Origin of the sequence: Microbacterium sp. KR10-403 (assembly GCF_040196215.1) — a bacterium.
Classification (GTDB): domain Bacteria; phylum Actinomycetota; class Actinomycetes; order Actinomycetales; family Microbacteriaceae; genus Microbacterium.
In genome coordinates this window covers 1-115,343 of sequence record NZ_JBEGDC010000004.1, presented here as the reverse complement: position 1 = coordinate 115,343, position 115,343 = coordinate 1, and the positions used below count along the sequence as shown (strand labels likewise).

Here is a 115,343-nt window from a genome sequence, read left to right as displayed (position 1 = left end):
AGCCGTTTCGAGAAGGACGCTGACGGACGGCTTGTCGCGACCCTCGAGATGCCGATGGCTGTGGGGCTCGTCGGTGGAGCGACGAAGTCGCACCCCGCCGCTCGCGCCGGCGTCGCGATGACCGAGGTCACGAGAGCCGCCGAACTGGGCGAGCTCATCGCAGCCGTCGGTCTCGCGCAGAACGTCGCGGCGGTCCGCGCACTCGCGGCGGAGGGGATCCAGCGCGGGCACATGGGGCTTCACGCGCGCAACGTGGCGGTCGCCGCCGGAGCCTCCGGTGCCGAGATCGATGAGGTCGCCGCCGAGCTGGTGCGTCGGCGTGCGGTGCGGGCGGACGTCGCCGAGCAGATCCTCGTCGAGCGGAGAAGCGCGCGGTGAGTCGCGACGACGCCCTCCCCGTGCGCGTCGCCGACAGCGCGCTGCCCGCGGAGGTGGAGATCTGGGATGTCGCTCCGCGCGACGGCCTGCAGGCCGAGGCGATGCGGCTCGACGTCGAGCAGAAGGTCGAACTGATCGAACGACTCGTGCGCGCCGGCTTCCCTGTCGTCGAGGTCGGCAGCTTCGTGCGCGCCGACCGCGTGCCGCAGATGGCCGACTCCGCCGATGTCTTCGCGCGTGTGAAGGATCTGCCCGCACGCACACCCGTGCTCGTGCCGAACGTCACCGGCTACGACCACGCTCGCGCCGCCGGGGCTGACGACATCGCCGTGTTCCTCAGCGTCACCGAGACGTTCTCGCGGGAGAACCTCGGTGCGCCGCGTGCTCGCATGGAGGAGATGGTGCAGCGCATCGCGCAGCAGGCCTCCGCCGACGGGGTCCGCGTGCGGGGCTATCTGTCGATGGTGTTCGGCGACCCCTGGGAAGGCGTCGTTGATGAAGGCGAAGTCGTCCGGCTGGCCACGGCGATGCGCGCGTGGGGAATCCGCGAGCTTTCGCTCGGCGACACGATCGGAGTCGCCACCCCGGGCCAGATCAAGCGCATCGTCCGGTTGCTCACGGGCACGGGGATCGCAGTGACCGATCTGGCGCTGCATCTGCACGACACCTACGGCACGGCACTCGCCAATGTGTATGCCGGGCTGGAGGAGGGCGTGCGCACCTTCGATGCTGCGACCGGCGGCGTCGGAGGCTGTCCGTTCGCCAAGTCCGCGACCGGTAATCTCGCCGCGGACGATCTCGTCTGGATGCTCGAGGGACTCGGCATCCGCACCGGCGTCGATCTCGATGCGGTCGTGGAGACGAGCTCCTGGCTGTCGGCCGTACTGCAGCGGCCCATCACATCTCGAGTCGCAACGGCGCTGACGCGTTAGAGAGGAACACCTGTGGAAGACCGCTATCTCGAGGTCTGGGGAGACACCGTCGACAAACGGCATCTCCTGATCTCGATCATCCTGGGCGTCGGCATCTCCGTCCCCGTCTACCTGATCGCCGATTGGCTGTTCGGGATGCTGGCAGACGGCGCCGTCGGACACAGCTATGCCCTGCTGGTCGGTCTGGCCGGCTGCATCGCCGCTGCTGTCGTCGCGGCGCGACTTTTCAAGCCCAAGCGCATCGTCGAGGTCGGCACGGAGCACACCGGCTCGCGTGAAGCCGCGATGGACGCCATCGAGGCGGAGATCGGTCCGCTCGGCGACCCCGACGAGCTGCCGCGTGCGGCGCTCGCCGAGGTGAAGGAGCTCGGGCTGTACGACGATCTCAAGGCGCAGCACGAGAAGAACCGTCGCACGGCCGTCGAGACGGGGGAGCGTGCATGACCGCGCTGCTCGAGCCCACCCTGTGGGCGCTCGGGATGGCTCTGCTCGGGGCCGTCGTCTTCGCCCTCATCGGCCTGGTCTCGGGCACCGATGAGACGGCGACGGTCGCCCCGCTCACGCTTCTCGTGATCCTGCTCGGAGTGCCTCCGGCCGGTGTGTTCGCGTTCTTCATGGCGTCGATTGCCGCCAAGCACGTCACGCACGCGATTCCGACGACTCTCCTCGGCATCCCCGGCGACACGATGGCGGCTCCTCTGCTGCGCGATGCGCAGATGCTGCGCGAGCTGGGCGTGCCCCACATCGCGCTGCGCAAGGCGATCTCGGGCGGTGCGATGGCGGCGCTCATCGCCGTGCCCCTCGCCGTGCTGTTCGCGTGGATCATCACGCCCTTCTCCGACGCGATCAGCGCTGTCGCACCCTGGCTGTTCCTCGCCGCGGCCGTTCTGATCGCGGTCCTGTCGAAGGGGCGATGGGGTGCGCTCATCGCGCTCGTGCCGTTCGTGCTCATCATCGTGGGACTGCAGCAGTTCTCCAGCGACATCCTGGGCAAGGGGCTGTCGATCAGCTTCTTCCTCGGCATCGCGACCGGCCCGCTGATCGCGGACCTCGTGCTCGCGTCGACTCCTGCCGGGAGGCGGAGCATGGCGCGTCCTGGGCCGCGCGTCTTCGAGCTCGCCGCCGACGTGCGGACCTGGTCCGGCCGGATGCCGAACCCAGCCAAGGTGCTCGACCGCACGCAGTTCTGGGGCACCGCGGGGGCGGCAGCCGTCTCGAGCGCCACCTTCGTGTTCTCGCCGGTCGCGATGACGGTGATGATGGGCGAGCTGTTCGGCGGGCGCATCAAGAACGGCTACCGGAAGCTGACCACCCTCATGGCGGTGAAGAACGGCACGACCGAGTCGACCTACATCGCCGAGACCCTCATCCCGCTCATCGCGATCGGCCTGCCGCTGTCGCCGATGGCCGCGGGGCCGGCCAACCCGCTGTTCAACGCACCGCCGGTGTTCACGATCGACACCGAGACGGGGGCGACGCACAACCTGCATGATCTGCTCGGACCTTGGCAGTTCCTTGTGTTCGGTCTGCTTGCCGTCATCATCGCGCTGCTGATCACGTACCCGTTCGCGATGACGCAGGCGCACCGTGCGGCGTCGTGGATCATGCGGCATGTCTCGCACGAGGCGATCATCGGCGCCTTCGCCGGACTGATCGCGGTCATCTGCCTCTACGAAGGCGGCATCGTGGCGATCCTGGTCGCGGTGACGGTCGGTCTGGTCGGTGGTCTCATGAATCGCCTGTTCGCCATGCACACGGGCGTGCAGTTCATGGGGTACTACGTCGCGGCCCTGACCGTCCCGGCGATCGGCGGTCTGTTCTCCTGACGGCGATGACAGCGATGCGGGGTGCGACGTTCTCGTCGCGCCCCGCATCGCTGTGCGCGCATCCTCGTCGAACCCCACAAACAACACCGTGAAGACGCGTTCCACTTCGTGGAATGTATACATTGACCGAACGGTTGCGGGGATTTTCCCGGCCGTACCCCCGAGATTGGGTACATTCGCCGTGCTTGGCTAGACTCAGACCCGCCGAAGGAGTTGCCTCTATGAAGATCATCGTCCTGGTCAAGGAAGTCCCGGATACGTACGGGGACCGCAAACTGGATCTCGAGACGGGGCTCGCGGATCGTGCCGCGAGCGAGCCCGTTCTCGACGAGATCAGCGGGCGCGCGCTTGAGGTCGCGCTCTCGTATGCCGACAAGAATGCGGGCACCGAGGTCGTCGTGCTGTCGATGGCACCCGAGACGGCGCAGGCGACGATCCGCAAGGGGCTCGCGATGGGTGCGGGAACGGCGGTGCAGATCGTCGACGAGGCGCTGCTGGGCGCCGATCTGGGTCTGAGTGCCGAGGCGCTCGCCGCCGCGATCCGCGAGATCGGCTTCGACCTGGTGATCACCGGCAACCAGTCCACCGACGGCTCGGGCGGCGTGCTGCCGGCGATGATCGCCGAGCTGCTCGACGTGCCGCAGGCGACGGGGCTGAACAGCGTCGAGATCGCCGATGCGCAGGTCTCGGGCGAGCGCGCGATCGACGGCGGAACGGCGAGCGTGACCGCGCAGCTGCCGGCCGTGATCTCGATCACCGAGCGCCTCCCCGACGCCCGGTTCCCCAACTTCAAGGGCATCATGGCGGCGAAGAAGAAGCCGTATGAGACCAAGACGCTCGCCGATCTGGGGGTGGATGCGGCAGACCCGGCGGCATCCCGCTCGATCATGATCGCCGTGAGCGAGAAGCCCGCGCGTGCGGCGGGCACCAAGATCGTCGACGAGGGCGACGCGGGTGTGAAGCTCGCCGAGTTCCTGATCCAGAACCGACTGGCCTGAGGTGAGCGACATGGCTGATTACGCTGCAGATTCGATCCTCGTCCTTCTCGACACGACCCCGTCGGGCGAGCTGGCGAAGTCCTCCGCCGCGCTGCTGGGTGCGGCATCCACCATCGGCACTCCTGTCGCGCTCGTCGTGGGCGACGAGAAGCTGGGGGATGCCGCGGCCGCCCTCGGCGCGACGCGCGTGCTGGTCGCACCCGCCGGCGAGGGCCTGACGGTCCCCGTCGTCGACGCGCTGGCGGCTGCCGCCGAGCGCGTGCAGCCCGACGCGATCCTCATCTCGCACTCGGTCGACGGACGCGACGTCGCCGGCCGTTACGCCGCCCGCACCCGCTCGGCGCTCGCCGTCGACGCGGTCGGCGTCGGCCGTGACGACGAGGGCATCGTCGCCCACCACGCGGTGTACGGCGGCATGTTCAACGCCGATTCGGCGGCGACCTTCGGCGCCCCGGTGATCCTGGTGCGCCAGGGTGCGGTCGAGGAGCGCGCCGAGGCCCGGCCGGCCTCCGTCGAGGAGCTTGAGGTCACGCCGTCGGGCCGCAAGGCCGCGACCGTGACCGCGGTGCAGGAGAGCACCGAGACCTCGACCCGGCCTGAGCTGCGCGGTGCCGCGAAGGTCGTCTCTGGTGGCCGCGGACTGGGCTCGGGCGAGAAGTTCGCCCTCGTCGACGAGCTCGCCGACGTGCTCGGAGCCGCGGTGGGCGCCTCGCGCGCGGCCGTCGACGCCGGATACGTTCCGCAGTCGTACCAGGTCGGCCAGACCGGCGTCTCGGTATCGCCGCAGCTGTACATCGCGCTGGGCATCTCCGGTGCGATCCAGCACAAGGCCGGCATGCAGACGGCCAAGACGATCGTCGCGATCAACAAGGACGCGGACGCCCCGATGTTCGACATCGCGGACTTCGGCGTCGTCGGCGACCTGTTCACGGTCGTGCCGCAGCTGATCGAGACGCTCAAGGCGCGGAAGCAGTAGCCGTGGCGACCTACGCGCGCACGGTTCGCCGCGGGCTGCCGCGCACTCCCGACGGCGAGCCCTGGCCGCCCGCCGGCGAGGCGCCGGTCGAGGTCGCCGATCCGGTCGAGACGACGATGGATGCCGCGGCCGCCGCGCCCGCGGCGGTCGTCGCCGACGCGCCGGTCGTTGAGCAGGCGACGCGAGACGAAGCACCGGTCGCTGCGGCACCTGCTTCGGCCGCCTCTTCGTCTCAGCCCTCCGGACCCCGCTCAGGGACCTCGCTGCGCCGCGGCCTGCCGCGTGTGGCAGGCGGAGAGCCCTGGCCGCCGGCGGACTTCGCGCCCGCCGTCGTCGCCGAACCCGAGGTCGCTGAGCAAGCGGCGCAGCCGCGAGACGAAGCGCCGTCGGCCGCCGCTGCACCTGCTTCGACCGCCCCTTCGTCTCAGCCCTCCGGGCCTCGCTCAGGGACCTCGGTCTCCGACACGGCCCTGCGCCGAGGCCTGCCGCGCACCAAGGGCGGCGAGCCGTGGCCTCCGGCCGGCTTCGCGCCCGCCGTCGCCGCAGAGCCCGTGGCCGCAGAGCCCGTCGCCGCAGAGCCCGAGGCCGCAGCACCCGCACAGCCGACCGCGGCACCGACGACCGGCCGCCGTTCCGGCCTGCCGCGCCCGGGCGCCGCGGCCGCGGCATCCACCCCCGCCGTTCCGGCCGCCGCGGCTTCTGCGGTCCCTGCCGAGCTCGCCCCGCTGCCGTTCACGAGCAGCGTGCACGCCGGTGCCGCCGCCGCGCGGTGGGAAGCGGATCGTGCCCGCACGATCCCCAAGCGCAAGCCCATCGAGCAGCCCGAACCGGTGCGCCACGGCCCGTTCACGACGGGCCAGTGGGTCGGGGCGGCGATCGTCATGGTCATCGTCATCGTCGGCGCGTTCGCGATGCTGTCGATGCTCACCCGCTGGTTCTTGAGCCTGGACTTCATGGAGAGCTTCCTGAAGACCTACCCGGGGGCGTACGAGCTGCCCGAGTCGGCGCCGGTCGGGTTCCCGGTGTGGCTGAACTGGCAGCACTTCCTCAACATCTTCTTCATGGTGCTGATCATCCGGTCGGGTCTCATGGTGCGGCACCAGAAGCGCCCGCCGGCCTTCTGGAGCACCCGCGGCAATCCCAAGCGCAAGATCAGCATCAACCTGTGGTTCCACCAGTCGCTCGACATCCTGTGGCTGGTGAACGGCGTGATCTTCGTCGTGCTGCTGTTCGCGACCGGGCAGTGGATGCGGCTCGTCCCTACCGACTGGTCGGTCTTCCCGAACGCGCTGTCGGCGGGCCTGCAGTACCTGTCGATGGACTGGCCGATCGAAGACGGCTGGGTCAACTACAACAGCCTGCAGCAGATCGCGTACTTCGCGGTCGTGTTCCTCGCGGCCCCGCTCGCGGCGATCACCGGCGTGCGCATGAGCGGCGTGTGGCCGAGCAACGCGAAGACGCTGAACAAGATCTACCCGGTCGAGTGGGCGCGTGCCGTGCACTTCCCTACGATGCTGTTCTTCGTGCTCTTCATCGTCGCGCACGTGACGCTGGTGGTGACCACCGGCTTCCTGCACAACCTGAACGCGATGTTCGCCTCGAACGCGGGTGACGGCTGGATCGGCTTCTGGTTCTTCGTGGGCGCGATGATCATCGTCGTCGCGGGTTGGGTCGCGGCGCGCCCGCTCGTGCTCGCCCCGATCGCGAAGCTCTTCGGCAACGTCAGCGAGCGCTGAGCCCGGCTGACCCGGTCGCTGCGCGCGCGGCGGCCGGGTCAGACCGGGGGATATCCCCACCCCGGATCTGCGGGTCTCCGTGATGTGCGGGGGACATGCCACGCCCTAGCGTGGGGGACATGACTTCGACAACGACCGATCGGGCGCCGCGGGTGTTCACCCCGGCCCGCGTGCTGGGGGCGATCGCGCAGCTGGCCGCTGTGGCGGTGGCCTGGACCGGCGCCTTCATCGTCCTGTCCACCCTGTTCGCCGCCGGGGTTCCGCTGGTCTTCGCGGCGGGCATCGGGCTCGTGCTGCTGCTCGGCTTCGTCTACGGACTGTATGCGCTCGGCTGGCTCGAGACCGCCCGGGTGGACGGTCTGTACGGCTTCGGCATCGCGCCGCTGCCGCCGCGCACAAGCGGCCGTCCCGGCTTCACCGGGTGGCTGCGGACGGTGTGGCTGCAGTTCATCGACGGCCGGATGTGGCGGGGTGTCGCGAGCGCGGCGATCGCGGTGGTGATGGGCTGGGCGGTGATCGGGCTGCTGAGCATGCTCGGCTCGGGCGTCGCGATGGCGTTCTCGCCGCTGGTGCCCGGCGACCCCGACAGCCTTCGCCTCTTGGGGGTGAACCTCCAGGTTCCCGCTTCGTGGGCCGTCGGCGTCGGCATCTTCGCAGCACTCGTGGCGATCGCCGGTCTTCTCGGCCTCGCGGCGCTGCACGGCGTGCTCGCGCGGGCGATCCTCGTGCCGTCGCGCGAAGCGCAGCTGGCCGCCGAGGCCCGCACCGCCCAGGCACAGCGCGGGGGCGCGGTGCGCGCCGCCGACGTCGAGCGCACGCGCATCGAGCGCGACCTGCACGACGGTGTCCAGCCGCGGCTGGTCTCGGTCGGCATGACGCTGGGCATGGCGCAGCAGAAGATCGACGAGGACCCCGAGGCGGCCCGACAGCTCATCGCCGAGGCACACACCTCGACCAAGGCGGCGATCACCGAGCTGCGGCAGCTGGCCCGCGGCATCCACACCTCCATCCTCGATGACCGGGGGCTGGATGCCGCGCTGTCGGCCCTCGCCGGGCGCTCGCCGATCCCCGTCCAGCTCGATTCCCAACTCACGCAGCGGTGCAGTCCGCAGACCGAGACCGCCGTCTACTACGTGATCGCCGAGTCGCTCACGAACGCGGCCAAGCACTCACGCGCCGCCGAGTGCCGCGTGATCGTTCGCCAGCGCGAGGGCGGCATCCTCTGGGCGCGCATCGAAGACAACGGCGTCGGCGGGGCGACCGTCGTCCCCGGCGGGGGACTCGACGGCCTGTCGAACCGCGTCCTCGGCGTCGGCGGCACGCTGACGGTCACGAGCCCGGCCGGCGGCCCCACGACGGTGGAGGTGAGCGTGCCGTGCGCGTTCTGATCTGCGAAGACTCGGTCCTTCTGCGCGAGGGTCTCATGCGGCTGCTGGAGGATGCCGGCCATGAGGTGGTCGCAGCCCTCCCCGATGCCGCCGAGCTCGACGACACCGTGACCGAGACCGCGCCCGATCTGTGCATCCTCGACGTGCGGCTGCCTCCGACGCGCACCGACGAGGGCATCCGGGCGGCGCTGCGACTGCGGGCCGCGAACCCCGAGCTGCCGATCCTCGTGCTCTCGCAGTACGTCGAGGAACGCTATGCGGCCGACCTCATCGCCGGGCGCGGCGGGGCACTCGGATATCTGCTCAAAGACCGCGTGGCCGATGTCGCAGACTTCCTCCAGACGCTGAAGCAGATCGCCGGCGGCGCGACCGTGTTCGACCCCGAGGTCGTCGCGCAGCTGCTCAGCCGCCGGACGCAGGATGAGCGGATGCAGCGGCTCACGGCCCGTGAGGCGACCGTGCTCGCGCTGATCGCCGAGGGCAAATCGAACCAGGCCATCGCCCAGACGCTGTACATCACCGAGGGCAGCGTGGAGAAGCACATCACCTCGGTGTTCCAGAAGCTCGACCTCGAGCAGGACGAATCAGGCAACCGGCGGGTGCTGGCGGCACTCGCCCACATCGCACACAGCGGCGACGCGCCGCAGGCAGGAGAGGACCGATGAACACGACACAGGGAGCACGGGCGGTCGCGATCGTCGCGATCGTGCTCGGCGGCGCACTGGCCGTCGGCTCGGTCGGCACCGCCGCGGCATCCACCCTCGCCTCCGCCGCGCAGCAGACGAGCAGCCGGACGATCGCGGTGGACGGGGTCGACGCCATCGACCTGGACATGGGCGCGGGATCCATCCAGGTCGAGTTCGCCGCGGTCGACCAGGCCGAGCTCAGCGTCACCGGCGGCATCAGCGCCGACCGGTGGACGCTGCGCAAGGAGGGGACGGCGCTGCGCGTCGCCTCGCCCGACGGGCACTTCTGGTCATGGATCGGACTGTTCGGCTCGCACAACGGCAAGGCCGTGCTGCGGCTGCCGCAGTCGCTGGCGGGCGTCGACGCCGATCTCGACCTCGCGGCGGGAGCGCTCACCGCCGACGGCCGCTTCGGCGATCTGACCGTGTCGGCGGGAGCCGGTCGCCTGCAGGTGCAGGGCTCGGCCGACACCCTCTCGGCCGAGATCGACGCGGGCAGCGCCGACCTGCAGCTGGCCGACGTCGGCAGCGCCGACCTCGAGCTGAATGCGGGGCAGATGGACGCCCGGTTCACCGGTGCACAGCCGCAGCGCATGACGCTGTCGGCCAACGCCGGAAGCTTGAACGTCGTCGTGCCCGAGGGGCAGTACGCGGTGACGCAGGAGACGGATGCCGGAACCTTCGACAACCGCATCGGCTCGGTGCCCGGCGCGGCCAGCACCGTTCAGGTGAGCGTGTCGGCCGGCAGCGTGACGCTGTCGAACGGCCGCTGAGCGGCCGAGTCACTCAGCGGAGGGCGCGACTCACTCGGCGGTGTCGCGCCCTTCCCACATCTCCTCGATGCCGGCCGCGTAGCCCTGGTCGTAGGCCTCATCGGCGCCGAGGCGGAACATGTCGCGCTCTGCGGAGCGCACGATCGAGCGGGCCCCGGGCAGGTCGAGGTCGCCGACGAGGTCGGCGCGCCCCCGGACGACGGCCACCGGCCTGCGCGCCGCCTTGCCCTTGACAAGTTCGGCGGCCGATGCGATCTCGTCGGCCACGCACGGCATGGTCACGACGAGCGGGCGGCCTTCGGTATCGGTCTGTCCGCGCAGGTCTTCGAACACCGCGACCCCGGCCGCGCCGATCGCGGCGTCGGTCTGCCCCTCGCGCCACGCACGTCCGAGCGTGTCGGAGACGATGACGCCCACGCGCACGCCGAGCAGCTCGCGCAGCCCGGTGGCGAGGGAGCGGGCGGAGGCATCCGGGTCCACCGGCAGCAGCAGCACGGTGCCGGTCGGGGTGTTCGACGCATCGACGCCGGCGGCAGCCGACACGATGCCCAGACGGTTCTCGACGATGCGGGTCACATGCCCCGATTCGGAGGTGCGGGATGCCACGACCCGCACGGTCTCGGCGGTGATGGCGTCTTCGCGGTCATCGGCCTCGACCGTGCGCCCCTCGGCCTTGGAGACGATCTTCGAGGTGACCACGACGATGTCGCCGTCGCGCAGGGTGTCACCGGCCGCATCGGCGATGATCGCCACGAGATCTGCACCGACGGTGATCTCGGGGATGCTCTCGAGAGCCTGGATCTGCAGCACGATCAGCGGACGAATCGCACCTCGGTGAGCTGCTCACCGAGGAAGGGCTCGGTGTGGCGCGCGCCGTCGAGGGCGAACCCGTTGCGCACGTAGAAGCGATGTGCGCGAGGGTTGTCTTCGGCGACCCACAGATAGAGGGGCTCGCCCTCGTCGACCGCGGCGTCGAACAGGCGGCGGCCCAGGCCGCTGCCGTGATACTCCGCAAGGAGGTAGATGAAGTACAGCTCGCGGTTGCGGGGGGCGTCCTTGTCGCGTGCCGGTCCCGAGCCGACGAAGCCGACGATCTCACCGTCGACGAGCGCCGCGCTCATCTTGAACTCAGGGCCCTGAACGGCCCAATGGGTCCATAGTTCGGCGAGGCGCTTCGGCGACACGCTCTCGAGCGCGGCCTTGCTGATGAGGTGGTCGTACGTTTCGTGCCAGCAGGTGGCGTGCACTCGTCCGAGGGCTTCCGCGTCCACGTCGCGAACCGGACGGACGACGATGTCTGTCTGCAGTTGGGCGTCCATGGCCAGACTCTACGCGGCCGCGCGCGATGGGGGAAATCGAGGGCGTCCTGCGCGTTGTACCGAACCGTCCCGACGCAGAACGCTCAGCGCAACCCGATGCGGCGCGCGGTCCTCGGGTTGGCCGGGCAGTCGTCGGCCAGCAGGACGGCATGCTGCCAGCCGAGGTCCTGGATCGCCATGCCGCGGTCGGCGAGGTCCGCGATGAGGGATGCCGCGGCCGTCGTGAACTCGCGGCGCAGGTCGTATCCGCGGATCATCGACAGCACAGCCCGCACCCGCCCGGCGTCGTCGGGAGCGTCATCGATCCACAGCACGATGACGCCCAGCGCCGAGAACGGGCCGATGCGGTGGACGAGCGTCTCGATGCCCGAGGCGAAGAGGGTGAGGTCCTCCGCGGTGGAACCGCGGCGGTAGAGGGCACGGACGCCGGCGACATCCGGTCGGCGGCGCACACGGAAGTGCTGCTGGTCGAACGCATGGTCCGCGGCATCCACCAGCTCGTCCACCGCGTCCGCGGGAGCGGTGACGATGCGCGCGCCCTGCAGTGAGAGCCGTGGTCCCCGTGCGCGCATGTGCTGTGCCCTTCCGGAGTGAGCATAGCCGCGGACACGTCCGGTCCCATTGTCGATGACCGCCAACCGAATCAGCACATCGTCGGAGACCGGGTACGATGCCGGTTCGTGAATGTCATCTGGCGGACGATCCTCATCCACCTGCGCGCGCGACGACGCCTGCGCCGGGGCGACAGCCTCGCGATGGACGGCGTGAGCCGCATCCGGCTGACCACGCTGCCGACCGACATCGACATCCTCATGCACATGAACAACGGCCGCTACGCGTCCCTCTTCGACCTGGGACGCTGGGACCTCCTCGTGCGCACCGGTTTCTGGGACATCATGCGCGCCCACGACTGGTACGCGGTGGTCTCGGCCGAGACGATCACGTTCCGCAAGTCGCTGCAGCTCTGGCAGCGGTTCGACATCGAATCGCGGATGCTCGGGCACGACGACCGCGGCGTGTACATGGAGCACCGGGTCGTCGTCGACGGCGAGGTCTACACGCGGGCCATCGTGCGCTCGCGGATGATGCGCAAGTCGGGCGGGACACTCCCGCACGACGAGCTGTTCGCGGTGATCGGGTCGATGGACGGGATGCCGGAGGTCGAGCCGTGGGTGCGCGACTGGGCCGCGGCATCCCGTCTGCCCTCCACGCGGGAGAGCGCCCCCAGCGTGTGGGGGTGACTCACTCCGTCTCGGTCTCGTCGCCGTACAGCCCGGAGCCGTTCAGAGGTGCGCCGTCTCTGTCGCGATGGCGGCGCTGCACCGTCAGCGCGCCGACAGCGCCGAGTGCCGCCAGCCCGAGCACGCCGACCACCGAGACGATCGCCCACGCGGGGGCGTTCGCCGGCGGGAGGTCGCGCACGGTGACGGGCGCTGCACTCGCCGCCGTGGGCTCGTCCGCGGCATCCACGAAGGGACTGGCCGGTCCCCGCAGTCCCGCACCCGGCACGAGCGTGAGGGCGCTGTAGGGCTGGATGACGCCCCAGCCCGACACGTCGTCGCGCGCGTCGGGATCGGCGCGTCGCGCCGTGACCTCGAGGCGGTACGCCCACTGCGCGGGGGTCTCGTTCGGGAATGCCGAGGCCACCAGTGCCGCCGCCGCCGACACATACGCGGCGGCATAGCTCGTGGCCGGCGGCTGGCCCTGCTGGGGGAAGATGCAGTCTCCGCCGAGGGTACTGAGCGACAGGATGTTCTCGCCCGGGGCCGCCAGCGAGACCTGCGGCCCGTGGATGCTGGCGTCGGTGACCACGCCGTCGGCGCTGAGCGCCGCGACGCCGACCACTCCCGGGTAGCCGGCGGGGAAGCGGTCGCCGTCGGCCTCGCCGTCGCTGCGGTTGTCGGCGCTGGCGACGATGAGGCTTCCCTTCTCGGTGGCGTATGCGACCGCGCTGCGCAGCCTGTCGTCGTCGGTCGGCGTGCTCAAGGACACGTTGATGATCTGTGCACCCTCGTCGGCCGCATACCGGATGCCCGCCGCGAGGCGCCCGATGTCGGGACCGTTGCCGGCCTTGACAGCCTCGTCGTCTTCGCCCGCATACACGCGCACCGGCAGGATCTCCACGTCGGGCGCGAGCCCGACGAGGCCCGAGCCGTCGTCGGCCTGCGTCGCGATCTGGCCGGCGATGATCGTGCCGTGCCCGAAGTCGTCCGTTCGTCCGTACCGGTCACCGTCGTCGTCGACGAGGCTGGTGCCCTTCAGGACGACCCCGGACAGGCGCGGGCTCGAGACATCCACTCCCGAATCCACCACGGCGACCGTGACGCCGGCACCCCGGGTGACGGTCCACGCGCGCTCGACCTGCAGCACGGCGAATGCCGGTGGCGTGTCGGTGAGGCGCGTCTGCGCGGTGCACTCGTCGGAGGTCGCCTGGGCGACGGCGGCAGGAGCGGCGTCGGTGGATGCCGCGGACGCCGGCAGAGCGCCCGGCAGCAGCGCGAGGGACAACAACGCCAACGCGGCGGTCGTCGTCCCGGCCGTCACCCGTGCGCGGTGCCTCATCCGCCGACGGTCTTCCCCGCGGCGTCGGTGGTCAGCGCCGGTCCGGTGGGCAGCAGGTCGGTCCATGCGGCCTCGACGGTGCCGACGTCGTCGGCGTCGTAGCCGAGCCGGGCGACGGTCTCAGCCGTGGCACCGGGCAGGCTGAAGGCCGTTCCCGTCGCGTCCACCAGGGTGAGCATTTGGCTGCTGTCTTCGCCGGCCTGCGCAGAGACGAGCGCGCCGGCGCCCGCGCCCACCTGAACGCCGGCCGTCGCCTCGCGGGATGTCGGCTGCGACGCGAGCACGGTCTGCGCGGTCGTGGCCTCGTGCGTCAGCAGCGCGCACGGGCGTCGGTCGTCACCGAGCGCGGTGAAGCCGTTCTCCGGCCAGTCTGCGCCGCCGCCGGGCGCCTTCGCGGTCTGCAGGCCGCGCACCTGCGCCGCGGCGACCTCGGTGGGGGCATGCACGCTCGGGCCGTTGCCGAGCTGATAGAGCTGCCATGCCAGCGGGCTGAGCGCGGCGAGCTCGCCGTCATCGGTGATGAGGAACCGCTCGTCGTCGGCGGTGCCCTCGATGTGCACGACTTCGCCGGTGGAGAGTTTCGAGTCGCCGACCGGTTGAGGGTTCGCGACGGTGATCGGTGCCAGCTCCGTGCCGGCGTCGAAGAGGTTCAGCCATGAAGCCGGCACCTTCTGTGCGCCGGACGATGTGATCCCCGCGGCGCGCAGCACCGCATCGCTGTCGGCGGCGGTGACCGGGTGACGCACGTGACCGGCGACGACGAACAGGTCGGAGCCGGTGGTGACCACGACGGCGTCGGGAGTGGCCGCGGCGGCCGGCGTCGCGGCGATGCGGGTCGACAGCCCCTGATCGGCGAGGCAGCTGGTCCAGCCGTCGTTCACGAGGGCGGATGCCGGGGGCAGGGCGTCGGGCGCACCGACGATGCCGAGCGTCGAGCCGAGCGAGACGTCGGCGAGGTCGCTCTGGTTGGTGGTGATGACCGTGAACGAGCTCGACGGGATCAGCAGGCGAGCGCTGGCCGTGTTGACCACGGGGTGCAGTGTGCCGTCGATCGTCACGTAGCGCGCCCCGGTGTCTTTCGCGAGTACGAGGCGACCGTTCTCCCACCCGCTCGGCAGTCCGGGGTGGACAAGGCCCCAGAACACGCCCACGCCCACGACCGCGACCGACAGTGCGATCGCCGCGATGACGGCGCGCATCGGCTTGGCGGGCTCGAGTTCTTTGCCTCCGGGCGCACCGCTGACGAAGGCGGTCAGCAGACGGCGCTGTGAGAAGCTCTGCGCCTGGATCAGGTCGCCCTTGGTCGCCATGGAGTCAGGCCAGTCCCGCCGCGATGACGCCGACCGGCAGCAGGGAGGCGAGGATGACCAGCTCGGCGACGTCGGCCACGCGGCTCATCCGCATGCGGGTCGCCGGTGCGATCAGGGTGACCGTGACGACGACGACCGTGGCGGCGACGACGATGATCAGCAGCAGCGACTGCAGCGCCGGCTGCGCGACGGCGGTGACGACGCCGGTGAGGCCCAGTCCGACCGTCGACAGGGTCATGATCGCCATGACGTGGCTGCGCGCGTAGACCTGGCGTGCGGGGAACATCGTCCCGACGAAGGCCAGGGCGCACAGGGCGCTGCCGGCGGGGGTGGATGCCGCCACCAGCGGCGTCGCGACGAGGATGCACACGCCCAGCGCGAGGCGCGTCACAAGAAGGGCGCGGGCGGCGATCGCGGTGCGGCGCGCGACATCCTCTCCGTCGATGGGCGTCGGGTCGGCGAAGACCTCGGCGTCGCTGTGCGGGGAGATGACGCGGATGCGGGTGGAGCTGAGAACGAGCCAGGGGAGAGCGTTCGACGCCGTCGCGACGATGGCCGCCATGAGCGCGTACACCGCGACGGCAGCGCTCGGCATGAGCGCGACAAGGCCGCCGGCGATGCCGATGACGGCGCCGGCGACGACGACGCCGAGGGCCACCTCGCGCTTCTCGGGCATGAGTGCTGCCGTGGCACCGCCGGCGACGAGGGCGCCCGCGCCTGCGACGGCGAGCGGCAGACCCCAGGGCTGACCGTCGCCGATGACGGCGAGGTACCCGGCGACGGCAGCGAAGACACCGGCCGCGATGCCGAGGGCGTGGCCGGCGCCCAGCTGACCGAGGCGTGCGACCACGACCGCCACGGCGACGAGGAGCACGGCTCCGACGCCCGCGATGAGGGCGCCGATCGGCACGGCCGGACCGGCGGCGAGCAGGACCACCGCACACACGCCGAGCAGCGTGAGGCTCGCGGCGAGGGCGGTGCGCACGCCGTCCTGCGGCGTCCAGGGCCGGTGCTGTTCTTCGGTCGCATCGATCACGGCTTCGACGACGTCGTCGTACACGCGTGGCTGAGCGACTAGTCCGCCGCGGGCGAGGGTGAGCACATCTCCGTCGAGAACGCCCTGTGCGGCCGCCGTGCTGCTGGCATCCAGTGCGCGCCCGTCGGCCCGGCGCAGCTCATATCCCGCGTGCGTCATCGTCGCGTCGAGCAGCCCGAGGTTGCGGGCGAAGCCCGGCATCAGTTCGATGAGGGGGAGCTGAGCGGGAATGCCGACGTCGAGACGCCGCCCCTCGCCGAGCACCGAAACGCGCACGAGGGCGCGTGGTGCACTCACCGTCTGACTCACCCGGACAGTCTAACGATGCGTCTCAGACGCTCGAGGATAACTTTTTTATCTTCGTGGGGCGTTGCTGTGTGTTTTCATGGTTGGTGTTGGCCTGGCGGTGTGTCGGGTTGTCTTTGATCGTGGGAGGTTGTGATGGCTGGTCTGATTTCGGCCGAGGAAGGTGCGCTGGCGCGTGGTGCGCAGGCGGTGAATGAGGCCAAGGCCGGGATTGACCAGCAGGTCAAGTTCGTGCGTGGCGAGATCGAGCAGGTGTCGGGTTTCTGGACGGGTGCTGCGGCGGGTTCGTTCGGGCAGTTGATGGCTCGGTGGGATGAGGAGACTCGGAAGCTGAACAATGTGCTGGTCACGTTGGAGGATGCGCTGCGGGGGACCGAGCGTGACCAGTCGGCGACGGAGGATTCGCATCAGCAGACCATTGCGGGCCTCGGCTCGATGATGGGCCAGTGAGCGTTTCGGTATTGAGGGAAGGGTATTGATGATGCAGTCGATGTCGGTCAAGCCGGAGCAGGTTACGGCGCTGTCGGGTCAGATTCGTACGGGTGCGCGGGGTATCGCGTCGCGGCTGGAGACGTTGGAGTCTGAGGTCGGGAAGTTGCGGGCGTCGTGGGATGGTTCGGCGCAGCAGGCGTATGACCAGGCGCAGCGTGAGTGGACGAAGTCGTTGCAGGCGTTGAACACGCTGCTGGAGCAGATCTCGGTGAAGACCGAGCAGATCTCGCAGGGGTATGTGTCGCAGGACAACTCGTCGGCGGGTCGTTTCTCGAACTGAGTATGCGGTGACTGGTTGTCGTGGCCCGACTCGTTCGGGCCACGACACCTGCACGTGAAGGAGAGTGGGTTATGGCTATCTTGCCCGGCATGATCAGCATCGACGGGGATCTTCTCCTGAACATCAACTCGGTGCTCAAAGACACGCATGACGGTCTGCCGACGCGTGAGGACGCGAGCAATGTCGTCGGCACCACCGAAGAGCACGCGACGGCGGCATTCATGAGCCGTGTCACGAAGATCGCCGACCAGCTCGGTGACCACACGAACGTCGTGCGCGTCACCGTCAAGGATCACGTCGAGATCATGCAGCAGGCCGCGACATCGATGCAGGACAACGACGAGCACAACGCGGACTGGGTCAAGACACAGGACACGATGTTCGACGAGACGGCGACCTCCACGACGGCGGCCGATGTCACCGCCGCACAGGAGACCCTGGAGTCCGAGAACGAGGCGCCCACGTCGCCCGCGGCCGCGTCTTCCACATCCGCTTCTTCCACGACCTCGACGAACACCTCCTCGACGTCGGATGTCGGAGACATGTGATGACCCCATTCTCGCGTGCCGGCGGTGTCGTCGCGGCATGTGCGATGGCGATGGCGCTGACGGTCGTGCCCACGGTCGCGGCTCAGGCGGACGAAGGCACGAACTGGTGGTACGACGGCTTCAAAGTGGCCGAAGTGCAGGCCGACGGCTGGACAGGAGCGGGCGTGAAGGTCGCTGTGATCGACAAGCAGATCAACCCGGACCTGGATGTGTTCCAGGGGGCTCATCTGACCGTCGACGACCGCGCGCTGTGCAAGAGCGGAGAAGTGCGAGTGTCGGGCTCGGACGTGTCGGATGAGGCCAGCCATGGCTCCGATGTGACCGCGCTCTTGATCGGCAACGGCAAAGGCAAGGGAAACGTGCGCGGAATCGCGCCGGACGCTGATGTCACGTTCTACGGAACCGGCCCTGCCGACACGCTCGGTCTCTGCGACCCCGCCGGTGATTTCGACGGACGCTCGGCGTTGGGCGAGGGCATTCACCGCGCGGTGGCCGGCGGTGCGCGGGTCATCTCGATCTCTCAGGGGTCCTCGTCGATGACATCTGCCGACGATGAAGCCGTGGCGGCGGCGCTCGCTGCCGGTGTGGTGATCGTCGTGGCCACTCCCAACTCTGCGAACGAGGCGGATCAGACCTGGCCGTGGTCGTTCAACGGCGTCGTCGCCGTGAACGCATTCGATACGAGCGGACGAATACAGGAAGACCAGCAGATCCCGGGCAAGCGGATCGGCTGGAAAGAGACGACGGTCGTCGCGCCGGGCGTGGACTTTCCGTCCGTGGACTGGCGCAGCGGCTCATGGATCATCAGCGGGGCAAGTCTGGCGACGCCGCTGACGGCGGGCATCGTCGCGGTGGCGGCGCAGAAATACCCGAAGGCCACCGGGAATCAGTTGATCCAATCACTGATCCACAACACGGGAACCGAGGAGCACGAGCTCTCACGTGAGGGGGCGCTCGGATATGGCCGCGTGTCATTGCGACACGTCTTGAACGTCGATCCGACGACGTATCCGGATGAGAATCCGTTGATGGACAAGTCGTCCGGCCGGCCGACGGCCGCCCAAGTGGCGAATGCCCAGGCTGCGGCATCCCCCGTCCCGTCGGCGTCACCGACGCACTGGAGCCCCTCCGCGACGCCGGGGGCGCTCGCGTCCAGCGGCGGCGGGCTGGTGGTCCCGCTCCTGGTGGGTGGTGGCGTCATCCTGCTGCTGATCGTGATCGCTGTGGTCGTGATCATCGTGGTCGTGACGAATCGCAAGAAGAACAAGAGCGTGGGAGGTGCGGTGTGACCGGCATCTGGGAAGACCGACTCAACAACATCGCGTACGGGCTGACGTTCGGCATGCCGGACGCCGCGACCGTCATCGAGAAGATGGAAGACCTGAAGAAGGTTCTCCTCAAGGCAGCCAATGAACCCGGTGCGAGTGGTCGGACCGGCGATGCGGCGGCGGAGAACCTGCGGGCGGCGGCTACTCGGGCGCAGGCGATCGCCGACACCACGAAGGCTGTCAAAGCCAAGGTCGACGAGGCGGCCGAGGTGCAGTTCGCCGCACAGACTGCATGGCAGGATCTCCCGGAAGGGGAGCTGAGCCAGAGCACGATCGATCGCATCAACAGCACCGCGGACGGTGACGGCGTCAACGTCGACGAAGTCGGAATGTGTCTCGTCAAGAACGCGAACACCTTGTCCAACGTCAAGGCCGCTGTCGCGGCGAAACGTGAGAGTGCCGCGAAGACCGCGGTGGAGAAGGCCAGTGACGACCTCGACAAGATCGAGTTCCCGCCCGAGGTCACGGACCACGACGGAAAACGGCCGGGCGGGGGCGACGGCAGTGACGGCAGCTCCGGGAGCTACCCCTCGTCGTCTGGTTCGTCGCAGCCGAGAAGCTTCTCGTACTACCCGGATGCGAGCGGATCCTCTGGTGGTGGCGGGTCCTCAACCGTCAGCCGGGCCGATGGCTCCTCGATCGATTGGGGTCCGGGAAGCTACCCGCTCGATACGGGGACCGGTTCGACCCCTTCCGTCGGAGGATCGAGTCACCCCGGCGGCGGTTCATCCGCTCCGGGTGATGGATCGGGCGGCGGCCTGACTCCGAACGGGCAGGGCGGTGGCGGTACCACCTGGACCGGCGGGTCGTCGGGTGCAGCGACGGGTCTCGGAATCGGCGGCTCAGCCGGATCCGGCCTTCTGGGCAACATCGGCACGGGTGGCGCGGTGGCCGGTGCCGGCGGCGCCGCCCTCTTCGGCGGTGCACGTCTTGCCGGTGGGTTCGGCGCGACCGGGGGCGCCGCGGCGACCGGTGGCGTTTCGGGCTCCGGTGCTTCGGCGGGCGGCTCGCTCGGTGTGCGGGGCGCCGCAGGCGTCGGCGGTGCATCCGGGTCGGGCACTGCAGTGGGGCCGGGCGGCGTCGGCGGTCTCGGCCGCGGCGGTGCAGCAGGGACGGCCGGGCGCACCGGTGGGTTGCTCGGCGGAACGCGTGCCGGCAGCGGTGCGGGGGCAGCCTCGTCGTCTGCGGGCGCGGGCGCCGGTGGGCGCTCGGGTGCGGTCGGAGCGGGCGGGCGACCGGGAGCGGCTGGACGCGAGCGGGACAAGGAGCAGGGCCGTGGCCTCGGCGGGCCGATCGCACCGCACCTTGAAGACGAGGAGCAGCGCGGTCCGCGGTCGGCGTCAGCCGGTGCCGGCGGACGCGGGTGACCCATTCTTATCGTCAGCAACGACCTGCCGGTCGCCGGAGGATGTCGCTAGGCCGCCTCAGCGGTCTTTCGCTCGCCAGTGGCGTCGCGGTCGCATTGGTCGTGGTGCCCGCGGTCCTGGCATCGGCCGATGATGGGCCATCGGACTGACACGACGCCCGACGACAATGCGTTGACGCGCAGCGACACGACCGGGTACGGTCCGGTCGCGCTGCGGCACATCCTGCCGAGCGACGCCGCGGTCTTGGTGCTCACAGGTACGCCGCTCCCGGGAATTCTCGAGGATAACTTTTTTATCTTCGTGGGGCGTTGCTGTGTGTTTTCATGGTTGGTGTTGGCCTGGCGGTGTGTCGGGTTGTCTTTGATCGTGGGAGGTTGTGATGGCTGGTCTGATTTCGGCCGAGGAAGGTGCGCTGGCGCGTGGTGCGCAGGCGGTGAATGAGGCCAAGGCCGGGATTGACCAGCAGGTCAAGTTCGTGCGTGGCGAGATCGAGCAGGTGTCGGGTTTCTGGACGGGTGCTGCGGCGGGTTCGTTCGGGCAGTTGATGGCTCGGTGGGATGAGGAGACTCGGAAGCTGAACAATGTGCTGGTCACGTTGGAGGATGCGCTGCGGGGGACCGAGCGTGACCAGTCGGCGACGGAGGATTCGCATCAGCAGACCATTGCGGGCCTCGGCTCGATGATGGGCCAGTGAGCGTTTCGGTTTTGAGGGAAGGGTATTGATGATGCAGTCGATGTCGGTCAAGCCGGAGCAGGTCACGGCGCTGTCGGGTCAGATTCGTACGGGTGCGCGGGGTATCGCGTCGCGGCTGGAGACGTTGGAGTCTGAGGTCGGGAAGTTGCGGGCGTCGTGGGATGGTTCGGCGCAGCAGGCGTATGACCAGGCGCAGCGTGAGTGGACGAAGTCGTTGCAGGCGTTGAACACGCTGCTGGAGCAGATCTCGGTGAAGACCGAGCAGATCTCGCAGGGGTATGTGTCGCAGGACAACTCGTCGGCGGGTCGTTTCTCGAACTGAGTATGCGGTGACTGGTTGTCGTGGCCCGACTCGTTCGGGCCACGACACCTGCACGTGAAGGAGAAGAGGCGTGGGCTCGGCGGCCCGATCGCCCCGCGGCTCGAGGACGATGAAGAGCGCGGGCCGCGCTCGGCGGCAGAGCCGGAGCAGGCGGCCGCGGCTGAGCCACACTGGTGGGGCGTCGTCGCGCACGACGGCGCCCCACCGGTGTGCGGATCGGCAGAGGAGTCCGCCGATCAGGGTGATGCGAGGATGGACGAGTGGATTCGGTCGAGACAGCACAGCGGCGACGCGTTGTGATCTGCGACGGTCCGGTGCGACACGACGTCGCAGCGTCCGCCGACTCTGCTCTCGGCGCCGTACTGCGGCATCTCGGTATCGACCCGTCTGCGGTCACGCTGCACGATCGCGCCGGTTCTGCGCTCGATCTCGCACGACCTCTCGGTGATTGCGAGGACGGCACCGTGCTGACCGTCGTCGATCCCTCTGCCACGACGACGCCGCGACGGCAGCGCGCACGGGCGGCCGCGGCATCCACCCCTCACGAGCACATTCCCGCGGTCCTCGCCGTCTTCGCGGTTCTGCTCGTCGCGCTCACGCCACTGACCACGCGTGCGTCGACGCCTCTGACGGCCGCGCTGGGCGCCGTCGCCGCGATCGGTGCCGTCGTCGGCGGAGTGGTCTGGGCACGCCGCACACCCGGAGACGACGTCGAACTGTCGGGCGGGTTCTTCGCCTCGCCCGTCCTCGTGCTGGCGGCCGGGCTGCTGGTCGCGCCGTCACTGGCGTGGGGGAGTGTGCACGTCGCGGTGATCTGTGCAGCCACCGCGGTCGCCGTGCTCTCGGGCGTGCTCGCACTGGTCGCGGCGGGGCGAGTCGTCGCGGCCGCCTACGCCACGGTGGCGGTGCTCGGCGCGGGCCTCGCCGTGTTATGGACGATCATCCTGCTGCTGAGCATGCCGGCCTCGGCCGCCTGCGCCGTGGCGCTCGGGCTCACCCCGCTCGTACTGCGCCTGCTGCCCTCCACGGCGCTGAACGCCGCCCCGGGCATGTTCATCGACTTCGTGCGCTTCCAGACCCTGCGGTGGAGCGTGCGCGAACGCGAACCCGAGCCGGCCCACGCCGTGCGCGCGGCGCAGGCCCGCACGATGGTCGCGCAGTCGGCGGCACGGTGGCGCGTCGGTGCGATCATCACCTGTCTGACGGCGGCCGCCTCGGCGCCCTTCGCGCTCGTCCCGCTGGCGGGTGACCCCGTGGTGTTCGCCGGGCAGATCGCTCTGGCCGCGTGCGGCACGATCGCGCTGGCGCTGCAGAGCCGTCGTGCGCTCGACCCGATGGTGCGGTGGATGCCGCGGGCCGCCGCGGCCGTGGTGGTGCTCTCTCTGGTCGCCGCGGCCCTCGGCGGTGTCGGTGCCGAGCTCGTCCTCGCCGGCGCGGTGGTGCTGCTGGTCGGCGGCGTCGTGATCGCCGCGGTCACCGTTCCCGTCGGCCGAGGCGCCCGCTCGCTGCGCTGGTCGCGCGTGGGTGACATGCTCGAGTCCCTGACGGTGGCGCTGGCGCTGCCCGCAGGCCTGCTCGCCGCCGGGTTCATCGACCTGCTCCGTGGGATGATGGCCTGATGACTGCGCGCAGCACCGGCCCGGCCAGCGCTTCGGCATGCGCAGTCTGCGGCGCCGAGGTCCATACGGGGGCAGCGGTGTGCCCGCAGTGCGGTGCCGCGCAGGTGCGACCGGCAGGCGTCGCCGCGCGCATGGCGGCGCTGACCCTCGACATCGCCGCGGTGGCGATCGTGACCTGCGTCGTGCTGCTGGCCACCCGCTCGATCATGTTCGCCGCAGTTGCTGCGGCGGAAGCCGCACTCGCCCTCTGGATCTTGCAGGCGCGCGCCGGGCTGGGTCTCGGCAACGCCGTCATGCGGCTGCGTACGGCTCGCGTCGACAAGCCGTACTCTCCCGGTGGCGGGCGCGCCCTGGTGCGCGGCGTGTTCACCGGCGTCGGGCTGGCGGTGTTCGCGGTCGGCGCCTGGCTGCTCGAACTCACCGGTGTGGCCGATCGCAGCGGCTGGCGACGCTCGTGGGCCGACCGTGCCGCGGGCACCGTGGTGGTCGAGGTGCCTCGCATGGCCGCCCGCGAGCAGGCGGCGGTGCGGGCTCGAACGGCCCAGCAGGCCCTGCCATCGGCGGCCCCTGCCGAGCCACTGATCGCCCGCCCGGCCGCGGGTGCGGGCCTGGCCGCGGCGGCTCGCCGTGCGACCGGCCTCATCACGGATGTGCCCGGTTCACGAGTGCCCGCGGGAGCGCCCCTCGCGGCGCCGGCGCCTCCGGCACCCCTCGGCGCGCCGGGTCCGCGCCGTTCCACCGCCGTGCCGGCGCCCGCGGCGCCGCCGACGCCCGCACGTGCCGTCGCGCCATCCGCGACGCCGGTGGTCCCGCCACGACAGGCGGTGGCACCAGCGGCCCCACCGGTCGCTCCGACGCCGGCCGCGGCATCCGCCCCGCCTGCCGCGGCAGCCACGCCGGCCGCGGCATCCGCCCCTCCCGACGTCGCACCGCCGGCGCCCGGATCGCGCCGCGCACGACGGGTGGCGACCGGCGACGTGCCGGTGATGTCGTCGACGCCGGGCCCGCGCCGCTCGGGTGCGCAGCCCTCGAGCCGGGGGACGCAGACGGTGCTGTTCGCCTTCGACACCGGTCAGCGCCTGGAAGCTCCTGTGCCCTGCGCCGTCGTGCTCGGCCGGCACCCCAGCCCGCTGGAGGAAGGCGACCTCGTGATCACGGTCGACGATCCGCAACGCACCGTCTCCAGCACGCATGCGCGGCTCGAGATCGGTGTCGACGACGCCTGGGTCACCGACCTCGGGTCGACGAACGGTTCTGACCTGATCACCGAGGACGGCGCCGCCAAGCGCCTCGTCGCCCAGCAGCGCGCGCTCGTCGAGGACGGCACGCGCGTGCGCATCGGCGACCGCGCGCTGACCATGACGAGACTGGCCGGAGACGACGCATGAGCACCCGAACGCGCCTGGCGCCGCCCCGCAAGCCCGAGGAGCGGATCGTCGTGCAGCCGCCACCCGAGCTGGTCCCCAGCGAGGGCGGCTCCGGCATCCTCACTTCACTGCTGCCGATGGTCGGCAGCCTCGGCGCCATCGTCATGATCACCGTGACGAACTCGGGCCCCACCGGGTTCCTCACCGGCGGCATGTTCCTGCTCTCGTCGCTCGGCTTCGTGGCCGTCAACGGCTGGCGGCAGCGCTCGCAGCACAACGCGCAGGTGCTGGGCAACCGCCGCGAATACCTCGCCTACCTCGGCCAGCTGCGCGACAGCGTGCGGGTCGCGGCCCGTCAGCAGCGTCGCCACGACAACTGGGAGAACCCCGCACCCTCGACACTGCCGTTCCTCGTCGAGGAGCGCACGCGCGTATGGGAGCGGCGCTCGAGCGACGAGCAGTTCTTGCGTGTGCGGGTCGGCGTCAACGACCAGCCGCTGTCATTGGAGCTCACCGCGCCCGAGCTGCCGCCGCTCGCCCAGCTCGATCCGGTGGCCGCGTCGGCGGCGCACCGTCTGATGCTCACACATGAGACCCAGCACGAGCTGCCGTGCGCGATAGATCTTGCCGACTACGCGCGCGTGGAGATCACCGGCCCCGACGACGCGCGGGTGCGGGCTCTGGCACGTTCGATGCTCGTGGGCGTCGCCGCGCTGCATGATCCGGAGGACGTCGTCATCGCCGTGCTGTGCGATGAAGCGCAGACGCCCGAGTGGGAATGGGCGAAGTGGCTGCCGCACGCGCACTCGCAGCGTGCACGCGACCGACTGGGTGCCGCCCGCATGATCGGCACCTCGCTCGACGCACTCAAAGACATGCTGCCGGCGGGCCTGGCCGAGCGTGGCCGCTTCCAGCGGGGCGACGTGGCGTCCTCGCCGCATGTGATCCTCGTCTCCGACGGGGTCTCCCTGCCGATGGGCGACCCGCTCGTCGGGCGCGAGGGAGTGCAGGGGGTCACCGTCATCGACCTGCCCACGCGCTGGGGTGAGCTCGAAGACCCGTCGACCGTGCGCCTCGCGCTGAGTGCCGACCCCGCAGGCCAGGCCGAGATCCTCGATGTGATGGCATCCACGGAGCTGTTCACGCCGGATGCCGCGACGATCGTGGAGGCGGAGGCCACGGCCCGCCGGCTCATGTCGCTGCGACCGGTGCCGGTCGCAGCCGGCGGTGCCGGCGCCGCCGAGAAGAGCGTCGGCCAGCGCGAGCTCGTCGATCTGCTCGGCCTGCCCGATGTGCGCGACCTCGACCTCGACCGCGCCTGGGCCCCGCGCCTGGAGCGTGACCGGCTGCGCGTGCCGATCGGCCAGGACACCTCGGGCGCCCCGCTGATCCTCGACCTGAAGGAGGCGGCGCAGCAGGGCATGGGCCCGCACGGCGTGCTCATCGGCGCCACAGGCTCGGGCAAGTCCGAGGTGCTGCGCACCCTGGTGCTCGCGCTCGCCCTGACCCACTCGCCCGAGCAGCTGAACTTCGTGCTCGTCGACTTCAAGGGTGGTGCGACGTTCGCCGGAATGGCGGGGATGCCGCATGTCTCGGCCGTCATCACGAACCTCGGCAGCGAGCTGGCCCTGGTCGACCGCTTCCAAGACGCCCTGCAGGGCGAGGTCGTGCGCCGGCAGGAGCTGCTGCGCGCCGCGGGCAACTTCGCGAACGTCACCGACTACGAGAAGGCGCGCCGCAACGGCCGCACCGACCTCGAGCCGCTGCCGGCCCTGGTGATCGTGGCCGACGAGTTCTCCGAGCTGCTGGCCGCAAAGCCCGAGTTCGTCGACAGCTTCATCAACATCGGCCGCGTGGGCCGTTCGCTGGCGGTGCACCTGCTGCTGGCTTCGCAGCGACTCGAGGAGGGCAAGCTCAAGGGGCTCGACACCTACCTGTCGTACCGCGTCGGTCTGCGCACCTTCTCGGCCGCCGAGTCGCGCACCGTCCTGGGCGTGCCCGACGCCTACACGCTGCCGCAGCAGCCCGGCGTCGGCTACCTCAAATCGGGCACCGAAGAACTCATCCAGTTCCGCGCCGCGTACGTCTCGGGCCCGCCGAAGGGGCGCCGTTCGGCAGCGGCGACATCGGGCGGCGACGTGTATGCCGGTGCCGCCGAGATCGAGGTGTTCACCGCGGCATCCCGAGCCCTCGACAACGACGACGAGACCTCCGCACCCGTCGTCACGGCCGCGCCGGTCGAGCAGGAGAAGCGATCGACGTTCGAACTCGCCGTCGACCGCATGGTCGGGCGTGGACCCGAGGCGCACCAGGTGTGGCTGCCGCCGCTGCACGAACCGGCCACCCTCGGCCAGCTCATGCCCGATCTCGCCGTGGACCCCGACCTCGGTCTCGTCTCGCGAGGGTGGCGGGATGCCGGGGCCCTCACCGTTCCGCTCGGGATCGTCGACGTGCCGCTCGAGCAGCGTCGCGAGCAGCTCACCGTGTCGCTGGGCGGCGCAGCCGGCCACGTCGCGATCGTGGGCGCACCGCTCAGCGGAAAGTCCACCCTCGCGCGCACGCTCGTGTCGGCGCTCGCGCTGACCACGACGCCGCGCGAGGCGCAGTTCTACGTGCTCGACTTCGGCGGCGGCGCGTTCTCGGGCATGCAGAAGCACCCGCACATCGCGGGAGTGGCCACACGCACCGACCAGGAGTCCGTCCGCCGCGCCGTGGCCGAGGTCGAGGGCATCCTGGATGCCCGGGAGAAGTACTTCCGTGACCAGGGCATCGACTCGATCGACACCTACCGGCAACGCCGGGCGCAGGGCATCGTCGACGACGGGTACGGCGACGTGTTCCTCATCGTCGACGGATGGCCGACGCTGCGCAGCGAGTACGAGGCCCTCGAAGTGAGGGTGCAGACGATCGCCGGTCGCGGCCTCGGCTTCGGCATCCACATCGTGGTCACCGCCAACCGCTGGATGGAGATCCGCGCGAGTCTGAAGGACCTCATCCAGACTCGACTCGAGCTGCGCCTGGGTGACTCGAGCGACTCGGAGATCGATCGCAAGCAGGCGGAGAACGTCGCGCGCAACATGCCCGGTCGCGGGCTCAGCCGGGCCAAGCTGCAGATGCTCACCGCGCTGCCGCGCATCGACGACGACCAGAACCCGAGCAGCCTCGCCGACGGCGTCGACGCCATGATCTCGCGCATGAACGAGGCGTGGCGCGGCCCGGCCGGACCCAAGCTGCGGCTGCTGCCGCAGCTGCTCACTCTCGAAGCCGCCCGCGCTCAGGCGGGTCCCGGCTACGGGAGTCTCCTGCTCGGCGTCGACGAGGCGCATCTGCGTCCGTTCGGCATCGACCCCCGTGTCGAGGCGCACGCGTTCCTGTACGGCGATGCCGGCACCGGCAAATCGTCGTTCCTGCGCGGCATCGTGCAGGAGATCACGCGCCTGTACACGCCGGCGCAGGCGAAGATCTTCGTCGTCGACTACCGTCGCTCACTGCTCGGCGAGGTGCCGCAGGACTACCTGGGCGCCTACCTCACCGCGCACGACATGGCGACCTCGGGCATGCAGGAGCTCTCGCAGTTCTTCTCCGGCCGCATCCCCGGCCCGGACGTGACGCCCGAGCAGCTGCGCAACCGCAGCTGGTGGCAGGGCGCCGAGGGGTTCATCATCGTCGACGACTACGACCTCGTGGCCACCAGCCAGGGCAACCCGCTCGCGGTGCTGCAGCCGCTGCTCGCCCAGGCGACCGATCTCGGCCTGCACGTGATCCTCACCCGCCGTACCGGTGGCGCCAGCCGTGCCGCGTACGACCCGATCATCCAGCGGTTCACCGACCTGGGCGTGACCGGCATCCTGCTCGGCGGCAACCCCGAAGAGGGCGCGCTCATCGGTCGCGTCAAGCCCGTGCCGTCGGCACCGGGCCGCGCGCAGGTGGTCAGCCGCAATGCGGGCACGTTCTCGGCGCAGCTGGTGTACTCGCCGCCGACCGTCGCCTAGCACCAGCAAGTCCTCAACCCATCGACATAGCCGACGATGATCCGTCGTCAATGTTCGCTTTTCATGAACGGTGGGATGCCGCATCCTGGAAACATCAGTGATGATGGGTGCACTCTGGAAGGGACCGGGCAGAACGTGCTGATGAACGGGGAGCGAGTGATCGACGACACGCAGGAGCGCGCCCGCAAGGCGACCGCGCTCGCGCAGCGCTGGGTGAACGAATCGGCCGGTGCGGCCGTCGACCCGGCCGCCAAGAAACTGGCGGGCGTCCTCCAGGATGAGAACGGACTGCCGTTCACGATCGGGTTCGTGGACGGCGTGATGCGTCCCGAATCGCTGTCGGCCGCGGCATCCAATCTCCGTCGCGTCGCGCCGCTCGTGCCGAAGTTCCTGCCGCTGTATCTTCGTGGCGCGGTCCGCCTCGGCGGCGCGGTCGCCCCGCTCCTCCCGTACCCGGTCGTGCCGATCGCGCGTCGCGTGCTGCGCGGCATGGTCGGCCACCTCATCGTCGACGCGCGCCCCGAGAAGCTGGGCCCGGCGATCGAGAAGATCCGCGGCACCGGCCACCGGCTCAACCTCAACCTGCTCGGCGAGGCCGTGCTCGGCGAGACCGAGGCGCGGCGTCGGCTCGACGGCATCCACGATCTGATCCGCCGCGACGACGTCGACTACGTCTCGGTGAAGGTCTCGGCCGTGGTCAGCCACCTGTCGATGTGGGCGTACGACCAGGTCGTCGACGAGGTCGTCGAGCGCCTGCAGCCGCTGTATCTGACGGCCGCGCTGAACGGCACGTTCATCAACCTCGACATGGAGGAGTACCGCGACCTCGACCTGACGATCGAGGTGTTCACGCGCATCCTCTCCGATCCACGACTGCGCGACCTCGAGGCGGGCATCGTGCTGCAGGCGTACCTGCCCGATGCGCTGCCCGCGCTCGACCGGCTCACCGCCTGGGCGCAGCAGCGGGTCGCCGACGGCGGCGCCGGCATCAAGGTGCGCCTGGTCAAGGGCGCGAACCTCGCCATGGAGCACGTCGACGCAGTGATGCACGGCTGGGAGCAGGCGCCGTACCGCACCAAGCTCGACTCCGACGCGAACTACCTGCGCATCCTCGACGCCGCGCTCACCCCGGAGCGCAGCGCCGCCGTGCGGCTCGGCGTCGCGGGCCACAACCTCTTCGACATCGCCTACGCCTGGCTGCTGGCGGGCGAGCGCGGGGTGCGCGACCGCATCGAGTTCGAGATGCTGCTGGGCATGGCGCAGGGCCAGGTCGAGGCCGTCTCGCGCGAGGTCGGCGCCGTGCTGCTGTACGTGCCGGTCGTCAACCCGCGCGAGTTCGACGTCGCCATCAGCTACCTGGTGCGGCGGCTGGAGGAGAACGCCTCGACCGAGAACTTCCTCTCGGCGGCGTTCGAGCTGCACTCCGACGGGACGCTGTTCGAGCGCGAGCGCGGGCGGTTCCTCGCCTCGGTCGAGCGCGCGGCCGACCCGACGCTGCACACCGGACCGTTCCGCACGCAGGACCGTCGCGCCGAGGTGCCCGAGCTGTCGTCGAGCCGACGTGCGCGCCGTGCGGGGTCGGGCGACGAGGCGCTCACCGAGGCCGTCATGGACATCGCCCGCACCGCAGGGCAGGAGACCGTTCCGCTCGAGCCCGAGGCCGAGGAGAAGACCTTCGGCGGGCAGAGCTACGTCGAGACCGCGGTCTTCGCGCGCCGGGAGAACGGCACGCGCGCCAGTGGCGCCCCCGGCTTCCGCAACACCCCCGACTCCGATCCGGCACTGCCGGCGAACCGCGCGTGGTCGCGCGAGATCATCGGCCGGGTCGCGGCATCCACCGTCGGCGACGCGACGATCGACGCGGCGCGGGTGGCGGATCCCGAGGTCCTCGACGGCATCGTCGAGAAGGTGAAGGATGCCGCGGCCGCCTGGGGCGCCCGGCCCGCGGCCGAGCGCGCCGAAGTGCTGCAGGAGGCCGCCCGGGTGCTCGAGTCGCGTCGCGGCGAGCTGATCGAGGTCGCCGCCTCCGAGACGGGCAAGGTTCTGAGCGAGGGCGACATCGAGGTCAGCGAGGCCGTCGACTTCGCCAACTTCTACGGTGCGTGCGCACGCGAGCTCGACGGCGTGGCCGGCGCGGTGTTCGTGCCGTCGAAGGTCACCGTGGTCACCCCGCCGTGGAACTTCCCCATCGCGATCCCCACCGGGGGAGTGCTCGCGGCGCTCGCCGCCGGCTCGGGCGTCGTGTTCAAGCCCGCGCCGCAGGCCCGCCGCTGCGCGGCCGTCATCAGCGAGGCGCTGTGGGAGGCGGGCGTGCCCCGTGAGCTGCTCGCGCTCGTCGACATCGACGAGGGCGGCCTGGGTAAGCAGCTCATCACGCACGCCGACGTCGACCGGGTGATCCTCACCGGCTCGTGGGACACCGCGGCGCTCTTCCGCTCGTGGCGCACCGACCTGCCGCTGCTGGCCGAGACCAGCGGCAAGAACGCGATGATCGTCATGCCGTCGGCCGACCTCGACCTCGCGGCATCCGACCTCGTCAAGAGCGCCTTCGGGCACGCGGGGCAGAAGTGCTCTGCGGCGTCGCTGGCGATCCTCGTCGGCCCGGTCGCGAAGTCCGAGCGGTTCCGCCGCCAGGTCATCGACTCGGTGACCTCGCTGCGGGTGGGCCCGCCGACCGACCCGATGGCCGAGGTCGGCCCGGTCATCGAGAAGCCGCAGGGCAAGCTCGAGTGGGCGCTGACCACCCTCGAAGAGGGCGAGAGCTGGGTCGTCGAACCCAAGCCCCTCGACTTCGGACCCGAGACCGCCGGACGATTCTGGACCCCGGGCGTGCGCGAGGGCGTGCAGCCGGGCTCGCGGTTCCACCGCGAGGAGTTCTTCGGCCCGGTGATGGGCATCATCCACGCGGCGACCCTCGCCGAGGCGATCGAGATCCAGAACGGGGTCGCCTACGGGCTGACCGCGGGGCTGTACACGCAGAACCCCGACGACCTCGCGGAGTGGCTCGAGGGCGTCGAGGCGGGCAATCTCTATGTCAACCGCGGGATCACCGGCGCGATCGTGCAGCGCCAGCCGTTCGGCGGGTGGAAGCGCTCGTCGGTGGGTGCCGGAACGAAGGCCGGAGGCCCGAACTACCTCATCGGCCTGGGCGCGTGGCGCGCCTCGGAGGGGACCGGCGGGTCGTCGACGCTGCACCTGCGCGGACTCGACTCGCGCATCACCCGGATCATCGAGGCCGCGCAGCCCTCGATGGACTACCCCGCCTTCGAGTGGCTGCGGCGCGCCGCGCTGTCGGACGCCATCGCCTGGGACCGCGAGTTCGGCCAGGTCAAGGACGTCTCGCATCTCGGTGTGGAGCGCAACCTTTTCCGCTACCGCTCGCTGCCCGTGGCGGTGCGCGCGACCTCCGACGCGGACCTGCAGGAGATCCTGCGTGTGGTCATCGCCGGGGTCCGTGCGGCGGCGCCGTTCACGCTGTCGCTGGCGACCGGACTGCCGGCGGAGGTGCGGCGTGCGCTGTCGGAGCTGGACGTGCCGGTCTTCGTCGAGAAGGACGTGCAGTTCCTCGACCGCGTCCGCGGCGGCGCCGAAGAGGACGCGGCGGATGCGGCATCCAGCCCCGCCGCCGGTGCCGTCGCACCGCGTGCGTCGCGCGTGCGTCTCGTGGGACCTGCTGACTCGGTCGCCGAGGTGCACCGGGGCATCGCCGAAGCGGTGAAGGGCGACCCCGACCTCGCCGTGTACGACAATGCGGTGACCACGGCCGGACGCCTCGAGCTGCTGCCGTTCCTGCACGAGCAGGCCATCGCGATCACGGCGCACCGCTTCGGCAACCCGGACGACTGGAGCGCCGAGGTCATCTGACCAGATCCCCTCGCCTCGGGCAAGGGGATCTGCCGGGGCGAGTGCCGAATCCTGCGAAGGGGCCCTCGCCTCGGCCATTCCCCTCGCCCCGGGCGAGGGCCGGGAGAGCGGATGCCGCGTCGTGCCTCGCGCGCGGCGGCGCGTTCTGGGAACGTGGGTGCAGGAGGCCCCCATGCACGCAGAGCAGTCCCTGACCATCGGTCGCGCCACCCGGGTGCTCGAGGAGCGCCTGCGCCCCGCGATCCACTCGCGGCCGCACGCGCTGGAGCTGGCCGCGCACGTCGTCGGCGGTGAGCCGATTCCGGTGGCCGAGGGCCTGGACGGTCCGTTCGCGCCGATGCCGGTGGGCGCTCCCTGGGGTCGCGCGTGGGACACCACCTGGTTTCGCGTGCGCGGTGAGGTCCCGGCATCCTTCACCGGCTGCCGGGTCGAAGCCGTGGTCGACCTCGGCTTCGACGAAAACATGCCGGGCTTCCAATGCGAGGGGCTGGCGTATCGCGCCGACGGGACGCCGATCCGCTCGATCCACCCGCGGGCGCAGTGGGTGCCGATCGATGCGGCGCCGGGTGAAGAGTTCGAGTTCTACATCGAGGGCGCCGCGAACCCGGTGCTGCTCGAGCGCCACCCGTTCCTGCCCACCGAGCGGGGGGAGTGGGCGACCGCGGGCGACGAGCTGCTGTACCGCATCCGCCGCCTCGACGTGTGCGTGTTCGAGGCGGAGGTGTTCGAACTCGTGCACGACGTCGAGGTGCTGCTGCAGCTGGCCCAGCAGCTTCCCGACGACTCGACGCGTCGCGCGCGCATCCTGCGGGCGCTCGACCGGGCGCTCGACCGCATCGACCTGCAGGATGTCCCCGCCACCGCGACGGCCGGCCGCGCCGAGCTGGTCGACGCGCTCGCCGCACCCGCCGACGCGAGCGCGCAGCGCATCGCCGCCGTGGGTCACGCGCACATCGACTCCGCGTGGCTGTGGCCGCTGCGCGAGACGGTGCGAAAGGTCGCGCGCACGGCGAGCTCGATGACCACGCTGCTCGACGAGCATCCCGATTTCGTCTACGCGATGTCGAGCGCGCAGCAGTACGCCTGGCTGCGCGATGAGCGCCCCGAGGTCTTCGCACGCGTGAAGCAGGCCGTCGCCGAGGGGCGGTTCGTGCCCGTGGGCGGCATGTGGGTGGAGTGCGATGCGGTGCTGCCGGGCGGTGAGGCGCTCATCCGGCAGATCGCGTACGGGCAGCGGTTCTTCCGCGAGGAGTTCGGCCTCGAATGCCGCGGCGCATGGCTGCCCGACAGCTTCGGCTACTCCGGAGCGCTGCCGCAGATCCTCACCGGTGCGGGCTTCGAGTGGTTCCTCACGCAGAAGATGTCGTGGAACCAGCAGAACACCTTCCCGCACCACACCTTCAGCTGGGAGGGCGTCGACGGATCGCGCATCTTCACGCACTTCCCGCCGATGGACACCTACGGCGCCGAACTGTCGGGGGAGGAGGTCGCCCGGGCGACGCGGCAGTTCCGCGAGAAGGCCGAGGCGTCGTCGTCGCTGGCGCCGACCGGCTGGGGCGACGGCGGCGGCGGCACGACCCGCGAGATGATCGCGCGCGCCGCGCGCCTGGCGAACCTCGAGGGCAGCGCGAGGGTGCAGTGGGAGACGCCCGACGACTTCTTCGCCCGCGCCAAGAGCGAACTGCCCGACCCGCCCGTCTGGCGCGGCGAGCTGTACCTCGAGCTGCACCGGGCCACATACACGACGCAGCACGCCATGAAGCAGGGCAACCGCACCTGCGAGCGGCTGCTGCGCGAGGTCGAGCTGTGGGCGGCGACCGCCGCGGTGCGCGCCGGGTACGCATACCCCTATGACGCGCTCGACGAGGCCTGGCGCGAGGTTCTGCTGCTGCAGTTCCACGACATCCTGCCCGGCTCGTCCATCGCCTGGGTGCACCGCGAGGCGCGCGAGCGCTATGCGCGTCTGGAGGTCACGCTGCAGGGTGTGATCGACGACGCGCTGGGTGCGCTGGGGGTGCAGACGCCATCGGTCGTCGAGCGAGCGAAGCGAGACGAAACGCCGGCACCCCTCCTCGTCAACTCCGCCTCGGTTGCCCAGCGCGGCGTGCCGGCCGGGGCGGTCGGCTCAGGCGTGCCGGTCGCGGCGGTCGCGGCATCCCGTGTCGACGGAGACTTCGTGCTCGACAGCGATGCGGTGCGCGTGAGGGTGGATGCCGCGGGGCACCTCGTCTCGGCGGTCGACAAGCGCACCGGCCGCGAGGCCGTGCCCGCGGGGATGGCCGGCAACCTGCTGCAGCTGCACCAGGACTTTCCGAACAAGTGGGACGCGTGGGACGTCGACGCGCACTACCGCGGCATGGGCGCAGACCTCGCCGGCGCCGAGGTCGCGCTGGACGGCGACGCGATCGTCGTGCGCACGGCGTTCGGCGCCTCGACGATCGAGCAGCGGCTGACGCTGTCGGACGACGGCGGCACCCTCGTCATTGACAATATCGTCGACTGGCACGAGACCGAGAAGTTCCTGAAGCTCGCCTTCCCCGTCGACGTCTTCTGCGATCAGGTGGTCGCCGAGACGCAGTTCGGCCACCACCGCCGGCCGATCCACGAGAACACGTCGTGGGACACGGCGCGGTTCGAGCAGCACGCCCAGCGCTGGTTCCTGCTCGAAGAGCCGGGGTACGGCGTCGCGTTCCTCAACGACTCGAGCCACGGCTTCGACGCGACCCGCGTCGAGCACGACGGCCGCATCGTCGCCGTCGCGCGCTTCTCCCTGCTGCGCGCGCCGCGGTACCCCGATCCGCGCACCGATCAGGGCATGCAGCGGATGCGCGTCGGCGTGCGCGTGGCCTCGGATGTGCGGGCTGCCACGGCTTCGGCATCCCGCTTCGCCTCACCCGCGCGGGTCGTGGCGGGCGCCGCCGTCGACGCGCTCGTGGCGTCGTCGAACCCCGACGTGGTCGTGTCGGCCGTCAAGCTGGCAGATGACCGTTCGGGCGACCTGGTCGTGCGCGTGTACGAGGCGCGCGGCGGGCGGGCCGAGGCGGTGCTGACGGTGCCCGCGGGCGACGTCGTGCGGGCCGACCTGCTCGAGCGTCCGGGGGCTTCGGTGGCGGGCTCCGGTGCGATCGAGCTGTCGCTGCGCCCGTTCGAGATCGCGACGCTGCGGGTGCGGGTGGGGTGAGGCGGCTGGGCGTGATGCACATGCATGCACATGCATGCACATGCCGGCGTATGATGGCGTCATGGCCACCATGGAACGACGCGTGCAGGTGCTGTTCGACGAGGAGCGCTACGAGCGGCTCGTCGCGGAGGCCAAGGAAGAGCGGATGAGCGTCGGCGCGCTCATCCGTGAGGCGGTCGACGAGCGCCTCGATCGTCGGCGCGCGGATGCGCAGGCTGCGCTGGAGCGCTTATGGACGCGTGCGGACGCGCATCCTGTGGAAATGGATGACTGGGATGCAGTCAAAGAAGACCTCGTCGATCGCCCGGTCCTGCGGGACATCCCATGAGCCCCAGGGGAGAAGACGCCGTCCTCGTGGACGCCGCGGTGGTACTGCATGCGCTGGGTGCTCCCGGGCCACGCCGTACGGCGAGCCGCAGGTATCTCATGGGGCTGGTCCGTGGCCGCGGGCGAGCGTATGCCAGCACAGAGATGATCCAAGAAGTCGTTCATCATCGCCTCCGGTTGGGTGGAGATCGTCAGGCAGCGGTGGCCGATGCGCGCGATGTCATGGCGAGCATGACGATCTTGAACTTCGACCGCGAGGTGCTCAATCTCTCGCTCGAGCTCATCGAGCGCACGGCGATCCGCGGGCGCGATGCCGTGCATGCCGCCACGGCTCTCGCGTATGGCATCGAGAAGATCGCCTCTCCGGATCCGGCCTTCGACGGCATCCCGGGGCTGGTGCGCATCGACCCGCTGGGCGAGTGAGAGTGGATGCTGCGAGCCCGGCCGCGGGCATCCCGCTCACGATCCGCGTGCTCGAAGAGGCTGACGTCGGGGTGATCGAGAGCTTAGAACCCGCGGGAAAGGGGTTTGTCCGGGCGATGTGGGCGCGACAACGGGCGGGGCAGTCGGGGCTGCTGGTCGCCTGGCGCGGTGCGGAACCCATCGGGTCGGGCGAGATCGCGTGGGACGGAGCTGTGCCCGAGCTGCGCAACCTCGCGGTGCGTGCGCCGCACCGCGGCTCGGGCGCCGGAAGCGCGCTGATCGCCGCCGCCGAACGCGCCGTGGGCGTCGGCGGCTCACTGGAGATCGGCGTCGGCACCGACAACCCGCGCGCGGCCGCGCTCTATGAGCGGCTCGGCTACCGCCCGACTGGTGCGCGGGTCACGACCATTTACTTCTACATCGACGAGGCCGGTGTTCGGCAGCAGGCCACGGAGATCTCGCAGATGCTCGTGAAGCGCGTGTGAGCCGCGCGTCTTTTACCCATACTGTTCGGGTGCCGTAACTCGACCGTCCTTGTCTCGCTTTCGACGTCGAGCGACTTGGAGGGACCGTGTCGGTCCATGGATGGGGCATTCAGCGCGCCGCTCGACGACAGTGATGAGCGACCCGCACTCGGTGCACTCGCGCCGACCGTAGAGGAGCCTCCACATGGCGACGATGACGATAATGCCGCCGACGGTTAAGCCGCCACAGGCGAGGACGCCGCCGACGATCGCAACGATGAGCGGAACGGTTGTGCTCACGATCAGACGTCGAAGACCTTCATGACTTCATCGCCGTAGTCGTTGATGACCTTGACGGCGATCCTGCCGGTGTCCGGACGCTCGAACGGCATCGACGTCGTGCGGTAGAGCGCAGCCCACACGTCCGGGTCGATGTCGGCCTTCAGCGCCGTCTTGAGGCTCTTGTATGGGTCGTTTTCACCGGTGAAGTATGCATGCCGCACGAAGAACGACTCGCCGTCGTATCGAGTGTCGATCATCCAGAGGGCGATCTGCGTCGGGGCACTGGAGCGCACCTCACCGGTGTTCGGATTGAAGACGTCGACGCCGCGCAACTCGACTTCGAGCGTGTCGTCGGGCAGTTCCCGAACGTCAATATCGGGCTCGCCGAATACCGTGAACAGGTTGCCCGCGCCGGTCTTCTTGAGCGCGTCGATCATGAGGAGGTCGACGTTCATCCGAACGACCTCAACGCGGATGCCGCCGAGCACGCGCTCGCCCTCGACGTTCGGGTCGAACGCGAAGCCCAGCACGTACAGCGCCTCAACCGAAGGGTCGAGAGTCTTAGCCTCTTTCAGCGCCTCTTTGACGAAGCCGGCGCTCACGGTGCCGTACTGCGGGCCGATCGACACGGCGACACGGGTTGTCGGGACGTCGACGGGTGCCTCTTCCGCATCGTCGTCGCCGGCCGGAAGGCGCTCGCCGAGGGCCTGGATGAAGCGGCCCGCGTGGGGCTCGAGACTTGCGAAGGTGAACCGGCCCGACTTGGCGCCGTTCTGGATGCCGGACTTTGCGAGGTTCTCGAGGATCGATTGCTCGAACGTGGGGGAGTCGGCGTCTTCGGCCGCTGCGCGCTCGCCGAGCGACTCGTCGATCGTTGGCCGGGCGGGGTCGACGTCATCGAACGTGAGCGAGCGATGAGGGCTGAGGCTTTCTACCGTGAACGGTCCACTCACCCGCACGATCTTGTTGTCGGGTTTCGGCTTGTCGTAGAGAAGCTCATAGTCGGCGTGCTTCTTGATTGCTGCGTCGATCTGCTCGCGCGTCATACCCTCATGGATGTCGGGATTGTTCGCGATCGATTTCAGCGTGATGTGCTGCACGCGCTCATAGACGAAGCCCTTGCCGATGTCGCCCTTCGTGTCGGCCGGGGGTAGTCCCTCGAGCCGGCGCCCCGCGTCGGAGTCGGCGAGGACGTAGTAGGGGAACTTCGCACCCATCAGGCGCTGGCGGGCCAGTGCCAGTGCAACGCGCGATGTGTCCATCGTGGTCCAACGTCTGCCCCACTGCTCGGCGACGTAGGCAGTCGTACCGGAGCCGCACGTAGGGTCGATGACGAGGTCGCCGGGATCGGTGCACATGAGCATGCAACGCTCGATGACCTTCGTGTCGGTCTGGACTACGTAGATTGGCTTGCCCGCGAAGCCCCGCTCTCCCAATCCGAGCCACACGTTCGACAATGCGACATATGGGAAGTCGTCGAGGTACCGCTTATATTCCAGAGTGGCACCCAATCGCACGAGTCTGTCTGCAATGCGTAGGTTCTCGATTCCCGTTGCGGTGGTCTTCCAATGAGATCCGGGTGCTGGCCGGTGGATCCGACCGGAAAACTGGACCGGGAACGCTCCCTCGCTTGTAGTGCCGGAACTCGACAGAGGAGTCCCGTCGAGGATTCGGCCTCCTTCGACGAATCCCGCCTTCTTCTCTGCGGCGGACATCGGCCGAATCGCTCCGTCTGTGAGCTCCACGGACGTGTATCCGCTGGTGCCTTGGCTGCCGTATATCTTGGCGTCGTATAGCTGCCGGTACTTGATTTCCGACTTCTGCCTGGCGAACCAAAGAACGCAATCGTAAACGCCATCGAGGAGATCGCTACTGAATCCGCCGGTCTTTGTGAACGAGATTTGGCTCACGAAGTTCTCCGCCCCGAACACCTCGTCCAGCAGCCCGCGCACAAGGTGCACGTTCTCGTCCCCGATCTGCACGAATACCGATCCGGACTCGGTGAGCAGCTCGCGCGCGACGACGAGGCGATCCCGCAGGTATGACAGATAGGTGTGGATGCCGTCGGCCCAGGTGTCACGGAAGGCCTTGATCTGCTCGGCCTCGCGCGCAGCATCCGTGACCTTGCCGTCTTTGACGTCGCGCTTCGACGTGCGCACCTGCCAGTTCGAACCGAACTTGATGCCGTAGGGCGGGTCGATGTAGATCATCTGCACACGTCCGCGCAGCGATTCGCGCTCGGAGAGAGACGCCATCACCTGCAGTGAGTCGCCGAGGATCATGCGGTTCGACCACTTGGCATCGTGGTGGTAGTAGTCGACCGCGTCGAGACCGTCGAGACCGTCGAACTCGTCGTAGAAGAGCGCCTCAGGTTCAGGCTCGCCCGCCTTGGCTGTCTCGCGCAGGTTCTCGACGAGAACACGCGGATCGATCTTCTCCTGGATGTAGATCGGCGGAGCGTCGACGACGAGGTTCTGCCTGTCGTGCTGGTCTTTGCCATGCCACACGACCTGCGGATCGAGGTCTTCGTTGCGCGCAGCCCGCTCGGCCGAGAACCCGGCGTAGCGCACGTAGTCGATCGGCTCACGTTGCTCCGCTGACTCGTCGAAGAAGTCCTCCGATCCCTCCGCCGTCGGAATGTTCCTGCGTGTGGACTCGACGTGGCGAATCGAGTCGATCGGCTTTGGACCCGACGGTTTCGCCGCGCGTGCCATGAGTTGTCGCCTCTCTGAATGGGACCGGTGGAACGTCGTCGCTACTTCGCGATCGACAGAAGGTGGGGATCGCCGATGACCGGCTCGTCGGCATAGAGGTTTGCGACGGCATCCCGAATCGCGATTTCGACGCCGACCATGGTCTTCAGTTCGACGTAGCCCCATCGTCCGAAACCGCCGTGGTTGTTCACGGCCGTGCACCAGCTGTTGCGCGCGGTATCGGCTTTCTCGATCGCCGGACCGGGGCTCTTCAGCCCACCCGACACTTCGATGATCAGCGTGCGTTCGACGTCGTCGGGTCTGCGGACGAGCCGCACAACGAAGTCGGGCACGTAGGAGTGCGAGCGCCCCCGGTGCACGTAAGGGATCGTGAAGCCGAGGTGATCGTTCTTCACGTACGCGGCGACATCGCCGTCGAGTTCGAGGGATGCCGCGACCAGCTGTTCCCATGTGTTGCCGTCGCGGCCGTCCAAGACCACATGACTGATCTCGCTTTTGGCAGTCTCATAGACCGCCTTGCGGGTGAGGAAGTGGACGTTCGAGGTGTCGCCCTCAGGGTCGAATCGTCGCAGCATCGGCTGCAAGCGTTGCGGCCGCGTCTCGAGGTCATCCACGCTCCCAAATCGCGTGATGCCATCCCAGATCGCCTCGGCAGCCTCATGCTGGCGTTCCTCCGATCGCAGCAGCGCGGAGATGCCGAGTCCGTCGTCGTAGTCGACGCACTCGGTGAGATAGGTAGAGGCGATCTGACGCAGGCGGGGGAAGGTCCACGGGCGGATCTCCTCATCGCCGCTCATGAAGCGGCGCTTGTAGAGGTATTCGGCCACACGATATGCGGCGCGCTGTTCGCGGGGATCCTGGATGTCGTCGCGGACCGTTTCCGTCGCGCCGACGAAGCCCTCGACGAGGACCTCGTTCGGCACGGTGCTCCGGGCGATCAGGAGGCGGCGGGCGTCTGAGGCGTCGAAATACAGCTGGGGATCGGGAACTTCGAGCCGGTACCCATCGAGCTTAGGAAAGCGGATACGGTACTGCTCTCTGCCTTCGACAGTTCCCACCTCGAGGGCAGGTCGCGCCGGCGGCTTCTCCGTCGGTATGACGTCGCTCGGAATGAAGGCGAAGGGGATCCCGTAGACGTTGGAGTACTCCGGCTCGAAGTATCCGTCATCGTTGAGCGCGTAGCTACGGCGGCGCAGTCCACGACCCACGACCTGTTCGCACAAGAGTTGCGACCCGAAGGCGCGGATGCCGAGGATGTGCGTGACGGTGTTTGCATCCCACCCCTCTGTGAGCATCGCGACGCTGACCACGCACCGCACCTGCTCGCCGAGCTTGCCTTTTTTACCGACGGTGTTGAGGACCTCTCGGAGGATCTCAGCATCGGTGACCTGGTCGACGTCAGCGCCCGGATGAGCGTGGCGATACTCGTTCTTGTACTGCGCGAGCTCTTCGGCGGCCGCGTTCTTGAAGTCGGCGCTGAGTGCGTTGCCGGCCTCGAGCTGTACCGAATCGACGAGAATGGTCTGAGGGCGGGCGCGCCGCTCTCCGTGCTCGGCGTTGCTGAAGAGTTCAAGCTCTCCCGCCGAGTGGATTGTCTGCTCGCCCTCGGTGATCTCTCGGCCTGCGATCCACTCGTACACGAGTCGTGAGACGAGGGTGTTGGAGCAGACGACGATCATCACCGGAGGTGGCTCGCCGAGCGCGCGGAGCTCGTCGTTCCAGGCATCGAACGATCTGCGGTAGCTCTTGTAGAGGCTGCGCAGGGCGCCGGACAGTTCGTCGGGCGGGACCCACGCGTCGGGCACGGCGCCCTGACGTTTGGGAAGCTTGTCGCCGATCTTCGACCACAGGTCGAGGTAAGTCGGCTGGTCTTCTGTGGAGTCGTCGACCACCGGGACACGAGGTACCTTCACGATGCCCGCTTCTATCGCGTCCATCAGCGAGTAGTCGCTGACAACCCAGGGGAACAGGTACCCCTCGTTGTATCCGGATCCCGCGAGGTAGTACGGCGTGGCGGACATATCGACGACGCGTGCGATGCGGTGGTGCTTGGCCACGGCCTGGAGGCCCTTGAACCAGACGCGGGCATCAGTGTTCGCCTCCCGCTGCTCTTTGGTCAGCTTGATGCCGGCGGTCTGCTGTGGCTTGTCCTGATAGCAGTGGTGCGCCTCATCGTTGAAGACGACGATCGGCTCGGACTTGGGCATCCGGCCGAAGTCGCGCAGCACACGGCTGACGGTCTCGCTCTCGCTCTCGTTGTAGAAGCCGGAGTCGTCGCTCTCGCTGAGGATGTTCTTCGTCAGTGCGTTCACGCCGTCGAACTCGCGGCGCACCCGGGGGAGGAACGCGTGGTAGTTCACGATGACGAGCTGCGCCGAGTTGAGCTGTTCCCGTAGGTCGGACGGTACGACTTCGCGCTCGTCGTAGTAGTTGCCGGGCATCGTCGGCTTGAGCACCTGCAGACGATCGCGAATCGTGATGCCCGGTGCGACGAGCAGGAACTTCTGCGCCCAGCGATTGCGGGCGTTACCCGAAGCGAACTGGCGGTTCAGCGTCTGCCAGGCGATGAGCATCGCCATGACCACCGTCTTGCCCGCGCCCGTCGCCATCTTCAGGGCGAAGCGGGGGAGGCCCGCGTTGTACTCCTCGTTCGTCTGCTCGAGGGCGCGACGCCAGTCGTGATAGTTGCCGCGCCCTGCGACCTCTGTCAAGAAGATCGCCGTCTCAGCAGCATCCCGCTGTCCGAAAAGGATGCGGTCCTCGCGGGTGTCGTCCGCCCAGTGGAGCAAGAGTTTGCGCGTGATGTGGGTGACATGGTCGTATCCACGAGCTCTCCACAGCTCGACGTCGTCCCGGATCTGATTGATGAGTGAGTTGACCTCGCGGCGCTCGCCGGTGGCGTCGAAGAGGTCGAGCTCCTGCTGTGCATCAGCCTGGTGAGCTCTGCGTGCGCGGGGGATCGGAATGAAGGACTCGCTGGGGCGCCGGCCCTCCTTGATCTCGCCTGTCGGTCCGGATGCGCTGACGACGAAGTGCCGTGTCGGTGCGTCGTAAGGGCGGTTGAGGATCGGAATTGCGAGCGCGTCGACGGAGGGTGGCGAGGCCACAACACACCTCCGATCGACCCAGGGTATAGAACGCATTAAAGCTACCTCATATATGCGACATGGTTGCGTGAGCCATGCAGGAACGCTGGAGGCATGAATGAGGCACGGTCCGCGGCAGCAGACAAGATCGCTGCGCGTGTCCGCGACCTCCGCTACGGGACGAAGCTCAGTCGGAAGAAGCTCGCTGAGCGTGCCGACATGGACGTGTCGCATCTGGCTCGGATCGAATCAGGGCAGGGGAACCCGACTGTCGAGACGCTGATCCAGCTCGCGACCGCTCTCGATGTCACGGTCGAGCACTTTGTGGAGGGTCTGACGGCGGCGGATCTTCCGTCGAATGTCAAGCCGTACTCCGAGGCGGACTTCCGTCGTGCTCTGAGAGGCGAGGCGCAGGCGTCGCAGAAGTGAGCGGGCAGGTCGCATTCAGAATGTCCACGCGAACGCGCGGCCGCGCTCGTCGCATCAGTACAGCCCGAAGATGACGGCATCCAGCGCGAGCATGGCGACGTCGAGACCGAGAGCCTTACCCGGTCCGAAGTGCGGCCCTCGCCCCGGGCGAGGGGATCTGCCCGAGCGAGGGCCGATTCCGCGAAAAGCGCCCTCGCCTCATCCACTCCCCTCGCCTCGGGCGAGGTGGGGCGGGTGCCCGCGGACACCCCGAAGAGAAAAAAATTATCTATCTGTACACGGGCGCGCGGGTGGGTCACCATGGTTGTGGAACGAGGTGGCCGCAGGGTCTGGGGGCACTGTCGGGGGGCACCACCCGTTCCGACGAACTGGGGTCAGCGGCTCCGGTCCGCGGGCAGGGGGTCCGCGGCCGGGGCCGCTCCCTCGTTCGTCGTCACGTCGGCGGCGTGGTCGCCATCGTCGCGGTCGGTGACGTCGACACGCTCGGTGAACGCATCGACGAGCCCGCGTGCGGCGACGCCGAACAGCGTCCACTCGACGGGGCCCTCGCCGTCCGCGACCTCGATGACCGGGTGCTCGAGCCCTTCGGCCGCGCGCACGGCGAAGCCTTCGCCCAGCGCCGCCATCGCCTCGGCGAGATCGCGCACCGTGAACGGCTCGCGCATGCGATACCCGAAGCGCAGCATGAGCTCGGAGTAGAAGCGGGAGAAGGCGGCGATCGACTCCTCATGCCGGGCCGCCGCCGCCGCCCGCAGCTCGGGCCAGGAGCCCGCCGCCGTCCGCAGAGCGAGGGCGGTGATGAACACGTGCGAATCCGGCGACTCGGGGCTGCGGTGGAACTGCGCCGCATACTCGACGTGGTCGCGGGTCGCTGCGCGGATGACGTCGTCGACCGTGCCGCCGTGCTCGACGGAGTCGGCGATCGCGGCGGTCGCGCTCGCCGTCGGGGCCGAGACGCGCAGGCCCATCATCTCCACGGCCAGGTCGCGGTGGAACTCGTCCTGATCGGACCAGATCCGGTAGGCCGCTCCCGAGGTGAGGCCGACGGTGCGCAGCACCTCCTGAAGGCGCACGTGCAGCACGCCCGCCGACGCGCCGCGTTCGAGCAGCAGCTTCAACGCGGCGTCGAGGATGAGTCGTCGCGTCTCTTCGGCGGTGCGGCGGGCCATACGACAAGATTGGCACGATCGCGCAGAGGATACGGACCGTGCGTCGCGGCAGGCGACCCGCTGGGAACGACCTGAGACGAGTTCACACGCAGTGGTGCGAGAATGAAATCGGCGTGCCCGTGTCGCCTCTTCCCCAGCATCGGCTGGGTCGAAGTGCCGCCGGGCCCCAGGACAGCGTCCGCCGCCCGCACTCAGTGAGGAGCGATATGTCCCTGCAGAACACCGCCGTACCCGAGACCGACACGGCCGCGGCATCCACCCGTATCCAACAGCACCGCCGCTATCTGATGTGCAAGCCCGAGCACTTCACGGTGAGCTACGAGATCAACCCGTGGATGCACAAGGCCGTCCCGACCGACACCGCCAGGGCGGTGCGGCAGTGGCAGACCCTGTACGACACCTACCTGTCGCTGGGCCACGAGGTCGAGCTCATCGACCCGGTGCCCGGGCTGCCCGACATGGTCTACACCGCGAACGGCGGCTTCATCGTCGACGGCACGGCGCTGGGCGTGCGATTCAGCGTCGACGAGCGGCGCGGCGAAGAGCGCCCGTTCATGGACTGGTTCGCGGCGCACGGCTTCGAGGTCGTCGAGCCCGTCGCCGTGCAGGAGGGCGAGGGCGACATCCTGCTCGCCGGTGACGTGATCCTCGCCGGCTTCGGCTTCCGCTCGTCGATCGACAGCCACCGCGAGATCGCCGAGGTGTTCGGGCGGGAGGTCGTCTCGCTGCACCTGGTGAACCCCGAGTTCTACCACCTCGACACCGCGATCAGCATCCTCGATCCGGTCGTCGGACCGGATGGGGTGGATGCCGCCAACATCGCGTATCTGCCGAACGCCTTCGACGATGCCAGCCGCGGCATCCTCGAAGAGCGCTTCCCCGACGCGATCCGCGTCGCCGATGCCGACGGCGCCGTGTTCGGGCTGAACTCGGCCAGCGACGGCCGCAACGTCTTCATCTCGCCGCGCGCGACCGGGTACGACGCCCAGTTGCGCGAGCACGGCTACAACCCGGTGCACATCGACCTGTCGGAGCTGCTGCGCGGCGGCGGCGGGATCAAGTGCTGCACCCTCGAACTGCGAGGAGGAACCCGATGACCTCTGCACCCACCCTCGACACCAAGGCGGTGCGGATCATCCGCACCGAGGACGACCATCTCGCCCACAACTACGAGCCGCTTCCGGTGGTCGTGGCCACGGGCGAGGGAGCCTGGGTCACCGACGTCGAGGGCAAGCGCTACCTCGACATGCTGTCGGCCTACTCGGCGCTGAACTTCGGCCACCGGCATCCCGCCCTCGTCGATGCGGCCACCGAGCAGCTCGGCCGGCTCACGCTCACCAGCCGGGCGTTCCACAACGACCGGCTGGGCGCGTTCGCCACGGCGCTCGCGAAGCTCTGTGACAAAGACCTCGTGCTGCCGATGAACACCGGCGCCGAGGCCGTGGAGACCGGCATCAAGGTCGCGCGCGCCTGGGCGTACCGCGTGAAGGGTCTGCCCGACGGGGCTGCCGAGATCGTGGTGGCGAACGGCAACTTCCACGGGCGCACGACGACGATCGTCGGCTTCAGCGACGACCCGACCGCGCGCGACGGCTTCGGGCCGTTCACCCCGGGGTTCGTCTCGGTGCCGTTCGGCGACGCCGCGGCGATCGAGGCCGCGATCACACCGAACACCGCCGCGGTGCTCATCGAGCCGATCCAGGGCGAGGCCGGTGTCATCATCCCGCCCGAGGGGTATCTGAAGGCCGTGCGCGAGATCTGCACGAAGCACGGTGTGCTGTTCATCGCCGACGAGATCCAGGCCGGGCTCGGCCGGGTCGGCACGACGTTCGCGTGCGACCGTGAGGGCGTCGTGCCCGACATGTACCTGCTCGGCAAGGCACTCGGCGGCGGCATCGTCGCGGTCTCGGCGGTCGCCGCCGACCGCGAGGTGCTCGGCGTGATCCAGCCCGGCGAGCACGGTTCGACCTTCGGCGGAAACCCGATGGCCGCGGCCGTCGGGCTGCGCGTGGTCGAGATGCTCGAGTCGGGGGAGTTCCAGCAGCGGGCCGCCGCACTCGGTGAGCACCTGAAGGCCAAGCTGGACGAGCTGGTCGGACACGGCGTGACCGAGGTGCGCGTGGCGGGCCTGTGGGCCGGCGTCGACATCGACCCGGCGATCGGCACCGGACGCGAGGTCGCCGAGCGGCTGCTCACTCGCGGGGTTCTCGTCAAGGACACCCACGGCCAGACGATCCGCATCGCCCCGCCGCTCGTGATCCGCGCGACCGAGCTCGATTGGGCGATCGAGCAGCTCAAGGTCGTGCTCGAGGGCTGACCTGCGCGCGGGCGCGCGCTCGCCGCGGGCGGCCGGGCGCTCTGTTCCTGAACGCTCCTGGGGATAAGGACACGTCCTCATCCCCAGGAGCGTTCGCCGTCGTCCGTATGCGGGAACGGATGGCGGCGAGGGATGCCGCGGCTCACGCCACGTGCACCGTGATCCGCGGCCATCCCGTCGCGCCGTCGGGCACGGGTGACGCCTCTCGTGCCGTCTGCAGCTGACCTGCGCGGTTCGTCGCGCGGCACCGGATCGCGTGCTCGCCCGACGCGGCGTGCCACGGCAGACGCCACTGCACCCAGGTGTCGGCCGAGATGGCCGGCGCCAGCTCGGCCTCCTGCCACGCGCCGTCGTCGACGGACACCTCGACCTTCGACACGCCGATGTGCTGCTGCCACGCGACGCCCGCGATCATGCGGTCCCCCGAGGGCACGGTCTGACCGACCCGGGGCACATCGATGCGCGACTCGAGCTTGATCGGTCCTCGCGGTGCCCAGCCCTGTTCGGTCCAGTACGCGGTCGCACGGTCGAAGCGTGTGACGTCGAGGTCGACCACCCATTTCGTGGCGGACACGTATCCGTAGAGACCCGGAACGACCATGCGCACGGGGAAGCCATGCTCGGGCGGCAGTGGTGCGCCGTTCATGGCGACGGCGAGGATCGCGTCACGGCTGTCGGTGAGAATCTCGAGCGGTGTCGATGCCGTGAACCCGTCGGCGGAACGAGACAGGACCATGTCGGCATCCGAATGCGGCGACGCCCGCGCGAGCAGCTCCCTGATCGGGTAGCCGAGCCACCGCGCGTTGCCGATGAGACCGCCGCCGACCGGATTCGACACGCAGGCGAGGGTCGTGTAGCTCTCTTGGAGCGGAAGCGCGAGCAGTTCGTTCCAGCCGAGGACCACTTCGTGATCGACGAGGCCGTGGACCCGCAACGACCAATGAGCCGGATCGACCTGCGGGACGATGAGGGCCGTGTCGACGCGATAGAAGGTCGCACTTGGTGTGACCAGGGGCGCGAGGCCCGGGACGTCCAGATCGGCGCCCGCGGGTATGGGTGGGGCGGTTCGCGCCGGAGCGGGCAGGCGCAGCGCGCGGCGCGCGGCGATGGCTGCCCGGGAGCCCGTCTGCAGCAGCGCACCGGTCGCCGCCACGGCGACGCCCACCAGCGCGGTCGCGCCCGCCCACGCGAAGAACCGTCGACGGGTCACCGCATCGGGAGTGCCGCTCGTGGCGGTGACAGGGGCCCGGCCGCGGCGTGCCAGCGGCCCGATCGTCAGTGCCGCCACCGCACCGGCGATCATGGACGGCATCCATGCGAGCCCTTCGGCGTCGGCACGCGAGACCGCCGCAGCGACGCCGATGAGGCCCAGCGCCGCGCACGAGAGCGCGCCGGTGCGGGGGAATCGGGCCTCGGCGATGCCAAGCCCGGCCGCGATCGCGAGCAGGACGACACCGATCCCGATGACCAGGGTGAGCTTGTCAGCGGTGCCGAACACCGCGATCGCGGTCTCCTTCGCCCAGGCGGGGGAGAGGTCGATCGCCGCATCGCCGATCGCGCCGATCGGACTGGATCCGGGTGCCACCCAGGCCGCGGCCAGCTCGCCGACGCCCGCGCCGAGAGCGACCGACGCGACGCCCGCGGCAGCCGTGCGCAGCTTCGCTCGCCCGTCCACGCCCTGAGCCTACGTCCGCGCCGAGGGCGTGGCACACCTCAATTGCCGGGCTGCCCACGGGCGGCGCTCAGCGTCGTGAGCCGGCGTCGGACGTGCGGCGCCGGCGCCGGCGCACGGCGACGATCGGCACCGGCTGCGTGATGACCGCATCGACGACCATCGAGCCGTCGGTCGGGCCGATGACCGCGATCGGCGTCGTCTCGGTCGCGAGGTCCGGAGCGATGGGCATCTTCGCGAGGCGGCGGTGCTCGCGGATGTACGACGGGATGAGCACGGCCGCGGCCCCCAGCCACGCGAGCGGGTTGCTGAGCACGACGCCGACGTAGCCCATGAAGGCTCCGAGCACGATGGCCGCGCCCACGCGCATCACGAGCTCGATGACGCCGGTCATCGTCGGCACGAAGGTGTGCCCGATGCCCTGCAGGGCGCCGCGCAGCACGAAGAGCACTCCCAGTGCGCAATAGCTCACGCCGTTCACGATCAGCATCATGTGGGCGAGGTGCACGACCTCGTCGGATCCCGAGCCGATGAAGATGCGCACCATCTGCGTGCCGAAGGCGATCAGCAGCGCGCCGAGCGCGAGCGAGGCGAGGATCGCCATCCCGGTGGCCTGCACGACACCGCGGCGGATGCGGTCGGGGCGGCGCCCGCCCAGGTTCTGCGCGGCGTACATCGACACGGCCAGGCCCAGCGACTGCAGGAACGCGACGGCGAGGCTGTCGACGCGCGACGCGGTCGTGTAGGCGGCGACGGCGTCGGCGCCCAGGCGGTTCAGCGCGACCTGCACGGTCAGGGTGCCGATCGCGATGATCGAGGCCTGGAAGCCCATCGGCAGGCCGAGGCGCAGGTGCTCCATCAGGTCGGCCCGGCTCACGCGCCAGTCCTCGCGGCGCACGTGCAGCACCGGCACCCGGCGGCGCACGTACTCCAGGCACAGCAGCACCGAGACGGCCTGCGAGGTGACGGTGGCCAGGGCGGCGCCCGCGACACCGAACTCGAGCACGCCGACGAACACCAGCACCAGCACGACGTTCAGGCCGCACGCGATGGTCAGGAACACGAGCGGCGTGCGCGAGTCGCCGATGGCCCGGATGATCGCCGCGAAGAAGTTGAAGAACATCGTCGCGCCCGCGCCCAGGAAGCTCACCTGCGTGAACACCGTGGCGTCGTCGAGCAGCACGCTGGGCGTCTGCAGCATGATGAGCACCGGCCGCGCGATCAACGGCGCGACGATGGTGAGGATCACGGTCGTGATGCCGGTGAGGATGGCACCGGATGCCACGGAGCGGCGCACGCCCGCATAGTCCCGGGCCCCGAACGCCTGTGCCGTCGGGATCGCGAAACCGCTGGTCATGCCCCACGCGAAGCCCAGCAGCAGGAAGAGCAGACTTCCGGTCGCGCCGACGGCGGCCAGCGCGTCCACCCCGAGGTGGCGGCCGACGACGATCGTGTCGACGAACTGGTACAGCTGCTGCACGACGTTGCCGATCAGCAGGGGGACGGCGAACAGCAGGATGACGCGCCACGGACGGCCCGTGGTGAGAGTGGTGGCCATGAGAGCTCTCGGCGGAGGAGAAGGCGGAACGGGAAAGGTGAAGGCGACCGCGTGCAGGCCGCGGTCGCCGAAGAACCACTAGTCTATCGAATCGTTTCGGAGAAGTCTGGCAGAAACCGGCACGGGATGCCAGAGGTCACAGATCTGGCAGAGCCGGGGCGCCGCGGGGAGGCGCTCAGTCGCGCACGGCGACCGCGCCCGGCGTCACGCCGTGGCGGCGGCGGAACGCCGCGACGAACGCGCTCGTGCTGCGGTAGCCGGCCGCGCGGGCGGCGGCCGCGACGCTCTCGCCGCGCTCCAGCAGCTCGCGCCCGTGGGCGAGCCGCACATCGGTGCGCCAGGTGCCGAACGACATGCCGGTGTCGCGGCGGAAGTGCCGCTGCACCGTGCGGCTGCTCATGTGCATGCGCAGGGCGAGCTCCTCGAGGTCGGCCGGGTGCGCCGGCGCGTCGAGGATGGCCTGCGCGAGCCGGCGCACGCGGGGATCGTGCGGCAGCGGCGTGCAGGCGTCGCCTGCGCTGCGCAGGAGAGTGGATGCCGCGGCCCGCGCACTCGCGACCGCGTCGTCCGCCGCCAGGCCCGGCTGCAGCAGCACGCGCGCACACGTCTCGAGCGCGGGGGTGCGGGCGATCGGCGTGGGGGTCTGCGCGGTGCCGGGGGGCAGCTGCAGCGGGAACACGATCGAGTCGGGCCGCGGCACGACCCGGTGCACGGTGCCGGCGGGGATCAGCAGCGCCGTCTCGGTGTCGACGCGCCAGCGCTGCGCGCCGATCTCGATGCGGCAGGCGCCCGCGACCACCCAGGTGAGCTCGTCGGCCTCGTGCACGTGCTCGATCGCGTCGACCAGACGCACGTCTGCCAGGGTGGCGTCGAGGAGTGCGGGGCTGGTCATGGCAGAGGTGTCCGTTGCGCGATAGCGGTTGTCTGATTCTAGCGATCACCTGAGGATAGGCAAACCTAACCTGGTCACATGACCGCGACATCCGCCCACGCGTCCGTGACCACGGTGATGCATCCGCTGCGCTCGCGGCTGCTGACCGTGACGGCGCTCGACGACATCGGTCCGCGCATGCGGCGCGTCACGCTCGGGGGAGAGGATCTCGAGGCAGACTTCCCCGCGCCGCCGTTCGCCGCGCCCGATCACGTGAAGATCGTCGTGCCCGACCCGGTGAGCGGCGACATCCCTCTGCCGCCGATCGTCGACGACCGACTGGGGCGCGCCCCCGGTGCCGAGCCGATCTTCCGCGACTACACCGTGCGTCGCGTCGACGCCGACCGCCTCGTGCTCGACTTCGTACTGCACGACCACGGGCCCGCGGGGCGCTGGGCCGGTGCCGCGCGGGTGGGTGACCCGCTCGGCGTGCTCGGCCCCCGCGGCTCGCACCTGTACCCCTCCGACTACGCGCGGTACGTGCTCGTGGCCGATGAGACCGCGCTGCCCGCGGTGGGTCGCTGGCTCGACGAGCCCGACTGGGACGCCGAGGTCACCGTGCTGGCCACCGTTGCGGGAGTGGACGAGTATCCGCTCCCGCCGCGGGCCCGCACCACCGTGCAGTGGCAGGTGCTGCCGGCATCCGAACGACCTGCCGCGCTCGCCGCGGCTGCCGATCTCGTCGCCGACGACGCCGACGTGTTCCTGTGGGCGGCGGGTGAGGCCGACAGCCTCAAACCGCTGCGGCGGGCGCTGCGCGAGCGCGGCGTCGACCGGGCCCGCTACGACATCGACGGGTACTGGCGGAAGGGCGTCGCCGGTCTCGACCACCACGCAGCGGACGACTGAGCCGCGGCATCCCGCCCCACCATCCGAGAGAAGAGAGACAGCACATGCATGCACGCCTGAAGACGGCCCTCGCGGCGGGAGCGGCCATCGTCGCGCTCGCGCTGAGCGGTTGCGCGGCGTCGAGCAACGCCGCCACCGACGACGCATCGGCGGCGGGCGGGGACTGGCCCCGCACCATCGAGCACGTGAACGGCAGCACCGAGATCCCGTCGCAGCCCAAGAACATCGTGTCGACCTCGATCACGCTGACCGGCACGCTGCTGGCCATCGACGCGCCGGTGACCGCCACCGCGACCACGACGCCCAGCGACATCACCGATGACGAGGGCTTCTTCAGCCAGTGGGCCGATGTGGCCCACGACCGCGGGGTCACCTCGCTCTACCCGAACCTCGAGTTCGACGAAGAGGCCGTCATCGCGGCGGCGCCCGACCTCATCGTGGTCGCCTCGACGGGGGCGGATGCCACGGCCGACCAGTACGACAAGCTCTCGGCCATCGCGCCCACCATCGTGCTGAACTACGGCGACGAGTCGTGGCAGGAGCTCGCCGAGACCCTCGGTGAGGCGACCGGCCACGAGGCCGATGCGAAGAAGGTCGTCGCCGACTTCGACCAGCACGTCGCCGACGTCGCCGCGAAGATCACGGTTCCCGAGGGCACCGCGAACGCCGTCGTGTGGAACGGCGTCGAGGGCCAGACGGCCTTCGCCAAGCCGGGCGGCGCGCACGCCGAGCTGCTGGACGCGCTCGGCTTCGACGTCGAGGGTGCACCCGACGAGTACGACCTGAACGAGACCCCGCGCGAAGACTTCGCGTTCCTCTCGATCGAGAACGTCACCTCGGCGCTGACCGGCTCGACCGTGTTCGTGGTCAGCGGCGATGACACGACGGCCGCGGACCTCTCCGGCACGAAGGTTCTCGCCAACACCCCGGCCGTGAAGGCCGGGAACGTGCACCCGCTGGGCAACACCTCGTTCCGCATCGACTACTACAGCGCGTCGCAGATCGTCGACATCGTCGAGTCCGACTTCGCGTGACCACCCTCACCACCGCCCCGCCGGCCACGCGCCGGCGGGGCACCGCACGCGGAACGGCGATCGCGGTGGCCGTCGGCCTCGCCGCGCTCGCCGTCTGCGTCGTGCTGAGCCTGTTCGTCGGCTCGCGTGAGATCGACCCCGGTGTGGTGTGGCAGGCGCTCACGCGCCCCGATCCCACCGACACCGCCCAGCTCGTGATCACCGAGCTGCGCGTGCCGCGCACGATCCTCGCGATCCTCGTCGGCATCGCCCTGGGCGTGGCCGGCACCATCATGCAGGCGCTCACCCGCAACCCGCTGGCCGAGCCGGGCATCCTCGGCGTGAACGCCGGCGCCGCGGCCGCCGCCGCCACCGGCATCGCCGTCACCGGGGGCGTCTGGGGCATGACCGGCTCATTCCTCTTCTCGTTCGCGGGCGCGGCCGCGGCATCCCTTCTCGTCGCCGCCCTCGGCGGCGTCTTCGGCCACGTTCCCGGACGGGGAGCCGACCCGGTCCGGCTGACCCTGGCCGGCGCGGCACTGGCCGTCACCCTCGCGGCGTACACCAACGCGCTGCTGCTGAACTTCCCGACCGTTTTCGACAGCTTCCGCCACTGGGCGGTCGGGTCGGTGCAGGGCCGCGGCAACGAACTCGTGCTGCCGGCCCTCCTGCTCATCGTGCCCGCCGCGCTCGTGGCGGTGCTGCTCGGACGCTCGTTCAACGCGGTCGCCCTCGGCCATGACGCCGCGCGGGCCCTGGGCGCCTCACCGCAGCGTGTGCTCGTCACCGGCGCCGTGCTCATCGTGCTGCTGGCGGGCACCGCGACCGCGGTCGCCGGGCCCATCGGCTTCGTGGGGCTCGTCGCGCCGCTGGGCGTGCGCATGCTCGTGGGGCCCGACTACCGGCGCATCCTGCCGCTGTCGGCACTGGCCGCCGCGGTGCTCGTGCTGGGCGCCGACATCATCGGGCGCATCGCCCTGCCGCCGGACGAGCTCGAGACCTCGATCGTCACCGCCCTCGTGGGCGCCCCCGTGTTCATCCTGCTCGCCCGCCGACGTCGACTGATGAGGCTGTGATGAGCGCACCCGTGCAGACCGAAACGCGGGATGCCGCGGCATCCCGCCCCGCGGGGGTCACCGTATGGCGCACGCCGGGCGAGCGCATTGCCCTGCGCTGGCGGCGACGGCCCGCGATCGTGGCATCCGTCCTCCTCCTGCTGCTCATTCCGCTGGGGCTCGGCGTGCTGCTGACCGGCACGTTCCAGATCGGTCTCGGCGACCTGTGGGCTGCAGCGACCGGCACCGCCGAGCCGTCGATCGCGCGTGTGCTCGGGCTGATCCGCGCACCCCGCCTGGTCGCCGGCATCGCCGTGGGCGCCGCCCTCGGCGTGAGCGGCGCCGTCTTCCAGTCGATCACCCGCAACCCGCTCGGCTCGCCCGACATCATCGGGTTCGTCACCGGTGCGGCGACGGGGGCGATCGTGGCGATCCTCGTGTTCGAGGCACCGCCGTGGGGCGTGTCGGCTGCCGCCGTGCTCGGCGGCGTGCTCACGGCGCTGCTCGTCGGAGCGCTGTCGCTGGGCGGCGGCAGCGGCGGCGGATACCGGATCGTGCTCGTCGGCATCGGCGCGGGTGCGCTGCTCGGTGCGGTCAACGACCTGCTGATGACGCACAGCCAGCGCGACGAGGCCCTCGCCGCGCAGATGTGGCTGGTCGGCACGCTGAACGCGCGCGGCTGGAGCGAGGTGCTGCCGACGCTGATCGCGGTGGTCGTGCTCCTGCCCGTGCTGCTGGGCGTGCGGCACGGACTCGCGGTGCTCGAACTCGGCGAGGACCAGGCGCGCCAGGTCGGTGTGCCGGTGGGCGCGGTGCGCCTGATCGCGCTCGCTGTGGCCGTCGCGCTCGCCGCGTTCGCGACGGCGACCGCGGGACCGATCGCGTTCGTCGCGCTGGCGGCGCCGCAGCTGGTCACGCGCATCGGCAAGGCGACGTCGGTGTCGCTCGTCGGCTCGGCGGCGATTGGTGCGGTGCTGCTGGTGGCCGCGGACCTCGTCTCGCAGCACCTGCCGCTGAACCTGTCGGCGCCGGTGGGACTGGTCACCGGCGTGCTCGGTGGCGTGTACCTGCTGTGGCTGCTCGGGCGCGGGCGGTGAGCGGGATGGAGAAGGAGAACGACATGGACGCGCGATTGACCGCGCAGGGCATCCGGCTCGCGTACGAGGGGCGCATCGTCGTGCCCGAGCTGAGCATCGAGATCCCCGACGGCGGGTTCACCGTCATCGTCGGCCCGAACGCCTGCGGCAAGTCGACGCTGCTGCGGGCGCTGTCGCGCCTGCTCGCGCCGCAGGCGGGGACCGTCGCCCTCGACGGTGCGCCGCTCTCCTCGCTGCGCAGCAAGGAGGTCGCCCGTCAGCTCGCGCTGCTGCCGCAGCAGGTGGCGACGCCCGATGGCATCGCCGTCACGGACCTCGTGGCGCGCGGGCGCTTTCCGCACCAGCGGCTGCTGCGTCAGTGGACGAGCGCCGACGCCGAGGCCGTCGACGAGGCGCTGCGCGTCACCGGCACGACCGATCTCGCCGACCGGCACATCGACGAGCTGTCGGGCGGGCAGCGGCAGCGGGTGCTGCTGGCGATGACGCTCGCGCAGGAGACGGGGATCCTCCTGCTCGACGAGCCCACGACGTTCCTCGACATGGCGCACCAGGTCGAGGTGCTCGAGCTGTGCCGCCGCCTGCACCGGCAGGGGCGCACGATCGTCGCCGTGCTGCACGACGTCAACCAGGCCTGCCGCTACGCCTCGCACCTCGTGGCGATGCGCGACGGTGAGGTGATCGCCACGGGTGACCCGTCCGAGCTGGTCACCCCCGCACTCATCGAGCGGGTGTTCGGCCTGGCCACGCATGTGATCGACGACCCCGTGACGGGAACGCCGCTGGTCGTGCCGCTGGCCGGGTGGGCGGCGGTGTCGTCCCGCGCGGAGGAGACGGCATGAGCACGCCGTCCGTGCCCGCGCCGGCCGTGCCGCGTGCGGCGGACGGCGGCCCGATCCGCGTCGACAGCGACGCGCACGACCGGCTGCGCCGCGGCATCCATCCCGACGAGATCAGTGCGCGGTGGCCGGTGGTCGGCGACCCGATCGAGTGGGACGGGCGGATGCTGCGCCCGGTCACCTTCGTCGCCGAGGCGCCACCGGGGCACGAGGTGATGATCCATCTCAACGGCGTCACCGACGCGCACCGCGAAGACATCGCGCCCGCCCTCATGGAGCATGTCGGCGCCGGCAGACACGCGCTGACGTATCTGCTGCCCGCCGAGCTGCGTGTGAGCTACCGCTTCGCCGCCGACCCGGTGCTGCCCCGCGACGCCGGACGCACGCGCGAGGGGTGGCTGCGCATCCACGGGCTGGGGCGGGCCGATCCGCGCAACTCGGAGACGCTGCTGAATCCGCTGGGCGCCCGGTCATCGGTGCTGACCATGCCGGAGGCGCCGCGGCATCCCGGCTGGGAGTCGCCCGGTGCCGGAGACCTGCCGATCACGACCGTGCCGTTGCCGTCGCGGCATCCCGCAACCGTCGTGCACGGTGACCCCTCGCGCGTGCTCGTGTTGTTCGACGGCGAATGGTGGGAGCGACTCGGCGTCGCCTCCGCCCTTGCGTACCGCGGCGGACCGCTGACCGTGCTCGTGCCCTCCGGCTCGCTCGCCGAGCGGGCGGCGCTGCTGCCGCATCCGGAGCGGCTGCTGCCGTATCTGGCGGAGGAGCTCGTGCCCGCCGTCGCCGAGGCGATCGGCGGGTGGGATGCCGCCCGCACCGTCGTCGCCGGCCAGAGCTTCGGGGGGCTCGCCGCCGCGCTGACGGTGTGCCTGCGGCCGGAGATCGCGCAGACCGCGATCGTGCAGTCGGGGTCGTTCCACTTCCGCGCCGGGCAGACCGAGCGTCCGCCGGCTGGTCAGACCGGCGACCTCATCGAGGGGCTTTCCAGGGCGCGGGTCTCGGGCCGATTCGTCGTGCAGGCCGGGACCGAGGAGCCCGGGATGCTGCCGGCCGCATCAGCCTTCACGGACGCCGTGCAGGCGGCTGGGGGAGACGCGTCGTTGCGGGTGTTCACCGGCGGGCACGACTTCGCCTGGTGGCGGATCGGCCTGTTCGACGCGCTTGACGCGTTCGACGCGCTCTGACACGGTGGCATGTCCCTCCTCGGTGGGGCGACCCGACGCGGTGGCGCGCAGGCCGGCCGAGAATCTGTCGCTGTTGCGCGAAGAAGGCCGCGGAACTGTGCACGGCCGCCAGATCGACGGTGGTGCCGGGGGTCTCGCCGCCTCCTTTTCGGGCCCTCCTGGGGATAAGGACGCGTCCTTATCCCCAGGAGCGTCGCGCAAACGTGCGCTCACGCCGCAGATTCCCCCGGCCGGACTGCGGGCGGCGCGGGGCGCCGTGACGCGGGTGGGCGGAGTGCCGCGCTGCGGAGTCCTCCGGCCGGGCCCGGCGCCGCGGCGCGGTTCAGCCGCGCGGCATGTATCGGCGCGGCGCGTGCGTGCGGGCGACGAGGTCGCGCAGCGCCTCGAGCGATCCGGTGACGAAGCCGGCCGCGCGCGCCTGCACGAGCAGATTGCCGAGAGCCGTCGCCTCGACCGGGCCGGCGAGCACGGCCAGCCCGGACCGGTCGGCCACGCGCTGGCAGAGCAGCTCGTTGAGCGCCCCGCCGCCGACGATGTGGATCGTGCGCACGTCGACGCCGGAGACGCGGGCCGCGGCATCCACCGTCTCGGTGAACGCCTGCGCGAGCGACTCGACGATCGCGCGTGCATACTCGGGGCGCGTGCGGGGCGGGCGCAGCGCATGCTCGGCGCACCAGGCGTCGATGCGCGCCGGCATGTCGCCCGGGGGCAGGAATCGCGCGTCCTCGATGTCGAAGACGGGCACCGTGGCGGGATCGACGACGGCGGCCTCGGCCAGGAGCGTCGACAGGTCGATCGCGGTGCCGGTGCGGTCCCATCCGCGCACAGTCTCGGTGAGCACCCAGAGCCCCATCACGTTGTGCAGCAGCCGCACGCGGCCGTCGACGCCGCCCTCGTTCGTGAAGTTCGCGGCCAGTGCCGCCTCGCTCAGCACCGGGCGCGGCACTTCGACGCCGACCAGGCCCCAGGTTCCGCACGAGATGTACGCGGCGTGCTCGGCGTCCATGGGCACCGCGACGACCGCCGACGCGGTGTCGTGCGAGCCGACCGCGGTCACCGGCAGATCGGGGCGCGCGCCGAGGGATGCGGCGACGCCGGGGCGCAGCATCCCGATCCGTTCTCCGGGAGAGACGAGCGGGGGCAGGATGCCGCCCGGCAGGCCCAGCGCGTCGATGAGGCCGTCGTCCCAGGCGTCGCCGTGCAGCAGGCCGGTGGTCGAGGCGTTCGTGCGCTCGGCGACGGCGCGGCCGGTCAGCCAGAACCCGATGAGGTCGGGGATCAACAGCGCGGTGTCGGCGACCTCGAGCACCGCGGGGTCTTCCGCGGCGAACTGATACATCGTGGTGAATGGCAGGAACTGCAGCCCGTTGCGGGCGAACAACTCGGCATGGGGCATCCGCTCGTGCACCGCAGAGACTCCGCGCTCGCCGCGCTCGTCGCGGTAGTGGAACGGGGCGCCGAGCAGGCGTCCGTCGCGCAGCAGAGCGTAGTCGACCGCCCACGAGTCCACGCCGATGCTCGCGATGTCGGGCGCGGTGCCCACGGCCTCGCGCAGCCCGTCGAGCGCGGCGCTGTACAGCGCGAGCACGTCCCAGTGCAGCCCGTCGCCGAGCGGTACCGGGGTGTTCGCGAAGCGGGCGACCTGCCGGGCCTCGAGCGTGTCGGGCCCGACGCGGCCGACGATGACGCGGCCGCTGGTCGCGCCGAGGTCGATCGCGGCGACCGCGCCCTCGCTCATCGCAGGAACGCGGCGGCGACGCCGGAGTCGACGGGCACATGCAGGCCCGTGGTGCGCGAGAGCTCGGGCCCGGTCAGCACACACACCGCGTCGGCGACGTTCTCGGGCACGACCTCGCGCCCGAGGATCGTCCGGTTCGCGTAGAACTGGCCGAGGTCCTCCTCCTTGATCCCGTAGGTCGCCGCGCGCTGCGCGCCCCAGCCGCCGGCGAAGATGCCCGAGCCGCGCACGACGCCGTCGGGGTTGATGCCGTTCACGCGCACGCCATGCGCGCCGAGCTCGACGGCCAGCAGCCGCACCTGGTGCGCCTGATCGGCCTTGGTCGCGGAGTACGCGATGTTGTTCGGGCCGGCGAACACGCTGTTCTTCGACGAGACGTAGATGATGTCGCCGCCCATGCCCTGCTCGATGAGCGGGCGCGCCGCCGCACGCGAGACGAGAAACGAGCCCTTCGCCATCACGTCGTGCTGTAGATCCCAGTCCTTCTCGGTGGTCTCCAGCAGCGGCTTCGACAGCGACAGCCCGGCGTTGTTCACGACCAGGTCGATGCCGCCGAACGCGAGCAGCGTCGCGTCGATCGCCGCCTGCACGCCGTCGGCGTCGGCGACGTTCGCGGCCACGCCGATCGCGACGTCGGTCGATCCCAGCTCCGCCGCGGTCGCCTGTGCCTTCTCGAGGTCGAGGTCGGCGACGACCACGCAGGCGCCCTCGGCGGCGAGCCGGGCGGCGGTGGCCTTGCCGATGCCCGAGGCCGCCCCGGTGACGAAGGCGATGCGCCCCTGGTGACTCTTGGGCTTCGGCATCCGCTGCAGCTTGGCCTCTTCGAGCGCCCAGTACTCGATGCGGAACTTCTCCGACTCGGGGATCGGCCGGTAGCTCGACAGCGCCTCGGCGCCGCGCATCACATTGATCGCGTTCACGTAGAACTCGCCCGCGACGCGCGCGGTCTGCTTGTTCGCGCCGTACGAGAACATGCCCACGCCCGGCACGAGCACGATGAGCGGGTCGGCGCCGCGCATCGCCGGCGACGAGGCATCGGCGTGACGCTCGTAGTACGCGGCGTAGTCGGCGCGGTACTGCTCGTGGAGTTCCTTCAGACGGGTGAGGGATGCCTCGACCGACGCGTCGGCCGGCAGATCGAGCAGCATCGGCGTGACCTTGGTCCGCAGGAAGTGGTCGGGGCAGCTGGTGCCGAGCGCTGCCAGTGCGGGGGCCTTCTCGGAGGCGAGGAAGTCGAGCACCGCGGTGGAGTCGGCGTAGTGCCCGACCATCGGCTTGTCGGTCGACGCGAGCCCGCGGATGGTCGCGGCCAGCGCCGCCGCCTTCGCGTGCCGCTCGGTCTCGGGCAGCGCTTCGAAGCCCGGGCGCACCGCGCCGAAGGGAGCGTCGGCCCCGTGCTCGTCGATGTACGCCTGAGCCGTGGTGATGATCCAGAGCGAGTTCCGCTCGGCCTCATCGGACGTGTCGCCCCAGGCCGTGATGCCGTGCCCGCCGAGGATGCACCCGATCGCGGCCGGGTTGGCCGCCTTGATCGCGGCGATGTCCATTCCCAGCTGGAAGCCGGGGCGTCGCCACGGCACCCAGACGACCTTTTCGCCGAAGATCTTTCCGGTGAGCTCTTCGCCGTCGGCGGCCGTCGCGAGGGCGATGCCGGAATCGGGATGCAGGTGGTCGACGTGCGCGGCATCCACCAGTCCGTGCATCGCGGTGTCGATCGACGGCGCCGCCCCGCCCTTGCCGTGCAGGCAGTAGTCGAAGGCCGCGACCATCTCGTCCTCGCGATCGAGGCCGGGGTAGACGTCGACGAGCGCGCGCAGGCGGTCCATTCGCAGCACGGCGAGCCCCTCGGGCTTCAGGGTGCCGAGGTCTCCGCCCGAGCCCTTCACCCAGAGCAGCTCGACCGGCTCGCCCGTGACGGGATCGGTCTCGGTGCCCTTGGCCGAGGTGTTGCCCCCGGCGTAGTTCGTGTTGGCCGGGTCGGCGCCCAGCCGGTTGCTGCGCGCGATGAGGTCGGCGACGGTCGGGTTGGTCATGTCAATGCTCCAGAGACGGTGCGGAGAGGGAGAGGATGCGGCGCGCGAAGCGTGCGGCCGACATCTCGGCGGCACGCTCGTCGGGCCGGTTGAGGTGGCCGTGGCGGGTTCCTGGTTCGGTCGAGGCATCGAGCTCGACGCCCGCGGCGCGCAGGGCCCGTGCGAACTGCTCGCCCGACACCCGCAGTTCGTCGACCTCGCTGGTGATCATGATCGTGGGCGGGAAGCCCGCAAGCTCGGAGGTGGTCGCCAGGCCCGGCACGGCGTAGACGTCGGCCGCGGCCACCGGACCGCCGAGATAGTTCTCGTACATGCCGCGCAGAGCGTCGGGGCCGAAGACGTCGGCCGCCGGGTCGGCGGCGAGCGCGGCGCTCAGCGCAGCATCCGGTTCCTCCTGCACGGCGTGCAGCGTGGGATAGGCCAGCACCGCGAGGGCCGGAATGGGCCCGCGGCCGTGCAGCAGGCGCAGCGTGGCGGCGGCGGCCAGATTGCCGCCCGCGCTTGCGCCGCCGAGTGCCCACGGCCCGGATGCGAGGTCGGATGCCGCGGCCCACCCGAACGCGAAGGCCGCCTCCTGTGAGGGAACCGGGTGGTGCGCGCCGCCGTCCGATGCCAGCGCGTAGTCGACGGAGACGACCACGATCCCCTCGGCGGCCAGTCGCCGCGAGACCCAATCGGCTTCGGGCATGTCGAGGTCGCCGCCCGCGAACGCACCGCCGTGCAGCCACACCAGTCCTGGCCCGGTGGCCTCGACGGGCGCATAGATGCGCACCGGCAGCGGACCGTGAGGCCCCTCGAGGGTGCGGTCGGAGACCTGCACGTTCACGCGCCCCAGCCCGCCTGGGTGCCGCCGACGCGCTCGGCTTCGATTCTCTCCTGGTATCCGGATGCCGCATACGCGGCCATCGGGTCGGCCGGCAGTCCGCGCGAGGCGCGCCATTCGGCCAGTGCCGGTCGCACATCGGTCTGGAAGGCGTCCATGAACACCGCGTTGGCGCCCAGCACGTCGTTGGCCTTCTGAGCCGTGGCCAGGGCGTCGCGGTCGAGCAGCAGCGCCCGGGCGGTCATCTCCTGCACGTTCAGCACCGAGCGGATCTGCCCCGGGATCTTCTTCTCGATGTTGTGGCACTGGTCGAGCATGAACGCCACGTCGGGGTTGTTCAGTCCGCCGCCGCGGACCACCTCGACGAGGATGCGGAACAGCTGGAACGGGTCGGCCGCGCCCACGATCAGGTCGTCGTCGGCGTAGAAGCGCGAGTTGAAGTCGAACGAGCCGAGCCTGCCCAGGCGCAGCAGCTGCATGACGATGAACTCGATGTTGGTGCCGGGGGCATGATGCCCGGTGTCGAGGCAGACCATCGCCTTGTCGCCGAGGGCGGTCACCTGCGCGTATGAGGTGCCCCAGTCGGGCACGTCGGTGTGGTAGAACGCCGGCTCGAAGAACTTGTACTCGAGCACCAGGCGCTGGTCGTCGCCCAGGCGCGCGTAGATCTCCTCAAGTGAGGCGTGCAGCCGGTCCTGCCGGGCGCGCATGTCGTCCTGACCCGGATAGTTCGTGCCGTCGGCCAGCCAGATCTTCAGGTCACGGCTGCCCGTGGCATCCATCACGTCAATGCAGGCGAGGTGGTGGTCGATGGCCTTGCGGCGCACCGCGTCGTCGGCCGAGGTGAGCGATCCGAACTTGTAGTCGTCGTCCTGGAACGCGTTGGAGTTGATGGTGCCCAGCTGCACGCCGAGGTCTTCGGCATGCCGGCGCAGCGCGCCGAAGTCGTCGACGAGATCCCACGGGATGTGCAGGGCGACGGTGGGGGCGAGCCCCGTGAGCGCGTTGACCTGCGCGGCATCCGCCACCTTCTCGAACGGGTCACGCGGCGTGCCCGGTGTCGTGAACACCTTGAACCGGGTGCCCGAATTGCCGAAGGCCCAGCTCGGCAGTTCGATCGCCTGCTGCTCGAGCAGCGCGAGCGTGGCAGCGGGAATGGTCATGAGTTGTCGCCCTTCGTCGATGATGGTGCGGCCGACGCAAGCTGGTCGGCGAGGTTGAAGATCTCGGTCAGGCGTGTGGCGGCCTGGTCGGCACGTCCGTCCAACGATTCGAAGAACGGAGACATCTCCGCCTCCCACTCGGCGGCCACGGGCGAGGCTGCCAGATAGGCGTCGGATGCCGCGGCGTCGTCGGTCTCGAAGAAGCCGACCAGCAGTCCGTCGTCGCTGAGGAAGATCGTGTACTCCCGACGGCCGGACGCCTCGATCTCGCGCAGCATGCGGGGCCACACGCTCACGTGCCGGGCGCGGTATTCGGCGATCCGCTCGGGGCGGACCCGCAGGGTGAAGCAGACGCGTTCTGTGGTCGTCATCGCGTGCTCCGCAGGGCGTGACTCACTGGCGCTGTGAATCGTTTCATACTCTCAGATTATCCCCCGGCGGAGTCAGTGTCAAACGTCCGTCCCGCGCCCAGCGATGCCTTGACAGGGAGAGCGCGCCGACTTTAGCGTGATATCTGAAACGATCAAACCCGCGACCGCGCCCATTCTGCCGCAACCTGACGTTCGCACCGCCGCGGACAGAGAGAAGTCGCCGCCATGGCCGAATTCCGCTCACGTACCCGCATCGTCGCCGTGCGCACTTTCTTCGATGTGCGCGAGCCGGCTCCACCGCAGGATGACGAGCCCGACACGCACTGGGTGTCGGGCAAGGTCGCCAACCCTATGACGAAGTACGCGGAGTTCCGCGACAATCGCTCGATTGCGATCGGCCCGCGCGCCGGACGCGGCGTGGTCGTGCAGGTCGAGTCGGCCTCCGGGCACATCGGCACGGCGGTCGCGTCCGGCGGCCTGGCCGCCGCCGCGATCATCGAGCAGCATCTGTCCGACTACGTGGTGGGGGAGAGCGCGTTCGCGCATACTCGGATCTGGGATCGGATGTTCTGCAGCACACTGCTGTACGGCCGCAAGGGGCTCGTGCTGCACGCGATCAGCGCCGTCGACCTGGCGATCTGGGATCTGCATGGGCAGATCACCGGCTTGCCCGTGCATGAGCTCATCGGTGGCCGCATCCGCGACGCGGTGCGCGTGTACGCGACGGGCCCCGAGCCGGCGGTCGGTGCAGCCGCCGGCTTCGCGGGGGCGAAGCTCCCGCTCGTGTACGGGCCGAGCGAGGGAGAGGAGGGGTTTCGACGCAACGTCGAGATCGCCGAGGCGGCGAGTGCGTCGACCCCCGAAGGCTTCCCGCTGATGTACGACTGCTGGATGGCGCTCGACGTCGATTACGCCGCACGGCTCGCTCATGCCGTCGCCGACCTCGGCTTCACCTGGATCGAGGAGCCGCTGCCGCCCGACCAATACAGCGACCTGCGGCGGTTGCGCGCGAGGATGCCGCCGACGATGATGCTCGCGACAGGAGAGCATGAATACACGGCGAACGGATTCCGCCTGTTGTGCGAGGCGGGCGTCGATGTCGTCCAACCCGATCCCGCGTGGTGTGGCGGCCTGACGGAGATGCTGCGCATCTGGGCCGTCGCACAGGTGTTCGGGGTCAAGGTCGTTCCGCACTCTGCCGGCATGATCAGCTATCACTTCGTGGTCAGTCGGCCGGATGGCGAACTCGCAGAGTTCCCGGTGCTGTCCGCGAGTGGCGAAGCCGTCGCACCGCAGCATGCGCCGCTGTTCTCGGGTGAGGTGCTTCCCGTCGACGGCTGGGTGCGGGTGAGCGACGATCCGGGCTTCGGTCTGACGCTGAACCCCGAAGTGGGGCTCGTCCCGACGCTCGAGGCCGCCGCCCGATGACAGCGGTCCGCGTGGCGCTCGTCGGGACCGGCTGGTGGGCCACGGCCATCCATCTCCCCGCGCTGCGCGACTGCGGGGACGCGGATGTGGTGGCCGTCTGCGACCCCGACCTCTCGCGTGCTCGGCGTGTGGCCGAGAAAAACGGCATACCGCGGGTGTTCGCGTCGATCGACGAGTTGATCTCAGCCGGCACCGCCGATGCCGTGATCATCGCGACGCCTCACGTGACGCACTTCCCCCTCGCGAGCGCGTGCCTGGACGCCGGGCTGCATGTGTTGGTCGAGAAGCCGATGACTCTGACGGCGGCTGATGCCTTCGCGCTGGTCGAGAAGGCAGAGCGTGTCGGCCGGCACCTTGCAATCGGTTACACGTACCAGTACGCGTCGACGGCGCCATTCGTGCGGCAGGCGGTTCAGCGCGGCATCGGTGATCTCGTCCAGGTCGTGGTCGAGTTCACCTCGAACGCCGGCGACTTGTACGCGCGCGCAAGCGAGGCCGATGACGAACGTCCCGACGCGCCGCACCCGGGTGCGTATTCGCGCGCGAACGGCGGCGGGCAGGCGCACACCCAGCTCACGCACGCGATGGGAATGCTGTGCTGGGCCACGGGGCGGCAGATCGCCGAGGTCTCGGCGTTCACCGACGACCGCGGACTCGACGTCGACGTCGTCGACGCCGCGGCGTTCCGGTTCACAGGCGGAGGGATCGGAGTCGCGGCATCCACGGGCACCGACGTCAACGGACGAGAGGTGCGCCATCACGTGCGCTACATCGGCACTGAGCGCACCATCGAGCAGAATCTGCTCAGCGGCGACGTGCGCGTGCTGTCGGAGGCTGGTGAGATCGAGACGTTCACTGCTGACGCAGGGGGCAGCACGTACCGGTCGGAGAGACCGTCGCAGGCGTTCATCGAGCTCATTCGCGGCATCGGCCCGAATCTGTCGCCGGTGAGGCCCGCGGCGGCGACGGTCGCCTTTCTCGAGGCGATGCTCGAGGCCGCCCGTACCGGGCGGCGCGTTGTCGTGCCGCAGCTGCCGCCCATCGTCAGATGATGCCTCGGCGGGCCGCCCAGACGGCGACCTGGATCGGCGCCCGCGCGCCGAACCGGTCGCGCATGGCGTGCGTGTGCCGCCGGACGGTGCGAGCCGAGACATTCAGCTCGCGCGCTATCGAGTCGATGGCGTGACCCTCGGCCACGAGTCTGAGGATCACGAGATCGAGGTCGGAGAACTCCTCACGGCGCATGGCGGCGCCGCGCGCTCGGGTGGGAAGCGGTCGCGCGCCGTCGGTGTGGGCTGAGGTTCCGATCGATCCGTGCCAAGACATCATGAGCTCCCTCGCTCCGTCTTCAGCGCAATTCGGGTCGCACGCCGAGAATAAAACGTTTCATTGTTGTATCGGATGTCAGCATACCGAGCGTGCATGCGCCGAGCAAGCGATCGCTCCGTGTGGTGCAGGGCGGATTCTTCGCGGCCTGTGTCCGGAACCGGCCATGTTTGTCGGGATCGCTTGACGCCGTGCGGTCTGCTTCGCGACCCTGCCGAGAGAGGAAATTCGCCGGTCAGAGAGGACAGCTGATGAAACGTAACAAGCGACCATGGGCACGATGGGGTGTCCCCGTCTCCGCACTGACAGCGATGCTGCTGTGCCTCGGCTCGGTGGCGCCGGCCCAGGCGGAGGAGATCCCTGTCCCCGCGAACGGCGACGCGGCTGCGGCATCCATCGGGATCTCGCATGTGACCGTCGGCGCCGACACCATCACCGTGACCGGCACAGTGCCGGCCGGTGACGCGGGAGCGACCGTGACGGTCACCGAGTCCGGCGCGCAGGTGTCGGGGGAGGACGGATCCGCGTTCGGCACGGCGACGGCCGATGCCGATGGTGGCTTCAGCGTCACCGGACCCCGCGAGACCGCCTCCGGAGAGGACGGCCTCTACGATGCGTTCACCGCGAGTGTCGACGGCGCCGGCGTGGGCACGGCCCGCTTCGCGGACGCTCTGGACTTCACATCGGTGAACACGGACGCCTATCCGGACATCGCCGACAAGAAGGGCCTCCAGGTGCAGATGACCGACGACGCGGAGAGCCTGGGCGTGCAGCACGCGGCTCTGAACGTCGACCTCGGCACGCTCATGCTGAATACGCAGGTCAGCGACGACGACATCGCGTTCACGAGCAACGGGCGTACCTACTACTTCGACGCGTCGGTGGTCGAGGGGCTGGACACGCAGATCAAGGCGCTGTCCGACAACGGCGTGCTAGTCAATCTCATCCTGCTGGTGTACCGGCACGACGGCGTCGCCACGAGCGCCTACCACCAGCTCGGCGATCCCGACGCGTCCAGCGCCGACGGCGCCGGCCCGATCGTCGGGTTCAACATGACGACCGCCGAGGGTGTGGCGTATTACACGGCCGCCATGGAGTTCATCGCGAGCCGGTGGACCCGTCCCGACCAGAAATACGGTCAGGCGCTCGGTTACATCGTCGGCAACGAGGTCGACGCACAGTGGGCGTGGGCGAACGCCGGGGACAAGACGGTCGACGAGTTCGTCGATTCCTATTCTCGTGCGCTGCGGATCACATCGCTCGCGACGCGCAAGTACGATGCGGCTGCCCGGACCTACACCTCGCTCGATCACAACTGGACAGCCCTGTCCGGAAGCAACCCCGACAACGACAACCCCACTCGCTACTACTCGTCGAAGCAGATCGTCGACGCACTGACGACGGCGTCGCAGACGTCGGGTGACTTCCCGTGGGATGTCGCATTCCATCCGTATCCGCAGAACCTGTTCGATCCCGCGTTCTGGAACGACACGCAGGCCACCGAGGACTTCGACACACCGCTGATCACCTTCAAGAACATCGAGGTGCTCACCGAGTATCTGCAGCAGTCGGACCTGGAGTACCAGGGGGAGCAGCGGCGCGTGATCCTCTCCGAGCAGGGATGCAACACGCCAGGGGCGGGCGACTCGCTCACCGAGGACGCAGAGAAGCTGCAGGCGGCGTGCTTCGCGTACGCCTACTACAAGATTCGCTTCTCCGACGGCATCGATGCCTTCATCCTTCACCGGCATGTCGACCACAGGCAGGAGGGCGGGCTGAATCTGGGACTGTGGACGGCGGACTACTCGACGACGTTCCCCGCGACGCCGCTGAAGAAGAAGTACATCTACGACGTCTACAAGTACATCGACACCGCGCGATCGTTGGAGGTGACCGACTTCGCGAAGAAGATCATCGGCATCTCCGACTGGTCCGATGTCATCCCCGGCTTCGACGCGTCGAAGCTCGACCAGCGGGCCATCACGCAGACCGTCGGTGCCCGGGTGGACGCCCGCACGCAGGGCGCGAGTTCGCTCGGCCGGTTCTCGCGTGGCGTCGACGGATGGGCGCCCTCCGACAATGCGTCGACGGCCACCGTCACGAACGGCGTGCTGCACGTGGGTACGCAGTCCGGCACCTTCGCCTCGCAGTACCGCGGCGTCGTGAAGGACTTCGGCACACGTGCACCGAACGTGAGCGGACAGTGGCTGACCGCGCGGGTACGGATACCGTCTGCAACGCACCTGGGTGCCGAGACGGTCGTCGAGCTGACGGCGACGCTGGCATCGGGGCAGAAGGTCGAGGGTCAGGGGCGCATCGCCGCCGACGGCTCATTCCACACTGTGGCGCTGCGTGTGCCGAAGCAGCGCGGGGCGACCCTGGACACGCTCAAGGTGCGCGTGCGGGGCACCGGCTCCGCACAGCCCGACGCGACGTTCGACGTGGCCTCTGTCGCCACCGCGCGCAGCGTGGGATCGTCTCGCCGGACGAACGTCCTCGTCTCTGCCGGGGTCGCCAGCGCCGACCTGATCGGCACGACCCTGTCGGTGACGGTGACGAACCTCGACTCGGAGAAGTTGCACGGCACCGCGAGCGTGCGCGCCGACTGCGGCGACTACGCCGTGGTCGAGCGCCGGGTGCGGTTGCCGAAGACCGCCTTCGGGGCCTCGTCGACGGTCGACTTCACGGTGACCGGCGCCACAGCCGATGCGTCGACGGCGTGCGTCGTCGTGGACGGCACGGCCTTCACGGTGCCGGTGGTCGTGCCGCCGCCGGTGGACCACCTGCTGTACGACTTCGAGTCGGACGCCTCCGGCTGGGTCGCCGGGGATGCCACGGCCTCCGTCGCGCGCGTCACGTCGATGGCGAACGGCCCGGGTGCGCCGAAAGAGGGCTCCGGGATGCTGCAGGCCAACGCGACCGCGTCGCCGGCCACGACCCCGCACGTCATCTCGGTGACGCCGGACGAGCCGATCGACCTCGGGGATGCGGCCAGCGTGCACCTGTGGGGCGACTCGTACGGCGGGGCTCCCGGGGCGACCGGATACGTCATGACGTTCACCCTGACCGGGGAGGACGGCACGACCCGAACGGTGACCGACGCCGACTTCACTCCGGACTCGTGGAACCAACTCGTCGTCGACGTCTCCGACTGGTCGGGTCGGTCGGCCGTCGTGTCGATGAGCGTGTCGTTCGCAGCGGTGGGCAGCACCTATCCGACCTGGAACCCGAGCTTCCAGATCGACGGGATCGGCTTCTTCACCAGCTGACACCGGGTGAGGCCCCCGGACGCGCGTCTTCGCGGCCGGGGGCCTCGCGGCGTCGCGGGGCGGGAGTCGCGCCCTGCCGGATCACGATGCGGATTCGACGTTCTGTGAGCCGTTTACCGGACGACGACGGTATGTTATGCTCATCGAAATGAAACGTTCCACAAGCGGATTCATTTTCCTGTCCCCCTGTACGCAGCTCGACGACGAGAGGCTGGAATGGCTACAGTCACTGAGGTTCTGACCACTCGATCCAACGACGGTCGCAGGGTGAAGGCGGCCCGTCGCCGAAAGCCGATCCGCTGGTTCGCCTACCTGTCGCTGCTGCCGCTGCTGGTGCTCATCGGCCTCTTCGCCTACTACCCGGCGATCTCGGGGGTCTTCTGGTCCTTCTTCGACTGGGTGCCCGCCGGCGACTCCACGTTCCTCGGCTTCGGCAACTACCTGACCATGATGCAGGACGAGATCTGGTGGCAGTCGTTTCGCAACCTCGGCGTGATCTTCGTCTTCGGAATCGTGTCGTGGATCCTCCCACTGATCGCCGCAGAGCTGCTGATCTCGCTGCGCAGCGCGCGTTGGCAGTACGTCATCCGCACGCTCCTGATCATCCCGATGGCCTTCCCCGGTGTGGTGACCGCGCTCGTGTGGGGGTTCTTCTACGACCCGAACTCCGGCGTCATCAACAAGGGGCTCGAGGCGATCGGACTCGGCGCCTTGGCGCACAACTGGATCGGCGACCCCGACACCGCACTTCTCGCACTGCTGTTCGTCGGCTTCCCCTTCATCGCGGGCCTTCCGTTCCTCATCTTCTACTCGAGCCTGCAGAACATCCCCGCAGAGGTCCTCGAGGCGGCGGAACTCGACGGCGTCGGGCGCGTGCGCCGGTTCTGGACGATCGACCTGCCGCTGATGGCGAGCCAGATCCGCATCCTCGTGTTCTTGGCGGTCATCGGCACCCTGCAGTACGGGTTCATCGCCTACCTGCTCACCAAGGGCGGACCGGACAACGCGACGGTCGTGCCGGTGCTGCGCACGATCGACGTCGCCTTCAGCGCCGCGGACTGGGGATACGCAGCGGCACTCTCGACCGCACTGTTCGTCATCACGCTCGGCTTCAGCGCGTTCGTGGTGTTCGTCCGCCGGAAGGACACCGGCGCGGCCGACGGCGGTGAGATGTGAGCACGCGGATCGAAGAAACGAGGACGGGTGAGATGAGCGCGAGTTCAGTGATCATGGACGGCACTGCGGAGTCCGCGAAGGGTCGGCGCGGCGCCGTCGTCAAGACGCGCAAGCGGCAGTTCGGGGTGAAGACGGCGCTGCTGCTGTTCGTGGTGGTGTCACTGGCCCCGTACCTGTTCATGCTCATCACGTCGTTCAAGACGAATCAGCAGTTCGCGGAGAACTTCTGGCAGCCGGTCTTCCCGATGCACTTCGAGAACTTCGCGGTCGCGTGGGACCAGGTGGCGCCGTATCTGTGGAACTCGATCTTCGTGTCCGCAGCATCCATCGTCGCGATCCTCGTGATCGCCTCGATCGCCGGATTCGTCCTCGCCCGCTATCGCTTCCTCGGGGGCGGCGTCATCTACGGTGCCGTGCTCGTGCTGATGGCCGTTCCCTCGATCACGAGCCTCATCCCGCTGTTCGTCCTCATGCGCCAGCTGGGGATGCTGAACACCTACTTGGCGCTCGTGATCCCGTACACGACGGGCGGCATCATCCTGGGCACGATCCTCATCCGCAATTTCGTGCAGGGCATCCCGCAGACGATCTTCGATGCGGCGCGGATGGACGGGGCGAGCGATCTGCGGATGTACCGATCGATCATGCTCCCGCTGTCGTTGCCGGTGCTCGGAACGATCGCGCTCATGACAGTCAGCTCGGTCTGGAATGACTTCTTCTGGCCGCTGCTGGTCATCTCCGACAACAGCCTGCGGACGGTGTCGGTGGGCCTGCAGTTCTTCCAGGGCCAGAACGCCACGGCGTGGGGCCCGCTGATGGCGGGATATCTCATCGCGAGCCTTCCGCTCGTCATTCTGTTCACCTTCCTGTCCAAGTACTTCCTCGCCGGCGTGCAGGGCGGGGTCACCGGGGCGCATTAGCGCTCGACTGCGGGAGAAGGTCGCCGCAGCACAGCTGTACCCATAAATTGAGACGATTCACAGGTGAAGTCGTCCATCACAAGAGAAAGAGAATCACATGAGCACGTGGAAGAGGTCCCGCCTCGTTCGGGCGGCGGGAGGAACGCTGGCCCTGGCGCTGGGCACCGCAATGGCGCTGACCGGCTGTTCGGGTGGAGGAGCGTCCAACGGCAAGGTGACGATCACCTTGACCGGTCCCAACCAGTTCACCGCGGACACCGACAGCTTCGGTCCCGCATGGGACAAGCTGGTGGCGGCCTTCGAGAAGGAGAACCCCGACATCACGTTGAAGACGAATGTGCTGCCGATCGCCTCGTGGAACCAGGCGTCGACGACACAATTGTCGGCCGGCACGGCCACAGAGCTCATCTTCAACCAGACCACGCACAAGCCCGACCAGGTGCACAGCCTTGATGAATACCTGGAGAAGCCGAATCCCTTCATCCCCGGGAACAAGAAGTGGATCGATGCCTTCAACGACCAGTACTTCGGCGGTGACCAACAGCTCGGCGTCAACTCGCAGGGCCACTACGAGTGGATCCCGTTCAACCTCGTCGGCATCGCGATCTACTACAACGACGACATCCTGAAGAAGGTCGGCGTCGACCCCGCCGATCTGTCGACGTTCTCCGGGTTCGTGCAGAGCTGCACCGCGCTGAAGGATGCCGGCTACGTGCCGCTGGCGACCGACAACGGCAACCTTACGCAGGGCTGGGAGATGGATGCGATCGCCTCGACGCTGTTCGACGATGTCGTCGATCAGCTCAACCAGTTCGACAACGCGGGCAACCCCGGCACAGCGAACCCGATCGCGGCGAAGAGCGTCGTGAAGGGCGTGCTCACGGGCGACCTGGACCTGACGACATCCCCGCAGGTCGCGGACTCGTACACGCTGCTCAAGAAGCTGAACGACGCCTGCGCCACCCCGAACTGGTCGGGCGTGACGGGATCGGGTGCGTTCACCGGTGGAACCGACTTCCAGGCCGGCAAGGCTGCCATGGCATGGGGCACCAACTTCGCGTCCACGAACCTGAGCGACTCCGACTTCACGTATGGGACGATCACCTTCCCGACGGTCGAGAAGAGCGACTCGCAGTACGCGTCGGGTGAAGACGCGCAGTTCGGCGTCTCGACGGGCGGCACGTCGTACATGATCCCCTCGTACATCAAGGGGGAGAAGCTCGACGCCGCGGTGAAGTTCCTGCAGTTCGTCTCGAGCCCCAACGTCCAGGAGTGGCTCAACGGGACGGGGAGCATCCCGGCGATCAACGGACTGGACACCCCTCCGGGCCTGGACGCGTTCACCGATGGCCGCTGGGCGAGCGCTGCGCCGCAGGGACAGAACGGCGCATTCGTCGAGTCGCCTGCCGCGCTGGCGGGCAAAAACCCGTATGAGGGTTACCTGCTGGGTTCGACGTCGCTCCAGGATTCGCTGAAGACGGCGCAGAAGAACAACGAGACCTGGGCCAAGGAACAGGTCAAGGATGCCGGTTGGACGGACGACTGGGCCAAGTAACACGGTCTTGGCGCAGCCCCGGCCGGGTCGCATCGGCGGCCCGGTTCGGGGCTGCGCTGTATCGCAGGGGAGAGGGAGACAGACATGCAGCCACGATTTCGTGGAGCCGCCTTCGGCGGGGAGTCCTTCGTCATGGCGTCCGGCGACGTCCGGCTCGCGGTGTTCCGCCGCACCACCGGATGGGGGTGGGCAGAACTCATCGGTGCCGACGGCGGGCACCTCGGTGTGCTCGATCATCTCGGTGAGCTGGCGATACGCGATGCGCTGGTGCCGATGCGCCTCGAGGCGGAGGACGTCGAGCGCTCGCTCACCGACGATGGGCGCGACCGGGCGCGGTTCCGCGTCGCTGCCGTGTCCACCGCGGCGGCGCTGGCCGGGTCGTCGTTCGAGCAGTGGGTGGGGGTGCCCTTCGAGGGGCCGCTGCTGGTCGGCGAGGTGACGATCGAGGCGGACGGGTGCGGCGGTTTCGCGCTCGCCTGGGAGCTGGAGAGCCGCTACGACGTGTATGCGACGGCGCTGCGCGGCCCGTGGCTGCGCGTGGGACAGGGGTCGTTCGGCGCTGCACGCGATCAGGCGATGCTTCCCGGCATCGAATGGGCGCTCGATGCGGAGTGGACCTCGGGCGACGACTGGTTCCGCGAACCGTGGGGCATGCGTGCCGTGCCGCCGGTCGACTCCGTCGCGATCCCCGTCATGACGGTGTCGCACGAGGGCACCTTCGTCTCGCTGGAATGGGATGCCGCGGCCGACGCCACCGGCTGGTTCACGATGGCACGCGAGCGGGCGCAGCCCGTGTTCGCCTCGCCGAACTTCGTCGAGCGGAACGACTCGTCGCTGCTGGGGATCATGCTTCCTCAGACGGGCTCACCGCAGTCGGGCGGCGGCTGGCATGCCGACCCGCCGCTCGAACTGCACCGCGGCCAGCGGATCGCCCTGTCGGCGCGCATCGGCGTCGGAACGGGAACAGCACTGGACGCTGTCGTCGACTGGGTCGCACGACACGGGCTGCCCGCGGTGCCCGCCGTCGACGCCGATCTCGTGCACCGGATCGCGGCGGCCTATGGCGAACACCTCTGGCATCCGGGCTCGGGGTTCGGCATCGGGCAGACCGACGGCGATATCCCGTCGACGGTGCCCGCATTCGTCGTGGCTTATCTTGAACGGTTCCCGCACAGACCCGAGTCCGATGTGCTGCGAGCGCACGCGGCCACTCTCGGTGACGTGGGCTCGGAGCAGGCCGACGGTCCGCTGGCGGAGGCAGACGCGTTCCTCGCCGAACAGCACGATGACGGGTCGTTCTGCTTCGACCCGGAGGGTCGCCACCGCAGCAAGGACGACTTCGTGGTCGCCCGTGACCTCGTCGCGCCGATGGGACAGCCCGGCGACGAGGCCCTCGACTTCGACGCGCTCGCGGCGATCACCCTGCTGCGGGCACATGCGATCGCTCCCGATCGCGGATACGGCGCGGCGGCGCTGTCGGCGCTCGACCACGCACGCCGCTTCCGCCGACCGGAGGCCGGCGACTATTGGGAAACACCCCTGCACGCACCGAACCTTCTGGCGGCCGGGCATGGTGCCGTCGCTCACGCGTTGGCGTGGCAGAGCTTCGGGCGTGACGAGGACCGGCGCAGCGCCAGGCATTGGATGCGCAGCCTGCTGGTCTTCACCCACCTGTGGTCGCCTGCGCAGCGGCCCATGCTCTACAACACGAAGCCGTGTCTGTGCTCGTCGGACTGGTACTTCGCGAACTGGGTGCGCGATCACGTGCAGTGGGAGGTGCTGGAGACGTTCGTGCTGGCGGACCGAGTCGGCGCGGATCTGTGCGCGGTCGATGACGACATCGACTGGGCGCGGTACCGCGCCGGCATCACGGGCGCGGCGACGCGGTGGCTCATCCACCACGAGCACGATGCGTGGCGCCCGCACAACCTGCCCGGCTCACTCGATCTGTACCGCGCCGGGCGGTTCGATCTGTGCCTGCCCGATACGCACAACTCCACCACAGGGCTGTATGGAGGTATGGCCATCGCGCCCAATGCCGTGGGGCTGAACCTGCTCGCGCTGCTCTGAGCTCCGCCCGCGCCATCCCCGTGGCCGTATCCGGGATGGCGCGGGCGCTCACCAGGTGCGCGCCCGCGTGCTCCAGCCGACTTCGCCGAGATGGAATGCGGGCGGATGCGACGATGAGGGCGCAGCGGGATCCACCGGCTCTGCGAACACGACGCCGGCCTCGATCGCGGAGACCGCCGTACGGCCGGGCCAGGCGCTCACGTCGACCGCCACGCGGTTCCACCCCGCGGGCCACAGTCGCCCGGTCCCACTGATGCGGCTGCCATCGGCGGAGTGCAGCACGATCCTCGCCTGCATCGGGCGCGTCGTGGTCGCCAGGCACAGATCGAGCATCGCGTACGCGAACGTGGCATCCGTCAGGTCGAGCGGTGCCTCCGACAGCTTCAGCGTCACGACGGGCGCGACCTCAGGGGTCGCGCTCTCCGCGGTGACCCGCACAACGGGTCCGGGCAGTTGCGCGTGCGGAATCGGCATGCACACGATGCCATCGGGAAGGACGTCGATCCCCGCGCCGGGTGCGGTGACCGTGTTCGCCGCGAGGGCATCCGTGAGGACAGCAGAAGGCGCCGACTGGTCGCTCGGCAGGGGCGCGAGCGCCGGGGCATGCCACGCGGGCACCGCCGCGGGGACCTCGGGGGCCGGGGACGGCGGCCAGGGGAGCGCGTACTCATGCTCGCCGGGCCCCACGGTCTCGTCGTCGCGTCCCGGCAGCCGCACGTGGGCGCGGGACCCGTGCGGCACCGCCAAGGACATGTGCAGCGTGTCGCCGGCGCGGTGGTATGAGAGTCGGATGCCGCCGCGCACGGTGTCTTGCGTCAGTTCAAGACGGGCGACCCCCGTGACGAAGTGCGGACGCACCTCGAACTCCGCGTACCCGGGGGCGGTCGGGCGCACTCCCGCAAGGAACCGCCACGCCCACGATGCGAACGGGCCTCCGAGTCCGACGTGGTCGAGCGAGCCGGTGCCGGTGTTGTTCGGATCGATCCACCAGCACTCCCACAGGGTGCCGGGGCCATGGTCGAGCATGGCGCCGACGCCCGGCTCGTCCGGCTGCTGCAGCGCATCGAACAGCGCCTGTGAGAAGCCGGCGCGAGCCAGGGCACGCGTAACGGTGCGTGTCGCGGCGAAGCCGCTCGAAACGCGATTTCCGCGCGCCCGCACATCATGGAGGATGCGCCGGGCCGCCTCGCGAGCATCGTCGCCGGTGAGGATGCCGGACTCCAGTGCGCACGCGTACGAGCCCTGCGATCCATTGCCGAAGCCGCCTGTGCTCGGGTCGAAGAACGCTGCGCGTGCGTCCGTGCGCAGCTGACCGGCTTGCGCGCGGCGCAGGGCCGCGGCATCTTGATCTCCGACGGCTTCCTCCAGCTCGGCGAGGACGTCGAGGCAGTCGATGGCCGCCGCGGTGTGGTGCACGGGCGGCGGCGTCTGCTCGAGCGCCAGCCAGTCGCAGCCGTAGCTGATGGGCGCGCGCGAGACGACGCCGCTCTCGTCGCGGCACCCGAGCTGGAAATCGGCCCAGCGTCGCAGCGCAGGCAGATTCTCGTCGACGACGCGTCGGTCACCGTAGTGCAACCAGTGGTTGATCAGGATGCGGTGGAGCGCGGCACCCCACACCGGATCGGCGGGCGGACGTTCCTCGCGCACGTCCGGCGCGATCGCGGGGATCGAGCCGTCCGGCTGCTGGCTCGTGCAGAGATCGCCGAGCCACTTGCGGTAGAACGTCTCGAGGTCGAATGTCGCGAACGCGAACTCGGCCACGGATGCGGCATCCCCGGTCCAGCCGGCTTGCTCGCGGGTCGGACAGTCCTCGGGGATGCCGTGCACATTGTTCAGGAACGTCCGCGGGGTCTGCGTGAGCAGGCGATTGAGGCGCTCGTCATCCGTCGTGAGCTGTCCGGTCTGGACGAGGTCGGTGTGATGCGCGTGCGCCGTGAGCGTCACCGGCGTGCCCTCGGGCAGTCCCTGCACCTCCACGTAGCGGAACCCGTGGTAGGCGAACCAGGGTTCGCACACCTGCCCGGCCTCGCCCGTCGTCACGAACTCGAGTGCCTGGCGCACGCGGCCGTGATCGTACGGCATCGTGAGGTTGGTGGTGTCGAGGCGTCCGTCGGCGTCGAGATGCTCGCCGTGCACGATGCGCACAGTCAGTCCCGATGCGACGCCGTCGGAGAGCACCAGACGCGTGCGGCCGGCGATGTTGACGCCGACATCGTAAACGCGCGTGCCGCCGGGGCGCCCGATCTCGACCGCCGCGATCGTCGAGACATCGTGCGTCGGCGGCGTCTGGTCGGGTGCGATGTCGCGCGGCGGATCAGCGGGCGAGACCGGCGCACACGATGCCTCATGCACGGTCAGATCGTGCGCCGTGGCGAACGTGCCGGTGGCCGCGGCCGGCTCATGGCGCTCGAGGTAGAACGGCTCGTGTACGGTCACCTCTCCCGGTGCCGTCTGCAGGCCCGGGCCCGTTCCGATGCGATGCACGGTGCCGTCGGTGCACTCCACCACGAGCTCGGCGAGCACGCGCGGATCGTTCCCGGTGTGTGCCCAGGCGCCGGCGGCCGGCAGCAGGTCGAGGACGTTCGCGCCTGCGGTGACGAGGTCGGTGACATCATACGTGCGGTAGAGGGCGCGTGCGATGTCCGTCCGGGTGGCATCGGTGGAGCCGGGGTTGACGGGAACGCCGTTGACCTCGGCGCGTACGAGCCCCTGGGCGGTCAGATGCAGACGCGCACGCCGTGCCGCGGCCGGCAGTGCAAGGCGCGCACGCAGCACGCTGTTCGCACGATGCGACACCCACTGCGCGGTCCAGTCCTCGAAGGCGAGCGGCCCGGTCTCGATCGCGGAGACCTGCGACCATGCGGTCCAGCGGCCCGCGGCATCCCGCAGCCGAACCCGGCAGGTGAGGACGGCATGCGGCGGCAGAGTCACCGGCAGGGTCGCGGCGGGGGCGGCGGTCTCGATCGTCTCTGCGAAAACCGTGCTGCCGTCGCCCGCGACGATCTCGAGCCGGGCGGCGGTCTGTGCGCACCCGGCCGGCACCACCCAGGAGAGCCGTGGGCGCCGCGACGCCGTCGGGACGAGACGCGTCCCGTGGCGCCCCCGCTGCGCATCGACGCGAAGCCCCGTGGGCGCACCGAGGTCGGATGAGAGGTCGGGCATCACAGGGCTCCTTCGCACGAGGTGGGTGTGAAACGTATCACACGGAGTGACGGCGACGTCGAGACATCAGGCGTGAAGACGTCACGATGCGGCGGTGGACGCCCGTGCCACGAGGACGGGCGTGAACTGCAGCTGCTGGTGCGTGACCTCACCCGTCGCGGTCGCCTCCTCGATGAGCAGGCGCGCTGCGGTCTCGCCGATCAGCTCGCTCGGCTGGCGCACAGTGCTCAGCGGAACCACCGTCGATGCCGACCAGTCGATGTCGTCGTAGCCGATGAGGGCAATGTCCTCGGGGATGCGCAGCCGCCGCTCGAGAAGCACTGCCTGCATGACGCCGATGGCCAGCAGATCGTTGGCTGCGAAGATCGCATCAGGGCGCTCGCGCGGCTCGAGGGCGGCCAGCTCGAGGCCGGCGCGTCGCCCCTCGTCGACAGTCGGGGCCTTCGTCTCGATGATCCGGATGGCAGGGACGTCGTCGCCGGCTTCACTCACGGCGAGGCGCGCCCCGGCGAGCCGATCGCGGATCTGATGCAAGGACAGTGGTCCGCCGACGAAGGCGATGCGACGGCGTCCGGTGGAGAGCAGGTGCCGCGCGGCGAGTTCACCGCCCGCGATGTCGTTGGTCTGAATCGATGAGAACCCCGCATCCGGAGCGGGACTGTCGACGAAGACGGTGGGGATGCCATGCTCACGCAGGCGCACGAGGTGTTCTCGCACATCGGTGGCAGGGGAGATGAGGACTCCCTGCACTCGTTGTTCTTCGAAGAGCTCCAGGTATGCGGCCTCGCGTTCGCCCTGGTCCCCGCTGTTGGCGATGAGCACCGAACTGCCCGCAGCCGCAGCCGCCCGTTCCGCACCCCGTTCGACGTCGGTGAAGAAGGGGTTGCTCACGTCGAGGACGACGAATCCGATGGTGGTGCTGCGACCCGCGCGCAAGTGGCGGGCCGCCTCATTGCGTACGAAGCCGAGGTCTCGGATGGAGGTCTGTACCCGCGTCAGAGTCGCTTCGGACACGCGTTCCGGCCGGTTCAGCACGTTCGACACGGTACCCACCGAGACGCCCGCGTGTGCGGCGACGTCCTTGACGCTTACGGTCTGCGATGCCACGAAGCTCCCGCCATTGATGAGTCAATTCAGAGAATAGTAGCGGCGGTTGACGGAACGTGATCGCACGCTACTCTGAAACGTATCATGTTCGATGTGGAAGACGAAGAGGCGCGCGGAGCCGACGGGGCAGCCTTGTGTGACACGGTGCCGGCGCGGTGTGCGGGCGGACCTGACGCCGGGGTGACCACGGTCACTCCGGTGCGCTTCGAGTACGGCGAGCCGCGAATCGGAATCGGAACGGGCAGTCCTCGCCTCAGCTGGCGCATCACGGACGCGGACGAGGGCTGGCGGTTCGACGCCTGCGAGATCGAGTGCGTTCGCGACGGCACGACCGAAAGCGTGATCGTCGCTTCCGGCGAGCAGGTCTTCGTGCCCTGGCCCTTCGCGCCGCTGCGGTCGCGGGAATGTGCTCGAGTTCGGGTACGCGTCGCGACGGGGGAGTCTTGGACGCCGTTCAGCGAGCCTTCGTCGATTGAAGCGGGTCTCTTGGAACAGGAAGCCTGGGTCGCTCGGTGGATCAGTCCGATCGGCCTCGGCGGGATGGATGACGGCGCTCCTTGGCTGTTCCGCGACGTCGAACTCGAACGCAAGCCGGTCAAGGCGCGACTCTACGTCAGCGCGCGTGGGCTCTACGAGTTCACGATCAACGGCATCCGTGTCGGAGATGAGGTGCTCACGCCCGGCTGGACGGCCTACGAGCATCGGGTGAGGTACCAGACCTACGACGTCGCGGAGCTGATGCAGGTCGGACGAGTGCGGCTGGGAGCTCTGCTGGGCAACGGCTGGTTCCGCGGGCAGCTCGTGGCGCCGGGGAACCGGTCGTCGTACGGCGACCGACTTGCGCTCATCGCCCAGCTCGAGTTGACGTTCGCCGACGGCTCGACGCAGACGGTCTCCACCGACGAGGCGTGGCGCGCGGCGGAGAGCCCGATCATGTTCGACGACTTCTATGACGGACAGCGCACCGATCTTCGGCGCTCCCTCGATGGGCTCGGCGCCGGGGGCGTCGATGTCGTCGCCTGCGATGCGCGCCTGGTTGCGCCCCGAGGACCAGGCATCCGCGTGACCGAGACGGTGCCTGCCCAGCGCATCCTCACCACCCCGAGTGGACGCACGGTCGTCGACTTCGGTCAGAACCTGGTGGGGTGGGTGCGGGTGAAGGTCGGCGACGGCAGAGCAGGGCAGCGCGTCGTCATCCGGCACGCGGAGGTGCTCGAGCACGGAGAGGTGGGCGTGCGTCCGCTCCGCAGCGCGAAGGCGACGAGCGAATACATCCTGTCGGGAGGCTCGTGTGAGGTGCTGCAACCGACATTCACGTTCAACGGGTTCCGTTACGCGGAGGTCGAAGGCCTCCCCGATCTGCAGTCAGGCGACGTCGACGCTCTTGTGATCGGGAGCGGACTGGAGCGCACGGGATGGTTCGAGAGCTCTCATCCCGGTGTCAACAGGCTGCACGAGAACATCGTGTGGAGTATGCGCGGAAACTTCGTCGGCGTGCCCACCGACTGTCCACAGCGTGACGAGAGGCTGGGGTGGACCGGCGACATCCAGGTGTTCGCGCCCACGGCCTCTTTCCTCTTCGACACGGCCGGATTCCTCTCCGACTGGCTCTGTGACCTCGCCTCTGAGCAGAAGGACGACGGCGGAGTGCCGTACGTGATCCCCGACGTTCTGCGCGACCCCGATCCTGCCGCCGCGGGCTGGAGCGACGCGGCGACGCTCGTACCCGAGGCGGTGTATCGCGCGACCGGTGATGTCGGGGTGCTCGCCCGGCAGTATCGGTCGATGTGCGCCTGGGCCGACAAGGTCCTCGCGCTCTCAGGAAGTTCGGGACTGTGGGACACCGGCTTCCAGTTCGGTGACTGGCTGGATCCGACCGCGCCGCCGGAGGACGCTGCGCGCGCCCAGGCCGCTCCCGGTGTCGTGGCGACGGCGTACGCCGTGCGCACGCTCGGTGCTGTGGCAGACGCCGCCGAGGTGCTCGGAGAACGCGGCGATGCCGCGAACTATCGGGCACACGAACGACGCGTGCGAGAGGCGTTCGCCCGGGCGTATGTCGGACCCGAAGGGCGCCTCGTGAGCGATTGCCAGACGGTCTATGCACTCGCGCTCTGCGGTGACCTGCTCGGCACCGAGGCGCAGCGTGCGGGAGCGGGATCGCGCTTGGCAGAACTCGTCATCGCGGCGGATGCCACGGTCAGCACCGGCTTTCTCGGAACGCCCCTCATCCTCGATGCGTTGACGATGTCGGGACACGCCGATCTGGCCTACGCCATGCTGCTGCAGACGAAGTGCCCTTCGTGGCTGTATGCCGTGTCCATGGGAGCGACCACGGTGTGGGAACGCTGGGACTCCATGCTGCCCGACGGAACGATCAACCCCGGAAGCATGACCTCCTTCAACCATTACGCCTACGGCGCTGTCGCCGACTGGCTGCATCGGGCCATCGGTGGGATCACCGCCCTCGAGCCGGGATATCGGCGCATCCGTGTGCGCCCGGAGGTCGGGTCGGGTCGCTCCCTGACGTACGCGCGCGCGCGGCACGCCTCACCGTACGGTGACATCGATGTCTCCTGGCGGATCGATGACGACCGATTCGCGCTCGAGATCGACGTGCCCTACGGCGTGACGGCGGAGGTGTGGATGCCCGAGGCCGGCGGCACGTGGGTCGTACAGCACGGAAAGCACGAGTTCCGTCGGACGCTGGGCGGCTGAGCGCCTTCTCGTCCTCGTGCGTGCCGTCACCTGGTCGTAGAGCCGGTGTGCCCCGACAGGTGCGCGGGATCCAGAACGATGAGGATCTTGCCGGGAACGCCCCCGCCTCCGCACAGTCGCCCGAATGCCGCGTCCGCACCATCGATGCCCACGCACTCGCTGATCAATGCGTCAGCGGCCGCCGGCCCCTGCGACATCCACGCAACGGCCGCGGCGAAGTCTGCATCCGTGTAGGTGAAGCTCCCGACGATCGTGCGCTCGGCCGTGCTCACCGCGAACGCATCGAGCGAGAGCAGCGGCGAACCCATGCCCACCAGGCAGACCGTGCCACCCAGTCGGGTCGACTCCAGCGCCCCGCGGAGTGTCTCGGTGATCCCGACCGCGTCGATCGCGACATCGGCGGCACGGCCGAATGCGGTCATGACGGCCTCGGAGGCGGCGCCGTCGGCGGGGTCGATGACGATCGCACCCAATTGCTCGACGAGGTCGCGGCGCTCCGGAGCGACCTCGCTGACGATGACCTCGGTGATCCCCGCCATCTGCAGCGCGAGGACGACGGACTGCCCGATCGGACCGCCTCCGGCCACGAACACCGCGTCGCCCGGTGCGGCGCCTGACCTGCGCACCGCGTTGACCGCGACCGCGAGCGGCTCGATGAGGGCGCCGTACAGAGCCGGCATCGTCGGTGGGAGCACATGCACGTTGCGCGCGGGGGCGACGATCTTCTCGGCGAAGGCCGAGACGAGCTCGGGCGCGACGCCGAGCACGCGCTTGCCGGGGTCGTGCTGTTCGCGCCCCGCGTACTCATCGAGATCCTCGGGCGGCAGGATGACGGGGTTCACGGTCACGGTGACGCCCGGACGGAGATCGGCGCGAGCGACGGACGCGCCCAGCGCCTCGACGACGCCGACCGTTTCATGGCCCATGATCTGACCCGGAACACGGCGGCCGTTCTCGCCGGTGTAGCCGTGGATGTCGGAACCGCAGATTCCGGTGGCGATGATGCGTATCGTCACCTCATCCGGTGCGGGGGTGGGGTCGTCGCGCTCCGCGACGACGAGTCGACCGAAGTCCTCGAGCACGAGGGCCCTCATCTTGCCTCCAATTTAGTTCACAAGTATGAACCGGAGTCCGTGTTTCAGAACCATTTCATGATGGAGGACCTGCACCATCGCTGTCAATGCGCCTCAGGTGCGCACGATCCCCAGGCGTGTGCGCAGTTGGGTGGCCGCTGCGCGCAGCAGGGGCAGTGCATCGGCGGGCCAGGTCGGCCCGGTGCGGAAGGCGGGCGCGGTGACGCTCAACGCCGTCTCGACGCCCAGCGCACCCGTGTGCAACGGCACGGCGATGCACCGGCACCCCTCGAGGTATTCCTCATCGTCGGTCGCGAAGTCGGCCAGAGCGCACTCCGCCAGGACTGCCAGCAGTCGTTCGGGATCTGTGATCGTGTGGTCGGTGAGGCGGGTCAGCTGTGCGCCGGTGACTCGCCGTGCACGTTCGGTCGGATCCAGTTGGGACAGCAGCGCCTTCCCGATCCCCGTGGCGTGCGAGGGCAGGCGCATGCCGACGGATGAGGCCAGGCGCATGGGGTTGCTCGACTGGCTGATCGCGATGTAGACGTTCTCCATTCCGTCCAGGCGGGCCAGCTGCACCGTTTCGCCGGTCTGTTCCGACAGGGCGTCCATCAACGGGCGGGCGAAGGCGGTGATCGACTCGTGCCCGCGGAATCTCTGACCCACCTGCCACGCACGCAGGCCCACCGAATAGCGTCGCAGCGCGCTGCGTTCGACCCAGCCCGATGACTCCATCGTCGCCAGCAGCGCGCTGGCGCTGGACTTCGGCAATGCGAGCTCCGTGGTCAGCTCGGCGAAGCTCGCGTCGCCCACCTCCGCCAGATGCTCGAGTACCTGCAGAACGCGGACTGCCGATTTGACTCCGCCGGTTTCGGTCATTGACATGACTCCGCTCGGTCATGGATCATGTGGTGCACTGACATGATCATAGGTTCACATATCGGAACCACAAATGCAAGGGAATCATCTCGTGTCCATGCTCGACTCGGACCGCATCGTCTCGGTCCGCGCCTACATCGTGCCGCGTGTGCGCACAGCTGCACCGGCCCTCGATCCCGCAGGCATGAGCGAGGAGGTGTTCAACTGGCGGCGTTCGAAGGTCGCGAACCCGATGACGAAGTATCCGGAGTTCCGCGATAATCGCTCGGCGGCGACCGGTCGAGATTCCGGCAGCACGGTACTCGTGCAGGTCGAGACGGCGTCCGGCGCTGTGGGAGTCGCGACGACCAACGGCGGCGTCGTCGCAGCATCCATCGTCGAACTCCACCTCGCCGACATGGTCGAGGGCGAGTCGCCGTTCGCGCACGAGCGGATCTGGGACCGGATGTTCCGCAGCACACTCGCGTACGGTCGAAAGGGCGTCGTGATGCATGCGATCTCGGCGGTCGATCTCGCCGTCTGGGATCTGCACGGCAAGATCGCCGGCATGCCCGTGTGGGCCCTGCTGGGTGGCAAGACGCAGGACTCACTCGACGTGTATGCCACCGGGCCGACGGCATCCAGCATCGAGAGACTCGGCTTCTGGGGAGCAAAACTTCCCCTGACGTGGGGACCCAGCGAGGGCGAGGAGGGCTTCCGGCGAAACGTCGAACGGGCGCGCATCGCGCGGGAGAGCGTCGGCGACGACTTCCCACTGTTCTACGACTGCTGGATGGCACTCGACGTCGACTATGCGGCACGACTGGCCGCTGCTCTCGAGCCACTCGGGTTCCGCTGGATCGAAGAGCCGCTGCTGCCCGACGACTACGCGGGTCACGCCGAACTGCGACGTCGCATGCCGTCGACGATGATGTTGAACACGGGCGAACACGAGTACACGGCGTTCGGCCATCGGCTCCTGTGCGAGGCGGGTGTGGACATCCTCCAGCCCGACCCGAACTGGTGCGGCGGCATCACCGAACTGCGTCGCATCGCGACGGTCGCCGTCTCATTCGGAAAGCGGATCATTCCGCACGTCGGCGGACAGTACGCGTACCACTTCCTGACGTCGTTTCCTCAGGCGTTCGTCGCGGAGTTCCCCGTCATGGCGGGGGAGTGCGACACCATCGAGACCTTCCACACGCCGCTGCTGGTCGGTGAGGCGCTGCCGGTCGACGGGAAGATCACCCTCGACGACAGCCCCGGGTTCGGTCTGAGGCTGGATGAGAGCATCCGGCTGGTTCGTCCGATGACCCGCGATCGTCTTGCGGAGTTCGCATGACCCGAGCACGCATCGCCGTCGTCGGCGCTGGCTGGTGGACCTCGAAAGTGCATCTGCCGGCGCTCGTCGCGAATCCCCGTGCGGAAGTCGTGGCCGTATGCGATCGCGATGCTCTTCGGGCACGGGACGCCGCCGCAGAGTCCGGCGCCGCCGCGTACACCGAGCTCGACGAGATGCTGGCAGTCGTGCGTCCCGACGGGGTGGTGGTCGCGACGCCGCACGACACCCACTTCGCCGTGGCATCCCGCGTGCTCGAGAGCGGCAGTGGGGTGCTCGTGGAGAAGCCGTTGGCGACGACGGCGGAAGATGCCTGGGAACTGGTCGCGCTCGCCGAGCGCACCTCAGGGCTGCTGGCGGCAGGGCTGACGTATCAGTACGCGGATGTCGCGCCGTTCGTGCAGGAGGCGGTGCAGGAGAGGATCGGTGAGCTGCGCAGCGTCAATGCGGAGTTCTCGTCGAGCACGGCCGGGTTGTTTGCGGCGACCGGTCCCGCCGACGCACATCCCGAAGACCGGATGGCGCCACATGGGACGACCTACTCCGACCCGCATACAGGTGGCGGGCAGGCGTACACGCAGCTGTCCCATCTGTTCGGCGGGCTGCTGTGGGCCGCCGGTCGTGAGGCCACCGACGTGACGGCCATGACGGCGAATCACGGCCTGCGCGTCGATCTCGTGGATGCTGTGGCCTTCAGCCTGGATGGCGGAGCACTGTGTGCCGCGACGTCGACGGGGACGACGCCGTCGCGGGTACCGGTGCGCCATCGACTGCGGTTCCACGGCACCCGGGGAATGGTGGAGTGGGACATGCTGGCGGCAACCGCGGTCCTGCACCTCGAGGGAGGTGTGTCAGAGCAGCGGGAGAACCCGCCGCATCTTGCGGCCTATGCCAGGGAACGGGTGACGGCGGCGTTCGTGGCGTCTCTTCTCGACGGCACGCCGACGCCGGCTCCGGGGGATGCTGCCGCCGCCGCGATCTCGCTCATCGATGCCGCGCTCCGCGCGGCGTCGTCGGGGCGCCGGGAGGCGGTGACGCGCGCGCCCGCGGGCCTCTTCCGGCATGGACGCGCCTGAGAACGAGGACACGGATGACCGCCTCTTCCGGGTCTGCGGGGGAGTGCTCCGTGGATCGAAACGTTTCATATATCGTGACAGCACGTGGGATGTGAGGAGAGCTTCAGTGGAGAAGCTGGGAGTGGCGCTCGTCGGCGCAGGTTTCATGGGCCGGAGGCATCTGCTCGGGTACGCAGCGCTGCGCCGTGCCGGCTACGAGCGGATCGACGTCGCCGCGATCGTCGACCTCGACGCCGGCACCGCGAACGCCCGGGCCGACGAGGCCGAAGAACTGCTGGGCACGCGCCCGCGTGTGTACACCGACCTCGGTGCGATGCTGGCGATGGACGGCAACGTCGGTGCGGTCGACATCGTGACCGATCCCCGCACCCACCACACGATCGCCGTGGACGCGATTCGGGCGGGCAGGGACGTCATCTGCGAGAAGCCGCTCGCTCTCACCGTCCGCACCGGCGCCCAGATGGTCACAGAAGCCGAACGCGCCGGACGTGTGCTGGCCACCGCCGAGAACTATCGGCGCGGTGGCTCGAATCGCCTCGCCAGGGCCGTCATCGACTCCGGTGTCCTGGGCGACCTGTTCCTCTTCCGCGAGGTGCGCATCGGTGGAGACGACGGGGTCATCCTCAGCCCATGGCGACACATGAAGCGGTCGGGATCGATCGGACTGGACATGCCGATTCACTACGCCGACATCGTCGAATACCTGCTCGGGCCGGTTGAACTCGTGTGGGGGCGTGGCTTCATCGCCGAGCCGGTCCGGCACCCGGCCGACGGGGGCGAGCCGATTGCGCCCGACGGTGAGGACTCCCTCGTCGCGGCGATGACGACGACGTCGGGTGTCGACGTCCATCTCGCCTACATCCCCTCCGGTCGCGGTATCGGTTACGGTGAGCGCGTGCTGCACGGTCGCAACGGATCACTGCAGATCCCGCCGGATCGCAGCGACGGCGATATCGTGCTCCACCTCGCGGATGGCACGCGCCGAGGGCAGGAGGTCGCCGCATTCCTGGGCGACCGGTTCCAGCTCGACCCGGTGACCGCGGCCGTGCTCGGTCCCGACGGCACGGGAGGCAAGGGCGCGCCCTGGGGTGACGTCGACGCCGGCCATCTCGCGGTCGAACTCGCCGACTTCGCCGACGCCGTGCTCGACGGGCGGCCACCGGAGGTCGACGGCGCAGGGGGACTGCGCGCGCTGGCCGTCGTGCACGCCGCGTTCGAATCGGGCCTGCTCGGCCGCGCCGTGCACGTCGATGAGGTGCTCACCGGTGCGGTGCACGCCTACCAGGACGATATCGACGCCCAGTTCGAGACGGAGGTGGAGGCATGACGACACCGACGTTCCATCAGGTCGCCTACGTGGTCGACGACCTCGATGACGCCGTGCGCCACTGGGCGGACGTCCTCGGTGTGGGGCCATGGAGTGTCTGGACGATGGGATCGGACGTCTTGCACGACAGCATGTACGGGGGAGCTCCGGCGGTCTTCGGCATCCGCCATGCTCTCGCCTGGTCGGGCGACGTGCAGTTCGAACTCGTCGAGCCGATCGAGGGACCGAGCATCTTCTCCGATCAGCTCGCGGCAAGCGGCCCGGGGCTGAACCACGTCGGTCGGCTCGTGCACGACCACGCCGCCGAGAGCGCCCGTCTCATGGCACAGGGATATCGCCCACTGCAGAGCGCGCGATTCGGCAAGAGCGCCGATGGCCGTTTCGCCTACTTCGGCTCACCGCGCGGTGACGCCATCGTCGAACTCATCCAGCCGCCCAGCGTCCGGTTCGCCCCGGACTATGTCTACCCGGAGGCCTGACGTGCCCGCTCGTCCCAGAATCGAGTCTGTCGAGACGTTCGTCGCGGGATCGTCGGTGTTCGTTCGCGTCACCACCGACACCGGTCTGCGCGGCATAGGCGAATCGACCGCCTTCGCCTTTCCCCTCGCGGTCGTCGCGGTCGTCGACGCGCTGCGTCCGGCACTCGTCGGTGCCGATGCCTTCGAGACGACGCGCATCTGGCTGCGAAACTACCGCGCGCTCGGCTGGCGCGGTCTCACACTGGGCGGAGCCATCAGCGCCATCGATCAGGCTCTGTGGGACATTCGCGGGCATCACTTCGAGGAACCCGTGTGGCAGCTGCTCGGGGGACGTGTGCGCGACGGGGTGCGTGCCATGAAGGTGATCGCCGGTGGCACGATCGCGGAGGTCGCGCAGCACGCGTGTGACGCGCAGGAGGAGGGATACACCGCCATCAAGGTGATCCTGCACCAGCACGAGCACCACATGATGGCGCACGCCGAGCGGATAGCCGATCTCGTCGGCCGGATGGCGGCGATCCGCGATGCGACCGGCGACGGCATGGACATCGGTGTCGAGCTGCACCGCAACATGCAGCCCGGGAACGCCGTCGCACTGATCCGTGAACTCGCTCCGTACCGTCCGCTGTTCGTGGAGGATCCCATCCCACCCGACAGTGCACTCTCCTTCGGCGAGGTCTCGGTCAAGAGCGACGTCCCGATGGCCGCCGGAGAACGGAACACGACCCTCTACGAGTTCCGCGAGTACGTCGAGGCGGCGGGTGTCTCTTTCATCCGCCCCGACGTCGGTATCGCCGGTGGTTTCACGCACGTGATGAAGATCTGCGCTCTGGCCGAGGCCCACCACCAGGGCATCATTCCGCACGCGGTGCCGTCGGGCCCGGTGGCGACCATGGCGCACGTGCACCTGGGCATGGCGGTGCCCAACTGGGAGGTGCAGGAGCACGTTCCGCAGGACTCACCGCCGCACTCGGTCGTCGTCGACCGCCTCCCCGAGGTCGTCGACGGATACCTTCGTCCGTTCGATGGGCCAGGACTCGGGATGCGGCTCCAGGATGAGCAGCTCGCCGACGGCGAGGCGACGGTCTTCCCCGTCTCTCCGGAGGTACGGCGCGACGGATCGGTGGCGATGCGATGACCGGCACCCGTCTACGCGTCGGCATCGCGTGCAGCCCCGAGACGCGCGCACTGTACATCGGTGCCGCCGAGCTCGCACGGCTGGAGACGTTCGCCGATGTCGTGCACCTCGACATTCGGGTTCCGGGCGATCCTTGGCAGCGGCCCGAGCACGTGCCCGCGCTCGAAGAACGGCTGTGTGCGTTCGTCGCTGATCTCGACGTGCTCATCGTCTGTCATGGCGCCCCTGTGGTCAGCGCGGCGGTCATCGCGGCGGCTGCCCGTCTTCGGGTGATCGGTGAGCTCGAGGGCGACCGGTTCGGGCGCCGCGTCGACATGGCCGCCGCACGCGCCGCGGGAGTCGTGGTGGTCGACACGACGCATTCGTCGTCGTGGCCCGTGTCGGAGTGGGCTCTGGCGCTGATCCTCGTCGGGCTGCGCCAGCATGCCCGGTTCCGCGACATCATCGCCGGCAAGAGTATGCGTGACGACGACTATCGCACCGCGCCGCCCGCCCGTGAACTCACCGGCCGCACCGTCGGTCTCATCGGGTTCGGCCGCATCGGTTGGCGGCTGCGTGAGCTTCTGGAGCCGTTCCGCACGCGGGTGCTCGCTTACGACCCCTTCGCACCGCGTGAACTGGCGGATGCGCTGCATGTCGACTTCGCGCCGCTGGAGCAGGTCATGGCATGCGAGATCGTCGTGTGTCTGGCACCGGAGACGTCCACGACGACGGGGATGATCGGGGCGCGCGAGCTCGACCTGCTGCCGCGAGATGCGGTGTTCGTCAACGTGTCGAGGGGGGTGGTGGTCGACCGTGCGGCTCTCGAGGCGAAGGCCGCGCGCGGGGACGCCTGGTTCGGCCTCGACGCACACGACCCCGAGCCCATCGCCGTCGACACGCCGCTGCGGGCGATGCGCAATGTCTTCCTGTCGCCGCATCTCGGCGGCATGACCGTCGAAGCGCAGCCGCGGTTCTTCAGCCTGATGGTCGACGAGCTCGCCCGCTACGACGAGGGGGTCGAGCCTCGCGCGCAGCTGACCGATCGTGCCCTACGAGGCAGAGGGGCGGCACCCGCATGATCGTCGACACTCATTGCCACGCCTGGCGACGCTGGCCCTACGACACCTCGGTGCCCGATCCCGGCACGCGTGGCAGCGTCGAGAGCCTTCTCTACGAGATGGACCGTGCCGGCGTCGATCACGCAGCGATCGTCTGTGCGCGGATCGGCGGTGGTGCGGGCGGCGACGGCTTCGCCAATGACGACAACAACGAATACGTGATCGATGCCGTGTTCCGGCATCCCGACAGGCTCACAGCATGGCTCGACGTCGACTGCGCGTGGAGCCCCGAGTATCACCGGCCCGGCAGCGCCGGACGCCTGCGCGAAGCGCTCCAGCGATCGGGCGCGCGGGGGTTCACGCACTACGTCGCCCCCGACAACGACGGCTGGATGCGCTCCGATGAAGGCGCCGAGTTCTTCGACGTGGCCGCCGAACTGGGCGCGATAGCGTCGCTCGCGCTCACCCCCGCATGGTTCGACGACCTGTCCGCGATGGCGAGCGCCCGACCATCGCTTCCGATCCTCCTGCACCACATGGCGATCCCTTCGCGCGACGAGGGCCGGGAACACGAGATCGGGTCGCTGTTGCGCCTGGCGCGGCATCCGTCCGTCGGCGTCAAGATCTCGGGTTTCAACTACAACGCGACGCGCTGGTGGGAGTACCCCTATCCCGAGTCGGTGGCGCTGTTCCGGCGCATCTTCGATGCCTTCGGCCCCGACCGTCTCTATTGGGGATCCGATTTCCCCGCCTCGCGCGACCAGCTCACCTACCGCCAGTCCATCGAGGTCGTTCGCACACATGCGGCATTCCTCGGCGAGAACGACCTCGCGGCGATCCTGGGCGGCAACGCCGCTCGCCTGCTGTCACTGACCCCATGAGCAACCCGCTCGACACCACGAAAGGCATCTTCCCCATGGCAACGACACTCATCGCCCGCTACCAGGTCCAGCCGGGCAAGGCGGAACTCGTCGAGAACGCGCTGCGCCGCATGGCCGAGGCCGTGCGCGCGGACGAACCCGCGTGCCTGCTCTACAACGCTAACGTCGCCGTCGATGACCCGAACCTGTTCTGCCTCTACGAGGTCTACGAGGACGACGACGCGGTCATCGCGCACCGTGAGACACCGCACTTCCAGGAGATCATCGAGGGCGTGATCGTGCCCGTCCTGGTGCGGCGCGAGCGGGAGCTGTTCCGTCGGGCGGTCGCATGAAGCTCCTGCAGTTCGGCACGTCGTCGCCCCACGGACGATCACGCCATCTCGGGGCGCTCGTCGAAGGGAGCGCCGATGACGGTGTGATCGTCGATCTGAGCGCCGCGGGTCGTGTGGTGCTCGCCCGTGACGGTGTATCGGCCGCCGGCCTCCGCGCTCTGGCCCCGGTCCTCGCGCCGGACACGATGCTCGCCTTCATCCAGGGTGGCAGCCACACGCGTGAGCTCGCGGAGCGCGGGGTCGAAGCCGTGACTGTCGAAGGTGTCGAACATGATGCCTTCGGGGCGCCCACGCGGTATGAGACGGCCGACATCGTCGTTCTGCCGGCGATCACCGAACCGCCCATGCTGCGCGACTTCATGGCGTTCGAGAAGCACCTCATCAACGTGTTCCCGAGGCTGGGACGGGAGATCCCGGAGGAGTGGTACCGGCGTCCCGTCTACTACAAGGCCAACACCGCCGCCATCGGCGCGCATCGGCAGGACATCGCCTTCCCGGCGTATGCCGATCGGCTCGACCTCGAGTTCGAGTTCGCGGCGATCCTGGCCGCGGACGCGACCGACGTGTCGGAGGACGAGGCGGGCCGGCTCGTCTTCGGCTACACGGTGTACGACGACTTCTCGGCTCGCGCCGTGCAGGCCCTCGAGATGACGGTCGGACTCGGGCCGGCCAAGGGGAAGGACTTCCACGCCGCGCACGTGCTCGGACCTGTCGTGGTGACCGCCGACGAGGTTCGCGACCCCTACGAACTCGCGATGACGGCGACCGTCAACGGGCAGACGTGGACGGAGGGAACATCCGCAGACATGCACTGGCGGTTCGAGCAGATGATCGCCTACGCATCGCAGGGCGAACCATTGCGCGCGGGTGAGGTGTTCGGATCCGGGACTGTCGGCGACGGCTCGGGCGCCGAGCAGGACCGCTGGCTCGAATCCGGGGATCTCGTCGAGCTGACCGTCGAGGGCATCGGCACTCTCCGCAATCGCGTCGTCGCAGGCGGAGAGGGGAAGCCGCCCGCGCAGCGCAGATGACGTGCGCGGGACGAGTGCATCGGACCGTCGAACTCTGTGGGTCCGGTCGATCGAGTTCATCGCACGGGCGTCGACGACGGGCTAGAGGCCGATCCGACGCCACGAACCGGCCGTGACCTCCACGAGCACACGCCCGCCGTCGGGCGACTCGAGTTCGACGCGCCGGTCGCGCCGGTCCAGGTTGGCGACGAGCACGGTGTCATCCGCACCGATCGCCCACACGAGCCCGTCAGGGGAGTCGCCGCACAGCAGCCTGCCTCCGTGCCGTGCGGCCAGGGCGCGCACCGCCGTGGCGACCGGCAGATCTTCGCCGCCGGAGGAGCGGATGCCGCGGGGCCCCCACTCCTCGAAGAACGTGAGCGATGCCACGCCCGGCACGGCGAGGGCCGCGGCGCTCGCGATCGTCCACGCCGCCAGCTCGGGCGCGCGCTGTCTCGGGTCATCCGCACCGGTGAAGGCGGCGCCGTAGCCGTTGCGCAGATCGCCCCCATCGGGGCCCGGCACCGGAGTCGTCGCCACGTTGTTGAACCGCGGCCGGAGGGTCACCGGGCCGATGTGCACAGGTGTGTCGCCGGCGAGGCCGACGGCCTGGATCGCGACGAGGCGCTGCATCGCCAGCGACTCGACCAGCTGCTCGGTGCTCGTGCTGTGGAACAGCCCGGTGACGCTGAACGTGATGCCGTCCAGCCCCTCGGGCAGACGGTGGTGTTCGCGATTGAGCTCGGTGAAGTGCGACCGGGCACCCCCGATCACCGCGGTGACGACCCCGGCTCGGCCGAGCGCTACGCGCAGCGCAGCGACCAGAGCGGCATCCGACACGTGCGCGGCCTCGCCGTCCGCACCGAACGCCGCGACGCGGGCGACGCTCCGCCCACGCAGCGCCTGTGCGGCCGCGTCGAGCGAGTGCGTGTCGCGGGCCACCAGCCGCACGTCCAGCGGCAGTCCGGAGGTCGCGGCCCGGTCGAGGGCGGCGGGCCAGTTCGGGGCGGCGAGGTCGAGCTCGACGAGCACCGCCTGCCCGACCGGCTCGACGCGCGGCGCCGGTGCGGGCGCCGTGGCGGCGCCGAGCGCGATCTCGGGGAACGGGCCGGCCGCGGCCAGCACGATCGCCGCGGCCTCCGCATCCTCTCCGCCCGCGTCGCCCGCGTCGTCCCCGTCTCGTCCGGCTCGCACCTCGATCCGCTGGCGCACGCGCGTGCCGGCGCCGAGTCGGTAGGGGAACGGCAGCGCCAACGGACGGCTGTAGGTCTTGTACGAGGCGTCGGTCCAGTTGCGCTGGTCCTCCATCTCGAACACGTCGCCGGTGAACGTCGCCCCGACGCCGAGCCCGGCGGCGTGCCAAGACAGTGCGGTGATGTCGAAGACCGGCTGGTGCGGGCTGATCGCCGCGGGGAACCGGGTGTCCTCGTGCGACCCGTCGGCGTGGCGCACGCGGAGCCGGGCGCCGGCGAGGTGGGCGGGATGCAGCACGACGAGCCCGGTGCGGTTCGTGTCGAGGTCGGCGGCGACGGCGAGGTCGAGCTCCACGGTCAGGGTGCGGCCGGATGCCGCGACCCGCACGGTCCCCGACAGTCCGGTGACCGCGCCGCTCGCGCGGACCTGCAGGGTCAGTGCGCCCGCATCCTCGCCGATGCCGTCCACGACGAGGTCGGCGGTGTTCCAGTCGTGGTCGCGCGCCACCGCGCGGATGCTGCGCAGCACCGGTCGCCCGGCGAAGGCGATGTCGGCGAGCTCGTCGCCGCGCAGCCGCAGCGTCCACTCGCCGGCGCGCCAGCTGCGGTCGGGCTGCCACCAGTCCACGTCACACCCCGGTCAGAGCGTCGACATGCCGCCGTCGACGGCGAGCAGTGCGCCGGTGGCGAATGCCGCATCGTCGGAGGCGAGGAACGTCATCGCGCCCTCGACGTCGGACGGAGCTCCGGCGCGGCCGAGCGGGATGCGCCCGATGATCGCGGCGCGATCGGCGGCGTTCTCGGTGATGGTCGAGACCAGGCCCGTCTCGGTGTACGCGGGCACCACCACGTTCACGCGGATGCCCCGGTCGGCATAGGCTGCGGCCGCGAACCGCGCCAGCGCGTGGATGCCCGCCTTCGATGTGCTGTACGCCGTGAACGCGGCGCCCTCGGTCCCGCCGAATGCGGTCGGGCTGCCGGTGAGGACGATCGAGCCGCCGATTCCGGCCGCCAGCATCGTCCGGATCGCGTGCTTGACGGTCAAGAACGTGCCGGTCAGGTTCACCCCGATCGTCGCGTTCCACGCGGCCAGGTCGAGGTCGGCGATCTTCGCATCGCGGCCGAACAGCTGCACGCCGGCGTTGGCGACGACCACGTCGGGCAGCCATCCCGCGGCCGCGGACTCCGAGAACGCCGCCTCGACCGACGCCTCGTCGGAGATGTCGACGGTGACCGCGCGTGCGGCGTCCCCGAGCGCGTCGGCGACCAGCCGGGCGGCATCCGCGTCGCGGTCGGCGACGATGACCCGGGCGCCCTCCCGGGCGAAGCGCTCGGCCACACCGCGGCCGATGCCCGACCCGGACCCCGTGATCAGCGCGGTCTTGCCATCCAGTCGTCCCATCACCCGCTCCTATCGCTCGATCTTCTCGAGGTGCAGCATCCGCGCGAGGTTCCTGTCGAGCTCGTCGTCGCGGAAGATCTTCTTCCAGTCCTCCTTGATGATGCTCTCGCGTCCGTAGTCCATGGCGATCAGGCACGCGTCGCTGAAGGGATTGTCACCGCGCAGCCCGTTGGCCAGGGCGACCTGGGTGTGTCCGTAGAGGATGCTGCGGGCCGCGGCCTCCGACACGCCCATCGTGTGGATCGCCTCGTCGAGCGCCTCGTTCAGCAGCGCCCCGATCATGCAGGCGACGGTCTCGACGAGGGTGGGCTCGAGCTGGGCGAGCTGCTTGATGGTGACGAAGTGCACGTCGATGACCGGTGCGTAGATGGCGCGGACGGTCTCCTCGACGAGTGCTCTCACGGCGGGGTCGTCGCTCTCGACCGCGGCGATGGCGTCCTGCGGCGCGGCGATGCCCCCGAAGGTGTCGGCGTACTCGGCCGGCGTGGTGCGCTGCAGGAAGATCGACGGGTGGCACGGATGGGCGACCGCCCGCACCACATCGTCGCGGTCGGTCAGCAGTCCCGCATAGGCGGCGGCCGGGTCGAGGGTCAGGGCGACGGCACCGGCCTTCATCTGCGGCACCAGCTCGGCGGTGACGGCTTGCAGGGCGAGGTCGGGCACGGCCAGCACGACGATGTCGGCGTCTGCGACCGCCTCGGCGGCGTCGGTGAGCGTGCGGCCGGCATCGAGGGTGCGTGTCCGTCCCGCGGGGGAGTTCTCCACGTACCGGACGATGTGATCGGTGCGTGCGAGGTTGTCGGACACGCGCATGCCCATCTTCCCGCCCGCACCGACGACGGCGATCCTGTGGGTGGTGCTCATGGGGTGCTCCTCAGATACTCGATGGCTGAGCGGGTCCACTCCCGCTCGGCCCGGATGGTGGTCTCGATGTCGCCCTGCCAGTTCAGCCAGTGCTCGACGATCTCGTCGACGCCCCGCTCCTCCGGCCGTACCCGAGCCCGCAGGTGCCGGTGGTCGTGCAGCCCGGTGCCCAGGCGCGCTCCGCTGTAGCGGAACCCCACCCAGCCGGACTCGCGGGTGAACGAGAAGTCCTTCGCGTGCACGTTCAGCGTGCGGGCCGCGGCGCGTTCCACGCAGTCGCGCGGGTTCTCCAGCCGGGCGACGACGTTGGCGGGGTCGAGGCAGATCCCGAGTGCGGGGCTGTCGATGCGCTCGACGAGCCCGGCCAGGTCGTCGGTGGCCACCTGCTCGTACGTCTCGAGGGCGAGTGCGACGCCGGATGCCGTGAATCGCGGCAGCACGGATCGCAGCTGTCCCTCGGCCTGAGTGAGGGAAGGATGCGTGTCGGGACCGTGCAGCATCGAGCGGATGAGCGTCGCGTCGAAGACCTCGGCGAGTCGCAGGAAGTGCTCGAGATGGGCCGGCGCGATCCCCTTCGTGCCCAGCTGCACGGTCAGCCCGAGTGCTCGGGCGGCGGCCGCGGCATCCCGGATCTCCGCGTCGCCCATCTGCTCGAGCGGTGCGTAGTCACAGATCTGGAACAGCTCCACGCCGAGTGCGCGGGTGGCCTCGAAGGCGCCGACGAGCGTGAGCGGTCGCGGCGCACGGGGGGAGTGCTGCCAGAAGAAGGCATAGGTGCCGAGGCCGATCATGTCCCGATTCTGACAAACCGGTTGACCAATTGCAAGCCCCATTCCGCGTCGGCGCCGGGTATCTTTGCTGTCATGCCCGCCTTCCGCGCTGATTCCGTCGACGACATCACGGCGGCGCTCGGCACGCTCCCATCTGGCACCCCCGTGTCGGAGGTCGCACGTCGACTGCTCGATCTGTTCACCGGCGGGTCGCTGACGCCGGGCACCCGATTGCCCCCCGAGCGCCAGCTGGCCGCAACCCTCGGCGTCGGCCGGTCGGCCGTGCGCGAGGCGCTCGCGGCGCTCGAGATCCTGGGGATCGTCGACGTCCGGCCCGGGTCGGGCACCTATCTGCGCGGCACCGCGAGCGAGCTGCTGCCGCAGACGCTGCGATGGGGTCTGCTCATCGGCGAGCGGAACACCGCGCAGCTTCTCGAACTGCGCGAAGGGCTCGAGATCTACGTCGCACGGCTCGCCGCGGCGCGTGCCGATGAGGCGACATTCGTCCGCCTCGAGAAGAGCGTGGCGCGCATGCGCGCGAAGATCGACGACCTCGCGGCGTTCGCGCGCGCCGATCTGGACTTCCACCACGCGCTCGCCGAGGCAGCGGGCAACGACATGCTCACCGACCATCTGCACGTGATCCGGTCGCTCCTGCAGGTGTACGCCGACCGGGCAGTCCACGACCGCGCACAGGCGGAGCGTGCGCTGGCCGAGCACGAGGCCGTGCTGGCGGCCGTACGTGCCGCGGACGGAGACGCCGCGGCCTCGGCCATGGCCGTGCACATGGCGACCGCCTCGGCGCGGCTGCTGGACTCTGCGGCGCAGGTCGCCGAGTGAGCATCCTCCTCGCCTCCGACAGTTTCAAGGGCTCGATCACGGCGGCCGCCGCCTGTGCGGCGCTCGCCGACGGCTGGCGCGACGTCGACCCGGCCGCCCGGATCGCGACCCGTCCGATGGCCGACGGCGGCGAGGGCACACTCGACGCCTTCGGCGCCGCTGTGCCGGGTGCGCAGCGCATGCCGATCGTCGTCACCGGCCCCGACAGCCGTGAGACGGAAGCGGACTGGATGCTGCTGCCGCCGACCCCCGACGCACCGGGCGGCACCGGCGTCGTCGAACTGGCCTCCACGAGCGGCATCGAGCTGCTCGGCGACCGGCGTCTGCCCCTCGACGCGCACACCCGCGGCTTCGGGCAGGCGATCGCCGCGGCGCTCGATCACGGCGTCGACCGGCTTGTACTGGGCATCGGCTCGAGTGCGTCGACCGACGGCGGCGCCGGCATGCTGCGCGCCCTGGGCGCACGGTTCGCCGGCGGCGACGGGCTGCGGGGTCTTGACGGCGTCGGCACGGTCGACGTGAGCGGACTGCGGACGCCGCCGCGCGGCGGAGCGCTCGTCCTGTCGGACGTCACCAACCCGCTGCGGGGGCCGCGCGGCGCGGCGACGGTGTTCGGCCCGCAGAAGGGGCTCGCCCCCGATGACATCGAGGGGGCGGATGCCGCGCTGCGGCACTGGGCGCGGGCACTGGCCGCCGCCCTTCCGGATGCCGATGCGGATGCCCTGGGGGCCGGGGCTGCGGGCGGCACCGGCTTCGCCCTGCAGGCATGGGGCGCACAGCTGGTCTCGGGCGCCGCCGAGGTCGCCGGACTCGTCGGGCTGGCCGAGGCCGCGGCCGCGGCATCCCTCATCATCACCGGCGAGGGGTCGTACGACGGTCAGTCGGCCGCGGGCAAGGCGCCCGCGCACGTCGCGGCCGTCGCGGGGGCGTCGGGGGTCCCCGTCGTGCTGGTCGCCGGACGGATCGCACCCGATGCCGACACCGCGGGCTTCGCGGCGTCCCTCTCCCTCAGCGAGCTGGCCGGCAGCGAGAATGCGGCGCTCGCCGACCCTGCGCGCTGGCTGCGCGAGGCCGGGCGCCGGCTCGCCCGGCGCTTCAGCTGAAAGCGTCGATCCACGCCCGGATGCGCGTCAGGCTGCGCTGCGCGGAGTTCGCCTCGGGGTGGTTGAGGTGTCCGTGCGTGGCGCTGCGCTCGGCGAACAGCTCGACGCGCACGCCCGCGTCGCGCAGCTGCAGCGCGAACTGGTCGCCCGACGAGCGCAGGTCGTCGATCGCGGCCACGAGGATGTAGGTGGGTGGCAGGCCGCTGAGGTCGTCGGCGATGCCCGCGAAGGCATACGGGTCGTGCAGCCCCGCCGCCCGCGCGTAGTGCTTCGCCAGCGCGTGCACGACCGGCGGGCGGAACCGCAGCCGCGCCGGCATGTCGTCCATGCGCGCGATGGTCTCGGCCGTGTTGGGCGGCAGGTCGGGATGCAGGAACGGATACGCCAGGACAAGGGATGCCGGCAGCGGCCTCTTCGCATCGCGCAGGCGCAGAGCCACTCCGGCGATCAGGGCGCCGCCCGCGCTCGCACCGCCGAGGTGCACGCGCGCGGTGCCGAACAGCTCGTCCGCGTGTGCGGTCGCGTGCTCCCACGCCGCCTGCACGTCGTCGAGCGGGATCGGGTGCTTCACGCCGTGCAGCGCTTTGTGGTAGTCGACGGAGAGGGTCGGGATGCCGTGCGCGGCCAGCTCCAGCCCGACCCAGTTCGACTCGGGCATGTCGAGGGTTCCGCCGAAGAACGCCCCGCCGTGCACCCAGACGAAGGCGTTGTGGGCGCTCTGCGCCGGGTCGCGGTACAACCGCACAGGCACCGGGCCGTGCGGGCCCGCGACGGTCAGGTCGGTGACCTCGACCGGCTTCAGGTGCGCGAAGCGGCGCTTCAGAGACGCGGTGTCGATGTCGGTGCGCGCGTCGACGGGCTCACCGCGTCGGCCCACGTACCAGGCTGCGGCCCGCACCATGAGGTCGGCCGGCGTCAGCATCCGCCGCTCCGGCTCACGGGCGTCCCGCGCCGCGCTCGACGCCCGGCTGCACGCCGCGCTCGACGCCCCGCTCGACGCGGGCCGCGGCATCCACCGCATCGTCCACGTCGTGTCCGCGCGGCAGCGTGATCGGCGTCGTCTGGGCGATCTCGTCGCTGAACTCCTCGGGGATCTTCGGCTCGACCACCTGGATCGGCCGCGTCTCGTCGAGGGTCAGCGCGAACCTGCTGGTCTCGCTGCGATGCAGACGTCCGGACGTGATCAGCCACGTGGCGCCGATCGCGCACGCCACAAGGCCCGCGACCGCTCCGACCTGGATGGCGGTGCGCGGCCCGAAGGCCGTCGCGACCCATCCGACGATCGGGGCGCCGATGGGCGTGGACCCCATGATGACCGCCATGTACAGCGCCAGCACGCGCCCCCGCAGCTGCGCGTCGGTCGTGGTCTGCACATAGCCGTTGGCCGTCGTGAGCATCGAGACCGTCGTGAAGCCGACGAAGACCACCACGAGTGCGTACATCCAGTACTCGGGCATGAACGACGAGATGATCGAGGCGATGCCGAAGCCGCCGGTGGCCACGATCACGACGCGGATGCGGGCCCGGTCGCGGCGCGCAGCCATGAGCGCGCCGGCGAGCGAGCCGATCGCGAGCATCGAGCTGAGCGCGCCGTAGCCGTCGGCGTCGCGGCCGAACTCCAGCGCCATCGTCGAGGCGAAGATCGGGAAGTTCATGCCGAACGCGCCGATGAGGAACACCATGACGAACAGCACCAGCAGGTCCTTGCGGCGCGCGACGTAGCGGAAGCCGTCGGCCAGACGCGTGGCATCCGTCGCCTTCACCCGCGGCTCGAGCTCGTCCTTGCGCATCATCGACAGGGCGACGAGCATCGCGATGAAGGTGGCGGCGTTGATGAGGAACATCCAGCCGGTGCCCACGAGCACGATCATGATGCCGCCGACGGCGGGTCCGATCAGGCGGGCGGTGTTGAAGGATGCCGAGTTCAGCGCCACGGCGTTGGCGGCGTTCTCGCGCGAGACGACGTCGGAGACGAACGCCTGGCGGGCGGGGGAGTCGAACGCGTTCGCGACGCCGAAGAGCCCGGCGAACATCCACATGAGCGGCAGCGTCATGACATGCGTGAGCAGCAGCACGCCGACCGTGATCGCGAGCAGGCCCAGTGCCGTCTGCGTGCACATCAGCAGCTTGCGTCTGTCGAAGTGGTCGGCGACCCAGCCGGTGAAGCTCACCAGGACGAGGGGCGGACCGAACTGCAGCGCCATCGTGACGCCCATGGCGGTCGCGTCGTTGTTCGTGAGCTCGGTGAGCACGACCCAGTCCTGCGCGGTGGACTGCATCCACCCGCCGATGTTCGAGATCAGCGCGCCGATGAACCAGACCCGGTAGTTGAACAGGCCGAGGGAGCGGAACATGGCCTTCATCGGGCGGCCACCTCGCTCATGATCGCGGCGGCGGCGGCCAGCGTCCGGCGCTGCCGGGCGGTGAGGTCGCCCATCGCGGCGGCCAGCCAGCGGTCGCGGCGCTGCAGCGCCTCGGTCACGAGGGACCGGCCGTCGTCGGTGATCTCGATGTTGACCTTGCGCCGGTCGGTCTCGTCGGGGGTGCGGGTGATCCACCCCGACTCCTCGAGGCAGTTGACCGTGCGGTTCATCGAGGGGGCGGTGACCCGCTCGTGGTCGGCGAGCTCGCCGAGCGTGTGGGGGCCGGATGCCTTCAGCGTGTAGAGCACGGAGAACTGGCCGTCGCTCATCGTGTCGAGCGCGCGCTCCGAGCGCAGGCGCCTGCTGAGCCGGAACGTCGCCATGCGCAGGTCGCGGGCGGTCGCGGCATCCTCTTCGGTGGGGGTGTCTTCGTCAGTCGGGGTCTTCGTCTCGTGCGCCATACGAATAGTTAGCATAGCTTATTAGCCTCGCTAAGTAAATAGCGACGCGACCGAGCGGCGCGCACATCACCCGTGCCGGTAGGCTCCCCACATGCCCGAGTTCATCGATGCGCACGGCGTCGCCATCGTCTACGACGTGCATCCCGCCCGCGGGACGGCCCGCGCCGTCGTCCAGCTGCTGCACGGCGTCGGCGAGCATGCCGGCCGATACGGCGACCTCATCGAGGCGCTGACCGACGACGGTTACATCGTGTACGCCGACGACCATCGCGGCCACGGCCGCACCGGGATGAAACAGCACGGAGACGCCAAGCGGCTGGGGCACCTGGGGCGGGGCGGGCATCAGGCCGCCGTGGCCGCCTGCTGGCAGCTGAGCGAGATCATCCGCGCGGAGAACCCCGACCTGCCGCTGGTGATCCTCGGGCACTCGTGGGGGTCGTTCCTCACGCAGATCCTCGTGAACCGGCATCCCGACGCCTACGACGCCATGATCCTCTCGGGATCGGCGCTGCGGCTGCCCGGCTCGCTGAATGCCGGCGACCTCAACGCGCGGTGGAAGGCGAAGGACGCCACGGGCCTCGAATGGCTCTCCAGTGACCCGCAGGTGGCGATCGACTTCCACAACGATCCGCTCACGGTCGAGGTGCCGCTGCTGCGGCTGTTCGGCCCGCTCGACGCGGCGCGCCTGTTCGGCCGCCCGCGCAAGAACCCGGGCCGCGACATCCCGACCCTGCTCATCGTGGGCCGCGACGATCCGGTGGGCGGGCCGCGCAGCGTGCACAAGCTCGCCGATGCCTACCGCCACCGCTCGGGCTTCACCGACGTCACGACGCTGGTGTACCCCGACGCGCGGCACGAACTGTTCAAGGAGCTGTGCCAGGAAGACGTGCGCGCCGACGTGCTCGCATGGCTCGACGCTCGCTTCCCCGCGCGCGGATAGCGGGGGATGCCGCGGCCGCTGTCGCTGCTGCGGCTCGATGCCGCTCGCGCGGCGTTCATCTCGCAGGACGTTCTCGCGATCCCGGGCGCGTCACCCGGTGTGCTGGGCGCGCGGTGCGCGATCGTCCTGCGAGACGAACGCGGGTCAGCGGCCGGCCGGGCGCGACGCGCGGCGCGGGCCGCGCGAGTGCAGGCTGCCAACGGTCGCGCCGATGGTCGGCGTGCCCGAGGCCGTGCGGCCGCTCTGCGGCGCGGGGCTGTGCCCGGACTGACCGTGCTGCCCGCCGCCACGCTGGCCGTTCTTGCGCGGCGCGCCCTGGTGCTGTGCGCCGGTGCGCTGCGCGCCCGCCTGCTGGCCGTTGCCGCGCTGGCCGCCGTTGGGCTGGCCGCCGTTGCGCTGGCCGCCGTTGCGCTGGCCGCCCTGCGTCGCGTCGGCGCGCGCACCCTTCTGCCGGCCCTCACCGGTTGATGTCGCACGGTCATCAAGACGTGAGGCGTTCGAGGCACCCGTCCGGGCGCGCCGATCGGCACCGGCCGAGGCGCCGCCGCGGCCGGACTGCGCGCCGCGACCCCCCTGGCCGCCGCCGCGCCCGCCGCGCGGACCGCGCCCGCCGCCGCCCTGTGCGGGCGCTGCGACCGGCGCCGGCTTCACATGGGGTGCGGGCTCGCCGACGAGCGCCGACACGGTGTCATCGCTGGCTGCGACCGACTCGAACGGCACCTTCAGCTTCGCGCTGCGCAGCAGGTCGACGACGTCGCGGCGCTGCTCGTCGAGCGCGACCGTGACGACGACGCCCTCGGCGCCGGCGCGGGCGGTGCGGCCCGAGCGGTGCAGATACGCCTTGTGCTCGACCGGCGGGTCGACGTGCACGACCAGCTCGACGTCGTCGACGTGCACGCCGCGGGCGGCGACATCCGTCGCCACCAGCACGCGCACGCCGCCGGCCTCGGGGTCCGCGCCGAACGCGGCGAGATTGCGCTCGCGTGCGTTCTGCGACAGGTTGCCCTGCAGGTCGACGGCCGGGATGCCCGACGCGGTCAGCTGCTTGGCCAGGCGCTTGGCCTGGTGCTTGGTGCGCGTGAACATGATGCGGCGCCCGCGGCCCGAGGCCAGGTGCCGCACGAGCTCGGTCTTCGCGCCGCCGTCCGGCACCAGGAAGACCCGGTGCGTCATGACGCCCTGCGGCACCGACGACTCGTCGACGGAGTGCGAGACGGCGTCGTGGAGGAAGCGCTTGACCAGCTTGTCGACCCCGCGGTCGAGGGTCGCGCTGAACAGCAGGCGCTGCCCGCGCTCCGGCGTCGAGGCGAGGATGCGGGTGACGCCGGGCAGGAAGCCCAGGTCGGCCATGTGGTCGGCCTCGTCGAGCACGGCGATCTCGACGGCGCCCAGGTCGACGACGCCCTGCTTCTGCAGGTCTTCGAGCCGGCCGGGGCACGCCACGACGATGTCGATGCCGCGGCGCAGGGCCTGCTCCTGCGGCTTCTGGCTCACGCCGCCGAAGATGGTGGTGACCGAGAGCCCCACGGCGTCGGCCAGGGGCTTCACGGTCGCGGCGATCTGGGTCGCGAGCTCCCGGGTCGGCGCGAGCACGAGGCCGCGCGGACGCGCGGGACGGGTCGCGGTGCCGGAAGAGGCCAACCGCGCCACGAGGGGCAGCGCGAACGCGATGGTCTTGCCGCTGCCGGTGCGGCCGCGGCCGAGCACGTCGCGGCCGGCGAGCGAGTCGGGCAGCGTGTCGCGCTGGATAGCGAAGGCCTCGGTCTTGCCGTCGGCGGACAGGACGGCGGCGAGGGGCTCGGGCACGCCGAGCGAGAGGAAGGAGGTCACAGAGATGCTTTCGGGTGGGCGCACGCGAGCGGTGCGCGGATCGGGTGGCGGCGCCGGACGGCGCGTGTGCAGAACTGCACGGGATCGCCGTTCGAAGAAGAATCGCGGCGGGCGGGGCCCGGGCCGCAAGAGCGCATCGACGACGCAGCGGCCTCGGCCGCGGCATCCACCCTACCGGTCCTAGGCTGGGAGCATGCACGGTGAGTACAAGGTTCCGGGCGGCAAGCTCGTCGTCGTCGACCTCGAGGTGCGGGGCGGGCGCATCGCCGACTTCCACCTCGCGGGCGACTTCTTCCTCGAACCCGACGACGCGCTCGCCGACATCGACGCGGCCGTGAACGGCCTGCCCGACACCGCCGACACCACCGCGATCGCCGCGGCCGTGCGGGCTGCGCTTCCCGAGGGGGCGACGCTCCTCGGCTTCACGCCCGAGGCCGTCGGCACGGCCGTGCGCCGCGCGCTCATCGTCGCGCCGGGGTGGAAGGACTTCGACTGGGAGGTCGTGCACGACAAGCCCGTCTCGCCCCGCCTGAACCTCGCCCTCGACGAGGTGCTCACCACGCGTGTGGGCGACGGGCGCCGCAACCCGACGCTGCGCATGTGGGAGTGGGACGAGTCCGCCGTGGTGATCGGGTCGTTCCAGTCGCTGCGCAACGAGGTCGATCCCGAGGGCGCGCGCGCGCACGGCTTCGACGTGGTGCGGCGGATCTCCGGCGGCGGCGCCATGATGATGGGTGCCAACTCGATCGTGACCTACTCGCTGTACGTGCCGGCGTCGCTCGTGGCGGGCATGACGTTCGCCGACTCGTACGCGTTCCTCGACGATTGGGTGCTGCAGGCGCTGCGCTCGCTCGGCATCGACGCCGAGTACCAGCCGCTCAACGACATCACCGGCCCCAGCGGCAAGATCGGCGGCGCCGCGCAGAAGCGCCTCGCCAACGGGGGAGTGCTGCACCACGCCACGCTCAGCTACGACCTCGACGGCCAGGTCATGACCGAGGTGCTGCGCATCGGGCGCGAGAAGCTCAGCGACAAGGGCACGGTCTCGGCCGCCAAGCGCGTCGACCCGCTGCGCAGCCAGACCGGGCTTCCGCGCGAGGCCATCATCGAGCGGTTCATCGACACGTTCACGAATCTGTACGGCGCGACCGCGGGGCACATCACCGACGAGGAGTACGCCGAGGCCGAAGAGCTCGTGCGCACGAAGTTCGCGACCGACGCGTGGCTGCACCGGGTCCCGTGAGCGGAGTGGATGCCGCGGGCCCGCCGCTCTTCTCGCTCGACACCGATCCGCCGCCCGAGATGGACCCGGGCGCCGGCTCGGTCGAGATCCACCACGGCGACAACCTCGCGGTCGCGGCGACCCTGCCCGACGCCGCGTTCACGCTCGTGTACCTCGACCCGCCGTTCAACACGGGCCGCGTGCGCACGCGCGCCGTCGAGACGGCCCGCACCGCGGCATCCGCCCCCGCCCTCGACCTCGCGCAGGAGACGGCCGCCGCTCCCTCCGAAACGGTGAGAGTGCAGCGGGTGGACGAAGAAGCGGTTGGTTCCCTACCTCTCGTCCACCCGCTGCACTCTCAGCGGCACATGCAGCGCGCCGACGGCGCGGCGGACATCGCGGAGGCGGAGGGGGATGCCGGCGAGCCCGAGCCGATGATCCGCCGCGGCTTCCACGGCCGCGAGTACGCACGGCTGCGCGGCGACCTGCTCGCCTTCGACGACCGCTTCGACGACTACTGGGGCTTCCTCGAGCCGCGGCTGCGCGAGTCGTGGCGGCTGCTCGCCGACGACGGCACGCTGTACCTGCACCTCGACTTCCGCGAGGTGCACTACGCGAAGGTGATGATGGACGCGCTGTTCGGGCGCGAGTGCTTCCTCAACGAGATCGTCTGGGCGTACGACTACGGCGCCAAGACGCGCAAGCGCTGGCCCAGCAAGCACGAGACGATCCTCGTGTACGTGAAGGACCCGCAGCGCTACTGGTTCGATTCGGCGGCCGTCGACCGCGAGCCGTACATGGCCCCGGGGCTGGTCACGCCCGAGAAGGCGGCGCGCGGCAAGCTGCCCACCGACGTCTGGTGGCACACGATCGTGCCGACGGCGGGGCGGGAGAAGACGGGCTACCCGACGCAGAAGCCCGAGGGGATCCTGCGCCGCATCGTGCAGGCCTCCAGTCGGCCCGGCGACCGGGTGCTCGACCTGTTCGCCGGCAGCGGCACCACCGGCGCGGTCGCCGCGTCCCTCGGCCGCCATGCCGTGCTCGTCGACGACAATCCCGACGCGATCGCCGTGATGTCGGCGCGGATGCCGCAGGCCGTCGTCCACGCCCCGAAGGAGCGCCCGTGACCGCCCGTCTGCCCCGCATCCCGTTTCTGCGCACGGGCTGGGTCGTCCTGCTCGCGACGTTCATCCTCCCGGTCATCGTCGCGATCGTCCTCGGGGGAGTGGTGGCGGCGGCCGGATGCGTGGATGCCGCGCACGCCGTGGCGGCGTCGTCGCTGTGCGCCCCGGGCGGCGGTGTCTCGACGGCGTTCGTCGCGGGCTGGGCGACGGCGATGATCGCGGTCCTGTTCGTCGGCGTCGTGGCCGCCGCCGTCTGCGGCGTGATCGCGCTGCGCCGGCGCGGCGCGACGCCCTGGTTCCGGTCCGCGGCGCTGCTGGCGACGATCGTCGTGGCGACGCTGCCCGCCGTCGTTGCGGGCATCTCGATCGCGACCGCGGGCTCGGCGGGGCCGCTGAACGGCGCGACGTTCGCCGGACTCGTCGGCGCCGTGGTCACCCTGGTGGCGGGCCTCGTCTTCGCGGCAGTGGCCCGTGCCCTCGAACGGCGGCGGGCCGACGCCGACTGACGCGGCGCACGGCGCGGGGCGGCATCCCCCCTAGGCTGAACGCATGCGATTCGGAACCTTCCTCCCCCAGGGCTGGCGCTTCGACCTCGTCGGCATCGACCCGGCCGACCACTGGAACACCATGCACGCGCTCGCGCAGCGCGCCGACACCGGGCCGTGGGAATCGCTGTGGGTCTACGACCACTTCCACACCACGCCGGTGCCGAGCCAGGAGGCCACCCACGAGGCATGGACGCTCATGGCCGCCTTCGCCGCGAGCACCTCGCGCATCCGGCTCGGTCAGATGTGCAGCTGCATGGGGTATCGCAACCCGGCCTACCTCGCCAAGGTCGCCTCGACCGTGGACCACGTGTCGAACGGGCGGCTCGAGATGGGCATCGGCGGCGGATGGTACGAGCACGAGTGGCGCGCGTACGGCTACGGCTTCCCTGAGGTTCCGCAGCGGCTGCGGATGCTGCGCGAGGGCGTCGACATCATGCACCAGGCATGGACGACCGGCACCGCGACGCTCGACGGCCGCGAGTACCAGGTCGACGGCGCGATCGTGCAGCCGCTGCCCGTGCAGGCCGGCGGCGTGCCCATCTGGATCGCCGGCGGCGGCGAGAAGGTGACCTTGAAGATCGCCGCGCAGTACGCCTCGTACACGAACTTCTCGGGTTCGCTCGAGGAGTGGGACAGGAAGGATGCCGCGCTGCGGCACCACTGCGACACCCTCGGCCGCGATCAGGCCGAGATCGTGCGGTCGTCGAACTTCAACACGATCGTCGCGCCGACCGAGGCCGAGGCGAAGGAGCGTCTGGCCGCCGTCAAGGCGCGGCTGCTGCCGCACCTGGGCCAGGAGCGCGCGGACCAGGCCGAGCGGGAGTATCTGAACTCGCCCGCCTTCGGCACGCCCGAGCAGGTCATCGAGCGGCTCGGCGAATATGCCGCGCACGGCATGGGCTACAGCATCCACTACTTCCCGGAGCTGGCGTACGACCTCTCCGGCTGGGAACTGTTCGAGCGCGAGGTCATCCCCGCCCTCGCCTGACCCGCGAGGTCGCACGCTTTCTCGCGAGGTCGCACGCTTTCTCGCGAGGTCGCACGCCTCGCCCAGCGCGACCTCGCGAGATTCTGTGCGACCTCGCGCGATTCTGTGCGATCTCGCGCGATGTGGCGCGACCTCGCGAGGTCGCCGGCCCTCAGACCAGCGGCCCGGCCGACGCGTACCCGTCGGCGACGACGTCGCGCTCCGAGGGTCCGGCGCCGAACACGCGCGTGGCTCCGGCGCGCTGCGACCAGGTCGGCCACCCGGCCTCGCCGGTGCGCACGAACGACACGGCCGCCGCGTGCAGTGCGTCTGCCAGTGCCGGGGGCGCTCCGGTCCCGACCAGGTGCTCGATCCCCACGGGGGAGTCGAGACAGTCCCACCAGAACGGCACGTCGAGGCAGTGGCACGCCCACCCGATCGAGCGCGACACCCACACGAACCGGTACACCCAGGTCGGCGCCGCGGCGCGCGCCCGGGCGACGCGCACGACCGGCGCGCGGAACACGGTGTCGGTCACGTAGCGGCCGACCACGGCGGCGGTGCCCTTCGCCCGCTGTGCGCGGTTCGCCGCCAGATAGCGGGCGCGTCGGGCGCCGCCCATGCCGAGCCGACTCAGTGCGACGCCGGCGGGCACCAGCCGCAGCTTGCCCTTCATCCCGTCGGTCGCCATCGTGAACTCGTCATCGGTGGTGCCGATGACGAGCGGCTTGTCCGCACCCACTCCCGCCGCCAGAGCCTCCAGCGTGGGACGCTCGAGAAGCTCGCCGTCGAGCATCGGCCCCCATGCCAGTCCCTCGGCGAGCATGTCGCGGATGCCGTCGAGAGGATCGCCCGACGCCGGCTTCTCGGCTTCCTCGCGCAGCGCGAGCAGCCGCCCCTCGTCCACCGACGCGAAGCCGTCACGCGTCGCGGGCACTCCGGCGAGCCGCGCGAGCTTGGCCGACAGCGTGCCGGCCCGCGCGATCGAGACGTTGGTGAGCGCGGGCGAGAGCGCCCACACCGCGTGGAAGAGATGCTGTGCCTGCGGCATCCCGAGCAGTGTCAGCACCGCGCCGCCGCCGGCCGACTGCCCGGCCAGGGTGACCCGCGACGGGTCGCCGCCGAACGCCGCGATGTTCCGCTGCACCCATTCCAGTCCCGCGAGCCAGTCGCGCACGCCGCGGTTCGAGACGGCGCCGTCGATCAGGCCGAACCCGTCGAAGCCGAGCCGGTAGGACAGGCTCACCGTCACGACGCCGTCGCGGTTGAACGCGGCGCCGTCGTACCAGGGGCTGGCGGGCGAGCCGGCGGTGAAGCCTCCTCCGTGGATCCAGACGAGCACCGGCAGCGCGGCATCCCGCCCCGGCGCAGGCGTGAACACGTTGACGTTCAGCGTCGCGTCGCCGGGCACCGACGGCTCGGGGATCAGCGTCACGCCGGGGTCGCCGCGCTGGGCGGTCGCCCCGTATTCGACCGCGTCGCGCACCTCGGTCCACGGCTCCGGCGGCACGGGCGCGGCGAAGCGCAGCGGGCCCACGGGTGCCTGCGCGAACGGGATGCCCAGGAACGCGGCCGATCCGTCGCGCCGCAGACCTCGTACCGGCCCGGATGCCGTCTCCACGACGGGTGCGTCGGTGGGGGTGGATGCCGCGGCCACCGCGGGTGCGTCAGTCATCGTCGTCGTCTCCTGTCTCCCTGCCGGCGGTCTCGTCGCCCAGCGCTCGGAACAGGGCGTCGACGATACCGGCCATGTCGATGTCGGGCTCCAGCATCCACTGCAGCTGAAGTCCGTCCGCGACGGCCTGCACGATGCGGGCGAGGGTGTCGGGATCGATCGCAGCGGTGATGCGGCCGGCCTCCTGCGCCTGCAGCAGCACCCGCGCGAACACCGTGCGCAGTGCCGCGTTCCGTTCGAGGAAGAAGCGGTGGGCGGGATGCTGCGGGTCGGCGGCCTCCGCGCTCAGTCGCGAGAACAGCTCGACGACGCCGGGGACCTCGCTGTTGTGGCGGATGACGTGCAGGTAGCCCGCGCGCACCTCGTCGACGTCGTCGGGGACCGCGTCGATCCCGCCGAACGCGGAGGTGTCGATCTCGTCGCGCTTGCGCAGGATCTCGGTGAACAGCTCTTCCTTCGAATCGAAGTAGTGGAGCAGGCCGGCCTGGCTGAGGCCCACGGCGGCGGCCAGTTCCTTCACCGACGCGCCGTGGTACCCCTCGCGGGCGATCACCTCCAGCGCGCGGGTGAGGATCTCCTCGCGTTTGGCGACGCCCTTGGCATAGGAACCCCGGCGTCCCTCTCCGGTCTTCGACATGTCCTCACGATAAACCGAACAGCACTTGATTTATCAAAACCAAATGGCATATGGTTTCTGCACCACGCGCAGTCGCGCACGGTGCTCATCGTCGAGCGTTCCCTCACCCGACAGGACCCCCCATGACAATGCCGTCAGATCCGCACTCCCCGGTTGTCGCCGGCGCGCCGATCACCGAGAACACCTTCATCGCCACCGCAACGGGCACCGTCGACCCGCCCGAGCCGATCAAGGGCCTGCGCCGGCTGATGGTCTGGATCATCCCGGCCAACCTCGGCATCTTCATGGTCTGGGGCGCGGTGCCCGGCATCCTGCTGCCGCAGCAGATCACGAACCTCGTCGGCAGCGTCGACAAGGCCGATGTCGCAGCCCTCGGCATCGTCCTGACGGTCGGCGCGTTCGCCGCCATGATCGCCCAGCCGCTGGCGGGCCAGATCTCGGACCGCACGCGGTCCCGATTCGGCCGACGCGCTCCGTGGATCGTCATCGGGGCGCTGGCGGGCGCGCTGTCGCTCATCGGACTCGCGTTCGCGAACTCGATCGTCGGGATCGCGATCGCCTGGGTGTGCGTGCAGGTGAGCTTCAACTTCGCGCAGGGACCGCTGTCGGCGGTCATGCCCGACCGCGTCGCCGTCCGCCGCCGCGGCACGTTCGCGGCGCTGTCGGGAATCGGGCTCATGGTCGGCTCGCTCGGCGGTTCGATCCTCGGGTCGCTGCTCTTCCACAGCATCGCGGTCGGATACATCCTGTTCGCGGTCTTCGCGGTCGCGATCCTCGGGCTGTTCGTGCTCGCGAATCCCGACCACTCGAGCAGCGGCATCCGCAACGAACCGTTCCGCCTCGGCGACTTCCTGCGCACCTTCTGGATCAATCCGATCGCCCACCCCGACTTCTTCTGGGCGTTCACCGGCCGGCTGCTGCTCTACACGGGATACTTCCTCGTGATCGGGTACCAGCTGTACCTGCTGCGCGACTACTTCCACGTCGCCGAGCCCGAGACGATCATCCCGGTGCTGAGCCTCCTGGGCATGGTCGGCCTGCTCATCACCACGCTCATCGGCGGGCCGCTCTCCGACCGGGTCGGTCGCCGCAAGCCCTTCGTCTTCGCGTCGGCGATCGTCATGTCGCTGGCGCTCCTCGTGCCGTGGTTCTGGCAGGACCTCGCCGCGTGGATCATCATGACGATCGTCGTCAGCTTCGGTTTCGGCATGTTCCAGGCGGTCGACCAGGCCCTGATCAGCGAGGTGCTGCCCTCGGCCCAGTCGTTCGCGAAGGACCTCGGCGTCGTGAACATCGCGGCGACCCTGCCGCAGACCCTCGCGCCGGGCGTAGCCAGTGCGATCGTGCTGATCTTCGGGTACGCCGGGCTCTTCCCGGTGGCGATCGTGCTCGGTATCCTCGGCGCATGCGCCGTCCTGCCGATCAAGGCGACGAAGTGACGGCTGCGGCATCCCCTCGCCCGTCTCCGCGACCCGCGGCGATGCTGTGGTGGGCGCTCGGGCTGCTCGCCGTGTTCGTCGCCATGGGCATCGCGATCGCGCCGGATCCGTCGGCGCCGTTCACGCAGCCGCTCGACGACGCCTGGCGCGCCGTCGTCGGCGTCGGCCCCGACAGCGGTGCGTACACCTGGTTCGTGCCGATGTTCTTCCAGCAGCTCGGCGAGCTGCCCGGGGTGATCGTCACGGTGGTCGTGCTCCCGCTCGCGCTCGTCGCGGTCGGCCGCTGGCGGTCCGCGCTGTTCTTCGTGAGCGTCACGGCGTTCGGCCCCGGCCTTCTCTCGCAGGCGATGAAGAACCTCGTCGACCGGCCCCGCCCCGCCGCCGATCCGACGCTCGGGTTGTTCGGGCCGCTGTTCTCCGTCGACCACGGCTCGTTCCCGTCCGGGCACTCCATCAGCGCCGCGGCGCTCGCCGTGAGCGTGGCGGCGCTGATTCCGCCCTCCCGCACGCTCGCGCGGCGGGTGTGGTGGGTGATCGGGGCGCTGCTCATGGTCGGCATGGTCTGGCAGCGCACGCTCGTCAACGCGCACTGGCTCTCCGACACGCTCACCGGGCTCCTCACCGGCGTCGCCGCCGCACTGCTGATGTGGTGGGCGTTCTGGCCCTTGCTGCACCGTGACCACGTTCGCCCGCTCCCGTTCCTGCGCGCGTCGTCCGACGGCGCGCGCACCTCGGCGCCGTCCGCGGCGCCGGAACCGACTCTGTCCACGAAACGAAAGGCGACACCATGACAGACACGCTCCCCGCCGACACCACCGGCCTGACCCTCGAGCAGAAGGCGTCGCTCACCTCGGGTGCGGACTTCTGGACCACCAAGGCGGTGTCGGATGCCGGCATCCCGTCGATCATGCTCACCGACGGGCCGCACGGGCTGCGCAAGCAGGCCGGCGCCACCGATCACCTGGGCATCGCCGACAGCGTTCCGGCCACCTGCTTCCCGCCCGCGGTCGGTCTCGGCGCGTCGTTCGACCCGGAGCTCGCCGAGCGCGTCGGCGAGGCGCTCGGCATCGAGTCGGCGATCGAAGACGTCGCGGTCATCCTCGGCCCCGGCATCAACATCAAGCGCTCGCCGCTGTGCGGGCGCAACTTCGAGTACTTCTCCGAGGACCCGATCGTCGCCGGTGTCATGGGCGCCGGTCTCGTGCGCGGCATCCAGTCGCAGGGCGTCGGCTCGTCGCTGAAGCACTTCGCCGCCAACAACCAGGAGTTCGACCGCATGCGCGCGTCGAGCGACGTCGACCCGCGGCCGCTGCGCGAGATCTACCTGCGCGGTTTCGAGCGCGTGGTCGAGGACGCGCAGCCGTGGACGGTGATGTGCTCGTACAACCGGATCAACGGCGTCTACGCCTCGGAGGACCCGTGGCTGCTCACGCAGGTGCTGCGGGACGAATGGGGCTACGACGGTCTCGTCGTCAGCGACTGGGGTGCCGTCAACGACCGCGTGAAGGGGCTGCCGGCCGGCCTCGACCTCGAGATGCCGGGCAGCGGCGGCGGTACCGATGCGCAGCTGGTGGCCGCGGTGCACGACGGCACGCTCGACGAGAAGGCGCTCGACCTCGCGGCGGGCCGCGTGCTCGACCTGGTGCGCAAGGCGCAGGCGCGTCCGGCGGTCGACGGCCCGCTCGACGTCGACGCCCATCATGCGCTGGCGCGTGAGGTCGCGGGGCGCTCGATGGTGCTGCTGCGCAACGAGGGCGGAGCGCTGCCGCTGCGCCGCGATGCGAAGATCGCGGTCGTCGGCGCGTTCGCGCAGACGCCGCGATACCAGGGCGCGGGGTCGTCGCTGATCAACCCGACGCGCCTCGACACCGCGCTGGATGCGATCCGGGATGCCGCGACCGCCGACGTCGCGTACGCCGCCGGGTTCCCGCTCGGTGAGGAGGGCGACGCCGCGGCGCTGCGTGACGAGGCCGTGGCCGCGGCATCCGCCGCCGACGTCGTCGTCGCGTTCCTCGGCCTGCCGCCGTCCGCGGAGTCGGAGGGATACGACCGCGAGCACATCGATCTGCCGGGCGTGCAGCTCGAGCTGCTGGACGCCGTGCTCGAGGCCAACCCGAACACCGTCGTCGTGCTCTCCAACGGCTCGGTCGTCGCGCTGCCGTTCCGCGATCGCGTTCCGGCGATCGTCGAGGGCTGGCTCCTCGGCCAGGCCGGCGGATCCGCGACCGCAGACGTGCTGTTCGGCGACGTCAACCCGTCCGGGAAGCTCACCGAGACCATCCCGCTGCGCCTGGAGGACAATCCGTCGTACGGCAACTTCCCCGGCGAGTTCGGGCACGTGCGTTACGGGGAAGGACTCCTCGTCGGCTACCGCTGGTACGACGCACGCGGTCTCGAGGTCGCGTATCCGTTCGGGCACGGACTGTCGTACACGACGTTCGCGTACGGGGATGCCGCGGCCGCCGTGGACGCGTCGGGTGACGTGGTCGTCACGGTGCCGGTGACCAACACCGGCGCGGTGAGCGGCCGCGAGGTCGTGCAGGTCTACGTGTCGCTGGGCGCCTCGGCCGTCGAGCGCGCGCCGCGGGAGCTCAAGGCGTTCGCCTCGGTGGAGATCGCCGCGGGACAGACGCAGGACGTGCGCCTGACGGTGCGCCGGGCCGACCTGGCCTACTGGGACGTGCGGGTGGACCGCTGGATCGTCGAGGGCGGCGCGTACACGGTGGATGTCGCGGCATCGAGTCGCGACATCCGCTCGACCACCTCCGTGACGGTCGACGGGGATGCCGTGAACCTGCCGCTGACGATGGAGTCATCGGTCGGCGACCTGATGGCCGACCCGGTGGCGGGCCCCATCGTGCAGCAGGCGATCGCCGGGATGCTGGGCGGAGCCGGCGGCGACGCCGCGGGCGCGAGCATGATGGCCGACGAGGACGGCATGCAGAAGATGATGGCGTCGTTCCCCGTCGGGCGCATCGCCGGATTCGGCATCGGCGGGGTCACCCAAGAGCAGATCGACGGCCTCATCGCCCTGGCGAACTCCGCACGTCAGTGACACCGACCGGAGGGGCGATGCGCACGCACGCATCGCCCCTCCGGGGTCCTCGGCGGCCCGATTCGGCGGGTGATCAGGCATGCTCGTCAGCGCGAGCGGGACGGGCCTCGGCGCGACGCGCCCGGGATGCACGAAAAGGCCGCTCGGATTTGGTGGAACCGCCGATCCGTGCGTAAAGTATTACTTGTTCGCCCCAAAGGGAAGAGCGAAGCGGCCGGAAGGCCTCCGCCCCCTCAAGCAGCGAACCACCTCCCACCTCAGGACCTCTTCAGAGGGCCGCGGGGGAGTTCCCATCTCGATCGGCGATCGGGAGTGGATGCCACGACCTCCGGGTCCGGCCCGCTTCGATTTGCAGAAACGAACGAGTTGGGTATGATTGTGAAGTTGCCCTGCGCGATGGTCTTGGTTGGCCGGGTTGTGGGTGCGTCCGATCCTTGAGAACTCAACAGCGTGCACTTGTCAAATGCCAAATAACCTCGTCCTGGCCTTCGGGCTGGGGGAGATTCCTTTGGATCAATTATATGGATGTCAGTGACATTCGTTTTTGGTCATGATTGAACTCGCTGCGATCGTTCACCGTTTTCCCGGTGTGGTTGTGGCATTCGTTTTTTACGGAGAGTTTGATCCTGGCTCAGGATGAACGCTGGCGGCGTGCTTAACACATGCAAGTCGAACGATGAAGCCTAGCTTGCTGGGTGGATTAGTGGCGAACGGGTGAGTAACACGTGAGCAACCTGCCCCGGACTCTGGGATAAGCGCTGGAAACGGCGTCTAATACTGGATATGAGCAATGGCCGCATGGTCTGTTGTTG

At 69.9% G+C, this 115,343-nt stretch carries 94 protein-coding genes and 1 rRNA gene (1 of these 95 running past the window's edge); 63 read left to right on the top strand and 32 right to left on the bottom strand.

Translation table 11 applies throughout. The features are described from left to right. The 10 genes from ABMQ42_RS09850 to ABMQ42_RS09805 form a co-directional block, all read left to right on the top strand. Positions 1–378: the final stretch of a hydroxymethylglutaryl-CoA reductase, degradative gene (locus tag ABMQ42_RS09850; RefSeq protein ID WP_349722808.1), read on the top strand. The gene continues 891 nt to the left of window position 1, outside the view; the window shows 378 of its 1,269 coding nt (coding positions 892–1,269); the start codon falls outside the window, past its left edge; it ends in the stop codon at positions 376–378. Further along, entirely contained in the window at positions 375–1,310 is a 936-nt protein-coding gene (locus ABMQ42_RS09845; protein ID WP_349722807.1) for a hydroxymethylglutaryl-CoA lyase, read from the top strand. Before ABMQ42_RS09850 ends, ABMQ42_RS09845 begins: the two co-directional genes overlap by 4 nt. Positions 1,311–1,322: 12 nt before the next feature. Further along, positions 1,323–1,754 carry a hypothetical protein gene (locus tag ABMQ42_RS09840; RefSeq protein WP_349722806.1) on the top strand — a complete coding sequence of 144 codons (432 nt, stop codon included), beginning with the start codon at positions 1,323–1,325 and terminating at the stop codon, positions 1,752–1,754. After that, a complete protein-coding gene (locus ABMQ42_RS09835; RefSeq protein WP_349722805.1) occupies positions 1,751–3,136 on the top strand; it encodes a tripartite tricarboxylate transporter permease in 1,386 nt (461 codons plus the stop codon). The genes ABMQ42_RS09840 and ABMQ42_RS09835 overlap by 4 nt, the downstream gene beginning before the upstream one ends. A 221-nt stretch (positions 3,137–3,357) precedes the next feature. Further along, complete coding sequence (locus tag ABMQ42_RS09830) at positions 3,358–4,134, top strand: electron transfer flavoprotein subunit beta/FixA family protein (protein WP_349722804.1); 777 nt, start codon at positions 3,358–3,360, stop codon at positions 4,132–4,134. A gap of 10 nt (positions 4,135–4,144) precedes the next feature. Then, positions 4,145–5,110, top strand: coding sequence for an electron transfer flavoprotein subunit alpha/FixB family protein (locus tag ABMQ42_RS09825; RefSeq protein WP_349722803.1), 966 nt, complete (start codon positions 4,145–4,147; stop codon positions 5,108–5,110). 2 nt (positions 5,111–5,112) lie between these two features. Then, positions 5,113–6,846 carry a cytochrome b/b6 domain-containing protein gene (locus ABMQ42_RS09820; protein WP_349722802.1) on the top strand — a complete coding sequence of 578 codons (1,734 nt, stop codon included), beginning with the start codon at positions 5,113–5,115 and terminating at the stop codon, positions 6,844–6,846. A gap of 119 nt (positions 6,847–6,965) precedes the next feature. Then, positions 6,966–8,234: a sensor histidine kinase gene (locus tag ABMQ42_RS09815; RefSeq protein WP_349722801.1), complete on the top strand. Its 1,269-nt coding sequence runs from the start codon at positions 6,966–6,968 to the stop codon at positions 8,232–8,234. After that, the gene (locus tag ABMQ42_RS09810) at positions 8,222–8,899 is read left to right on the top strand and encodes a response regulator (protein ID WP_349722800.1); all 678 of its coding nucleotides are present in this window, start codon (positions 8,222–8,224) and stop codon (positions 8,897–8,899) included. Before ABMQ42_RS09815 ends, ABMQ42_RS09810 begins: the two co-directional genes overlap by 13 nt. Further along, positions 8,896–9,693, top strand: a complete 798-nt coding sequence (locus ABMQ42_RS09805) for a DUF4097 family beta strand repeat-containing protein (protein WP_349722799.1) — start codon at positions 8,896–8,898, stop codon at positions 9,691–9,693. Before ABMQ42_RS09810 ends, ABMQ42_RS09805 begins: the two co-directional genes overlap by 4 nt. Before the next feature lie 30 nt (positions 9,694–9,723). Here the strand turns inward: ABMQ42_RS09805 and cofE are convergent, their stop codons facing one another. From cofE to ABMQ42_RS09790, 3 genes are all read right to left on the bottom strand, one after another. Beyond that, a complete protein-coding gene (gene cofE / locus ABMQ42_RS09800; RefSeq protein ID WP_502884666.1) occupies positions 9,724–10,503 on the bottom strand; it encodes a coenzyme F420-0:L-glutamate ligase in 780 nt (259 codons plus the stop codon). A gap of 2 nt (positions 10,504–10,505) precedes the next feature. Beyond that, the gene (locus ABMQ42_RS09795) at positions 10,506–11,012 is read right to left on the bottom strand and encodes a GNAT family N-acetyltransferase (protein WP_349722798.1); all 507 of its coding nucleotides are present in this window, start codon (positions 11,010–11,012) and stop codon (positions 10,506–10,508) included. A gap of 83 nt (positions 11,013–11,095) precedes the next feature. After that, positions 11,096–11,584, bottom strand: a complete 489-nt coding sequence (locus ABMQ42_RS09790) for a hypothetical protein (protein WP_349722797.1) — start codon at positions 11,582–11,584, stop codon at positions 11,096–11,098. A 108-nt stretch (positions 11,585–11,692) separates the two neighbouring features. On the opposite strand from ABMQ42_RS09790, the gene ABMQ42_RS09785 reads away from it, so the two are divergent. Then, positions 11,693–12,253, top strand: coding sequence for an acyl-CoA thioesterase (locus tag ABMQ42_RS09785; protein ID WP_349722796.1), 561 nt, complete (start codon positions 11,693–11,695; stop codon positions 12,251–12,253). Between the two features lies 1 nt (position 12,254). On the opposite strand, the gene ABMQ42_RS09780 is transcribed toward ABMQ42_RS09785, so the two are convergent. The 3 genes from ABMQ42_RS09780 to eccD are packed head-to-tail and all read right to left on the bottom strand — an operon-like array spanning position 12,255 to position 16,229. Then, positions 12,255–13,574, bottom strand: a complete 1,320-nt coding sequence (locus ABMQ42_RS09780) for a S8 family serine peptidase (protein ID WP_349722795.1) — start codon at positions 13,572–13,574, stop codon at positions 12,255–12,257. Continuing rightward, entirely contained in the window at positions 13,571–14,884 is a 1,314-nt protein-coding gene (gene eccB, locus ABMQ42_RS09775; protein ID WP_349722794.1) for a type VII secretion protein EccB, read from the bottom strand. The genes ABMQ42_RS09780 and eccB overlap by 4 nt, the downstream gene beginning before the upstream one ends. A gap of 4 nt (positions 14,885–14,888) precedes the next feature. Beyond that, complete coding sequence (eccD, locus tag ABMQ42_RS09770; protein ID WP_349722793.1) at positions 14,889–16,229, bottom strand: type VII secretion integral membrane protein EccD; 1,341 nt, start codon at positions 16,227–16,229, stop codon at positions 14,889–14,891. Between the two features lie 132 nt (positions 16,230–16,361). Between eccD and ABMQ42_RS09765 the strand changes: the two genes are divergently transcribed. The 15 genes from ABMQ42_RS09765 to ABMQ42_RS09695 all read left to right on the top strand — a co-directional run bounded on the left by ABMQ42_RS09765 (position 16,362) and on the right by ABMQ42_RS09695 (position 36,515). Further along, complete coding sequence (locus tag ABMQ42_RS09765; RefSeq protein WP_349722789.1) at positions 16,362–16,676, top strand: WXG100 family type VII secretion target; 315 nt, start codon at positions 16,362–16,364, stop codon at positions 16,674–16,676. A 40-nt stretch (positions 16,677–16,716) separates the two neighbouring features. Beyond that, positions 16,717–16,998 (top strand): WXG100 family type VII secretion target, encoded by a 282-nt coding sequence (locus tag ABMQ42_RS09760; RefSeq protein WP_349722788.1) that lies wholly within the window; start codon positions 16,717–16,719, stop codon positions 16,996–16,998. Positions 16,999–17,069: 71 nt separating this feature from the next. Then, a complete protein-coding gene (locus ABMQ42_RS09755) occupies positions 17,070–17,546 on the top strand; it encodes a hypothetical protein (protein ID WP_349722792.1) in 477 nt (158 codons plus the stop codon). Then, entirely contained in the window at positions 17,546–18,835 is a 1,290-nt protein-coding gene (locus ABMQ42_RS09750; protein WP_349722791.1) for a S8 family serine peptidase, read from the top strand. The genes ABMQ42_RS09755 and ABMQ42_RS09750 overlap by 1 nt, the downstream gene beginning before the upstream one ends. A gap of 53 nt (positions 18,836–18,888) precedes the next feature. Beyond that, positions 18,889–20,241 (top strand): hypothetical protein, encoded by a 1,353-nt coding sequence (locus ABMQ42_RS09745; RefSeq protein ID WP_349722790.1) that lies wholly within the window; start codon positions 18,889–18,891, stop codon positions 20,239–20,241. 379 nt (positions 20,242–20,620) lie between these two features. Beyond that, on the top strand, positions 20,621–20,935 hold the full coding sequence (locus ABMQ42_RS09740) for a WXG100 family type VII secretion target (RefSeq protein ID WP_349722789.1): 315 nt from the start codon (positions 20,621–20,623) through the stop codon (positions 20,933–20,935). A gap of 40 nt (positions 20,936–20,975) precedes the next feature. Next, positions 20,976–21,257 (top strand): WXG100 family type VII secretion target, encoded by a 282-nt coding sequence (locus ABMQ42_RS09735; protein WP_349722788.1) that lies wholly within the window; start codon positions 20,976–20,978, stop codon positions 21,255–21,257. A gap of 260 nt (positions 21,258–21,517) precedes the next feature. Then, positions 21,518–22,876, top strand: a complete 1,359-nt coding sequence (locus tag ABMQ42_RS09730; protein WP_349722787.1) for a hypothetical protein — start codon at positions 21,518–21,520, stop codon at positions 22,874–22,876. Beyond that, on the top strand, positions 22,876–24,264 hold the full coding sequence (locus ABMQ42_RS09725) for an FHA domain-containing protein (protein ID WP_349722786.1): 1,389 nt from the start codon (positions 22,876–22,878) through the stop codon (positions 24,262–24,264). The genes ABMQ42_RS09730 and ABMQ42_RS09725 overlap by 1 nt, the downstream gene beginning before the upstream one ends. Then, positions 24,261–28,235 (top strand): type VII secretion protein EccCa, encoded by a 3,975-nt coding sequence (gene eccCa, locus ABMQ42_RS09720; RefSeq protein ID WP_349722785.1) that lies wholly within the window; start codon positions 24,261–24,263, stop codon positions 28,233–28,235. Before ABMQ42_RS09725 ends, eccCa begins: the two co-directional genes overlap by 4 nt. A gap of 141 nt (positions 28,236–28,376) precedes the next feature. After that, positions 28,377–32,099, top strand: a complete 3,723-nt coding sequence (locus tag ABMQ42_RS09715) for a proline dehydrogenase family protein (protein WP_349722784.1) — start codon at positions 28,377–28,379, stop codon at positions 32,097–32,099. A 172-nt stretch (positions 32,100–32,271) separates the two neighbouring features. Further along, the gene (locus tag ABMQ42_RS09710; protein WP_349722783.1) at positions 32,272–35,280 is read left to right on the top strand and encodes an alpha-mannosidase; all 3,009 of its coding nucleotides are present in this window, start codon (positions 32,272–32,274) and stop codon (positions 35,278–35,280) included. A gap of 61 nt (positions 35,281–35,341) precedes the next feature. Further along, the gene (locus tag ABMQ42_RS09705; protein WP_349722782.1) at positions 35,342–35,608 is read left to right on the top strand and encodes a hypothetical protein; all 267 of its coding nucleotides are present in this window, start codon (positions 35,342–35,344) and stop codon (positions 35,606–35,608) included. After that, positions 35,605–36,030 carry a type II toxin-antitoxin system VapC family toxin gene (locus ABMQ42_RS09700; RefSeq protein ID WP_349722781.1) on the top strand — a complete coding sequence of 142 codons (426 nt, stop codon included), beginning with the start codon at positions 35,605–35,607 and terminating at the stop codon, positions 36,028–36,030. Before ABMQ42_RS09705 ends, ABMQ42_RS09700 begins: the two co-directional genes overlap by 4 nt. A 2-nt stretch (positions 36,031–36,032) precedes the next feature. After that, positions 36,033–36,515 carry a GNAT family N-acetyltransferase gene (locus ABMQ42_RS09695; protein ID WP_349722780.1) on the top strand — a complete coding sequence of 161 codons (483 nt, stop codon included), beginning with the start codon at positions 36,033–36,035 and terminating at the stop codon, positions 36,513–36,515. A gap of 281 nt (positions 36,516–36,796) precedes the next feature. Here ABMQ42_RS09695 and ABMQ42_RS09690 read toward each other — a convergent pair whose 3' ends face one another. Then, positions 36,797–39,490: a site-specific DNA-methyltransferase gene (locus ABMQ42_RS09690; RefSeq protein WP_349723164.1), complete on the bottom strand. Its 2,694-nt coding sequence runs from the start codon at positions 39,488–39,490 to the stop codon at positions 36,797–36,799. A gap of 41 nt (positions 39,491–39,531) precedes the next feature. Then, positions 39,532–42,633: a BPTD_3080 family restriction endonuclease gene (locus ABMQ42_RS09685; protein ID WP_502884664.1), complete on the bottom strand. Its 3,102-nt coding sequence runs from the start codon at positions 42,631–42,633 to the stop codon at positions 39,532–39,534. A 57-nt stretch (positions 42,634–42,690) separates the two neighbouring features. On the opposite strand from ABMQ42_RS09685, the gene ABMQ42_RS09680 reads away from it, so the two are divergent. Further along, positions 42,691–43,005 (top strand): helix-turn-helix domain-containing protein, encoded by a 315-nt coding sequence (locus ABMQ42_RS09680; RefSeq protein WP_349722778.1) that lies wholly within the window; start codon positions 42,691–42,693, stop codon positions 43,003–43,005. 374 nt (positions 43,006–43,379) lie between these two features. Here ABMQ42_RS09680 and ABMQ42_RS09675 read toward each other — a convergent pair whose 3' ends face one another. Then, a complete protein-coding gene (locus ABMQ42_RS09675; RefSeq protein WP_349722777.1) occupies positions 43,380–44,174 on the bottom strand; it encodes a hypothetical protein in 795 nt (264 codons plus the stop codon). A 206-nt stretch (positions 44,175–44,380) separates the two neighbouring features. Between ABMQ42_RS09675 and ddaH the strand changes: the two genes are divergently transcribed. Together ddaH and rocD are read left to right on the top strand one after the other, a co-directional pair. Continuing rightward, entirely contained in the window at positions 44,381–45,271 is an 891-nt protein-coding gene (ddaH, locus tag ABMQ42_RS09670; RefSeq protein WP_349722776.1) for a dimethylargininase, read from the top strand. Continuing rightward, entirely contained in the window at positions 45,268–46,491 is a 1,224-nt protein-coding gene (gene rocD, locus ABMQ42_RS09665; RefSeq protein WP_349722775.1) for an ornithine--oxo-acid transaminase, read from the top strand. Before ddaH ends, rocD begins: the two co-directional genes overlap by 4 nt. A gap of 142 nt (positions 46,492–46,633) precedes the next feature. Here the strand turns inward: rocD and ABMQ42_RS09660 are convergent, their stop codons facing one another. The 3 genes from ABMQ42_RS09660 to ABMQ42_RS09650 form a co-directional block, all read right to left on the bottom strand. After that, entirely contained in the window at positions 46,634–48,166 is a 1,533-nt protein-coding gene (locus ABMQ42_RS09660) for a molybdopterin-dependent oxidoreductase (protein ID WP_349722774.1), read from the bottom strand. Positions 48,167–48,233: 67 nt separating this feature from the next. Continuing rightward, entirely contained in the window at positions 48,234–49,721 is a 1,488-nt protein-coding gene (locus tag ABMQ42_RS09655) for an MATE family efflux transporter (protein WP_349722773.1), read from the bottom strand. Positions 49,722–49,896: 175 nt separating this feature from the next. Beyond that, positions 49,897–50,613 carry a helix-turn-helix transcriptional regulator gene (locus ABMQ42_RS09650; RefSeq protein ID WP_349722772.1) on the bottom strand — a complete coding sequence of 239 codons (717 nt, stop codon included), beginning with the start codon at positions 50,611–50,613 and terminating at the stop codon, positions 49,897–49,899. 78 nt (positions 50,614–50,691) lie between these two features. Here ABMQ42_RS09650 and ABMQ42_RS09645 point away from each other — a divergent pair, with 78 nt between their 5' ends. Genes ABMQ42_RS09645 through ABMQ42_RS09620 form a run of 6 tightly spaced genes read left to right on the top strand, consistent with a single transcriptional unit; the run spans position 50,692 to position 56,689 of the window. Beyond that, positions 50,692–51,501 carry a siderophore-interacting protein gene (locus ABMQ42_RS09645; protein ID WP_349722771.1) on the top strand — a complete coding sequence of 270 codons (810 nt, stop codon included), beginning with the start codon at positions 50,692–50,694 and terminating at the stop codon, positions 51,499–51,501. Between the two features lie 44 nt (positions 51,502–51,545). Next, positions 51,546–52,535 carry a Fe2+-enterobactin ABC transporter substrate-binding protein gene (fepB, locus tag ABMQ42_RS09640; RefSeq protein WP_349722770.1) on the top strand — a complete coding sequence of 330 codons (990 nt, stop codon included), beginning with the start codon at positions 51,546–51,548 and terminating at the stop codon, positions 52,533–52,535. After that, complete coding sequence (locus ABMQ42_RS09635; RefSeq protein WP_349722769.1) at positions 52,532–53,590, top strand: FecCD family ABC transporter permease; 1,059 nt, start codon at positions 52,532–52,534, stop codon at positions 53,588–53,590. The genes fepB and ABMQ42_RS09635 overlap by 4 nt, the downstream gene beginning before the upstream one ends. Then, positions 53,590–54,666: a FecCD family ABC transporter permease gene (locus ABMQ42_RS09630; RefSeq protein WP_349722768.1), complete on the top strand. Its 1,077-nt coding sequence runs from the start codon at positions 53,590–53,592 to the stop codon at positions 54,664–54,666. The genes ABMQ42_RS09635 and ABMQ42_RS09630 overlap by 1 nt, the downstream gene beginning before the upstream one ends. Before the next feature lie 23 nt (positions 54,667–54,689). Beyond that, positions 54,690–55,505, top strand: a complete 816-nt coding sequence (locus tag ABMQ42_RS09625; protein WP_349722767.1) for an ABC transporter ATP-binding protein — start codon at positions 54,690–54,692, stop codon at positions 55,503–55,505. After that, a complete protein-coding gene (locus ABMQ42_RS09620) occupies positions 55,502–56,689 on the top strand; it encodes an enterochelin esterase domain-containing protein (RefSeq protein WP_349722766.1) in 1,188 nt (395 codons plus the stop codon). The genes ABMQ42_RS09625 and ABMQ42_RS09620 overlap by 4 nt, the downstream gene beginning before the upstream one ends. A 322-nt stretch (positions 56,690–57,011) precedes the next feature. On the opposite strand, the gene ABMQ42_RS09615 is transcribed toward ABMQ42_RS09620, so the two are convergent. Genes ABMQ42_RS09615 through ABMQ42_RS09595 form a run of 5 tightly spaced genes read right to left on the bottom strand, consistent with a single transcriptional unit; the run spans position 57,012 to position 62,817 of the window. Continuing rightward, positions 57,012–58,427 (bottom strand): rhamnulokinase, encoded by a 1,416-nt coding sequence (locus ABMQ42_RS09615; RefSeq protein ID WP_349722765.1) that lies wholly within the window; start codon positions 58,425–58,427, stop codon positions 57,012–57,014. Beyond that, a complete protein-coding gene (locus ABMQ42_RS09610; RefSeq protein ID WP_349722764.1) occupies positions 58,424–60,460 on the bottom strand; it encodes a bifunctional aldolase/short-chain dehydrogenase in 2,037 nt (678 codons plus the stop codon). Before ABMQ42_RS09610 ends, ABMQ42_RS09615 begins: the two co-directional genes overlap by 4 nt. A 1-nt stretch (position 60,461) precedes the next feature. Beyond that, a complete protein-coding gene (locus tag ABMQ42_RS09605) occupies positions 60,462–61,286 on the bottom strand; it encodes an alpha/beta hydrolase fold domain-containing protein (protein WP_349722763.1) in 825 nt (274 codons plus the stop codon). Next, on the bottom strand, positions 61,283–62,446 hold the full coding sequence (gene rhaI, locus ABMQ42_RS09600) for an L-rhamnose isomerase (protein ID WP_349722762.1): 1,164 nt from the start codon (positions 62,444–62,446) through the stop codon (positions 61,283–61,285). The genes ABMQ42_RS09605 and rhaI overlap by 4 nt, the downstream gene beginning before the upstream one ends. Then, the gene (locus ABMQ42_RS09595; protein WP_349722761.1) at positions 62,443–62,817 is read right to left on the bottom strand and encodes an L-rhamnose mutarotase; all 375 of its coding nucleotides are present in this window, start codon (positions 62,815–62,817) and stop codon (positions 62,443–62,445) included. Before ABMQ42_RS09595 ends, rhaI begins: the two co-directional genes overlap by 4 nt. Before the next feature lie 225 nt (positions 62,818–63,042). On the opposite strand from ABMQ42_RS09595, the gene rhmD (ABMQ42_RS09590) reads away from it, so the two are divergent. Then, positions 63,043–64,245, top strand: a complete 1,203-nt coding sequence (rhmD, locus tag ABMQ42_RS09590) for an L-rhamnonate dehydratase (RefSeq protein WP_349722760.1) — start codon at positions 63,043–63,045, stop codon at positions 64,243–64,245. Further along, positions 64,242–65,297 carry a Gfo/Idh/MocA family protein gene (locus tag ABMQ42_RS09585; RefSeq protein WP_349722759.1) on the top strand — a complete coding sequence of 352 codons (1,056 nt, stop codon included), beginning with the start codon at positions 64,242–64,244 and terminating at the stop codon, positions 65,295–65,297. Before rhmD (ABMQ42_RS09590) ends, ABMQ42_RS09585 begins: the two co-directional genes overlap by 4 nt. Here the strand turns inward: ABMQ42_RS09585 and ABMQ42_RS09580 are convergent. Beyond that, positions 65,290–65,571, bottom strand: coding sequence for a response regulator transcription factor (locus ABMQ42_RS09580; protein WP_349722758.1), 282 nt, complete (start codon positions 65,569–65,571; stop codon positions 65,290–65,292). The genes ABMQ42_RS09585 and ABMQ42_RS09580 overlap by 8 nt on opposite strands. Before the next feature lie 251 nt (positions 65,572–65,822). Between ABMQ42_RS09580 and ABMQ42_RS09575 the strand changes: the two genes are divergently transcribed. From ABMQ42_RS09575 to ABMQ42_RS09555, 5 genes are all read left to right on the top strand, one after another. Next, positions 65,823–68,840: a DUF5722 domain-containing protein gene (locus ABMQ42_RS09575; protein WP_349722757.1), complete on the top strand. Its 3,018-nt coding sequence runs from the start codon at positions 65,823–65,825 to the stop codon at positions 68,838–68,840. Positions 68,841–69,107: 267 nt separating this feature from the next. Next, positions 69,108–70,016 (top strand): carbohydrate ABC transporter permease, encoded by a 909-nt coding sequence (locus tag ABMQ42_RS09570; protein WP_349722756.1) that lies wholly within the window; start codon positions 69,108–69,110, stop codon positions 70,014–70,016. 32 nt (positions 70,017–70,048) lie between these two features. Beyond that, on the top strand, positions 70,049–70,936 hold the full coding sequence (locus ABMQ42_RS09565) for a carbohydrate ABC transporter permease (protein WP_349722755.1): 888 nt from the start codon (positions 70,049–70,051) through the stop codon (positions 70,934–70,936). Positions 70,937–71,033: 97 nt separating this feature from the next. After that, positions 71,034–72,491 carry an ABC transporter substrate-binding protein gene (locus tag ABMQ42_RS09560; protein WP_349722754.1) on the top strand — a complete coding sequence of 486 codons (1,458 nt, stop codon included), beginning with the start codon at positions 71,034–71,036 and terminating at the stop codon, positions 72,489–72,491. An 84-nt stretch (positions 72,492–72,575) separates the two neighbouring features. After that, the gene (locus ABMQ42_RS09555; protein WP_349722753.1) at positions 72,576–74,561 is read left to right on the top strand and encodes a hypothetical protein; all 1,986 of its coding nucleotides are present in this window, start codon (positions 72,576–72,578) and stop codon (positions 74,559–74,561) included. A gap of 48 nt (positions 74,562–74,609) precedes the next feature. On the opposite strand, the gene ABMQ42_RS09550 is transcribed toward ABMQ42_RS09555, so the two are convergent. Both ABMQ42_RS09550 and ABMQ42_RS09545 read right to left on the bottom strand, forming a co-directional pair. Then, positions 74,610–77,723: a family 78 glycoside hydrolase catalytic domain gene (locus tag ABMQ42_RS09550; RefSeq protein WP_349722752.1), complete on the bottom strand. Its 3,114-nt coding sequence runs from the start codon at positions 77,721–77,723 to the stop codon at positions 74,610–74,612. A gap of 81 nt (positions 77,724–77,804) precedes the next feature. Further along, positions 77,805–78,830: a LacI family DNA-binding transcriptional regulator gene (locus ABMQ42_RS09545; protein WP_349722751.1), complete on the bottom strand. Its 1,026-nt coding sequence runs from the start codon at positions 78,828–78,830 to the stop codon at positions 77,805–77,807. A gap of 180 nt (positions 78,831–79,010) precedes the next feature. Here ABMQ42_RS09545 and ABMQ42_RS09540 point away from each other — a divergent pair, with 180 nt between their 5' ends. After that, positions 79,011–81,545 carry a family 78 glycoside hydrolase catalytic domain gene (locus ABMQ42_RS09540; protein WP_349722750.1) on the top strand — a complete coding sequence of 845 codons (2,535 nt, stop codon included), beginning with the start codon at positions 79,011–79,013 and terminating at the stop codon, positions 81,543–81,545. Positions 81,546–81,571: 26 nt separating this feature from the next. Here the strand turns inward: ABMQ42_RS09540 and ABMQ42_RS09535 are convergent, their stop codons facing one another. Both ABMQ42_RS09535 and ABMQ42_RS09530 read right to left on the bottom strand, forming a co-directional pair. Continuing rightward, positions 81,572–82,639 (bottom strand): zinc-dependent alcohol dehydrogenase, encoded by a 1,068-nt coding sequence (locus tag ABMQ42_RS09535; protein ID WP_349722749.1) that lies wholly within the window; start codon positions 82,637–82,639, stop codon positions 81,572–81,574. A 93-nt stretch (positions 82,640–82,732) separates the two neighbouring features. Then, positions 82,733–83,503 (bottom strand): IclR family transcriptional regulator, encoded by a 771-nt coding sequence (locus ABMQ42_RS09530; protein ID WP_349722748.1) that lies wholly within the window; start codon positions 83,501–83,503, stop codon positions 82,733–82,735. 91 nt (positions 83,504–83,594) lie between these two features. Between ABMQ42_RS09530 and rhmD (ABMQ42_RS09525) the strand changes: the two genes are divergently transcribed. The 9 genes from rhmD (ABMQ42_RS09525) to ABMQ42_RS09485 all read left to right on the top strand — a co-directional run bounded on the left by rhmD (ABMQ42_RS09525) (position 83,595) and on the right by ABMQ42_RS09485 (position 92,119). Beyond that, the gene (rhmD, locus tag ABMQ42_RS09525) at positions 83,595–84,818 is read left to right on the top strand and encodes an L-rhamnonate dehydratase (RefSeq protein WP_349722747.1); all 1,224 of its coding nucleotides are present in this window, start codon (positions 83,595–83,597) and stop codon (positions 84,816–84,818) included. Beyond that, complete coding sequence (locus tag ABMQ42_RS09520; RefSeq protein WP_349722746.1) at positions 84,815–85,891, top strand: Gfo/Idh/MocA family protein; 1,077 nt, start codon at positions 84,815–84,817, stop codon at positions 85,889–85,891. Before rhmD (ABMQ42_RS09525) ends, ABMQ42_RS09520 begins: the two co-directional genes overlap by 4 nt. A gap of 106 nt (positions 85,892–85,997) precedes the next feature. Continuing rightward, positions 85,998–87,218 (top strand): Gfo/Idh/MocA family protein, encoded by a 1,221-nt coding sequence (locus ABMQ42_RS09515; RefSeq protein ID WP_349722745.1) that lies wholly within the window; start codon positions 85,998–86,000, stop codon positions 87,216–87,218. Beyond that, positions 87,215–87,697 (top strand): VOC family protein, encoded by a 483-nt coding sequence (locus ABMQ42_RS09510; RefSeq protein ID WP_349722744.1) that lies wholly within the window; start codon positions 87,215–87,217, stop codon positions 87,695–87,697. The genes ABMQ42_RS09515 and ABMQ42_RS09510 overlap by 4 nt, the downstream gene beginning before the upstream one ends. A 1-nt stretch (position 87,698) precedes the next feature. Next, entirely contained in the window at positions 87,699–88,835 is a 1,137-nt protein-coding gene (locus ABMQ42_RS09505; protein WP_349722743.1) for a mandelate racemase/muconate lactonizing enzyme family protein, read from the top strand. Continuing rightward, positions 88,832–89,896 (top strand): NAD(P)-dependent oxidoreductase, encoded by a 1,065-nt coding sequence (locus tag ABMQ42_RS09500; RefSeq protein WP_349722742.1) that lies wholly within the window; start codon positions 88,832–88,834, stop codon positions 89,894–89,896. Before ABMQ42_RS09505 ends, ABMQ42_RS09500 begins: the two co-directional genes overlap by 4 nt. Next, positions 89,893–90,756 carry an amidohydrolase family protein gene (locus ABMQ42_RS09495; RefSeq protein WP_349722741.1) on the top strand — a complete coding sequence of 288 codons (864 nt, stop codon included), beginning with the start codon at positions 89,893–89,895 and terminating at the stop codon, positions 90,754–90,756. Before ABMQ42_RS09500 ends, ABMQ42_RS09495 begins: the two co-directional genes overlap by 4 nt. A 35-nt stretch (positions 90,757–90,791) precedes the next feature. Next, positions 90,792–91,088, top strand: coding sequence for a putative quinol monooxygenase (locus tag ABMQ42_RS09490; RefSeq protein WP_349722740.1), 297 nt, complete (start codon positions 90,792–90,794; stop codon positions 91,086–91,088). Then, positions 91,085–92,119, top strand: coding sequence for a fumarylacetoacetate hydrolase family protein (locus tag ABMQ42_RS09485; RefSeq protein ID WP_349722739.1), 1,035 nt, complete (start codon positions 91,085–91,087; stop codon positions 92,117–92,119). The genes ABMQ42_RS09490 and ABMQ42_RS09485 overlap by 4 nt, the downstream gene beginning before the upstream one ends. 81 nt (positions 92,120–92,200) lie before the next feature. Here ABMQ42_RS09485 and ABMQ42_RS09480 read toward each other — a convergent pair whose 3' ends face one another. Genes ABMQ42_RS09480 through ABMQ42_RS09465 form a run of 4 tightly spaced genes read right to left on the bottom strand, consistent with a single transcriptional unit; the run spans position 92,201 to position 96,348 of the window. Then, positions 92,201–93,919: a D-apionate lactonase family protein gene (locus tag ABMQ42_RS09480; RefSeq protein WP_349722738.1), complete on the bottom strand. Its 1,719-nt coding sequence runs from the start codon at positions 93,917–93,919 to the stop codon at positions 92,201–92,203. 12 nt (positions 93,920–93,931) lie between these two features. After that, entirely contained in the window at positions 93,932–94,693 is a 762-nt protein-coding gene (locus ABMQ42_RS09475) for an SDR family NAD(P)-dependent oxidoreductase (RefSeq protein ID WP_349722737.1), read from the bottom strand. Between the two features lie 9 nt (positions 94,694–94,702). Beyond that, positions 94,703–95,557 (bottom strand): phosphogluconate dehydrogenase C-terminal domain-containing protein, encoded by an 855-nt coding sequence (locus ABMQ42_RS09470; protein WP_349722736.1) that lies wholly within the window; start codon positions 95,555–95,557, stop codon positions 94,703–94,705. Continuing rightward, positions 95,554–96,348: a sugar phosphate isomerase/epimerase family protein gene (locus ABMQ42_RS09465; protein ID WP_349722735.1), complete on the bottom strand. Its 795-nt coding sequence runs from the start codon at positions 96,346–96,348 to the stop codon at positions 95,554–95,556. The genes ABMQ42_RS09470 and ABMQ42_RS09465 overlap by 4 nt, the downstream gene beginning before the upstream one ends. Before the next feature lie 72 nt (positions 96,349–96,420). Here ABMQ42_RS09465 and ABMQ42_RS09460 point away from each other — a divergent pair, with 72 nt between their 5' ends. Further along, positions 96,421–97,167, top strand: coding sequence for a FadR/GntR family transcriptional regulator (locus ABMQ42_RS09460; RefSeq protein ID WP_349722734.1), 747 nt, complete (start codon positions 96,421–96,423; stop codon positions 97,165–97,167). Next, on the top strand, positions 97,164–98,270 hold the full coding sequence (locus tag ABMQ42_RS09455; protein ID WP_349722733.1) for a glycerate kinase: 1,107 nt from the start codon (positions 97,164–97,166) through the stop codon (positions 98,268–98,270). The genes ABMQ42_RS09460 and ABMQ42_RS09455 overlap by 4 nt, the downstream gene beginning before the upstream one ends. Here ABMQ42_RS09455 and ABMQ42_RS09450 read toward each other — a convergent pair. The 3 genes from ABMQ42_RS09450 to ABMQ42_RS09440 are packed head-to-tail and all read right to left on the bottom strand — an operon-like array spanning position 98,263 to position 101,094. After that, positions 98,263–99,192 (bottom strand): alpha/beta hydrolase fold domain-containing protein, encoded by a 930-nt coding sequence (locus tag ABMQ42_RS09450; RefSeq protein WP_349722732.1) that lies wholly within the window; start codon positions 99,190–99,192, stop codon positions 98,263–98,265. The genes ABMQ42_RS09455 and ABMQ42_RS09450 overlap by 8 nt on opposite strands. A 13-nt stretch (positions 99,193–99,205) precedes the next feature. Continuing rightward, positions 99,206–100,624: an MFS transporter gene (locus tag ABMQ42_RS09445; RefSeq protein ID WP_349723163.1), complete on the bottom strand. Its 1,419-nt coding sequence runs from the start codon at positions 100,622–100,624 to the stop codon at positions 99,206–99,208. Between the two features lie 5 nt (positions 100,625–100,629). After that, positions 100,630–101,094 (bottom strand): MarR family winged helix-turn-helix transcriptional regulator, encoded by a 465-nt coding sequence (locus ABMQ42_RS09440; RefSeq protein WP_349722731.1) that lies wholly within the window; start codon positions 101,092–101,094, stop codon positions 100,630–100,632. Positions 101,095–101,185: 91 nt separating this feature from the next. On the opposite strand from ABMQ42_RS09440, the gene ABMQ42_RS09435 reads away from it, so the two are divergent. After that, positions 101,186–102,034, top strand: coding sequence for an alpha/beta fold hydrolase (locus ABMQ42_RS09435; protein WP_349722730.1), 849 nt, complete (start codon positions 101,186–101,188; stop codon positions 102,032–102,034). 144 nt (positions 102,035–102,178) lie between these two features. On the opposite strand, the gene ABMQ42_RS09430 is transcribed toward ABMQ42_RS09435, so the two are convergent. Then, positions 102,179–103,870, bottom strand: coding sequence for a DEAD/DEAH box helicase (locus tag ABMQ42_RS09430; protein WP_349723162.1), 1,692 nt, complete (start codon positions 103,868–103,870; stop codon positions 102,179–102,181). Positions 103,871–104,057: 187 nt separating this feature from the next. Between ABMQ42_RS09430 and lplAB the strand changes: the two genes are divergently transcribed. From lplAB to ABMQ42_RS09410, 4 genes are read left to right on the top strand one after another with little or no spacing between them, the layout of a single operon-like run. Continuing rightward, entirely contained in the window at positions 104,058–105,107 is a 1,050-nt protein-coding gene (lplAB, locus tag ABMQ42_RS09425) for a lipoate-protein ligase LplAB (RefSeq protein WP_349722729.1), read from the top strand. Continuing rightward, the gene (locus tag ABMQ42_RS09420; protein WP_502884662.1) at positions 105,086–106,213 is read left to right on the top strand and encodes a DNA-methyltransferase; all 1,128 of its coding nucleotides are present in this window, start codon (positions 105,086–105,088) and stop codon (positions 106,211–106,213) included. The genes lplAB and ABMQ42_RS09420 overlap by 22 nt, the downstream gene beginning before the upstream one ends. After that, complete coding sequence (locus tag ABMQ42_RS09415; protein WP_349722728.1) at positions 106,210–106,716, top strand: hypothetical protein; 507 nt, start codon at positions 106,210–106,212, stop codon at positions 106,714–106,716. Before ABMQ42_RS09420 ends, ABMQ42_RS09415 begins: the two co-directional genes overlap by 4 nt. A gap of 43 nt (positions 106,717–106,759) precedes the next feature. Further along, complete coding sequence (locus ABMQ42_RS09410) at positions 106,760–107,746, top strand: LLM class F420-dependent oxidoreductase (RefSeq protein WP_349722727.1); 987 nt, start codon at positions 106,760–106,762, stop codon at positions 107,744–107,746. Between the two features lie 151 nt (positions 107,747–107,897). Here the strand turns inward: ABMQ42_RS09410 and ABMQ42_RS09405 are convergent, their stop codons facing one another. Together ABMQ42_RS09405 and ABMQ42_RS09400 are read right to left on the bottom strand one after the other, a co-directional pair. Beyond that, positions 107,898–109,400, bottom strand: a complete 1,503-nt coding sequence (locus ABMQ42_RS09405; protein ID WP_349722726.1) for a carboxylesterase/lipase family protein — start codon at positions 109,398–109,400, stop codon at positions 107,898–107,900. After that, positions 109,393–110,037: a TetR/AcrR family transcriptional regulator gene (locus tag ABMQ42_RS09400; protein WP_349722725.1), complete on the bottom strand. Its 645-nt coding sequence runs from the start codon at positions 110,035–110,037 to the stop codon at positions 109,393–109,395. Before ABMQ42_RS09400 ends, ABMQ42_RS09405 begins: the two co-directional genes overlap by 8 nt. A gap of 122 nt (positions 110,038–110,159) precedes the next feature. On the opposite strand from ABMQ42_RS09400, the gene ABMQ42_RS09395 reads away from it, so the two are divergent. The 4 genes from ABMQ42_RS09395 to ABMQ42_RS09380 all read left to right on the top strand — a co-directional run. Then, a complete protein-coding gene (locus ABMQ42_RS09395) occupies positions 110,160–111,476 on the top strand; it encodes an MFS transporter (protein ID WP_349722724.1) in 1,317 nt (438 codons plus the stop codon). After that, entirely contained in the window at positions 111,443–112,267 is an 825-nt protein-coding gene (locus tag ABMQ42_RS09390; RefSeq protein ID WP_349722723.1) for a phosphatase PAP2 family protein, read from the top strand. Before ABMQ42_RS09395 ends, ABMQ42_RS09390 begins: the two co-directional genes overlap by 34 nt. Then, positions 112,264–114,531, top strand: coding sequence for a beta-glucosidase (locus ABMQ42_RS09385; RefSeq protein ID WP_349722722.1), 2,268 nt, complete (start codon positions 112,264–112,266; stop codon positions 114,529–114,531). The genes ABMQ42_RS09390 and ABMQ42_RS09385 overlap by 4 nt, the downstream gene beginning before the upstream one ends. Before the next feature lie 608 nt (positions 114,532–115,139). Next, a 16S ribosomal RNA gene (locus ABMQ42_RS09380) occupies positions 115,140–115,343 on the top strand; the annotation flags it as partial.

What these genes read in the sequence shown, in the direction of transcription:
- ABMQ42_RS09835 (WP_349722805.1), top strand. Translation starts at nt 1,751, where the DNA reads ATGACCGCGCTGCTCGAGCCCACCCTGTGGGCGCTCGGGATGGCTCTG.
- ABMQ42_RS09830 (WP_349722804.1), top strand. Translation starts at nt 3,358, where the DNA reads ATGAAGATCATCGTCCTGGTCAAGGAAGTCCCGGATACGTACGGGGAC.
- ABMQ42_RS09825 (WP_349722803.1), top strand. Translation starts at nt 4,145, where the DNA reads ATGGCTGATTACGCTGCAGATTCGATCCTCGTCCTTCTCGACACGACC.
- ABMQ42_RS09815 (WP_349722801.1), top strand. Translation starts at nt 6,966, where the DNA reads ATGACTTCGACAACGACCGATCGGGCGCCGCGGGTGTTCACCCCGGCC.
- ABMQ42_RS09805 (WP_349722799.1), top strand. Translation starts at nt 8,896, where the DNA reads ATGAACACGACACAGGGAGCACGGGCGGTCGCGATCGTCGCGATCGTG.
- ABMQ42_RS09795 (WP_349722798.1), bottom strand. Translation starts at nt 11,012, where the DNA reads ATGGACGCCCAACTGCAGACAGACATCGTCGTCCGTCCGGTTCGCGAC.
- ABMQ42_RS09790 (WP_349722797.1), bottom strand. Translation starts at nt 11,584, where the DNA reads ATGCGCGCACGGGGACCACGGCTCTCACTGCAGGGCGCGCGCATCGTC.
- ABMQ42_RS09780 (WP_349722795.1), bottom strand. Translation starts at nt 13,574, where the DNA reads ATGAGGCACCGCGCACGGGTGACGGCCGGGACGACGACCGCCGCGTTG.
- eccB (WP_349722794.1), bottom strand. Translation starts at nt 14,884, where the DNA reads ATGGCGACCAAGGGCGACCTGATCCAGGCGCAGAGCTTCTCACAGCGC.
- ABMQ42_RS09765 (WP_349722789.1), top strand. Translation starts at nt 16,362, where the DNA reads ATGGCTGGTCTGATTTCGGCCGAGGAAGGTGCGCTGGCGCGTGGTGCG.
- ABMQ42_RS09760 (WP_349722788.1), top strand. Translation starts at nt 16,717, where the DNA reads ATGTCGGTCAAGCCGGAGCAGGTTACGGCGCTGTCGGGTCAGATTCGT.
- ABMQ42_RS09755 (WP_349722792.1), top strand. Translation starts at nt 17,070, where the DNA reads ATGGCTATCTTGCCCGGCATGATCAGCATCGACGGGGATCTTCTCCTG.
- ABMQ42_RS09750 (WP_349722791.1), top strand. Translation starts at nt 17,546, where the DNA reads ATGACCCCATTCTCGCGTGCCGGCGGTGTCGTCGCGGCATGTGCGATG.
- ABMQ42_RS09745 (WP_349722790.1), top strand. Translation starts at nt 18,889, where the DNA reads ATGCCGGACGCCGCGACCGTCATCGAGAAGATGGAAGACCTGAAGAAG.
- ABMQ42_RS09740 (WP_349722789.1), top strand. Translation starts at nt 20,621, where the DNA reads ATGGCTGGTCTGATTTCGGCCGAGGAAGGTGCGCTGGCGCGTGGTGCG.
- ABMQ42_RS09735 (WP_349722788.1), top strand. Translation starts at nt 20,976, where the DNA reads ATGTCGGTCAAGCCGGAGCAGGTCACGGCGCTGTCGGGTCAGATTCGT.
- ABMQ42_RS09725 (WP_349722786.1), top strand. Translation starts at nt 22,876, where the DNA reads ATGACTGCGCGCAGCACCGGCCCGGCCAGCGCTTCGGCATGCGCAGTC.
- eccCa (WP_349722785.1), top strand. Translation starts at nt 24,261, where the DNA reads ATGAGCACCCGAACGCGCCTGGCGCCGCCCCGCAAGCCCGAGGAGCGG.
- ABMQ42_RS09715 (WP_349722784.1), top strand. Translation starts at nt 28,377, where the DNA reads ATGAACGGGGAGCGAGTGATCGACGACACGCAGGAGCGCGCCCGCAAG.
- ABMQ42_RS09710 (WP_349722783.1), top strand. Translation starts at nt 32,272, where the DNA reads ATGCACGCAGAGCAGTCCCTGACCATCGGTCGCGCCACCCGGGTGCTC.
- ABMQ42_RS09705 (WP_349722782.1), top strand. Translation starts at nt 35,342, where the DNA reads ATGGCCACCATGGAACGACGCGTGCAGGTGCTGTTCGACGAGGAGCGC.
- ABMQ42_RS09700 (WP_349722781.1), top strand. Translation starts at nt 35,605, where the DNA reads ATGAGCCCCAGGGGAGAAGACGCCGTCCTCGTGGACGCCGCGGTGGTA.
- ABMQ42_RS09690 (WP_349723164.1), bottom strand. Translation starts at nt 39,490, where the DNA reads ATGGCACGCGCGGCGAAACCGTCGGGTCCAAAGCCGATCGACTCGATT.
- ABMQ42_RS09685 (WP_502884664.1), bottom strand. Translation starts at nt 42,633, where the DNA reads ATGCGTTCTATACCCTGGGTCGATCGGAGGTGTGTTGTGGCCTCGCCA.
- ABMQ42_RS09680 (WP_349722778.1), top strand. Translation starts at nt 42,691, where the DNA reads ATGAATGAGGCACGGTCCGCGGCAGCAGACAAGATCGCTGCGCGTGTC.
- ABMQ42_RS09675 (WP_349722777.1), bottom strand. Translation starts at nt 44,174, where the DNA reads ATGGCCCGCCGCACCGCCGAAGAGACGCGACGACTCATCCTCGACGCC.
- ddaH (WP_349722776.1), top strand. Translation starts at nt 44,381, where the DNA reads ATGTCCCTGCAGAACACCGCCGTACCCGAGACCGACACGGCCGCGGCA.
- rocD (WP_349722775.1), top strand. Translation starts at nt 45,268, where the DNA reads ATGACCTCTGCACCCACCCTCGACACCAAGGCGGTGCGGATCATCCGC.
- ABMQ42_RS09655 (WP_349722773.1), bottom strand. Translation starts at nt 49,721, where the DNA reads ATGGCCACCACTCTCACCACGGGCCGTCCGTGGCGCGTCATCCTGCTG.
- ABMQ42_RS09650 (WP_349722772.1), bottom strand. Translation starts at nt 50,613, where the DNA reads ATGACCAGCCCCGCACTCCTCGACGCCACCCTGGCAGACGTGCGTCTG.
- ABMQ42_RS09645 (WP_349722771.1), top strand. Translation starts at nt 50,692, where the DNA reads ATGACCGCGACATCCGCCCACGCGTCCGTGACCACGGTGATGCATCCG.
- fepB (WP_349722770.1), top strand. Translation starts at nt 51,546, where the DNA reads ATGCATGCACGCCTGAAGACGGCCCTCGCGGCGGGAGCGGCCATCGTC.
- ABMQ42_RS09630 (WP_349722768.1), top strand. Translation starts at nt 53,590, where the DNA reads ATGAGCGCACCCGTGCAGACCGAAACGCGGGATGCCGCGGCATCCCGC.
- ABMQ42_RS09625 (WP_349722767.1), top strand. Translation starts at nt 54,690, where the DNA reads ATGGACGCGCGATTGACCGCGCAGGGCATCCGGCTCGCGTACGAGGGG.
- ABMQ42_RS09620 (WP_349722766.1), top strand. Translation starts at nt 55,502, where the DNA reads ATGAGCACGCCGTCCGTGCCCGCGCCGGCCGTGCCGCGTGCGGCGGAC.
- ABMQ42_RS09615 (WP_349722765.1), bottom strand. Translation starts at nt 58,427, where the DNA reads ATGAGCGAGGGCGCGGTCGCCGCGATCGACCTCGGCGCGACCAGCGGC.
- ABMQ42_RS09610 (WP_349722764.1), bottom strand. Translation starts at nt 60,460, where the DNA reads ATGACCAACCCGACCGTCGCCGACCTCATCGCGCGCAGCAACCGGCTG.
- rhaI (WP_349722762.1), bottom strand. Translation starts at nt 62,446, where the DNA reads ATGACCATTCCCGCTGCCACGCTCGCGCTGCTCGAGCAGCAGGCGATC.
- ABMQ42_RS09595 (WP_349722761.1), bottom strand. Translation starts at nt 62,817, where the DNA reads ATGACGACCACAGAACGCGTCTGCTTCACCCTGCGGGTCCGCCCCGAG.
- rhmD (WP_349722760.1), top strand. Translation starts at nt 63,043, where the DNA reads ATGGCCGAATTCCGCTCACGTACCCGCATCGTCGCCGTGCGCACTTTC.
- ABMQ42_RS09585 (WP_349722759.1), top strand. Translation starts at nt 64,242, where the DNA reads ATGACAGCGGTCCGCGTGGCGCTCGTCGGGACCGGCTGGTGGGCCACG.
- ABMQ42_RS09580 (WP_349722758.1), bottom strand. Translation starts at nt 65,571, where the DNA reads ATGTCTTGGCACGGATCGATCGGAACCTCAGCCCACACCGACGGCGCG.
- ABMQ42_RS09575 (WP_349722757.1), top strand. Translation starts at nt 65,823, where the DNA reads ATGAAACGTAACAAGCGACCATGGGCACGATGGGGTGTCCCCGTCTCC.
- ABMQ42_RS09565 (WP_349722755.1), top strand. Translation starts at nt 70,049, where the DNA reads ATGAGCGCGAGTTCAGTGATCATGGACGGCACTGCGGAGTCCGCGAAG.
- ABMQ42_RS09560 (WP_349722754.1), top strand. Translation starts at nt 71,034, where the DNA reads ATGAGCACGTGGAAGAGGTCCCGCCTCGTTCGGGCGGCGGGAGGAACG.
- ABMQ42_RS09555 (WP_349722753.1), top strand. Translation starts at nt 72,576, where the DNA reads ATGCAGCCACGATTTCGTGGAGCCGCCTTCGGCGGGGAGTCCTTCGTC.
- ABMQ42_RS09550 (WP_349722752.1), bottom strand. Translation starts at nt 77,723, where the DNA reads ATGCCCGACCTCTCATCCGACCTCGGTGCGCCCACGGGGCTTCGCGTC.
- ABMQ42_RS09535 (WP_349722749.1), bottom strand. Translation starts at nt 82,639, where the DNA reads ATGAGGGCCCTCGTGCTCGAGGACTTCGGTCGACTCGTCGTCGCGGAG.
- ABMQ42_RS09530 (WP_349722748.1), bottom strand. Translation starts at nt 83,503, where the DNA reads ATGTCAATGACCGAAACCGGCGGAGTCAAATCGGCAGTCCGCGTTCTG.
- rhmD (WP_349722747.1), top strand. Translation starts at nt 83,595, where the DNA reads ATGCTCGACTCGGACCGCATCGTCTCGGTCCGCGCCTACATCGTGCCG.
- ABMQ42_RS09520 (WP_349722746.1), top strand. Translation starts at nt 84,815, where the DNA reads ATGACCCGAGCACGCATCGCCGTCGTCGGCGCTGGCTGGTGGACCTCG.
- ABMQ42_RS09510 (WP_349722744.1), top strand. Translation starts at nt 87,215, where the DNA reads ATGACGACACCGACGTTCCATCAGGTCGCCTACGTGGTCGACGACCTC.
- ABMQ42_RS09500 (WP_349722742.1), top strand. Translation starts at nt 88,832, where the DNA reads ATGACCGGCACCCGTCTACGCGTCGGCATCGCGTGCAGCCCCGAGACG.
- ABMQ42_RS09495 (WP_349722741.1), top strand. Translation starts at nt 89,893, where the DNA reads ATGATCGTCGACACTCATTGCCACGCCTGGCGACGCTGGCCCTACGAC.
- ABMQ42_RS09490 (WP_349722740.1), top strand. Translation starts at nt 90,792, where the DNA reads ATGGCAACGACACTCATCGCCCGCTACCAGGTCCAGCCGGGCAAGGCG.
- ABMQ42_RS09485 (WP_349722739.1), top strand. Translation starts at nt 91,085, where the DNA reads ATGAAGCTCCTGCAGTTCGGCACGTCGTCGCCCCACGGACGATCACGC.
- ABMQ42_RS09475 (WP_349722737.1), bottom strand. Translation starts at nt 94,693, where the DNA reads ATGGGACGACTGGATGGCAAGACCGCGCTGATCACGGGGTCCGGGTCG.
- ABMQ42_RS09470 (WP_349722736.1), bottom strand. Translation starts at nt 95,557, where the DNA reads ATGAGCACCACCCACAGGATCGCCGTCGTCGGTGCGGGCGGGAAGATG.
- ABMQ42_RS09465 (WP_349722735.1), bottom strand. Translation starts at nt 96,348, where the DNA reads ATGATCGGCCTCGGCACCTATGCCTTCTTCTGGCAGCACTCCCCCCGT.
- ABMQ42_RS09460 (WP_349722734.1), top strand. Translation starts at nt 96,421, where the DNA reads ATGCCCGCCTTCCGCGCTGATTCCGTCGACGACATCACGGCGGCGCTC.
- ABMQ42_RS09450 (WP_349722732.1), bottom strand. Translation starts at nt 99,192, where the DNA reads ATGCTGACGCCGGCCGACCTCATGGTGCGGGCCGCAGCCTGGTACGTG.
- ABMQ42_RS09445 (WP_349723163.1), bottom strand. Translation starts at nt 100,624, where the DNA reads ATGTTCCGCTCCCTCGGCCTGTTCAACTACCGGGTCTGGTTCATCGGC.
- ABMQ42_RS09440 (WP_349722731.1), bottom strand. Translation starts at nt 101,094, where the DNA reads ATGGCGCACGAGACGAAGACCCCGACTGACGAAGACACCCCCACCGAA.
- ABMQ42_RS09435 (WP_349722730.1), top strand. Translation starts at nt 101,186, where the DNA reads ATGCCCGAGTTCATCGATGCGCACGGCGTCGCCATCGTCTACGACGTG.
- lplAB (WP_349722729.1), top strand. Translation starts at nt 104,058, where the DNA reads ATGCACGGTGAGTACAAGGTTCCGGGCGGCAAGCTCGTCGTCGTCGAC.
- ABMQ42_RS09410 (WP_349722727.1), top strand. Translation starts at nt 106,760, where the DNA reads ATGCGATTCGGAACCTTCCTCCCCCAGGGCTGGCGCTTCGACCTCGTC.
- ABMQ42_RS09405 (WP_349722726.1), bottom strand. Translation starts at nt 109,400, where the DNA reads ATGACTGACGCACCCGCGGTGGCCGCGGCATCCACCCCCACCGACGCA.
- ABMQ42_RS09400 (WP_349722725.1), bottom strand. Translation starts at nt 110,037, where the DNA reads ATGTCGAAGACCGGAGAGGGACGCCGGGGTTCCTATGCCAAGGGCGTC.
- ABMQ42_RS09395 (WP_349722724.1), top strand. Translation starts at nt 110,160, where the DNA reads ATGACAATGCCGTCAGATCCGCACTCCCCGGTTGTCGCCGGCGCGCCG.
- ABMQ42_RS09390 (WP_349722723.1), top strand. Translation starts at nt 111,443, where the DNA reads ATGCGCCGTCCTGCCGATCAAGGCGACGAAGTGACGGCTGCGGCATCC.
- ABMQ42_RS09385 (WP_349722722.1), top strand. Translation starts at nt 112,264, where the DNA reads ATGACAGACACGCTCCCCGCCGACACCACCGGCCTGACCCTCGAGCAG.